This window comes from Ruegeria sp. P10, from assembly GCF_056534925.1.
Genome location: NZ_JBQERJ010000004.1, coordinates 224,650 through 337,263 on the forward strand (window position 1 = coordinate 224,650; position 112,614 = coordinate 337,263).

113 protein-coding genes and 1 tRNA gene (2 of these 114 cut by a window edge) are annotated in these 112,614 nt (G+C 58.1%); 54 read left to right on the plus strand and 60 right to left on the minus strand.

What is annotated here, in order from left to right; translation table 11 throughout:
- The 6 genes from ACR0FB_RS08985 to glmM all read left to right on the plus strand — a co-directional run.
- Window positions 1–1,137 carry the 3' end of a putative PEP-binding protein gene (locus ACR0FB_RS08985; RefSeq protein WP_171633281.1) on the plus strand. Its footprint begins 1,404 nt before the window's first position, so only the last 1,137 of its 2,541 coding nucleotides appear in the window; its start codon lies off the left edge, out of view; it ends in the stop codon at window positions 1,135–1,137.
- Between the two features lie 187 nt (window positions 1,138–1,324).
- Complete coding sequence (locus tag ACR0FB_RS08990; protein WP_171723483.1) at window positions 1,325–1,966, plus strand: cell wall hydrolase; 642 nt, start codon at window positions 1,325–1,327, stop codon at window positions 1,964–1,966.
- 73 nt (window positions 1,967–2,039) lie between these two features.
- On the plus strand, window positions 2,040–3,413 hold the full coding sequence (locus ACR0FB_RS08995; protein WP_480619124.1) for a multicopper oxidase family protein: 1,374 nt from the start codon (window positions 2,040–2,042) through the stop codon (window positions 3,411–3,413).
- Window positions 3,414–3,514: 101 nt separating this feature from the next.
- Entirely contained in the window at window positions 3,515–4,435 is a 921-nt protein-coding gene (locus ACR0FB_RS09000; protein ID WP_170346604.1) for a dihydroneopterin aldolase, read from the plus strand.
- Window positions 4,432–5,430, plus strand: coding sequence for a dihydropteroate synthase (gene folP, locus ACR0FB_RS09005; RefSeq protein ID WP_171633276.1), 999 nt, complete (start codon window positions 4,432–4,434; stop codon window positions 5,428–5,430). Before ACR0FB_RS09000 ends, folP begins: the two co-directional genes overlap by 4 nt.
- Before the next feature lie 33 nt (window positions 5,431–5,463).
- Window positions 5,464–6,807: a phosphoglucosamine mutase gene (glmM, locus tag ACR0FB_RS09010; RefSeq protein WP_171228515.1), complete on the plus strand. Its 1,344-nt coding sequence runs from the start codon at window positions 5,464–5,466 to the stop codon at window positions 6,805–6,807.
- Here the strand turns inward: glmM and ACR0FB_RS09015 are convergent.
- Together ACR0FB_RS09015 and ilvC are read right to left on the minus strand one after the other, a co-directional pair.
- Window positions 6,804–7,706 (minus strand): DMT family transporter, encoded by a 903-nt coding sequence (locus ACR0FB_RS09015; protein ID WP_209833415.1) that lies wholly within the window; start codon window positions 7,704–7,706, stop codon window positions 6,804–6,806. The two genes, glmM and ACR0FB_RS09015, sit on opposite strands and share 4 nt — an antisense overlap.
- Before the next feature lie 133 nt (window positions 7,707–7,839).
- Window positions 7,840–8,886: a ketol-acid reductoisomerase gene (gene ilvC / locus ACR0FB_RS09020; protein WP_480619983.1), complete on the minus strand. Its 1,047-nt coding sequence runs from the start codon at window positions 8,884–8,886 to the stop codon at window positions 7,840–7,842.
- Window positions 8,887–8,993: 107 nt separating this feature from the next.
- On the opposite strand from ilvC, the gene ACR0FB_RS09025 reads away from it, so the two are divergent.
- Both ACR0FB_RS09025 and ACR0FB_RS09030 read left to right on the plus strand, forming a co-directional pair.
- Window positions 8,994–9,449: an Lrp/AsnC family transcriptional regulator gene (locus ACR0FB_RS09025; protein WP_480619126.1), complete on the plus strand. Its 456-nt coding sequence runs from the start codon at window positions 8,994–8,996 to the stop codon at window positions 9,447–9,449.
- Window positions 9,446–9,904 carry an Lrp/AsnC family transcriptional regulator gene (locus ACR0FB_RS09030; protein ID WP_152457626.1) on the plus strand — a complete coding sequence of 153 codons (459 nt, stop codon included), beginning with the start codon at window positions 9,446–9,448 and terminating at the stop codon, window positions 9,902–9,904. Before ACR0FB_RS09025 ends, ACR0FB_RS09030 begins: the two co-directional genes overlap by 4 nt.
- A 6-nt stretch (window positions 9,905–9,910) precedes the next feature.
- Here the strand turns inward: ACR0FB_RS09030 and ACR0FB_RS09035 are convergent, their stop codons facing one another.
- Window positions 9,911–10,612 carry a GntR family transcriptional regulator gene (locus ACR0FB_RS09035; RefSeq protein ID WP_348539704.1) on the minus strand — a complete coding sequence of 234 codons (702 nt, stop codon included), beginning with the start codon at window positions 10,610–10,612 and terminating at the stop codon, window positions 9,911–9,913.
- Between the two features lie 229 nt (window positions 10,613–10,841).
- Here ACR0FB_RS09035 and ACR0FB_RS09040 point away from each other — a divergent pair, with 229 nt between their 5' ends.
- Window positions 10,842–11,969, plus strand: a complete 1,128-nt coding sequence (locus ACR0FB_RS09040) for an aminotransferase class V-fold PLP-dependent enzyme (RefSeq protein ID WP_480619129.1) — start codon at window positions 10,842–10,844, stop codon at window positions 11,967–11,969.
- 12 nt (window positions 11,970–11,981) lie between these two features.
- Here the strand turns inward: ACR0FB_RS09040 and ACR0FB_RS09045 are convergent, their stop codons facing one another.
- The 3 genes from ACR0FB_RS09045 to ACR0FB_RS09055 form a co-directional block, all read right to left on the minus strand.
- Window positions 11,982–13,178, minus strand: a complete 1,197-nt coding sequence (locus ACR0FB_RS09045; protein WP_480619131.1) for a UbiH/UbiF family hydroxylase — start codon at window positions 13,176–13,178, stop codon at window positions 11,982–11,984.
- A gap of 74 nt (window positions 13,179–13,252) precedes the next feature.
- Window positions 13,253–13,501 (minus strand): hypothetical protein, encoded by a 249-nt coding sequence (locus tag ACR0FB_RS09050; RefSeq protein ID WP_171228521.1) that lies wholly within the window; start codon window positions 13,499–13,501, stop codon window positions 13,253–13,255.
- 85 nt (window positions 13,502–13,586) lie between these two features.
- Window positions 13,587–14,231 (minus strand): pyrimidine 5'-nucleotidase, encoded by a 645-nt coding sequence (locus ACR0FB_RS09055; RefSeq protein ID WP_171723477.1) that lies wholly within the window; start codon window positions 14,229–14,231, stop codon window positions 13,587–13,589.
- 100 nt (window positions 14,232–14,331) lie between these two features.
- Between ACR0FB_RS09055 and ACR0FB_RS09060 the strand changes: the two genes are divergently transcribed.
- Entirely contained in the window at window positions 14,332–14,979 is a 648-nt protein-coding gene (locus tag ACR0FB_RS09060; protein WP_171633258.1) for a GntR family transcriptional regulator, read from the plus strand.
- Window positions 14,980–14,982: 3 nt separating this feature from the next.
- Here the strand turns inward: ACR0FB_RS09060 and ACR0FB_RS09065 are convergent, their stop codons facing one another.
- Together ACR0FB_RS09065 and carA are read right to left on the minus strand one after the other, a co-directional pair.
- Complete coding sequence (locus ACR0FB_RS09065; protein ID WP_480619133.1) at window positions 14,983–16,860, minus strand: glycosyltransferase; 1,878 nt, start codon at window positions 16,858–16,860, stop codon at window positions 14,983–14,985.
- An 81-nt stretch (window positions 16,861–16,941) separates the two neighbouring features.
- A complete protein-coding gene (gene carA / locus ACR0FB_RS09070) occupies window positions 16,942–18,108 on the minus strand; it encodes a glutamine-hydrolyzing carbamoyl-phosphate synthase small subunit (protein WP_171633252.1) in 1,167 nt (388 codons plus the stop codon).
- A gap of 183 nt (window positions 18,109–18,291) precedes the next feature.
- Between carA and ACR0FB_RS09075 the strand changes: the two genes are divergently transcribed.
- The gene (locus tag ACR0FB_RS09075; protein WP_171633249.1) at window positions 18,292–18,777 is read left to right on the plus strand and encodes a GatB/YqeY domain-containing protein; all 486 of its coding nucleotides are present in this window, start codon (window positions 18,292–18,294) and stop codon (window positions 18,775–18,777) included.
- Window positions 18,778–18,782: 5 nt separating this feature from the next.
- On the opposite strand, the gene ACR0FB_RS09080 is transcribed toward ACR0FB_RS09075, so the two are convergent.
- The 3 genes from ACR0FB_RS09080 to ctaD all read right to left on the minus strand — a co-directional run bounded on the left by ACR0FB_RS09080 (window position 18,783) and on the right by ctaD (window position 21,700).
- On the minus strand, window positions 18,783–19,274 hold the full coding sequence (locus tag ACR0FB_RS09080; protein ID WP_171633245.1) for a DUF2244 domain-containing protein: 492 nt from the start codon (window positions 19,272–19,274) through the stop codon (window positions 18,783–18,785).
- Between the two features lie 44 nt (window positions 19,275–19,318).
- Window positions 19,319–19,918: a 2-hydroxychromene-2-carboxylate isomerase gene (locus tag ACR0FB_RS09085; protein WP_171723474.1), complete on the minus strand. Its 600-nt coding sequence runs from the start codon at window positions 19,916–19,918 to the stop codon at window positions 19,319–19,321.
- 123 nt (window positions 19,919–20,041) lie between these two features.
- Entirely contained in the window at window positions 20,042–21,700 is a 1,659-nt protein-coding gene (ctaD, locus tag ACR0FB_RS09090) for a cytochrome c oxidase subunit I (protein ID WP_170346621.1), read from the minus strand.
- A 305-nt stretch (window positions 21,701–22,005) separates the two neighbouring features.
- Between ctaD and ACR0FB_RS09095 the strand changes: the two genes are divergently transcribed.
- A complete protein-coding gene (locus tag ACR0FB_RS09095; RefSeq protein WP_480619135.1) occupies window positions 22,006–22,425 on the plus strand; it encodes an HIT family protein in 420 nt (139 codons plus the stop codon).
- Here ACR0FB_RS09095 and ACR0FB_RS09100 read toward each other — a convergent pair whose 3' ends face one another.
- Window positions 22,426–22,848 (minus strand): MerR family transcriptional regulator, encoded by a 423-nt coding sequence (locus ACR0FB_RS09100; RefSeq protein ID WP_480619138.1) that lies wholly within the window; start codon window positions 22,846–22,848, stop codon window positions 22,426–22,428.
- A gap of 82 nt (window positions 22,849–22,930) precedes the next feature.
- Here ACR0FB_RS09100 and ACR0FB_RS09105 point away from each other — a divergent pair, with 82 nt between their 5' ends.
- Window positions 22,931–23,872, plus strand: a complete 942-nt coding sequence (locus ACR0FB_RS09105) for a cation diffusion facilitator family transporter (protein ID WP_480619140.1) — start codon at window positions 22,931–22,933, stop codon at window positions 23,870–23,872.
- A 315-nt stretch (window positions 23,873–24,187) separates the two neighbouring features.
- Here the strand turns inward: ACR0FB_RS09105 and lipB are convergent, their stop codons facing one another.
- Together lipB and ACR0FB_RS09115 are read right to left on the minus strand one after the other, a co-directional pair.
- Complete coding sequence (gene lipB, locus ACR0FB_RS09110; RefSeq protein ID WP_171633236.1) at window positions 24,188–24,844, minus strand: lipoyl(octanoyl) transferase LipB; 657 nt, start codon at window positions 24,842–24,844, stop codon at window positions 24,188–24,190.
- Window positions 24,845–24,883: 39 nt separating this feature from the next.
- Window positions 24,884–25,543 (minus strand): DsbA family oxidoreductase, encoded by a 660-nt coding sequence (locus tag ACR0FB_RS09115; protein WP_171723470.1) that lies wholly within the window; start codon window positions 25,541–25,543, stop codon window positions 24,884–24,886.
- 141 nt (window positions 25,544–25,684) lie between these two features.
- Here ACR0FB_RS09115 and ACR0FB_RS09120 point away from each other — a divergent pair.
- Window positions 25,685–25,771, plus strand: a tRNA-Leu gene (locus tag ACR0FB_RS09120).
- A gap of 4 nt (window positions 25,772–25,775) precedes the next feature.
- Here the strand turns inward: ACR0FB_RS09120 and ACR0FB_RS09125 are convergent.
- The 3 genes from ACR0FB_RS09125 to ACR0FB_RS09135 form a co-directional block, all read right to left on the minus strand.
- A complete protein-coding gene (locus ACR0FB_RS09125; protein WP_209833391.1) occupies window positions 25,776–25,985 on the minus strand; it encodes a hypothetical protein in 210 nt (69 codons plus the stop codon).
- A gap of 103 nt (window positions 25,986–26,088) precedes the next feature.
- Window positions 26,089–26,841, minus strand: a complete 753-nt coding sequence (locus tag ACR0FB_RS09130) for a TylF/MycF/NovP-related O-methyltransferase (RefSeq protein ID WP_480619142.1) — start codon at window positions 26,839–26,841, stop codon at window positions 26,089–26,091.
- Window positions 26,842–27,265: 424 nt separating this feature from the next.
- Window positions 27,266–27,580 carry a hypothetical protein gene (locus ACR0FB_RS09135; protein WP_480489935.1) on the minus strand — a complete coding sequence of 105 codons (315 nt, stop codon included), beginning with the start codon at window positions 27,578–27,580 and terminating at the stop codon, window positions 27,266–27,268.
- Window positions 27,581–27,592: 12 nt separating this feature from the next.
- On the opposite strand from ACR0FB_RS09135, the gene ACR0FB_RS09140 reads away from it, so the two are divergent.
- On the plus strand, window positions 27,593–28,051 hold the full coding sequence (locus ACR0FB_RS09140) for a class I SAM-dependent methyltransferase (RefSeq protein ID WP_480619985.1): 459 nt from the start codon (window positions 27,593–27,595) through the stop codon (window positions 28,049–28,051).
- Between the two features lie 32 nt (window positions 28,052–28,083).
- Here ACR0FB_RS09140 and ACR0FB_RS09145 read toward each other — a convergent pair whose 3' ends face one another.
- On the minus strand, window positions 28,084–29,181 hold the full coding sequence (locus ACR0FB_RS09145) for an acyltransferase family protein (protein WP_480894663.1): 1,098 nt from the start codon (window positions 29,179–29,181) through the stop codon (window positions 28,084–28,086).
- A 317-nt stretch (window positions 29,182–29,498) separates the two neighbouring features.
- Between ACR0FB_RS09145 and ACR0FB_RS09150 the strand changes: the two genes are divergently transcribed.
- The 4 genes from ACR0FB_RS09150 (at window position 29,499) to ACR0FB_RS09165 (ending at window position 35,146) form a co-directional block, all read left to right on the plus strand.
- A complete protein-coding gene (locus tag ACR0FB_RS09150; protein WP_480619146.1) occupies window positions 29,499–31,382 on the plus strand; it encodes a glycosyltransferase family 2 protein in 1,884 nt (627 codons plus the stop codon).
- Between the two features lie 94 nt (window positions 31,383–31,476).
- The gene (locus ACR0FB_RS09155; protein ID WP_171723465.1) at window positions 31,477–32,148 is read left to right on the plus strand and encodes a class I SAM-dependent methyltransferase; all 672 of its coding nucleotides are present in this window, start codon (window positions 31,477–31,479) and stop codon (window positions 32,146–32,148) included.
- Window positions 32,149–32,170: 22 nt separating this feature from the next.
- Window positions 32,171–33,223 carry a glycosyltransferase family 2 protein gene (locus tag ACR0FB_RS09160; protein ID WP_480619148.1) on the plus strand — a complete coding sequence of 351 codons (1,053 nt, stop codon included), beginning with the start codon at window positions 32,171–32,173 and terminating at the stop codon, window positions 33,221–33,223.
- A 27-nt stretch (window positions 33,224–33,250) separates the two neighbouring features.
- Window positions 33,251–35,146: an ATP-grasp fold amidoligase family protein gene (locus ACR0FB_RS09165; RefSeq protein ID WP_480619150.1), complete on the plus strand. Its 1,896-nt coding sequence runs from the start codon at window positions 33,251–33,253 to the stop codon at window positions 35,144–35,146.
- A gap of 49 nt (window positions 35,147–35,195) precedes the next feature.
- Here the strand turns inward: ACR0FB_RS09165 and ACR0FB_RS09170 are convergent, their stop codons facing one another.
- Window positions 35,196–35,498 (minus strand): DUF6476 family protein, encoded by a 303-nt coding sequence (locus ACR0FB_RS09170; protein ID WP_480487265.1) that lies wholly within the window; start codon window positions 35,496–35,498, stop codon window positions 35,196–35,198.
- Between ACR0FB_RS09170 and ACR0FB_RS09175 the strand changes: the two genes are divergently transcribed.
- From ACR0FB_RS09175 to ACR0FB_RS09190, 4 genes are all read left to right on the plus strand, one after another.
- The gene (locus tag ACR0FB_RS09175) at window positions 35,497–36,531 is read left to right on the plus strand and encodes an RluA family pseudouridine synthase (protein WP_171633146.1); all 1,035 of its coding nucleotides are present in this window, start codon (window positions 35,497–35,499) and stop codon (window positions 36,529–36,531) included. The genes ACR0FB_RS09170 and ACR0FB_RS09175 overlap by 2 nt on opposite strands.
- Window positions 36,532–36,676: 145 nt before the next feature.
- Window positions 36,677–37,573, plus strand: a complete 897-nt coding sequence (rpoH, locus tag ACR0FB_RS09180) for an RNA polymerase sigma factor RpoH (RefSeq protein WP_171116444.1) — start codon at window positions 36,677–36,679, stop codon at window positions 37,571–37,573.
- A 249-nt stretch (window positions 37,574–37,822) separates the two neighbouring features.
- Window positions 37,823–38,797, plus strand: a complete 975-nt coding sequence (locus ACR0FB_RS09185; RefSeq protein ID WP_480619152.1) for a Gfo/Idh/MocA family protein — start codon at window positions 37,823–37,825, stop codon at window positions 38,795–38,797.
- A 58-nt stretch (window positions 38,798–38,855) separates the two neighbouring features.
- A complete protein-coding gene (locus ACR0FB_RS09190; RefSeq protein WP_170346639.1) occupies window positions 38,856–39,125 on the plus strand; it encodes a DksA/TraR family C4-type zinc finger protein in 270 nt (89 codons plus the stop codon).
- Window positions 39,126–39,530: 405 nt separating this feature from the next.
- Here ACR0FB_RS09190 and ACR0FB_RS09195 read toward each other — a convergent pair whose 3' ends face one another.
- The 4 genes from ACR0FB_RS09195 to ACR0FB_RS09210 form a co-directional block, all read right to left on the minus strand.
- On the minus strand, window positions 39,531–39,767 hold the full coding sequence (locus ACR0FB_RS09195) for a hypothetical protein (protein WP_480619154.1): 237 nt from the start codon (window positions 39,765–39,767) through the stop codon (window positions 39,531–39,533).
- Window positions 39,764–41,584 (minus strand): M3 family oligoendopeptidase, encoded by a 1,821-nt coding sequence (locus ACR0FB_RS09200; RefSeq protein ID WP_480619156.1) that lies wholly within the window; start codon window positions 41,582–41,584, stop codon window positions 39,764–39,766. Before ACR0FB_RS09200 ends, ACR0FB_RS09195 begins: the two co-directional genes overlap by 4 nt.
- 84 nt (window positions 41,585–41,668) lie before the next feature.
- Window positions 41,669–42,643, minus strand: a complete 975-nt coding sequence (locus ACR0FB_RS09205) for an alpha/beta fold hydrolase (protein ID WP_171723459.1) — start codon at window positions 42,641–42,643, stop codon at window positions 41,669–41,671.
- Window positions 42,643–42,933, minus strand: a complete 291-nt coding sequence (locus tag ACR0FB_RS09210; RefSeq protein ID WP_152457676.1) for an SCP2 sterol-binding domain-containing protein — start codon at window positions 42,931–42,933, stop codon at window positions 42,643–42,645. The genes ACR0FB_RS09205 and ACR0FB_RS09210 overlap by 1 nt, the downstream gene beginning before the upstream one ends.
- Before the next feature lie 30 nt (window positions 42,934–42,963).
- Between ACR0FB_RS09210 and ACR0FB_RS09215 the strand changes: the two genes are divergently transcribed.
- The 6 genes from ACR0FB_RS09215 (at window position 42,964) to ACR0FB_RS09240 (ending at window position 48,867) form a co-directional block, all read left to right on the plus strand.
- Window positions 42,964–43,572: a tetratricopeptide repeat protein gene (locus ACR0FB_RS09215; RefSeq protein ID WP_171633129.1), complete on the plus strand. Its 609-nt coding sequence runs from the start codon at window positions 42,964–42,966 to the stop codon at window positions 43,570–43,572.
- 21 nt (window positions 43,573–43,593) lie between these two features.
- Window positions 43,594–46,419: a helicase-related protein gene (locus tag ACR0FB_RS09220; protein ID WP_480619158.1), complete on the plus strand. Its 2,826-nt coding sequence runs from the start codon at window positions 43,594–43,596 to the stop codon at window positions 46,417–46,419.
- Window positions 46,420–46,425: 6 nt separating this feature from the next.
- Complete coding sequence (locus tag ACR0FB_RS09225; RefSeq protein WP_480619160.1) at window positions 46,426–46,791, plus strand: RNA-binding S4 domain-containing protein; 366 nt, start codon at window positions 46,426–46,428, stop codon at window positions 46,789–46,791.
- Window positions 46,792–46,857: 66 nt separating this feature from the next.
- Entirely contained in the window at window positions 46,858–47,196 is a 339-nt protein-coding gene (fdxA, locus tag ACR0FB_RS09230) for a ferredoxin FdxA (protein WP_152457680.1), read from the plus strand.
- 282 nt (window positions 47,197–47,478) lie between these two features.
- Window positions 47,479–47,988, plus strand: a complete 510-nt coding sequence (locus tag ACR0FB_RS09235) for a CarD family transcriptional regulator (protein ID WP_171116428.1) — start codon at window positions 47,479–47,481, stop codon at window positions 47,986–47,988.
- A gap of 117 nt (window positions 47,989–48,105) precedes the next feature.
- Complete coding sequence (locus ACR0FB_RS09240; RefSeq protein WP_171633123.1) at window positions 48,106–48,867, plus strand: ion channel; 762 nt, start codon at window positions 48,106–48,108, stop codon at window positions 48,865–48,867.
- On the opposite strand, the gene cobS is transcribed toward ACR0FB_RS09240, so the two are convergent.
- Window positions 48,864–49,676, minus strand: a complete 813-nt coding sequence (gene cobS, locus ACR0FB_RS09245; protein ID WP_480619162.1) for an adenosylcobinamide-GDP ribazoletransferase — start codon at window positions 49,674–49,676, stop codon at window positions 48,864–48,866. The genes ACR0FB_RS09240 and cobS overlap by 4 nt on opposite strands.
- A gap of 30 nt (window positions 49,677–49,706) precedes the next feature.
- Between cobS and cobT the strand changes: the two genes are divergently transcribed.
- Entirely contained in the window at window positions 49,707–50,717 is a 1,011-nt protein-coding gene (cobT, locus tag ACR0FB_RS09250) for a nicotinate-nucleotide--dimethylbenzimidazole phosphoribosyltransferase (protein WP_480619165.1), read from the plus strand.
- Between the two features lie 30 nt (window positions 50,718–50,747).
- Here cobT and ACR0FB_RS09255 read toward each other — a convergent pair whose 3' ends face one another.
- Window positions 50,748–52,628: a monovalent cation:proton antiporter-2 (CPA2) family protein gene (locus ACR0FB_RS09255; RefSeq protein ID WP_480489955.1), complete on the minus strand. Its 1,881-nt coding sequence runs from the start codon at window positions 52,626–52,628 to the stop codon at window positions 50,748–50,750.
- A 20-nt stretch (window positions 52,629–52,648) separates the two neighbouring features.
- Window positions 52,649–53,104, minus strand: a complete 456-nt coding sequence (locus ACR0FB_RS09260; RefSeq protein ID WP_171633115.1) for an Lrp/AsnC family transcriptional regulator — start codon at window positions 53,102–53,104, stop codon at window positions 52,649–52,651.
- Between the two features lie 147 nt (window positions 53,105–53,251).
- Between ACR0FB_RS09260 and hppD the strand changes: the two genes are divergently transcribed.
- Window positions 53,252–54,349 carry a 4-hydroxyphenylpyruvate dioxygenase gene (gene hppD / locus ACR0FB_RS09265; protein ID WP_171633112.1) on the plus strand — a complete coding sequence of 366 codons (1,098 nt, stop codon included), beginning with the start codon at window positions 53,252–53,254 and terminating at the stop codon, window positions 54,347–54,349.
- Window positions 54,350–54,438: 89 nt separating this feature from the next.
- Here the strand turns inward: hppD and ACR0FB_RS09270 are convergent, their stop codons facing one another.
- Window positions 54,439–56,388 carry a hypothetical protein gene (locus tag ACR0FB_RS09270; protein ID WP_210092217.1) on the minus strand — a complete coding sequence of 650 codons (1,950 nt, stop codon included), beginning with the start codon at window positions 56,386–56,388 and terminating at the stop codon, window positions 54,439–54,441.
- 155 nt (window positions 56,389–56,543) lie between these two features.
- Between ACR0FB_RS09270 and ACR0FB_RS09275 the strand changes: the two genes are divergently transcribed.
- Window positions 56,544–57,248 carry an SIMPL domain-containing protein gene (locus ACR0FB_RS09275; RefSeq protein WP_480619167.1) on the plus strand — a complete coding sequence of 235 codons (705 nt, stop codon included), beginning with the start codon at window positions 56,544–56,546 and terminating at the stop codon, window positions 57,246–57,248.
- Between the two features lie 2 nt (window positions 57,249–57,250).
- Here ACR0FB_RS09275 and ACR0FB_RS09280 read toward each other — a convergent pair whose 3' ends face one another.
- The 3 genes from ACR0FB_RS09280 to ACR0FB_RS09290 all read right to left on the minus strand — a co-directional run bounded on the left by ACR0FB_RS09280 (window position 57,251) and on the right by ACR0FB_RS09290 (window position 60,324).
- Window positions 57,251–57,961, minus strand: a complete 711-nt coding sequence (locus ACR0FB_RS09280) for a GNAT family N-acetyltransferase (RefSeq protein WP_171633105.1) — start codon at window positions 57,959–57,961, stop codon at window positions 57,251–57,253.
- A gap of 2 nt (window positions 57,962–57,963) precedes the next feature.
- A complete protein-coding gene (locus ACR0FB_RS09285) occupies window positions 57,964–59,256 on the minus strand; it encodes an O-acetylhomoserine aminocarboxypropyltransferase/cysteine synthase family protein (protein WP_171633102.1) in 1,293 nt (430 codons plus the stop codon).
- Window positions 59,257–59,328: 72 nt separating this feature from the next.
- Entirely contained in the window at window positions 59,329–60,324 is a 996-nt protein-coding gene (locus ACR0FB_RS09290; protein WP_480619169.1) for a hypothetical protein, read from the minus strand.
- Between the two features lie 442 nt (window positions 60,325–60,766).
- Between ACR0FB_RS09290 and ACR0FB_RS09295 the strand changes: the two genes are divergently transcribed.
- From ACR0FB_RS09295 to preA, 3 genes are read left to right on the plus strand one after another with little or no spacing between them, the layout of a single operon-like run.
- Window positions 60,767–62,101 (plus strand): NAD(P)-dependent oxidoreductase, encoded by a 1,335-nt coding sequence (locus ACR0FB_RS09295; protein ID WP_171723451.1) that lies wholly within the window; start codon window positions 60,767–60,769, stop codon window positions 62,099–62,101.
- Window positions 62,102–62,147: 46 nt separating this feature from the next.
- Window positions 62,148–62,984: a methyltransferase domain-containing protein gene (locus ACR0FB_RS09300; protein WP_210092221.1), complete on the plus strand. Its 837-nt coding sequence runs from the start codon at window positions 62,148–62,150 to the stop codon at window positions 62,982–62,984.
- An 18-nt stretch (window positions 62,985–63,002) separates the two neighbouring features.
- A complete protein-coding gene (gene preA / locus ACR0FB_RS09305) occupies window positions 63,003–64,307 on the plus strand; it encodes an NAD-dependent dihydropyrimidine dehydrogenase subunit PreA (RefSeq protein ID WP_171633091.1) in 1,305 nt (434 codons plus the stop codon).
- Between the two features lie 47 nt (window positions 64,308–64,354).
- Here the strand turns inward: preA and ACR0FB_RS09310 are convergent, their stop codons facing one another.
- Window positions 64,355–64,963 carry a TetR family transcriptional regulator C-terminal domain-containing protein gene (locus ACR0FB_RS09310; RefSeq protein WP_171723449.1) on the minus strand — a complete coding sequence of 203 codons (609 nt, stop codon included), beginning with the start codon at window positions 64,961–64,963 and terminating at the stop codon, window positions 64,355–64,357.
- A gap of 172 nt (window positions 64,964–65,135) precedes the next feature.
- Here ACR0FB_RS09310 and ACR0FB_RS09315 point away from each other — a divergent pair, with 172 nt between their 5' ends.
- The 10 genes from ACR0FB_RS09315 (at window position 65,136) to ACR0FB_RS09360 (ending at window position 74,460) form a co-directional block, all read left to right on the plus strand.
- Window positions 65,136–66,386, plus strand: coding sequence for a Zn-dependent hydrolase (locus ACR0FB_RS09315; protein WP_480489964.1), 1,251 nt, complete (start codon window positions 65,136–65,138; stop codon window positions 66,384–66,386).
- Window positions 66,387–66,478: 92 nt separating this feature from the next.
- Window positions 66,479–67,933 (plus strand): dihydropyrimidinase, encoded by a 1,455-nt coding sequence (hydA, locus tag ACR0FB_RS09320; protein WP_152457698.1) that lies wholly within the window; start codon window positions 66,479–66,481, stop codon window positions 67,931–67,933.
- A gap of 55 nt (window positions 67,934–67,988) precedes the next feature.
- Window positions 67,989–68,786, plus strand: coding sequence for an ABC transporter ATP-binding protein (locus ACR0FB_RS09325; RefSeq protein ID WP_480487295.1), 798 nt, complete (start codon window positions 67,989–67,991; stop codon window positions 68,784–68,786).
- 91 nt (window positions 68,787–68,877) lie between these two features.
- Window positions 68,878–69,219, plus strand: a complete 342-nt coding sequence (locus ACR0FB_RS09330) for a GNAT family N-acetyltransferase (protein ID WP_480487297.1) — start codon at window positions 68,878–68,880, stop codon at window positions 69,217–69,219.
- Window positions 69,216–70,133, plus strand: a complete 918-nt coding sequence (locus tag ACR0FB_RS09335) for an ABC transporter permease (protein ID WP_171633081.1) — start codon at window positions 69,216–69,218, stop codon at window positions 70,131–70,133. Before ACR0FB_RS09330 ends, ACR0FB_RS09335 begins: the two co-directional genes overlap by 4 nt.
- Window positions 70,130–70,975, plus strand: a complete 846-nt coding sequence (locus ACR0FB_RS09340) for an ABC transporter permease (RefSeq protein ID WP_171231810.1) — start codon at window positions 70,130–70,132, stop codon at window positions 70,973–70,975. The genes ACR0FB_RS09335 and ACR0FB_RS09340 overlap by 4 nt, the downstream gene beginning before the upstream one ends.
- Before the next feature lie 59 nt (window positions 70,976–71,034).
- Window positions 71,035–72,024: an ABC transporter substrate-binding protein gene (locus tag ACR0FB_RS09345; protein ID WP_152457702.1), complete on the plus strand. Its 990-nt coding sequence runs from the start codon at window positions 71,035–71,037 to the stop codon at window positions 72,022–72,024.
- A gap of 157 nt (window positions 72,025–72,181) precedes the next feature.
- A complete protein-coding gene (locus tag ACR0FB_RS09350) occupies window positions 72,182–72,895 on the plus strand; it encodes an ABC transporter permease (RefSeq protein WP_480619172.1) in 714 nt (237 codons plus the stop codon).
- A complete protein-coding gene (locus ACR0FB_RS09355) occupies window positions 72,888–73,622 on the plus strand; it encodes an ATP-binding cassette domain-containing protein (RefSeq protein ID WP_480619174.1) in 735 nt (244 codons plus the stop codon). Before ACR0FB_RS09350 ends, ACR0FB_RS09355 begins: the two co-directional genes overlap by 8 nt.
- A 22-nt stretch (window positions 73,623–73,644) precedes the next feature.
- Entirely contained in the window at window positions 73,645–74,460 is an 816-nt protein-coding gene (locus tag ACR0FB_RS09360) for an ABC transporter substrate-binding protein (RefSeq protein ID WP_480619175.1), read from the plus strand.
- A gap of 49 nt (window positions 74,461–74,509) precedes the next feature.
- Here the strand turns inward: ACR0FB_RS09360 and ACR0FB_RS09365 are convergent, their stop codons facing one another.
- From ACR0FB_RS09365 to ACR0FB_RS09415, 11 genes are all read right to left on the minus strand, one after another.
- On the minus strand, window positions 74,510–75,382 hold the full coding sequence (locus ACR0FB_RS09365; protein ID WP_171633070.1) for a helix-turn-helix transcriptional regulator: 873 nt from the start codon (window positions 75,380–75,382) through the stop codon (window positions 74,510–74,512).
- Window positions 75,383–75,508: a hypothetical protein gene (locus ACR0FB_RS09370; RefSeq protein ID WP_256367747.1), complete on the minus strand. Its 126-nt coding sequence runs from the start codon at window positions 75,506–75,508 to the stop codon at window positions 75,383–75,385.
- 13 nt (window positions 75,509–75,521) lie between these two features.
- Window positions 75,522–76,784 carry a c-type cytochrome gene (locus tag ACR0FB_RS09375; RefSeq protein WP_171723440.1) on the minus strand — a complete coding sequence of 421 codons (1,263 nt, stop codon included), beginning with the start codon at window positions 76,782–76,784 and terminating at the stop codon, window positions 75,522–75,524.
- Window positions 76,785–77,981, minus strand: coding sequence for a formate dehydrogenase subunit gamma (locus tag ACR0FB_RS09380; protein WP_171633065.1), 1,197 nt, complete (start codon window positions 77,979–77,981; stop codon window positions 76,785–76,787).
- Between the two features lie 27 nt (window positions 77,982–78,008).
- Window positions 78,009–78,359: a putative quinol monooxygenase gene (locus tag ACR0FB_RS09385; RefSeq protein ID WP_171633062.1), complete on the minus strand. Its 351-nt coding sequence runs from the start codon at window positions 78,357–78,359 to the stop codon at window positions 78,009–78,011.
- 111 nt (window positions 78,360–78,470) lie between these two features.
- Window positions 78,471–79,064, minus strand: coding sequence for a formate dehydrogenase FDH3 subunit beta (gene fdh3B / locus ACR0FB_RS09390; RefSeq protein ID WP_010439472.1), 594 nt, complete (start codon window positions 79,062–79,064; stop codon window positions 78,471–78,473).
- A gap of 12 nt (window positions 79,065–79,076) precedes the next feature.
- Window positions 79,077–81,971 carry a formate dehydrogenase subunit alpha gene (locus ACR0FB_RS09395; RefSeq protein WP_171633060.1) on the minus strand — a complete coding sequence of 965 codons (2,895 nt, stop codon included), beginning with the start codon at window positions 81,969–81,971 and terminating at the stop codon, window positions 79,077–79,079.
- A 105-nt stretch (window positions 81,972–82,076) separates the two neighbouring features.
- Window positions 82,077–82,265 (minus strand): ubiquinol-cytochrome c reductase iron-sulfur subunit N-terminal domain-containing protein, encoded by a 189-nt coding sequence (locus ACR0FB_RS09400; protein ID WP_171633057.1) that lies wholly within the window; start codon window positions 82,263–82,265, stop codon window positions 82,077–82,079.
- Window positions 82,266–82,322: 57 nt separating this feature from the next.
- A complete protein-coding gene (locus ACR0FB_RS09405; RefSeq protein WP_480619177.1) occupies window positions 82,323–82,934 on the minus strand; it encodes a TorD/DmsD family molecular chaperone in 612 nt (203 codons plus the stop codon).
- Window positions 82,935–82,938: 4 nt separating this feature from the next.
- Window positions 82,939–83,520 carry a DUF3306 domain-containing protein gene (locus tag ACR0FB_RS09410; RefSeq protein WP_480619179.1) on the minus strand — a complete coding sequence of 194 codons (582 nt, stop codon included), beginning with the start codon at window positions 83,518–83,520 and terminating at the stop codon, window positions 82,939–82,941.
- Window positions 83,517–84,071, minus strand: a complete 555-nt coding sequence (locus ACR0FB_RS09415; protein ID WP_480619181.1) for a DUF3305 domain-containing protein — start codon at window positions 84,069–84,071, stop codon at window positions 83,517–83,519. The genes ACR0FB_RS09410 and ACR0FB_RS09415 overlap by 4 nt, the downstream gene beginning before the upstream one ends.
- A 263-nt stretch (window positions 84,072–84,334) precedes the next feature.
- Between ACR0FB_RS09415 and ACR0FB_RS09420 the strand changes: the two genes are divergently transcribed.
- A complete protein-coding gene (locus ACR0FB_RS09420) occupies window positions 84,335–86,287 on the plus strand; it encodes a 4Fe-4S binding protein (protein WP_480619183.1) in 1,953 nt (650 codons plus the stop codon).
- Here the strand turns inward: ACR0FB_RS09420 and ACR0FB_RS09425 are convergent.
- The gene (locus ACR0FB_RS09425) at window positions 86,281–87,009 is read right to left on the minus strand and encodes a hypothetical protein (RefSeq protein WP_171633047.1); all 729 of its coding nucleotides are present in this window, start codon (window positions 87,007–87,009) and stop codon (window positions 86,281–86,283) included. The two genes, ACR0FB_RS09420 and ACR0FB_RS09425, sit on opposite strands and share 7 nt — an antisense overlap.
- A gap of 122 nt (window positions 87,010–87,131) precedes the next feature.
- Between ACR0FB_RS09425 and ACR0FB_RS09430 the strand changes: the two genes are divergently transcribed.
- Genes ACR0FB_RS09430 through ACR0FB_RS09440 form a run of 3 tightly spaced genes read left to right on the plus strand, consistent with a single transcriptional unit; the run spans window position 87,132 to window position 89,364 of the window.
- A complete protein-coding gene (locus ACR0FB_RS09430; RefSeq protein WP_152457717.1) occupies window positions 87,132–88,193 on the plus strand; it encodes an Mrp/NBP35 family ATP-binding protein in 1,062 nt (353 codons plus the stop codon).
- Window positions 88,190–88,888: a biotin/lipoate--protein ligase family protein gene (locus ACR0FB_RS09435; RefSeq protein WP_480619185.1), complete on the plus strand. Its 699-nt coding sequence runs from the start codon at window positions 88,190–88,192 to the stop codon at window positions 88,886–88,888. The genes ACR0FB_RS09430 and ACR0FB_RS09435 overlap by 4 nt, the downstream gene beginning before the upstream one ends.
- A complete protein-coding gene (locus ACR0FB_RS09440; protein WP_171633041.1) occupies window positions 88,885–89,364 on the plus strand; it encodes a DUF6505 family protein in 480 nt (159 codons plus the stop codon). Before ACR0FB_RS09435 ends, ACR0FB_RS09440 begins: the two co-directional genes overlap by 4 nt.
- Here the strand turns inward: ACR0FB_RS09440 and ACR0FB_RS09445 are convergent.
- From ACR0FB_RS09445 to acs, 8 genes are all read right to left on the minus strand, one after another.
- The gene (locus tag ACR0FB_RS09445; protein ID WP_209833347.1) at window positions 89,361–89,861 is read right to left on the minus strand and encodes a flavin reductase family protein; all 501 of its coding nucleotides are present in this window, start codon (window positions 89,859–89,861) and stop codon (window positions 89,361–89,363) included. The two genes, ACR0FB_RS09440 and ACR0FB_RS09445, sit on opposite strands and share 4 nt — an antisense overlap.
- A gap of 111 nt (window positions 89,862–89,972) precedes the next feature.
- The gene (locus ACR0FB_RS09450) at window positions 89,973–91,385 is read right to left on the minus strand and encodes a 3'-5' exonuclease (protein ID WP_480619187.1); all 1,413 of its coding nucleotides are present in this window, start codon (window positions 91,383–91,385) and stop codon (window positions 89,973–89,975) included.
- A 2-nt stretch (window positions 91,386–91,387) separates the two neighbouring features.
- Complete coding sequence (locus tag ACR0FB_RS09455; protein WP_171633037.1) at window positions 91,388–91,906, minus strand: hypothetical protein; 519 nt, start codon at window positions 91,904–91,906, stop codon at window positions 91,388–91,390.
- A 27-nt stretch (window positions 91,907–91,933) separates the two neighbouring features.
- Complete coding sequence (locus ACR0FB_RS09460; protein WP_480619189.1) at window positions 91,934–93,757, minus strand: DUF294 nucleotidyltransferase-like domain-containing protein; 1,824 nt, start codon at window positions 93,755–93,757, stop codon at window positions 91,934–91,936.
- Between the two features lie 108 nt (window positions 93,758–93,865).
- The gene (locus tag ACR0FB_RS09465; protein WP_171633032.1) at window positions 93,866–95,650 is read right to left on the minus strand and encodes a sodium:solute symporter family protein; all 1,785 of its coding nucleotides are present in this window, start codon (window positions 95,648–95,650) and stop codon (window positions 93,866–93,868) included.
- A 5-nt stretch (window positions 95,651–95,655) separates the two neighbouring features.
- A complete protein-coding gene (locus tag ACR0FB_RS09470) occupies window positions 95,656–95,937 on the minus strand; it encodes a DUF4212 domain-containing protein (protein ID WP_170344753.1) in 282 nt (93 codons plus the stop codon).
- 181 nt (window positions 95,938–96,118) lie between these two features.
- Entirely contained in the window at window positions 96,119–96,802 is a 684-nt protein-coding gene (locus tag ACR0FB_RS09475) for an adenylate kinase (protein WP_480619191.1), read from the minus strand.
- Window positions 96,803–96,809: 7 nt separating this feature from the next.
- The gene (gene acs / locus ACR0FB_RS09480) at window positions 96,810–98,774 is read right to left on the minus strand and encodes an acetate--CoA ligase (RefSeq protein WP_171633027.1); all 1,965 of its coding nucleotides are present in this window, start codon (window positions 98,772–98,774) and stop codon (window positions 96,810–96,812) included.
- 428 nt (window positions 98,775–99,202) lie between these two features.
- Here acs and ACR0FB_RS09485 point away from each other — a divergent pair, with 428 nt between their 5' ends.
- The 3 genes from ACR0FB_RS09485 to ACR0FB_RS09495 are packed head-to-tail and all read left to right on the plus strand — an operon-like array spanning window position 99,203 to window position 102,313.
- Window positions 99,203–100,219, plus strand: coding sequence for a C4-dicarboxylate TRAP transporter substrate-binding protein (locus tag ACR0FB_RS09485; protein ID WP_171723430.1), 1,017 nt, complete (start codon window positions 99,203–99,205; stop codon window positions 100,217–100,219).
- A gap of 57 nt (window positions 100,220–100,276) precedes the next feature.
- Window positions 100,277–100,906, plus strand: a complete 630-nt coding sequence (locus tag ACR0FB_RS09490; RefSeq protein WP_171723429.1) for a TRAP transporter small permease — start codon at window positions 100,277–100,279, stop codon at window positions 100,904–100,906.
- 3 nt (window positions 100,907–100,909) lie between these two features.
- A complete protein-coding gene (locus tag ACR0FB_RS09495) occupies window positions 100,910–102,313 on the plus strand; it encodes a TRAP transporter large permease (protein ID WP_171723428.1) in 1,404 nt (467 codons plus the stop codon).
- A gap of 137 nt (window positions 102,314–102,450) precedes the next feature.
- On the opposite strand, the gene ACR0FB_RS09500 is transcribed toward ACR0FB_RS09495, so the two are convergent.
- The 3 genes from ACR0FB_RS09500 to rocF are packed head-to-tail and all read right to left on the minus strand — an operon-like array spanning window position 102,451 to window position 105,341.
- Window positions 102,451–103,491 (minus strand): ornithine cyclodeaminase, encoded by a 1,041-nt coding sequence (locus tag ACR0FB_RS09500; protein ID WP_209833341.1) that lies wholly within the window; start codon window positions 103,489–103,491, stop codon window positions 102,451–102,453.
- Between the two features lie 9 nt (window positions 103,492–103,500).
- On the minus strand, window positions 103,501–104,421 hold the full coding sequence (gene ctlX, locus ACR0FB_RS09505) for a citrulline utilization hydrolase CtlX (protein WP_209833339.1): 921 nt from the start codon (window positions 104,419–104,421) through the stop codon (window positions 103,501–103,503).
- Window positions 104,421–105,341 carry an arginase gene (gene rocF / locus ACR0FB_RS09510; protein WP_171633014.1) on the minus strand — a complete coding sequence of 307 codons (921 nt, stop codon included), beginning with the start codon at window positions 105,339–105,341 and terminating at the stop codon, window positions 104,421–104,423. Before rocF ends, ctlX begins: the two co-directional genes overlap by 1 nt.
- 86 nt (window positions 105,342–105,427) lie before the next feature.
- Between rocF and ACR0FB_RS09515 the strand changes: the two genes are divergently transcribed.
- Together ACR0FB_RS09515 and mprF are read left to right on the plus strand one after the other, a co-directional pair.
- Entirely contained in the window at window positions 105,428–105,856 is a 429-nt protein-coding gene (locus tag ACR0FB_RS09515) for an Lrp/AsnC family transcriptional regulator (protein WP_171633011.1), read from the plus strand.
- 117 nt (window positions 105,857–105,973) lie between these two features.
- Window positions 105,974–108,583, plus strand: a complete 2,610-nt coding sequence (gene mprF / locus ACR0FB_RS09520; RefSeq protein ID WP_480619193.1) for a bifunctional lysylphosphatidylglycerol flippase/synthetase MprF — start codon at window positions 105,974–105,976, stop codon at window positions 108,581–108,583.
- A 3-nt stretch (window positions 108,584–108,586) separates the two neighbouring features.
- Here mprF and ACR0FB_RS09525 read toward each other — a convergent pair whose 3' ends face one another.
- From ACR0FB_RS09525 to ACR0FB_RS09550, 6 genes are all read right to left on the minus strand, one after another.
- On the minus strand, window positions 108,587–110,137 hold the full coding sequence (locus ACR0FB_RS09525) for an efflux transporter outer membrane subunit (protein ID WP_253283240.1): 1,551 nt from the start codon (window positions 110,135–110,137) through the stop codon (window positions 108,587–108,589).
- Between the two features lie 11 nt (window positions 110,138–110,148).
- Complete coding sequence (locus ACR0FB_RS09530; protein WP_171633005.1) at window positions 110,149–111,294, minus strand: HlyD family secretion protein; 1,146 nt, start codon at window positions 111,292–111,294, stop codon at window positions 110,149–110,151.
- A gap of 21 nt (window positions 111,295–111,315) precedes the next feature.
- Entirely contained in the window at window positions 111,316–111,678 is a 363-nt protein-coding gene (locus ACR0FB_RS09535; RefSeq protein ID WP_152457735.1) for a DUF3302 domain-containing protein, read from the minus strand.
- Between the two features lie 35 nt (window positions 111,679–111,713).
- Window positions 111,714–112,283, minus strand: a complete 570-nt coding sequence (locus tag ACR0FB_RS09540; RefSeq protein ID WP_152457736.1) for a disulfide bond formation protein B — start codon at window positions 112,281–112,283, stop codon at window positions 111,714–111,716.
- A 10-nt stretch (window positions 112,284–112,293) separates the two neighbouring features.
- Window positions 112,294–112,449 (minus strand): DUF5993 family protein, encoded by a 156-nt coding sequence (locus tag ACR0FB_RS09545; protein WP_171116330.1) that lies wholly within the window; start codon window positions 112,447–112,449, stop codon window positions 112,294–112,296.
- A gap of 109 nt (window positions 112,450–112,558) precedes the next feature.
- Window positions 112,559–112,614: the end of a DeoR/GlpR family DNA-binding transcription regulator gene (locus tag ACR0FB_RS09550; protein WP_480619196.1), read on the minus strand. 706 nt of this gene lie beyond the right edge of the window; the window shows 56 of its 762 coding nt (coding positions 707–762); its start codon lies beyond the right edge, outside the window — the gene reads right to left on this strand; it ends in the stop codon at window positions 112,559–112,561.

A 112,614-nucleotide genomic window follows, 5' to 3' on the forward strand; every position in this document is an offset into this window, starting at 1 on the left:
GATGGCAGCTCGGGTCAGGTGCTGGCTGGTCAACCCGCCATGCTCGAGGCCGCATTGGATGACTGTTTCCAGACGCTGATGGGCTGGGCCGATGCCGAGCGTGACATCGACATCCGCGCCAACGCCGACACACCGGCTGACGCGCAGACAGCCCGGAACTTTCAGGCTCAGGGGATCGGTCTGTGCCGGACAGAACATATGTTCTTTGATCCCGGCCGTCTGATCGTGATGCGTGAAATGATCTTTGCGCAAACCTCGGCGGGCAGGGCGGCGGTGCTGGAACGCCTGCTTCCGATGCAGCGCGAGGATTTTGTTCAGCTGTTCCGGATCATGGAAGGCCAGCCTGTCTGCATCCGCCTGTTCGATCCACCCTTGCATGAATTTCTGCCGACAACGCGCACCGGGCAACGGGAACTGGCAGAGGCGCTGGACCTTCCTGTGTCCGACGTTGAACGCCGGGTTGAGGCGATGACCGAATACAACCCAATGCTGGGCCTGCGCGGCGTTCGTCTGGGTGTCACCGTGCCCGAGATCTACGACATGCAGGCGCGCGCGATTTTCGAAGCCACGCTGGAGGCCAGAAAAAACGGTGCCCCGGTGGTGCCCGAAGTGATGATCCCGCTGGTATCTGCCAAGCGCGAGGTTGAACTGGTCAAATCCCGCATCGATTCGGTCGCCGCCGCCGTTGAATCTGAACGGGGACAGAAGTTCGAATATCGGCTGGGCGTCATGGTCGAAACACCACGCGCCTGTCTGCGCGCGGAAGAAATCGCGCCGCAGACCGCCTTCATGAGTTTTGGTACAAACGACCTGACACAGATGACCTACGGCCTGTCCCGCGACGATGCCGGTCGTTTCATGTCCGCCTATGTTCGGCAGGGAGTCTTTGGCGAAGATCCGTTCCACGTTCTTGATCCGGATGGGGTCGGGGAATTGCTGAAACTCGGGGCGGAACGAGGGCGTGCCGCGAAACCGAATGTGACCCTTTCGGTCTGTGGCGAACACGGCGGGAACCCCGAATCAATCGCCATTTGCAGGGATTTGGGGTTTGACTATGTTTCGTGTTCGCCGTTCCGGGTTCCGGTCGCTCGGCTGGCTGCCGCTCAACTGGCGATTTCCTCCAGACTTGGGGGTTGACACCGCGCTGAACCCCAAGGATTAGTGGGTTATTCGGTCACTCGTAGGCGAAAATTATTTTCGCCACGGGCAGTTTTCCACTTGCTTTTTTCAGGATACTGGACCTTTGCGCAGGATTGCGTTAGATGCCTCGTCGCGCCCGCCGGGGGAGGGTATGGCGCGTGATGTGCCTGTGCGAGGTTATCTGATGCTACGTTACATAATGGCTGTTGCTACAATGGCGGCAACCGTGCTGCCGAGTGCGTCCTTCGCCGAGAGGGAAGCAATTGATACTGCAAAGAAAGAACTTGTCGCCCGCAGTGAGCTGCCGGCGCAAAGCTTCCGGGACTATTTCAAGCTGTTCCAGCCCCGCAAGGCGGCTGAACCTGTCGAAGTGTCCTTCTCCAAAGACTGGCTTGACCAGCAACCAAAGGCCTCCGGTGGTGAAAACTGGAAATGCCTGTCCGAAGCCCTGTATTTCGAGGCGCGCGGCGAAAGCGTGCGCGGCCAGTTCGCGGTTGCCGAGGTGATCCTGAACCGGGTCAAAAGCAGCCGTTTCCCGGATTCCCTGTGCGGGGTGATCCATCAGGGGACCGGCAAGAAATACCAGTGCCAATTTACATACACCTGTGATGGCCGCAAAGAGGTCATCCACGAGAAAACGGCGTATGAGCGTGTGGCAAAAGTCGCGCGGGCAGCCATTGATGGTGTGGCGGATGAGTTGACCGAAGGGGCGACGCACTATCACACGACATCGGTTCGCCCGTCCTGGTCGCGGGTCTATAAACAGACGGCGAAAATCGGCGTGCACATTTTCTACCGCCACAACTATCGGACAGCGAGCAACTGATTGACGCACCCGCGCTGGAAGCTTGCTGGCGTGGGGCAGGTTGCATCCTATATTGCGGGCCAGGAGGCCCGCAATGATTTTGAACCGCAGACATCTTTTGCAATCCGCCGCCGCAGCATTTCTGATGCCGCGTGTGGCCAGCGCGGGTTTTGCACCGCTTAATGCGCGTGTAGCCAAATACCCGATCGCGCCAGCAAGTTATCCTGAAACGGTAGTCTGGACATATGACGGGTCTGTTCCCGGCGTTGAACTGCGCGTCAGGCAGGGCGACCGCATCCAGCGCACACTGATGAACCAGCTCCCGCAAGCCACGTCGGTCCATTGGCACGGCATTCGCATCGAAAACGCCATGGACGGCGTGCCCGGCCTGACGCAGGACGCGGTGGAAGCGGGCGCAAGCTTTGATTACTCCTTCGTCGTTCCCGATGCAGGGACCTATTGGTACCATGCGCATAACCAGTCGATTGAACAGGTTGCGCGCGGGCTTTATGGGCCGCTGATCGTCGAAGAAACCGTGGCCCCCGATGTGGATCAGGATTTGGTGCTGATGCTGGACGACTGGCGGCTTGATCCGGAAACCGCCCAGATCACGGATGATTTCGACAATGGCCATGATCTGAGCCATGCAGGTCGGATTGGGAACATCCTGACCGTCAACGGATCATTCGATCCCGCGTTTGCGGTACGCAGAAACGAGCGTCTGCGACTGCGATTGGTCAACGCCTCAAATGCCCGGATATTTGACCTGGATCTTGATGGTCTTTCAGGGTGGATCGTCGCCTTGGATGGAATGCCCTTGGACACACCGCTGCGGCTGTCGGGCTCTTTCCCGCTGGCACCTGCGCAGCGCGCGGATCTGATTGTGGATGTCGTCACCGAGGGCGAAACGGCAAGCCTGGTCAGCGTCGAAAGAGATGGTTCCTTTGGGCTGGCGCGGTTCGAGGTTGGTGGAAACGCTGCCGGGGCGCACAGGCAGGGCGTGTCAGCATTGCCGCCTAACCCTCTGCCTGAGATCGGGAATTTTCAACGTGCCAGAGCGCACCAGATGGTTCTGCAAGGTGGCGCAATGCGGTGGCTGGAAAGCGGCCGGCTGGGTGGAACGGAACTGTCAGGCCGCGAACTGGCGCAGTTGGGCAAATTCTGGGCGCTGAACGGTTACGCCGAGCGCCCCGAAGATCCGTTTCTGGATACGGCCGTCGGCAGTTTGCACAGGATCGAGTTCGTAAATGAAACCGCATTTCCGCACGCAATGCATCTGCACGGGCATCACTTCCGGCTGATCATGGACGATGGCTCTCTGGGCCCTTGGCGTGATACCGTTCTGGTCGGGCGGGGACAGACTCGCCAAATCGCATTGATCGCGGACAATCCCGGGAACTGGTTGCTGCATTGTCATATGCTTGGGCATGCTGCTTCCGGGATGATGAGCTGGTTTCGGGTCTCGTGACGCCGCATTCGGCGGTTGGAATGGCGCTTGTTTGAATGCTATAGGCCCTCGCGACGCCTATAGTAGGTAAACTATGCAACGAGCCCGAAAAGGCCTGACCCATGAGTTCTGAAATCCGCTTGGCATTCGCACACCCGTCCGAACGGTCCGAAGCGACGTCTCCTCGGGGGCCGTTGGATCGTATCTCTTTGCGCGACCATATCGTCGAAGTCGAAATCGGTGCCTTCCAGGCCGAGCGGGGAACAACCCAGCGGATCTGTTTCAACATCGTGGTCGAAGTCCGGCCTCTGACAGACCCGATTGATGATGATGTGGACCGCATCCTGTCATATGACCGCGTAACGGAATCCATCGCCTATGAGCTGGCGGCCGAGCGCCTGAACCTGCTTGAGACATTGGCCGAACGCGTTGCGGAACGCATATTGCTTGAACCTCAGGCTGTAAGGGTCTTTGTTCGCATCGAAAAACTGGATCGAGGCCCGGGTGCGTTGGGGGTTGAGATCGTGCGTGGAAAAGACTCGGTCCATCATGAGGTGGCCGAAGAAGAACGCCCGCATCCCCGCCTTGTCTTCCTGTCGAATGACGCCATCGCCTCGGAAAACCTGAAGGGTTGGATCGATCAGTTGGAGAACCGCCAGCGCCCGCTGATCCTGTGTGTCGGGGCGTCCGAACTGGCCGCTCCGCAAACGGGTCATGCGATGACGCAACGCCGAATTGACCTGTTGGCAATTGAACAGAATGCCTGGGTTCTGGCGGCACGGGACCATCGCTGTGTGGTGGTCTCAACGCGGACCGAATTGGATTGGGCGATGAAGAACGGCCAGATCTGTGTCTGGGCCCCATCCAAGATCGTATTGGACGCCGTTGACGGCCCGTCTGCCGCCCCGTCGGATGCCGTGGCGCTGGCTGCATGGTTCGCGGCGACCTTTGAAGCGAGCGAAATGATGGTGATCGGCGGCGCATTGCCGACGGAACCCAAAACGCCCTTGCGCGCTGTTGCGGTGGATCAGGCCCAGCTGTGAGAACCTATTTCAGACCACTGGTTCAGCATGGAGCGACCCGTCCGGCAGGCGCTGTGCCGCTGGCGGGCCAACCCCTTTGGTTCACTCATGCCGAGGCCCTGCGGCGCGGGTCAGAACCCGAAATCGTCGCGGCCTCGGACGTTCCGTCAGATTACCTGAGCCGTTTGATTCAACCGCGGGCTGACGTGGCGGGCCTTGATATGCAGGTGCCTCATATCATGGGGATTCTGAATGCCACGCCGGACAGTTTCTCGGATGGCGGTGTTCACAGCTCGGTAGATGCTGCTCGCGTGGCTGCGGTGAATATGGTGGCGCATGGTGCCACGATTCTGGATATCGGCGGAGAGTCCACCCGTCCGGGGGCGGATTTTGTCCCGGCCGGGGAAGAGATCGCGCGAACCCGCCCGTTGATCGAAGCGATCCGGTCGGAAACAGGCGCTTTGATTTCCATCGATACACGAAAGGTCGATGTCGCCAAGGCTGCCTGCGCGGCCGGGGCAGGGTTGGTCAACGATGTCTCGGGCTTCACCTTCGATCCGGCATTGGCACCGTTCTGTGCCGCGCAGAGAGTGCCTGTCTGTGTCATGCACATGCAGGGTGATCCGGCGACGATGCAGATCAATCCGCAATACGACAATGTATTGCTGGATGTTTACGATTTTCTCGAAGGCCAGATTGCGTTGCTGGAACGTCTTGGCCTGAGCCGCGATCAGGTCGTTGTGGATCCCGGGATCGGGTTTGGGAAGACCGAGGATCACAACCTGATCCTTCTGCGAAATCTCAGCCTGTTCCACGGCTTGGGCTGCCCGATCCTGTTGGGCGTGTCGCGCAAGGGCTTTATTGGCGCCATCGGAAAAGAGCCTTGCAAGACTGCCCGCGCGCCGGGATCAATCGCGGTGGCTCTGGCCGGATTGTCTCAGGGCGTGCAGATCATCCGCGTTCATGACGTGGCCGAGACCTCTCAGGCCTTGCGCCTATGGGCTGCTGTCCGGTAATCCGGTCGCACGGCAAATCACGGAGTAACACCTATGCGCAAGCTGTTCGGAACCGACGGGGTGCGGGGCACCGCCAACACGCATCCGATGACGGCAGAGATGGCGTTGCGCATCGGGGCCGCTGTCGGGCGGTATTTCCGACGCGACGCGACAGGGGTGCACCGGGTTGTCATCGGCAAGGATACGCGTTTGTCCGGCTATATGCTGGAAAACGCGCTGACGGCCGGTTTGACATCCACTGGAATGAACGTGCTGCTGCTGGGGCCCGTTCCGACGCCCGCCGTTGGCCTTATGACGCGGTCCATGAGGGCTGATCTGGGCGTCATGATCTCGGCCAGCCACAACCCTGCCGAAGACAACGGAATCAAGTTCTTTGGGCCGGACGGCTATAAACTGTCCGATCAGGCCGAGGTCGAGATCGAAAGGCTGATCGACGAAGGCGTCAGACCCGCCCAGGCGCAGAATATCGGCCGGGCGCGCCGGGTTGATGACGCACGGTTTCGCTATGGCGAACGTGTGAAGTCGTCGTTGCCGCGGAACGTCAGTCTGGATGGTTTGAAGGTGGTGATCGATTGTGCGAACGGCGCAGCCCACCGCACCGCGCCAGAAGTTCTGTGGGAGCTGGGCGCAGAAGTGATCCCCGTGGGAATCGCGCCCAACGGCAAGAATATCAATCTCAACTGCGGATCGACCAAGCCGCAACTGGCCGCAGAAACCGTTGTCGCGCATGGCGCCGACGTGGGCATTTGTCTGGACGGCGACGCGGACAGGGTGGTTGTGGTCGACGAAACCGGCCAGGTGGCTGACGGCGATCAGCTTATGGCTTTGCTGGCGACGGCATGGAAGAAATCGGGCCAGTTGAAAGGCGACGCCCTGGTCGCGACCGTCATGTCCAACCTGGGCTTGGAACGCCATCTGACAGCGCAGGGTTTGCGTCTGGAGCGAACGGCCGTCGGTGATCGCTACGTGGTCGAACGGATGCGTGAAGGTGGGTTCAACCTTGGTGGGGAACAGTCCGGCCATATCGTTATGAGCGATTATGCCACAACCGGTGATGGGTTGATGGCTGGGCTGCATTTCCTGGCGGAAATGGTTTTGTCGGGGCGCAAGGCATCTGATCTGTCCAAGCAGTTCGAAACCGTTCCGCAGTTGCTGAAGAATGTGCGCTATTCCAGCGATCAAACACCGTTGGAGGTTCAAAGTGTTCAGGCGGCCATCGCCGATGCCGAGGCGCGGCTGAACGGGCAGGGCCGTTTGTTGATCCGCAAATCCGGGACCGAGCCTCTGATCCGCGTGATGGCTGAATGCGAAGACGATGGGTTGCTGACACAAGTTGTCGACAGCATCGTGGCAGAGGTCGAAGCCGCCACAAGCTAGTGCCCGAACAATACCTTTCGCAGGCTGAACCACTGGCTGATGGCCATGCCGGTCAGGATAAGCGCCAAAGCGATGTAAAAGCGCAGGGGCAGGGCCTCGGACAGGATCCATGCGCCGAACACCATCGACCAGATCGGCACCTGGTAATTCACCAATGTCAGGAAAACCGACCCGGCGCTGCGGGTGATCGAAACGCGCAAAAGGGTGGCAAACGCGGTTGGCAGCAATCCCAGAACGATCAGGGCGATTGTCGGGCGTGGGCCTTGCCAGGTCGGCAGCCCCTCGGTGACCAGCATTATGGGCAGAAGAAGCACGGCCCCGACAACCAGCGTCAGAGCAGCCAGTACCAAAGGGTCAACCGGCGGACAGCGTCGCGTCAGCACGGATGAACTTGCATAACACAACGCTGCCGTGATGCAGGCCAGTTGTGCGACGGGTTCTGCCCCCTGGCCCAATTGTGCAAGGCCGGGTCCGATCAAAACCAGGGCCCCGGAAAAGCCAAGGCACACCCCCATAAATCGGCGCAGGTTCAGTGGTTCATCCGAGAAGAAATGCGCAAGCGGCAGCACCATCAGCGGGATAGCAGCCATGGACAGCCCCGCAAAGGCAGATGGCACAAATTGCTGCCCCCAACTCAGCAACATGAATGGCACGGCAGTGGACAGCACGCCAATAAGGACAATCGAAACACTCAGCGCCGGCGTCAGAACCGGCAGCTTGCGACCGGTCGCCCTCATCATCAGCAACAGGGTAACAGCGCCCAGCGTGGTTCGTGAGGTGGCAACGGTGATTGGGCCATACCCTTCAAGCGCCATGGCAACGACCATGAAGGTCGCGCCCCAGATCAGGCCCAGCGTGAAGACGCCGCTCCAGTCCTGTCTTGTCGGCTGTAGAACCATTGATTGTCCTGTCGGAACGCGCGGGTGCGCCAAAAAATTTTTACCTGACCGGCTGTTTATGTGCCTTGCCGGACCTTTGTTCAAACGAAAAAGGCGGCCACTCAGGCCGCCCTGTGAAAGGCTTCCGCCGTACTTAGTTCTTTTCTTTGTCAACCATCTTCCCGGCCGAAATCCACGGCATCATGCCGCGCAGCTTGGCACCGGTTTCTTCGATCATATGCTCGTCATTGGCACGGCGCGCCGCTTTGATGGTCGGCTGGCCAACGGCGTTTTCCAGCATGAAGTCACGAACGAATTTACCCTGCTGGATGTCGTCCAGAACCGCTTTCATGCGCGCTTTGGTTTCGTCGTATTTCAGGATACGCGGCCCGGTGACGTACTGGCCGTATTCGGCGGTGTTCGAGATCGAATAATCCATGTTGGCGATGCCGCCTTCATAGATCAGGTCAACGATCAGCTTCACTTCGTGCAGGCACTCGAAATACGCCATTTCAGGGGCGTAACCGGCTTCGACCAGAGTTTCAAAGCCGCAGCGGATCAGTTCGACCAGACCACCGCACAGAACGGCCTGTTCGCCGAACAGGTCGGTTTCACATTCTTCACGGAAGTTGGTTTCGATGATGCCCGAGCGCCCGCCACCGATGGCCGAGCAGTAGGACAGGCCGATTTCCAGCGCCTTGCCGGTTGCATCGTTGTGGACAGCGACCAGGCAGGGCACGCCGCCGCCTTTGGTGTATTCGCCGCGCACGGTGTGGCCGGGGCCCTTGGGGGCCATCATGATGACGTCGACGCCTTCTTTCGGCTCGATCAGGCCGAAATGGACGTTCAGGCCGTGGGCAAAGGCGATGGCCGCGCCCGGCTTGATGTTGTCGTGGACATATTTTTTGTAGGTCTCGGCCTGAAGCTCGTCGGGCATGGTGAACATGATCACGTCACACCAGGCAGCCGCTTCGGCGATGCCCATCACTTGCAGACCTTCCGCTTCGGCTTTCTTGGCCGAGGGCGAGCCTTCGCGCAGGGCGATGACCAGGTTCTTTGCGCCTGAATCGCGCAGGTTCAGCGCGTGGGCGTGACCTTGCGAGCCATAGCCCAGGATAGCCACTTTCTTGTCTTTGATCAGGTTGATATCGCAATCGCGATCGTAATAGACGCGCATTTCGCCGGTCCTTTCTTGTTTGATTGCGGCGGTTGTATCTGCCTGTTCGCGCAATGGCGATAGGGTTGGGCTTGAGTTTTTGCGAAAAAGATGAAGAATAATTCGTAATAGTTAGAGAAAGTGAAAAAATCATGCTTGATGATATTGATCGGCGCATTCTGCGCCACTTTCAAGCAGACCCGAGCCTGACAACAGCGGAACTGGCCGATCTTTGCCGGATTAGCGCGGGCGTCTGCTGGCGGCGAATCGAAAAGATGCAGACCGCAGGGATCATCGAAGGGCAGGAGGCCGTGATAGACTGGGCCGCGATGGGATATGCTGTCGAAGTTTCGCTTCGGATCACGCTCGACAAGACGCAGGCCCGAGCTTTCGACGATTTCACGCAGGCGGCGCGTGACGTGGCAGAGGTAATCGAAATCCAGACCTTTCTGGGTCGTGTCGATGTTCGTCTTTCCGTCATTGCAAAAGATATGAAGCATTATCAGCAGCTTTATCGCGACCGGATTCTGACCCTGCCTCATATTGCCGATATCGAGGCCCTTATGCACATCGCGCGGGTCAAGCGGGACGAGGTGCTGCCGGTATGATCGAACTGGATGAGATTGATCGCCGTCTTCTTCGCGCGCTGCAACAGGATGCCACGCAAAGTGCCGGAGCATTGGGGCGCCGGTTCGGGTTGTCCCAACCCGCCACGTGGCGCCGCATTCGTCGGCTGGAAGAGGCAGGAATAATCAAGGGCCGTCGGCTGCGTCTGAATGCCGAGGCGCTGGGGTTCGGTGTCACAGTCTTTCTGGGCATCAAGCTGGGGCGCAAGGGCCAAGTCAGTCTTGAAGATTTTGAGCGCGCTGTCAGTGCCGTGCCCGAGGTGCAGACAGTCGAACACGTGCTGGGGCTGTATGATTATCGACTGCGTGTCGTAGCCCGGGACTTGGCCGATTTCGAACGTGTTTTGCGGCGTCGGATCATGACTCTGCCGGGTGCAGGCGACGTCGAGGCCAACGTTCTGCTGAGCGAAGAACGTCTGCCCGGTCCCATCGGCTGAACAGAGTCAGTATTTCGTGCGGATGCAATAGCCCGGATGATGCGTCATGCGCGCAAAGGTAAGCGGCCTGTCTTCTTTCCAGGTGGTGCGCTCCATTTGAATCATGGATGTTCCCGCCGTGGTGCCCATGAATTCTGCCAGTCGCGCATCTGCGGAAATGGCACAGAAAGCGACCTCGGCATCGGTGAAAGGTGCGGCCGTCAACAGCCATTCATGTGGCCCCTGTTCGAACAGGTCCGCGTCCTCCACGTCAGGTACGGCCTCGATGTTGATCCATCGTTCTTCCATCTGGAAGGGCCGATTATCTGCATAGTGCATACAAATTACATGTAGAACACGCGCGTCCGGTGCCACGTTGATCTGCGAGGAAAGCCATCCTGGGCTGGTGACCACATTCCTTTCAACAAGCGCATAGCGATAGTTTGCATTCTGGTTTTCGACCACTTGCCGCGCCAGTGACAATTCAAGTTTGGCGTGTTTGCTGGGCTCTTTCTTGACACGTGTCCCGCTCTTGCGTTTGCGCTCGACAAAGCCCTGGTCGGCCAGTTCTCTCAAGGCTCTGTTCACAGTGGCCCGGGCGCAATTGAACTCCTCTGCCAGCTGGGTCTCCGTCGGCAAAAGCGATCCTTGTGGCCAGACACGGCTTTCAATGCGTCGTTTTACTTCGTCTCGAACGAACTGGAAGCTGATACGCTTTTGTATCGTCACGGGTGAATCTATCCCTTCAAGTATAAAGTGTGCGCATCTGTTCAGAAGCAAGTAGAAGTGTAAAGGGGAAGTGACACTGGTTGGCGTCATTTTTCTGTTTTCAGGAAACTAAGTGAGAAAAATTAAGTGTTTGTTAAGCTTTACGTTGGGTCAAGTTTTGCAGCGAAAGGGCTTTACCCGCACTGACAAAGCGGACAAGACTTCGAAAACGCTTTGGAGAGGATGCGCCATGCCAGGCTTGCTGGAAACCGTTGACCCGGACGGGCTCGAAGAATTCTCGGTCGTATTTACCGACCGCTCGCTGAACCATATGTCGCAAAAGTTTCAGCAGGTGATGCGCGACATTTCGGATATGTTGAAGGGCGTGTACAACGCGGATGGCGTTGCCGTTATTCCCGGTGGTGGAACCTATGCCATGGAAGCGGTCGCCCGACAGTTTGCGCGCGGCGCAGATGTGCTTGTGGTTCGCAATGGATGGTTTTCGTACCGGTGGAGCCAGATCATTGAAAGCGGTTCTCTGACAAAGTCGACCACGGTCATGAAGGCGCGCGAGACTGGCAATTCCAGCCCATCGCCTTTTGCGCCTGCTCCAATCGAAGAGGTCGTCGCCGCGATTCGCGAACAAAAGCCCGGTGTTGTTTTTGCTCCGCATGTCGAAACGTCGGCGGGGGTCATTCTGCCGGATGATTATGTGACCGCGCTGGCAAGCGCGGCGCATGAAGTGGGTGCGCTGATGGTGTTGGATTGCATTGCGTCGGGTTGCGCCTGGGTGGACATGAAAGCCACCGGTGTCGATGTTCTGATCTCGGCGCCGCAGAAAGGGTGGAGCGCCTCGCCATGTGCCGGTCTGGTCATGTTGTCTGAACGCGGAGAGGCACGTCTGGAACAGACCAGTTCCGACAGTTTCGCCCTTGATCTGAAGAAATGGCGGCAGATCATGCAAGCCTATGAAAACGGCGGCCACGCCTACCACGCCACGATGCCGACCGATGCGTTGCTGGCCTTCCGCGACACCATGGCAGAGACTCGTGAATACGGGTTCGAAAAGTTGCGTGCGGCGCAATGGGCGCTGGGTGACGGTGTGCGGTCGATGCTGAAGGACAAGGGTGTTGTTTCGGTTGCGGCCGACGGTTTCGGCGCGCCCGGAGTTGTGGTCAGCTATACCTCGGATCCCGAAATCCAGAACGGCAAGAAATTTGCGGCACTTGGTATGCAGATTGCCGCGGGTGTTCCGTTGCAATGTGATGAGCCCGAAGGGTTCAGCACGTTTCGGTTGGGTCTGTTCGGGCTCGACAAGCTGTACGACGTGGACGGCACCATCGCGCGTTTGAAACGGGTGCTGGATCAGGTTCTTTAAGCGGACCGGGCCTTAGCGAACGCCGAGGCCCATCTGCATCAAAGTCTTGCGCACGGGGGGCAGGGAATAGAGCGCGCTCAGCCCCATCGCCCGTGCATCCCGCAGCGGCCGCGTCTCGATCATCGAGGCACGGTTTAGCAGATCAATGCCCTTGACGCGCATCTGGACCTCGGTGTGACGGGCCTTGTGATAGGCGCCCAGCATCTGTTCGTCTCCCAGACCTTCGGGCCGGGCCTGTGCCAAATCCAGCAGGCAACGCAGGTCGCCCAGAGACATGTTCAATCCCTGTGCCCCGATGGGAGGCACCACATGCGCCGCCTCGGCCATCAGCGCAATGCGTTCACCCGCCAACCGTTCCGCCGATTGGCTGATGATCGGCCAGATCGTTCTGCGGGATGCCAATTTCAGCGGGCCGAACAAACCGCAGGACCGAGAGGTCATGGCGGCCTCGAATGCCTCGGGTTCCAGGTTCAGAAGTTCAACGGCCTTCGGGCCGCGCTCCATCCAGACGATAGCGGACGAGGGCTGCCCGTTCCAGTCCGGCAGAGGCACCAGCGTGAACGGCCCCCCGGATCTGTGAATCTCAGTCGAGACATTCTCGTGTGGAATGGGGTGCGTCACCGCAAATGCCAACGCTTTTTGTCCATATCGAGTTGTGTGCACCTCGATGCCGGCCGCTTCGCGCATTGGCGAATTGCGACCATCGGCAGCAATCACAAGTCTGCACCGAACGCGGCGGCCATCGCTCAGGCCCACGCGGGCCTCGGCGGTTCGGGTGAACAGGCTGGTGGTCGCGGTGCCGGGGCGGAAATCGACATTCGGCAACTCGGCCAGTCGTGCCACCATTTCACGGCGCAACAGCCAGTTGGGCAGGTTCCAGCCGAAAGGTTGTTCGGAGATGTCGGCCGCGTTGAAGTCGCGAACGACGCGTGGCTCGGGCAAGTCGCCCCCGGCGTCAACGATCCGCATGACTTGCAACGGGGCTGCCTGTGCATCCAGTCTTGCCCACAGACCGCATTGTTCCAGCAGGCCGCGCGCAGGCTGCAAGAAAGCCGTTGTACGCAGGTCCGACCCGTCCACGTCCCGCTCGGTGATCGGAGGGCTCGGATCAACGCAGATCACTTCAAAACCTGCTGTTCCGAATACCGCCGCAGCGGTCAGACCGGCGATCCCGCCACCGGAAATCAGGATGTCACAGCTGTCGGACATGGCGCCTCTCATCATTCTGGGCAGAACCTAGTTCGGATCTGCCCCAAGTGCCAAGTGACATCCTGTCCCGTATTTCAGCCCCGTGAAATCAGGATGAGGATCAGAAACATCAGCGGCACCATCATAAGGGCAGGGATGTAGAGACCGGGAAGGCCGAACAACATGATGGAGCAGCCCCACATGCTGAAAATCGCAGCGGCGGTGTAATACAAGTCTTCTGCCTTGGCGTTGACCGCGTCGCGCGCCAGCCATCCAAAGACGGGAATTGCAAAGAAAAGGCGCTGCCAAATCGGTAGGCGCAGCGGCATGTCAATCGCGCTCATCGGGGTCTCCATCTGTTCGTCGCTGCCGCGCATATAGGGGTGTGGAAGCGCGTGCAGAACGTGCAGATCGTCGCAGTGTGACAGCCTATCGCAGGCGCGACAGAAACGCGGTCAGATCGTCCGTGTGATGGTGGATGTGATCGGCTTCATGCGGGTCGGGGGAAACATGAACCGTACGCATTCCCATCTCGTGCGGGGCCGCGAGATTGCGTGGTTCATCTTCGAACATGGCCGCCGTTTCTGTCTGAAGACCGTCTTTTTCAAAAATCGCTTCGAACGCAGCTTTTTCGGGCTTTGGTCGGTACCCTGCATGTTCAACACCGTATATCGCGTCGAACAGGCCTGTCAGGCCGCGTGCCTCAAGGACCCGTTCCGCGTAGGGCGCGCTGCCGTTGGTGTAGACGATCCGCCGGCCGGGAAGGGCGCGGATGTGATCGGCCAGTTCCGCATCCGGGTCCATGTGGCTCATGTCAACCTGATGTACCGCGTGCAGGTAAGGGTCGGGGTCCAGATCATGTTCGGCCATCAACCCAGCCAGCGTGGTCCCGTATTCCCGCCAGTAATGCGCGCGCAGCCGGTCGGCCTCGGCCCGGTCAACACCGATGGCTTGCACCACATAATCCGTCATCAGAACTTCTATCTGATCGAACAGCCGCATATGCGGTGGGTATAGGGTGTTGTCCAGATCGAACACCCATTGTGTGACATGACTAAACGAAGGTTTGACCATGGCTTGGGTTTAGGGCGCAGTCGGTCGGTTTTCAATGCTGTACTTGATCGCCGCCCCCTGTCACGGCTAGACATGTCCGAACGAGGAGACAAACGATCCCATGAGCCAGACCCGATCCCCGACCAAGGACGCCTACAGCCTTATCCTGGAAGCCATCGATGTGGGTGTCTACAAACCCGGTGATCGGTTGGTGGAAAGCGAACTGGCAGAGCGTTTCGGAGTGTCACGCACCCCGATCCGCGAAGCGTTGCAACGGTTGGAAACCCAGTCTTTGCTGGAACGGGACGGGCGGTCGTTGATCGTCGCATCCCTGGATCACAACCAGATGGCCGAGCTTTACATCGTGCGCCGGGAACTTGAAGGGCTGGCTGCGCGCCTTGCCGCAAAGCACGCCACTGAGGAAGAAATCAAGGTTCTTCAGGATATGGTCGTCGAAGACGACAAGTTGATCGATGACCCAACGGCTTTGTCGCGCGCCAACCGGCGGTTTCACGAACAGATTCATCTGGCGTCACACAATCGCTATCTGGTTCAGCAGCTTGATCTGGTTCACCGGACCATGGCTTTGATGGCGACCACTTCGCTGGCTGTTCAGGGTCGTGGCGAGATTGCGCAAAGTGAGCATAAGGGAATCGTCGAGGCCATCGCGGCCCGAGACGAAGAAGCCGCAGGGCAGGCGTTGAAGGAACATATTTCAATCGCCTTCATGACACGTCTGAAACAGGATGCCAGTCGTCGCGACAAGTGAACGTCAGGCCAGCGGAACGTCTTCGCTGGCCTGCCCGTGTTGGGTTTTGTCCCAAAAAAACGGATTTGTCGCCAGTTCCCACAGGGCTTTGTAACCGGCGACCACCCCCAGCGGGAAATACAGACACATCGTCGGGACCCACGGCAGCAAAAACCGACGTTCACGCGCGGATACAGCGATGATCCCGACGCATATGTTCAGGGCCTCGGTTGCCAGAAACAGCCAAATCAGCGCCGTCGTGATCTGCTGCGGCAGGATCTGCTCCATCGGATTGGGCATGCCCAGGGCGTACAACCAGAAAATCCATAGAACAGGGGCCAGCAGGAACTGACCCAGAGTGCCCAGAAAGAATGCCTGTAGGCCGATAAACTGGGCCGCACCCAAATCTGCATACAGTTTCCGCGGGTCCCGCATGTGCACAAGATAGGTGACCATGAACCCCTTGAGCCAGCGTGAGCGTTGCTTCACCCACGGCCAGGCACGGAAATTCGCCTCTTCGAAGGTGGCGGTGTCCACCATCTCGGTCCGGTAACCCGCCCGGCAAAGCCGCACGCCCAAATCGGCATCTTCGGTGACATTGTGGGCGTCCCAACCGCCCAGCTCCAACAGCTTTTCGCGGCGGAAAAAGAACGTCGTTCCCCCAAGCGGGACGACCAGCCCCATACGTGCGATGCCCGGTAGGATCACGCGAAACCAGCCGTTGTATTCGATGGTGAAACAGCGTGACCGCCAGTTCGTGCGAGGGTTGTAGTAGTCCAAAACACCTTGCAGGCAAACCACCTCGGGCGAAGCTTGGGTGAAATGCGCAACCACTCGTTCAATCTGATCTGGCTGTGGTGCGTCTTCGGCATCCCAAACGCCAACAATGTCACCACGGCAAAAATCCAGCGCGTAATTCATGGCGCGCGGTTTGGTGGTCAACCCGTTCAGTTCCGGGACTTCAACAACATGCATCCAACTGGGCAGAGCCACTCGCGCAAGGGCGTCGCGCGTCACGTCATCGGTCGCCTCGAGCACGAGAATGACGTCCAGCAGCGCTTTGGGATAGGTCAGCCTTTGAAGCCGTTGCACCAGAGCACTCGCGATTTCTCGCTCCTTGTACAACGGCACCATGATGGACACGCAGGGGTGACGCAGCGCGATCGCCGCCTCTGTTGGCTGGGTCGGCTTTTTCATGCGGTCGCTGAGACAGGCCAGGGCGCCCATTATCCGAAAGGCTGCAAAAAGAACCAAACTACCTACGGCCGCGCCCAACAAAACCATCAATCCAAACGAAGGGAACAGGGCGAAAAGACACAGCACACCCAGCGTTGTTGCTGATGATACGAGCCGGGACCCGGCGGTCCAGTTACGGCAGCTTTGTGCCGCGTTCACACGGGTTTCGGCCGCTTTTGCGAGCGTCCGCGCGAAGTGCTGTGCAATGACCCTGTCGATCTGATGAGAATCCGCAAGAACCGGCAGGATGGCACAGTCGCAATCCTGCATCTCGGCTGCCACGGTTGCAAAACGATCGGGCCGGGCAGTGGCGACCAAAACCAGAGGGCCGATGCGCATCCAAGGAATGACATTGTTCTCAAGCCAGAAATCTACCGGCTTCAGGTTGCACAATCCGGGCATCGGTGGAATTTGTTCGAGGTCCGCGATCTGCCACCCGAACTGCGTCGACAGGGCCTTCAGAACGTCCTGCCTGGTGGCATACCCCTCGCCAACCAGAATCTCGCCAAGCGGCGCTTTCTGCCTGGTCTGCAAGCTCAACGCATTGTCCAGTTGCGAGCGCGTGATAACCTCGGTTTCCAGCAGGCAAGCGCCCAGCGGTTTGCGAAAACCGGGCGCAGGAATCGGGGTGGCGGTTGTAAAATTCTGAAGGTTAAGTTCAACCATAAAGAAACCCTGGCACAGCTACCTGTGCTCAGGGTTGATCAAACAAGGTTAATGTGCCGTTAACTCTGGTAACTTAAGGGTTTATGCCTGCTCTTTTTTCTTTTCCATCGCATCGGCGAAACGTTCGAACAGGTAAAAACTGTCCTGGGGTCCGGGCGACGCTTCGGGGTGGTATTGTACCGAGTATACAGGTCTGTCAGTCATGCGGATCCCGCAGTTCGAGCCGTCAAAAAGTGATCTGTGGGTCTCGACCACGCCCTCCGGCAAAGACTGTGCGTCCACGGCGAAACCGTGATTCATCGACGTGATTTCGACCTTGCCGGTTTCCAGATCCTTGACCGGGTGGTTCGCGCCGTGGTGGCCGTGGTTCATCTTGACTGTCTGACCGCCCAACGCCAGCGCCAGCATCTGGTGGCCAAGGCAGATACCAAAGACGGGCAGATCGGTTGTATCCAGAATTTCCTTGATCATCGGCACAGCATAGGCACCCGTTGCGGCCGGGTCGCCGGGGCCGTTCGACAGGAAAACGCCATCCGGCTGATGGGCCAGCACTTCGGCAGCCGTCGCCGTCGCTGGCAAAACGGTTACATCACATCCAGCCGAGGCGAGACAGCGCAGAATGTTGCGCTTTGCTCCATAATCGACAGCCACGACTTTGTGGGCGGGGGCCTCTTGCCGCTTGTATCCTTCCGGCCAAGCCCAGCGCATTTCATCCCAGCGGTAGCTTTGGGCACAGGTGACTTCCTTGGCCAAGTCCATACCTTCCAGCCCGGCAAAGCCGCGGGCCGCAGCAACCAGTGCTTCGATGTCGAAATTGCCCTCGGGATCATGAGCCAGCGCCACATGCGGCGCGCCCTGCTGGCGGATGGCGCGGGTCAGACGGCGGGTATCAACGCCGCCGATGGCGATGCGTCCACGGCGGGCAAGCCAGCCCTTGAGTTCTTCGGCCGAGCGCCAGTTGGACGGCTCGGTCGGATCCCATTTGACGACCATTCCAGCGGCGACCGGATCACCGGTTTCGTCATCTTCCGGGTTCACGCCGACATTGCCGATATGGGGGAAGGTAAAGGTGACGATCTGCCCGGCATAGGATGGATCGGTCATGATTTCCTGATATCCGGACATCGCTGTGTTGAAGCAGAGCTCAGCCACGGTCTGTCCGGTTGCTCCGAAACCGATGCCGTAAAACAGCGTTCCGTCGGCCAAAGCCAGACATGCGGTGGGCTTGGACGGGGCGTTCTGGGCCATGGCGCGACTCTCCTGCAAGGTAAACCGGCGCATACCTAAGGGGGTTAAGCGCTTGGGTCAAGTCTGTTCAATTTTTGGGCTATTGTTATTTTTCAATGGGTTAAGCTTGGTCGCCCCCGGTTGTAACACGCTTTTTGTTTAGATATGTTCGGGGTTCCGTTGTCATGGGGATGGACAAGCCAAATGGACATGCGATCACGGGTGAATGCCGCCCTGAAGCAAGCAATGAAAGACAAAGCAGCCGAGCGTCTGTCGACACTGCGGTTGATCAACGCGGCCATCAAGGACCGCGACATCGCCGCGCGCGCCTCGGACAATGAAGAGGTCAAGGGCTGCGGTGATGCAGAGGTGCTTGAAATACTTGGTAAAATGACCAAGCAACGTAAGGAAAGTGCGCGCGCCTATGAAGAGGGCGGACGCCTGGACCTGGCCGAGCGCGAGATGCAGGAAGTCACCGTCATCGAAGAGTTTCTGCCCAAGCAGCTGGATGATGATGAAGTGTCAAAGGCGATTCATGCCGCGATTACTTCAACCGGTGCCGGTTCCATTCGGGACATGGGCAAGGTCATGGGCGAGCTGAAGACCCGCTATACCGGACAGATGGACTTCGGCAAGGTCGGACCCATGGTCAAGGACCAACTCTGCGCCGCATCAAACGGCGACTGCTGAGACACCTACTGCGCGACAGGATCGCGCAGTTTTCTGGCTAGGTCGTCGTAGAGCGTGATACGCTCGTCTTCCGACAAAAACGCCCCGATTTCGACCTCACGCCCGTCTCCGACGAGCGTGACGTAGTGTGGCACCGGACCACCTTTTTCGTACATCTCAGGTCGTGCCCAATAGCGATTGCACGACCATTCCTGTTGGTCCTTGCCCGGGGTGTGATGCACCAGGCGGGCTTGTGAACCGGACAAGGTGAAAACCTCAAACGCACTGCGCGCGCGATAGTTCGCCTGAATCCCCAGCCAAAGCCCAAGCACCGTCAACAGCAGAAACGGTAACAGGCCCCACAACACGACCGACCCAAGCACGGCCAACAATGGGATCAAACCGAACAGAAATACAGACAGGATGGCAATCATTGCCCCACGTCGCGGCAGAGAGTTATGCGGCCAGAGGCGCAGTTCCTGTTCGGTTTCGGATGTCTGATTCCATTTGTATGGCATACCGGAAACATATCGCAGTGCCGCCTCATGTCGACGGATTTTGATCAGACCACGTGGCCCACACGCGCCCAGGACAAGGCGTCATCCAAACGGTCGTCGCCCCAGAACACCTCTTGCCTCACCACGAAGCTGGGGGCGCCGAAAACACCCAGTTTCACGGCGATGTCTGTTTCAGCTTCCAGCGCGGTGACGATATCCGGGCTGCGCGCGCGGGCCAGTGTCAGACGAGGGTCCTGCTGGCACCGTAGCAAAGCTTCGGACAGGGCGCTTTCGCTGCCCGCCTCGACGCCATCCTCGAACCAGATGCGGTATAGGTTCTGGGTAAATGACTTGCCCCACCCATCCGTCATACCAAGCAAAGCGACCTGATTGGCCAGGGCAAGATCGGAAATCGGATAGGGTGCGGGCAGGCTGGCGTGGATGTGATACTTGGCACAGCGCCGTTCGATATCACGCCACATATATGCGGATTTTTCGGGTTTTCCGGCGAACGGGATATTCTGCTGGGCTGACATGACCGTGCGCACATTAAAGGGCCGCCAGTTAACGGTGGCGTCATGTTCAGCGCACCAGTCGTCCAGACGCATCACGGTAAGGAAGCTGTAAGTGCTGCCGATTGAATACCAAAAGTCGATTTCCGGCATTGCCGATCCTCCGACTGTTCTGTGCGGGTATCATAGCGGATTTTGGTACACTTGGCGAACCGGCAGAGGTGGAAACGAAAAAACCCCGCCACGTGGGCGGGGTTTCCTTGGATCAGATCGGGATCAGTGCGCGTGGCCTTTGTCCCAGTCTTCCTGCTTGGGCAGCTGCTCGAACGTGTGTTCGGGCGGCGGCGTCGGCAGGGTCCATTCCAGCGTATCCGCGTATTCGTTCCACGGGTTCGGACGTGTCTCTTTCGCGCCACGGAACAGGGCGTAGAACACGATACCGAAGAACAGCAGGAACGAGGCGAACGAGATAAATGCGCCGATCGACGAAACGAAGTTCCACTGGGCGAATGCCTCGGGGTAGTCGATGTAGCGGCGCGGCATGCCCTGACGGCCCAGGAAGTGCTGCGGGAAGAAGGTCAGGTTGGCGCCGATGAAGAACAGCCAGAAATGAACCTTGCCCCAGAACTCAGAGTACTGACGACCCGTCATCTTGCTGAAGTAGAAGTACACCCCAGCAAAGATCGCGAAGACAGCACCCAGCGACATCACGTAGTGGAAATGTGCCACAACATAGTAGGTGTCGTGGTAGGCACGGTCGACACCGGCCTGCGACAGAACCACACCGGTCACACCGCCGACGGTGAACAGGAACAGGAAGCCGAAGGCGAACAGCATCGGTGTCTTGAACTCGATCGAGCCGCCCCACATGGTGGCGATCCACGAGAACACCTTGACACCCGTCGGAACCGCGATGACCATCGTTGCCAGCATGAAATAGGCCTGCTGACGCAGCGACATGCCGACGGTGTACATGTGGTGCGCCCACACGACAAAGCCCAGCACGCCGATTGCGATGATCGCCCATACCATCGGCAGATAGCCGAAGATCGGCTTGCGCGAGAAGGTGGCGATCACGTGGCTGATGATGCCGAAACCGGGCAGGATCACGATGTACACTTCGGGGTGTCCGAAGAACCACAGGATGTGCTGATACAGGATCGGGTCACCGCCACCGGCCGGATCAAAGAAGGTGAAGCCAAAGTTGCGGTCCATCAGCAGCATGGTGATCGCGCCTGCCAGAACCGGCAGCGACAGCAGAATCAGCCATGAGGTGACGAAGATCGACCAGCTGAACAGCGGTACCTTGAACAGGGTCATGCCCGGGGCACGCATGTTCAGGAAGGTGGTGATCATGTTGATCGCGCCGAGGATCGAGGAGGCGCCCGATACGTGCACGGCGAAAATCGCCAGGTCCATGGACATGCCGCCTTCGGTCGTCGACAGCGGCGGATACAGAACCCAGCCCACACCCGAGCCGAGCTGATCGTTACCACCCGGGCTGAGCAGCGAGGCAACACCCAGCGAGGTGCCAGCGACATACAGCCAGAAGGACAGGTTGTTCATCCGCGGGAACGCCATGTCCGGCGCACCGATCTGCAACGGCATGAAATAGTTGCCAAATCCGCCGAACAGGGCAGGGATGACAACGAAGAACATCATCAGAACACCGTGATAGGTGATCATCACGTTCCACAAGTGTCCGTTGGGGGTACATGGGTCGGCCATGAAGCCTTCCAGGCACATGTACTGAACGCCCGGGTGCATCAGCTCGAGCCGCATGTAAACGGTCATCGCCACCGAGATCAGACCGGCAAGGGCCGAAACGACCAGGTACAGAATCCCGATGTCCTTGTGGTTGGTCGACATGAACCAGCGCTGGAAAAAGCTGCGCTGATCTTCATGGTCGTGACCGTGAATGGCTGCGTCTGCCATTATAGGTGCCTCCTGTTGCAACTGCACCGCGCAGTCGGACCTCTCCAACGCGCGGGATTCCTGCTGGTTTTAGAATGTGAAGAGGGCACCTTCAATGGCCGAGTTTGATCTGGATCAAGATTAATTGTCGCGGGCACGCGGGTGCTGCACGGTTTTCCGGCCTTGAACGTTGGGTATCTGGGCATGGCGGATAAGAATTCAAGCCCGGACTGTCGATGCGGCATGGGCGTAGGCAGAGTTCCGCCTTGACCGTTGCCCGCGTGCGTCTCAGAACTGTGCCAACACCCGCAATCCAGAGGTTTGAGATGGCTGATTACGACTCCGACAATATCTTTGCCAAAATCCTGCGCGAAGAAATCCCGTGCATGCGCGTGTACGAGGATGATGAAACGCTGGCTTTCATGGATATCATGCCGCGCGTGGACGGGCATCTTTTGGTGATCCCCAAAACACCATGCCGCAACGTACTGGATGCCACGCCCGAGCAACTGACGGCGGTTATAAAAACGGTGCAGAAGATGGCCCGGGCGGTCAAGTCTGCATTCGACGCGGACGGGGTGACTATTCAGCAATTCAACGAGGCGGCAGGCGGGCAGGAAGTCTTCCACCTGCATTTCCACGTCCTGCCGCGCCACGAAGGGGTTTCCATGCGCCCGCCGGGCAAGATGGGGGATTTCGAGCTTATCGGTGAACACGCGAAAAAGATCAGCGCCGCTCTCGTCTGATCATTCGGCGCCATGGGGCCCCATGCATTCGCCATGATCCTGAAACGCGTGCAGCACGGCACAGACATGATCGTGCTGCCCGTCGCAGGCCGCTGAAATTCGGGTCAGTTCAGCCTGGAGGTTTTGCAGACGGGCGATCCGGTCCCGGAGATCGGCCAGTTGTTTTTGGGCAATTTCGTGCGCCCGGTTAAGGTCGCTGCCAGAGGCGCCCTCAAGAGACAACAGGCCCACGACGTCGGCCAGTGGCAATCCCAGATCACGGCAATGGCGAATGAAGATCAGCCGTTTCAACGCGGTATCGTCATACCGGCGTTGATTGCCCGCCGTTCGCTCTGGCTTGGGCAACAGGCCTTTGTCTTCATAGAACCGGATTGTCGGAATTTTCACTCCGGTTCGGCGCGATAAGTCCCCGATCGAATACATTTTTCGGTTTTGATCTCTTGAACCTCTAGTGGCTAGAGGAATTACATGCTCTGGGAAGCCGTAACAAGGGACATGAAACGATATGGCACACCAGCATTCCCACACCGGGCATGGTCACCAACACAACCACATTGATCCAGACGCTGGCGATGCGCGCGTCGCTTGGGCGATTGCGGTGAACATGTTCCTGACATTGGCTCAGGTCATCGGGGGCATCATTTCGGGTTCTCTGGCGTTGATTGCCGATGCGCTGCACAATTTTTCGGATGCTGTTGCGTTGATCATCGCGTTTTTTGCCCGCAAGATTGCACGGCGTCCGGCCGATCCACGGATGAGCTTTGGCTATGGCCGGGCCGAAGTCGTTGCGGCCTTGGTCAATTACACCACGTTGATCGTGTTGTCGGTCTATCTGTTCTACGAAGGCGTCATGCGGTTTTTTGAACCCGAGCCGATCAACGGATGGCTTGTGGTCTGGGTCGCCGCGCTGGCATTGGTGGTCGATCTCATAACCGCTGCTCTGACGTATACTATGGCCAAGGACAGCATGAATATCCGGGCCGCATTCATCCATAATGTTGCGGACGCCTTGGGATCAATCGCCGTGATCGTAGCGGGCACCGCAGTGATCCTGTTCGGCTGGACATGGGTGGACCCGGCGGTGACGATCCTGATCTCGGTCTACATCATGTGGCATGTCAAAGAAGAGATAGGCGAGACGGTCCGCGTCCTGATGCTGGGCGCTCCGCCAAACCTGGAGCCAGAGCAAGTAGCCGCGGCGATCGAAGAAACGGATGGGGTGGCCGAAGTGCATCACGTGCATTTGTGGAGCATGCAGGAACGGCAACCCGCGCTGACGGCGCATCTGGTCATCGATGCGAACGCGTGGTCAGATGCCGAAATGGTACGGGACAGTGTCAGGCAGACGCTGCAAGTTCGTTTCGGGGTGGGGCATGCGACGCTCGAACTGGAACAGGCCGACCGCGCCTGCGTCGGTTCGTCCCGATTTGGCCATCAGGAAGAATAGCAGTGTCTGAAAGAGAATTGCCGTTCCGATTTGGGGTCGGAACGGCAGACTCGTAACCAAACACTTCTCGGATTTCGAGGGCGAGCCCTGGATCACCGGTTAACATACCACTCACTCTTGATTGGCAGTTCCATATTACTCGTTAACAGGGTCTTTGTATCTACCTGAGTTAAAAAATGCTTAAAGACTTCCATAAATCCATCGAATTCAGGGTTAATTGCATTACGCATGGGAAACAGAGCCAGCCGGCCACAGGGATTGTTGTTTGCAACAGAGGCGCGCAGCGATTCGCTGCGCAGTGATCGACAGATGGATTCAGGGCGCCACAGGGCCAAAAACGTCTGCGAATGTCTTTTTCAGCGCGGCATCAAGGTCTGCCATCGTTACCGGCAAGCCCAGATCGACCAATGAGGTCACGCCGTATTCGCTGATCCCGCAAGGGACGATGCCGGAAAAATGTTCCAGATCCGGTTCGACATTCACCGAGATTCCGTGAAAACTGACCCATTTGCGCAGGCGCAGTCCAATGGCGGCGATCTTGTCTTCTGCCGGTTTGCCGGTCACTGTCAACGGCTTGTCATCACGCCGAACCCAAACCCCTACGCGCCCATCACGGATCTCGCCTTGCACGTTGAATTCTGCCAGCGCCGAGATCACCCAGGTCTCCAGCTGTTTCACAAACTGACGCACGTCGCGACCACGTTTGTTCAAGTCCAGCATGACATAGGCCACACGTTGACCGGGCCCGTGATAGGTGTATTCGCCGCCGCGTTTGCTTGCGTAAACCGGAAAACGATCGGGGTCGGTCAGATCCTCGATCTTGGCCGAAGTGCCGGCCGTATACAGCGGCGGGTGTTCCAGCAGCCAGACACATTCTTCGGCTTCGCCATTTGCGATTGCGGCGACGCGCGCCTCCATAAAGGCAACGGCGTCGTCATAGCTGGTCAGACCATCGGTGATTTTCCATTCCATGCCGGTCTCATATCCGTCTGGATCGGTCAAGAAAAGGGGTCAGGCGGCCTCGGACAGGCAACGTTGCAGCACCTGGGTATAGGTTTCAGACCCCTGCGCGCCGGTCAGCAGGTATTTCCCGCCAAAAACCATGGATGGCACGCCTGAAATGCCCCGGCTGGTCCAGAACAGCTGCTTTTCACGCACCGGGGCCATGTGTTCTCCGCTTTCAAGCGCTTGTCGCGCCGTATCCGCGTCCAGCCCGATGGATCGAACAGCCTCCAGCAGAACATCCATATCGGAAACATCCCGCTGCGCTGTGAAATATGCGTCGAACAGAGCCAGTTTCAAAGGATGCTGTCGGCCGACTGATTCCGCCCAATCCAGCAACTGATGCGCCGCGAATGTGTTCACCATTCTGCTGTCATCGTCGAAGTTGAAGGCAAAGCCGAGCTTGGCCCCGATCGAGGTAAGCTTGTCCCGTGCCTGCTGACTTTGCTCGGCGGTCGAGCCGTATTTCGCCATGATATGTTCACGCAGGTTTTGGCCTTCGGGTGGCATGTCCGGGTTCAACTCGAACGGATGCCAGCGAAGCCGGGCAAGGACACCCTGTTGCTGCAACGCCATGTCAAGCTGTCGAAACCCGACAACGCACCAGGGACACACAACATCCGAGACGATATCGATCTGAACGATCGGGCGGTTATCGGGCGGTGGCATTGTGTGGCTCCTGTCAGGTCAATAGCGTGTTGTCCACTGGAGAGATATGCCCGTGGCGAAGGAATTTAAACCACTGCGTTTTTGCCTCTTCACATCGCGCGCACCAACGTCTATACGCCGCGTTACCAAGTCATTGGCAGTGCGGTCGTGGCGGAATTGGTAGACGCGCAGCGTTGAGGTCGCTGTGGGGTAACTCCCGTGGAAGTTCGAGTCTTCTCGACCGCACCAACTTTTAGTGAAAGAACAGGTAGTTGAGGGCGGGTGCGAAGATTGCATTCGGTGTGGTGCCCACTGTGCGACGTCCGAAAGGGTTGCCGAAGACAGAGGTGCCATGGGAAAGATCCGCTTTCAGAACTTGAATCAGTTCCGCATTTTGGACGTTCATCGGAATGCCGAGGTTTCTGCCCGGTAGCACCCCCAGGGTATTTTCTTGGTCGGCCATTCTGAAACACGAACAGGCCGCAGTCTCGCTGAGTGTGACATTTCAGGTGTTCAGGTGACGGGCGCAACCTGACCCGTGACCTGAACCCAAGGCCCGGTCCTCTCTAGACCTTTTGGAAATAGACGCCCACACCATCGATTTCGTTGATCGCGGGTGGCTGATAGCCCACTTCGTCAAGATAGTCATGAACGGCAGCTTTGGCTGCGGGAACCACGTGATAGTCGTCAACGATGATCCAACCACCTTTCGAGACCTTGCCAAAAAGGTGCCGCAAAGGATCTATGGTTGATTCATACATGTCGCCGTCAAGACGCAGCACTGCAATCTGCTCACTGGGCACCAGTGGCATGGTGTCCTTGAAAAAGCCCTCGATGAGCACGACATTATCGTCCAAAAGCCCGAACTTTTCAAAATTTGCCCTTACAGAATCGGCTGACACGGCCAGGGCATCGTACTTGTGGAAATCAGACCCCTTGTCGTGAGGATACAGTTCTTCATTCGGCTCGGGCAACCCCTTGAAAGAGTCACACAGAACGACACGTCTGTCATTCTGGCCATATGTAAAGAGTACCGCTTTCGCAAAGATGCTGGCACCGCCACGCCATACTCCGGTTTCGACAAAATCGCCGGGAACCTGGTTGCCGATGACGGATTCCACCATGGCGCGAACATTGGCCAATCTCTTGCTGCCCACCATAGTGAAAGCAACAGACGGCCAATCCCAGCCGTATTCACGGTTTTTGGAGTCATAATCCGGTTTGGTGTCTCCAAACAGAATTGGTGGGTCTTCATAGATCGTGCCATCCAGGGCACGGGCAACCGTGGTCAGATATTGTTCCCGAAGTTCCGCGAGCATAGATTATAACCTTGCATAGATGTCTGGCTGGTTCTGACCTCTCAGCTGTGAAGTTTCAACAAGATTCGCTGGAAATCGCCTATAGGGTTGGTCAAATGGAGGCACATTTCCTGTCAACTGCGTTTTTTTCAACTCAGACGTGCCTTAACTCTCAGCTTTGACGTCCAGAATGAAACATATCTTTTTTGACGCTACGAATTACGCGAATGTTTGCGCCAACTTCAGCATCAGTCTTGGCGAATATGGTCGGACCCAACTCATTTGTTAGGCCGTGAAACGGCTGCCTCGCGCTTTCTTTCTGCGTTTGATGTAAAGGAAGCTTGTAAACCTGTGCCTTTCAGGAGATGAAGCACACCAGCCATCAGGTAAGGGCATAGTGGTGAGCAAATTTACGGTAGTTGTCTCGACTGTGTTGCGCTCAGTTTCAGGCGGTTCGCAACAGAAGAAAATTCAACCGATAGCCTAGTCCGAGCGGAACAGATGTACCGTTGACGGCGTCAATTTTTTCGCCACGGTCGATATTGCGGAATACCACAAAATCACATCGAACGATAACGAGTTTCTGCTGGTGAAAACCCGCGAAATGATCGAGGCTGAACTGGATTGCACCTCGAAGATCGATGTTAACAATATCGTCGATATCGGAGTATGGCAGGGTGGGAGCGTGGCGCTTCTCGATCGTGTATTTCAGCCTGACAAACTGGTTGCAGTTGAATAATCGACGCGCGAACTGCCTCACCTTGACGCCTATATCGAAAGGTACTCGCGGCAGGATAACGTGCGGCTGTACAAGGGGATAAGTCAAGCGGACATCAATCGGTTCGGAGAATTGCTGGACGCAGAGTTCGGCGACGAGAAGATTGATCTCGTCATAGATGACGCATCGCACCAGTATTCGGAAACGTTGTTGTCGTTCAACCTCGTTTTTCCGCGCATGTCGGAAGGCGGCGTCTTCGTCCTTGAAGACTGGCAATGGTCCACGATGGAAGAACATTACAATTCCGACTATTTCGAAGGGAAAAAGGCGCTGGCGAATCTGGTGCTTCAATGCGTCATGTCCTGCGCCTGCCGGCCAGATATCGTTCGCGAAGTCATCGAGAAAAATCACTCTGCAATGGTTGTTCGGGGCGAGGCTGAACTGCAAAGCGGTGCTTTTGACATTACCGAGATCGCCCGCAATCGAGGCGAGATTGTTCCCCTGATGCTATAGATCCGCAATGTTTTGGTAGGCGTGCTCTGCCGTCACGACGCCAATTGTTGTGAAGCCGGGTTTCTAAAATCAGGCTTGGTTATCCGGCGGGCAAGGCGGATGAATGGAACTTCGACAGCATAATAGATAACAGTCGCAATGGGTATCGCTACGGCTAGGGTAATAACACAGACAATTGGCACCACAAGATCCGGATTGTCCGTAAGTGTTGCGGCCCATCGGGTCAGGTTTGTGTTATAGATAAGAAACGGATGCATCAGATATAGGCTGTAACTGATCTTTCCAAGAAAGCGGGTAAAAGGGTTATAGAGAAAAAAAACAGGTCGAAGTGCCTGCGATAGCGCCAGGCTTGCAAAGGCGAAGCCCCAGCCCAAAACCAGTGCGAGTGGAACCGGTTTGTTTAGCGTTTGCGCCTGATCAAGAACCGGGCCAAACAGATACATGTAAATCAACCCGGCGATCCCGGCACCGAGCGCTAGATAGCCGACGGGGCGCTCGTATGACTTAGGTGTCCAACGGTAGGCGCACCAAACGATCAGACCCAACGCAAAGTACGGGGCGTTCGTGAAAAAGCTGGTCCAATAGTAAAAATCGGGAACTTCACCCTGACTAGATAAGTTTACAAACCCCCATCCCAAGCAGGCGAGCAAAAAGAGAAGCACCGCTGACCAAATGTTCCGCCAAATCCAAAGGAAGGGGAACAGAAGATAGAAGATAGCTTCGACGCCGATTGACCAACCCGCCGGAACAAGACTGGTTTGTTCACTGGGGACAAACCCGAACAGAAATGTAATATTCCTGATGATCGTACCTGTTTCGGCCTGGACCCCAATATACAGCCAAGCAAAGAGCATCACGTAGAAGAGTGGGGCAATTCGAAAAAATCTGCGCAAGGCATAGGCCCAGCTTCGATCAAAGGACACTCCCTTTGGATAAGCTAGCGACATGGACATCGCGCTTATTATGAAAAACAGCGGCACTCCCATCGCATAGTAGTCGGCACCCCAGTTCTTGTAGTAGACGCCGAGTGGATGAATGTGCACTGCGTGTACAAACACGACCGCAGACGCAGCGATACCGCGCAGTGAATCAAGGCCATGCGCCCTTTGATCTTTAAGATTACCTGCCATGATCCACTCGAGATACCGCTTCCTTGCTGCCAAAAACCTTTGGCGACATTGAACGCCAGCTATAAATGGTTGGCGCCCGAAGGCAATCAAATTGTCGTTTTCAAGCATAAAGCCCTACGCATCGAACGCTGCCCACAGGGCTGCGATCGTCTGCAGTGTTTGGAGTTGGCAGACGTTGAACCGGCGGGCTCGTCCACTTGCAATGCATTTCCGGGGCCCGTAACAAAGCCGCAGGCAGGGATGCGCGCTATACATCTGCAAAGATGCGTTTTTTCCCGCTATCCTAAATTTGCGGGCCACGGGTACAGGTAGACGCGATGAGACTTGTCATATCCACGATGAAAGACGAGGGGCCGTTCATCCTGGAATGGATTGCATACTATCATTCGATCGGCTTCACCCATTTTATCGTCAATTCGAACGATTGTTCCGATGGCACCGACACGATCCTTCAGCGGTGCCAGGAACTGGGGTTTCTGGCGCATATCGGCAATTCCGGCCCGTGGGAATTTGGACCTCAGGCTTCAGCTTATGTAAACGCCATGGAACACCCCTGGTGCAAAGAAGCCGAATGGATATTGGTCTGCGACGTGGATGAATTTCTTGATATTCGCGTCGGCGACGGAACACTGGACGATTTGTTTCGTGCATTGCCGCATGCGGACGGATTTGCCGCAATCTGGCAGTTGTTCGGACACAACGGAATCGTCGAGTTCGAAGATAGGTTCGTTGTCGAGCAATTCACCCGTGCGGGCGAGCTTAGCGCCGTCAGCCCCCATAACTTGCGGGCGTTCAAATCGCTCTTTCGCAACAACGGATCGTATCGCACAATCAGCACGCATCGACCGCGCGGCCCGATACCCAACAAGGCGGATCGATTTGCCTGGGTCGACGGGGACGGTGATCCGTTGCCGCCGGCCATGCGAAGACGAGGGTGGGCGTATTCATCAACGGGCGCCGGGTTTGGGCGCAGGCTTTTTCGGATGAACCACTATGCGGTGAGGTCCGTGGAAAGCTATCTGATGAAGCGGTTGCGTGGGGATGTGAATACCTCGAGTTTTCATCCGAAGATGGAGGCAACAGGTCAGGCCTACTGGAAGCTGCATTGCTATAACGACATCGAAGAAACCTCGATCCTGTCCAAAGTTGCACGACTTCGGGAGGTTTATGAAAAGCTGCGATCCGATACTGTTCTGGGGCAATTGCATCATCAGGCAGTTGCATTTCACAAGGAACGCATCGCAAGCCTCAGAAAAACCGAGGTGGCGCAGGATTTTATCGCTAAGTTCAGCCGCTTTCGCAGCGGGCGCTATGTCAAGGCGCTGGAACTCGGCGTGATGGAAGATGGCGATCTGTCTTTCAACGCCGAAATGTACAAGGATCCGGACATCACATTTGCCCAGGTCGCGAAATGGACGCGGCTCGGCAAGATGTCCAAGCCCGAGAACTCCAAGCCATACAATTTTCCTTGGTTCGTTCGGCTCGACGCCCTCGAAACCTCGTTTGATTACGAAGAGGCCGCCGCGCAGCATGCGCAAATTACGGATGCCAAACAGGTTTCGGTGCCGTTCGACCCCAAGGATCCTGTCTACCTGCCTTCTGCCCCTCCGGAGGTTGAAAGAACAAAAGACCAGCGGCAGAGTTTTCTTCGATCAATCAGTGGCAAGAAGAATTGGGTGCTGATCGGACATGTTGAGATTGAAATCATCGAAGAAATACTTGATCTGGACGCTGTCGAGAAATTGACGATCATAGGACCGTGGGGGCTGTCGTGGGACGGTTTCACATGTCCGGATGCAACTCAGGATCCCGAGCTACAGGCTTTGGATCGCACGTTTTATGCATTGCTGGAATACTTCCGCGCCCCCATTCTTGCCGGACAATTGCGTGTCTACCGGGCGCTGCCCCCCTTGATGCTGAAGCTGTTTGAAGACGAAAGCGTCGGCGTCGTCATCATCCGCGGGGTGCGGGCAGAGCAGGTGATGAACCAGCTGTTGCGTCGGATCGACCGGGTTCTTGCGCCCGGGGGGAGTATCGCGTTCACATCTTATCGCCGTCACGGAGGCGGGTCGTATACGGGTATGAATGCGGCGATAAACAGTTTCCTCGGGCGTAATGCTGCACGATACCGGATAACCAGCTTGCAGCCACCGTGGCTTGGTATCGACAAGTTGCCACCGCTTGGCAAAAAGGACACATAGCTTCTGGTTCTTGAGGCTGTGGCGTGGTAGCCATGGCGCAATGAACAAAACGGGTTCTGAGTAAATGGGATACCCGTCTGCGAGTGAGGTCGAGATGTCAAACGAATCCAAGGTTATCGGTGTTGCGCCCGGCAGCCAGAAGAAACCGAAGGCTGACAAAGCGACCAAGCGCAAAAACAGCAAAGACGCAATCCGCCGCACATTCCTTTCCCGTTTGCCAAAGGGGGGCCTAGCCGTAGAAATCGGTGTCTGGCAGGGTGAGTTCTCTCCGACCATTCTGAAACTGATCGAGCCCAGTCAGCTTTTTCTGATCGATCCATGGAAGCATATCGGTGAGGAATCGCACACAACCGCGTTTGTGGGGCGGACCGAAGACGAAAAGATGGAGGCCATCTTCCAGAAGGTCGTAAAGACTTTCGAGGCCGAGATCGAAGAAGGCAAGGTTGGTATTATACGCGATTTTTCGGTACCTGCGTTGAAGCTTTTTGATGATGAAAGCATCTCGTTCGCCTATGTCGACGGAGACCATTCATACGAAGGCGTGACCGCTGATCTGGCCGCTTTGTTTCCCAAGATCAAACCCGGTGGGATCATGGCATTCGACGACTACCACCGCCGCGGCTGGTGGGGCGACGGGGTGATCCGTGCGGTCAACGAGTTTCTGGGCCAGCACCCCCGAGAGTTGCGCATCCGCGCGATTGCCGGCGCGCAGATCGCCATCGAAAAGATTGTCCCGCAAGATGACAGCAAAGGTCAGAACGACTAGGCGGCGGGGATAAGTGGCAGCGATGGAAAAGCCTGAAAAAGTCCTCATCACCGCGATGAAGAACGAGGGTCCCTATATTCTGGAATGGGTGGCCCATCACAAGGTGCTGGGGTTTGACCGGATCATTGTCTACACCAATGATTGTACAGACGGCACCAACCAGATTCTGAGACGGTTGCAGGACTTGGGCCATGTGGAATTTCACAGGAACCGGGTTGGAACCGGAGGGATACACCGGTCTGCGCTGAGGCAGGCACGGCGCTTGCCGGTGGTGAAAGACGCAAAGTGGATATATGTCGGCGACGCGGATGAATTCCTGAATATTCACGTTGGAAATCACAGGGTTGATGATCTGATCGAGGCAACGCCCGGCGTTGACGTTATTTCCATACCCTGGAAGATATTCTCGAACGGTGGTCGGCATGTTATGCGCGATACGCTGGTGACGCGGCAGTTCTTCGATTGTGAGCTGGATTTCGAACAAGGCGGGGCAGGGCGCCGGTTTGTCAAATCCCTGTTCAGGCAGGGTGATTTCTATCTTCGTTTCGGGTTGCACAACCCGCACCCCCGTCCCGAACTTCAGGCCGGCGTGTTCCGGTCCGTGCCCGGAGGGCACGCAACGGAACCTGCGCCCTTCGGCAACCATGTCTCGCCTCCGTTTGGATTTGAAGTCGCACAGATCAACCACTATGCCGTCAGATCCACGCAGGCCTATTTGGCCAAGCGCAGCCGAGGTCGGGCAAATCATTCCGCGCAGACACTTGGAACCGAATATTGGGACCGCTGGAACCGTGGCGGTGCCAAGGATGAAACAATCCTGCGGTACAAGGACGAAGTGGATGCGGTGCTGGAAGAGTTTCGCGCTGACGACAGGCTTCGACGGCTACATAGAAGAGCGTTCCGCTGGCACAAGGCTCTGATCAACGATCTGCTGAAACTGCCAGAGTATGATGAGCTGTACCAGAAGCTTCTTGAAAAACCGGCCGTGGATTTTGTCGCAAAGGACCGTGGCGTAAGGGAGCGCCTGTCGGCCAGCGCGCCGTCTTCGACTGACGAAAACCGGGCAGAGTCCTGACAAAACAGCCCCTGGAGAAATAGACGAATGGTTGCGGATCACTCTCTTCCGACGATTGGAATGCTGTGGATGGAAGGAAGCCTGAGCTTTCTGGAGCAGATGTGCATGCTGTCATTCGTCGAATGCGGTCACAGGGTCGTTTTGTTCCACTATGGGCAAGTCGACAACGTTCCGGATGGTATCGAACTGGTGTCGGCAAATGAAATCCACGAACCCAGGCAGTTCATCGTGAACAACCAGTTCAAGACGCCGGTGCCCCAATCCGATATCTTCAGATTGCACCTGATGAAGAAAACGGATTTTCTGTGGTGCGACACGGATGTTTTGGCGCTTGCCCCGATCCCAAGGGCCGATCATGTTTTTGGGTATTTCAACCGCGATACCATCTGCAATGCTGTTATGCGGCTGCCTTTCGACAGCCCCACGTTGAACGCGTATTCCGAATACTGCCAGGACCCCTATCCGATCCGCCCTTGGGTTGAAGGGGAGGAGCGAAAGGAACTGGAACGCCTGAAACAGGCTGGTGAGTTGCCTCATGCGTCAGATCAGGAACACAGTGTTTACGGCCCCGGTGTCATGACATGGTTTCTGCGCCATTTTAACGAGTTGAAGCATGCCAGCCCCATACCGGTCTTTTATCCTTTGCCGTTCAGACGTGCAGGGCAGGCCAATGACATTCACGTCCGAGAGTTCAGGGACGCGTATATCAAAGAGGAAACGCTTGCCGTGCATCTGTGGGGACGCCGGATGCGGTGGTGGATTGCAAACGGAATCAAACGGCATTCGTTTCTGGATCGACGTTTGCGGAACCTGGGGGTGAGACCGGGCGACGCGCCTTTGCCGCGCCACGGCCGAGGGGGCCTCAAACCGGTGGAGTTTCCCGCAAACCTGCCCACCTTGCGCGCTACGACCGAAGAAATCCACGACGCCACCGGCGGCGTTGTTTCTGTTGCTCTGCTCTCTGACCGGGAAGACTATCTCAAGGCGGCACAGGCTGATCTCGACGCAATTGCAGCTGACAATCTGTACGGTGCCAACACCCCGCCGCGCGTGGGTTTTTCGCGCGGTTGGGAACACTATGACAGTGACCCTGCTAGGCTGAATGCGCTTGGTATGGCTTTGTACAACTATGCGGATAGTCATCGATCTTTACCCGACCTGCGCGCGCCAAAGACATTTGCCGAAAAGCTGGTGGTCATGAAGCTGTTTGGCGAAGTCCCTGATGCATTGATCTCTGACCGGTCCAAATACGTGGGCAGCGCCTCGGAATTGCTTGCCTGCCCGCAGCGCATGTGGGAGGCGCACATTCCGGCATTGCCCGAAACACTCGACCTCGGGCCCGGCCAGTATTGGTTGAAAGGAACGATGAGCCATGGTCACAAGCTGGCCCTGTCGTTCCCGCTGGATGCCACGCAGCGCGATGATGCCAACCAGAAGCTGGCCGCGTGGCACAAGACAAAAACGTCCGAAGGGTTCTGGACAGGCGAATGGTGGCGCGCCACGCAAAAGCCCCTCTATTACATCGAAGAAGACTTGACCGCCGGGGATCGACAGGCCGGCACCTGGAAATTCTGGGTGATCGCCGGACGCGTGCAGCTGGTGCAGGTTGACCGTGACCGGGGGCGTGGGCGCATCCAGATGCTCCATGATCGCGACTACAATTACCTTGCAGATGAGCTGTATTCGCCAACCAGCAGCACCGTTGAACCCCGGTCCGACCGCTTTGAAGACATGATCCGGATCGCTGAAACCCTGGGGCAAGACGTTGAATGCGCAAGCGTAGAGCTTTTCCCGGTTGGTGACAGAGTTTGCTTGGGTGACATCATGTTGGCGCCGGTGTCAGGCAAGCACAAGATGCGCTCGGATGCGCTGGATCAGCGTCTGGGTGCTGCGTGGACCGGAACTCGGCTGTTCCCCGGCTGAGGCTGGACAATCCCCGGATCTTTCATGCCGCCGGAACAGGCGGCAGGGCCTATTCGACCGCGATTTCCTGGCGCAGTTTTCCTGTTGTTTTGTCAAAGATCAGAATGCGATTGTCATCGGTTGCGACGGCATACCAGTTTGATCCGATGGTCAGGGCCTGCGCCCGGGCGCCGTCGGGCAGCGCGATCTGATCCGGCAAGGTGGGTGTGCGGTCCGATAGGCGGATGACAATCAGGGCGAATGTCACTAGAACCCCGCCAATCATCACCGTGGTCAACAGCATGACCATCCGCCGCAGCAATCGCAGTTGCGGAGTTTCCTGCGGTTCTTGAGGTTCGGAAGGGACAGTCATGGGCACCCGCCAGATTGAGTTTCAGATCGCGGCCGATCCGCCGCCTCGCCTTGATAAGGCGCTTTCCCGCGATGTGCCAGACGGGGAAAGCCTGTCGCGCACCCGACTTGCGCGTCTGATCGAAGAGGGCGCGGTACAGATCGACGGTGCCGAGGTACGCGACCCCAAGGCCAAGGTGGCCGAAGGGGCGCGTGTCACGATTGTCGTGGCCGAGGCCGAAGACAGCCATATCGGCCCCGAGGACATCCCGCTCGAGATCGTCTTCGAGGATGCGGACGTAATCGTCGTCAACAAACCCGCAGGCATGGTCGTACACCCCGCGCCGGGATCACCCAGCGGGACTTTGGTGAATGCTTTGCTCCACCATTGCGGAGACGATCTGTCGGGCGTCGGCGGGGTGAAACGCCCCGGTATCGTGCATCGCATCGACAAGGAAACCAGTGGCCTTCTGGTGGTCGCAAAGTCAGACGCGGCGCATCACGGGCTGGCCGAGCAGTTCGCGGCGCATAGCGTCGAGCGGTATTACCGTGCGGTGTGTTACGGGGTGCCGGATGCCAACGATCCTCGGTTGCGCGGTGTTAAAGGGATCAGCTTTGAACCCGGCAACATCATGCGCGTTACGACGCAACTTGCGCGACACAAGACCGACCGTCAGAGACAGGCGGTTCTGTTCCATGGCGGGCGGCATGCCGTGACACGCGCGCGCGTTGTCGAGACATTTGGAGTGCCTGCGGGTCTTGCCCTGATCGAGTGCTGGCTTGAAACCGGCCGAACGCATCAGATCCGCGTTCATATGGCCCACGCGGGGCACGGGCTGGTGGGCGACCCGGTTTATGGCGGCAAGCGAAAGCTGTCCGCCAAAGCGTTCTCTGCCGCTGCCGCCGGTTTTGCAGGCGCTTTTCCCCGTCAGGCACTTCATGCCGCCGTTTTGGGATTCGAGCACCCTGTCACCGGTGAATCCCTGCGGTTCGAGGCCGGTTTACCGCAAGATATGCAATGCCTTGTCGAACGTCTGCGGACACCGCTGTCATAATAAGCAAACTCCTGTGAAAAAGGGCTTTTCACCTTTCCTTAACGGAAGATTAATTCCAGACTGTTAGCAGCACCTCTTGAATGGGAAGGGTTCCTTACCCATATCCTATGTTAAACATCTAAACATTTGTCGGAGGGACACAATAATGGCAAACTACGCAAATCTTCCCGCACCGACGCCCGAGGGCGGCCTGAATCGCTATATGCAGGAAATCCGCAAGTTTCCTCTGCTGGAGCCGGAAGAAGAATACATGCTGGCCAAACGCTGGGTCGAAGAGCAGGACACCGAAGCCGCGCACAAGATGGTGACGTCTCACCTGCGTCTGGCGGCCAAGATCGCCATGGGCTATCGCGGCTATGGTCTACCGCAGGCCGAAGTGATTTCCGAGGCCAATGTGGGCCTGATGCAGGCTGTCAAACGGTTTGACCCTGAAAAAGGCTTCCGTCTGGCGACCTATGCCATGTGGTGGATACGTGCCTCGATCCAGGAATACATCCTGCGGTCCTGGTCTCTGGTGAAACTGGGCACGACCTCGGCGCAGAAAAAGCTGTTCTTCAATCTGCGCAAGGCCAAGGCCCGCATCGGTGCACTGGAAGAGGGCGACCTGCGCCCTGAAAACGTCAAGAAGATCGCCACTGATCTGGGTGTGACCGAAGAAGAAGTGATCAGCATGAACCGCCGGATGTCCGGTGGCGATGCGTCCCTGAACGCCACGGTCGGGTCCGAAGGCGAAGGCACCATGCAATGGCAGGACTGGCTTGAGGATGAGGATGCTGATCAGGCCGGTGACTACGAAGCACGCGATGAACTGGAAGCGCGTCGGGAATTGCTGGCGGCGGCTCTGGATGTGCTGAATGATCGGGAAAAGGATATCCTGACCCAGCGTCGTTTGATGGATCAGCCGGTCACGCTCGAAGAGTTGAGCACTCAGTATAACGTAAGCCGAGAGCGCATTCGCCAGATCGAAGTGCGCGCGTTCGAGAAGCTGCAAAAGAAAATGCGGGATCTGGCGCGGGAAAAAGGCATGTTGGGCGTCAGCTAACAGTTGCGCCCTTCTTGCCTCGCAGGAAGATTCTTTGCGTTCAAGCAATGACGGAAAACGCCCTCTGATGATCAGGGGGCGTTTTTTGCGAATGTTGGCGGAAACTGAACTAAAGGCCTAAATCAATGGCTGAAGGTCGAAAGCTGTGTTAGGAAAAGACGTGTTTTGTCTTTGATTTCGCAGCAGAACGAGCGCTGGTGACCCCTCGGGAAGCGCGTAATTTGAAACAAGCCGAATACGGAGGGCGCAATGCAAAGACCGGTTCAATTTGGTGTATTGGGTGCCGCGAAATTTGCCCGCGAATACATGGCCCCGGCGATACATGCCGCCAATGGGGCGCGCTTGGCCGCGCTGGCAACCTCGGATGCAGCGAAAGCAGAACCGTTTCAGTCCTTTTGCCCGGATTTGCAAGTATTTGACAGCTATGATGCGTTGTTGGCAGACGCCGAAATCGACGCAATCTACATCCCGTTGCCCAACCATATGCATGCGGAATGGAGCCTTAAGGCTTTGAGCGCTGGCAAGCATGTTCTGTGCGAAAAGCCCATGACCATGAAGGCGGATGAATTCGACGCATTGATCCAAAAGCGGGACCAAAGCGGCCTGCTGGTCGCCGAGGCCTACATGATCGTCCATCACCCTCAATGGCAGCTTGCAAGGAAACTGATCGCTGATGGTGCCATCGGCAATTTGGTACATGTGACCGGAGCGTTCAGTTTCGACAATCGGGCAGATACCCAGAATATTCGAAACCGCGCGGAAACGGGCGGCGGCGGATTGCGTGACATCGGGGTCTACGTGATCGGCGGGGCGCGCTTTGCAACCGGGCAAGAGCCTGTGTCGGTGCAATCCGCGATCCGTTGGCAGGATGATATCGACATCTTCACTGAAATTCGCGCGCAGTTCCCCGGATTTACCTATTCCAGCTATGTTTCCATACGGATGCATCCCCATCAGGAGATGGTGTTTCACGGCGAAAGCGGTTTGATCCGTCTGACGACCCCGTTCAATGCACGTGTGTTCGGAGAGGCTCGGGTCGAGCTGCACCGGCCGGGGCTTGAAGTTCAGGTCACCCGCTTCCCCGGAGCAGACCATTACAAGTTGCAGGTCGAGGCCTTTTGCCGATCAATCAGGGACGGGGCGGAGTATCCCTGTCCTTTGGAATTCTCACGCGGGACGCAAGAGGTGATTGATCGTGTATTCGAAGGCGCGATTTCGCTGTAACTTGCGTTGCGGCCAACGGCTAAGCTATCCTGAGTGTCACAATTTCAGGAGATGACCGATGGCCGGAGGTTGGGCACGCGACGGCGCTGTGAGCGAACAGATCGAAGCGTCGATCTCAGATGAACTGGCGCGGATGCAGGCGCAAAAGCGGCCCCAGGGCGAAAGCTTGACCCATTGTGCCGAATGCGAGGAACCTATCCCGGAAAAGCGTCGCGTCGCGTTGCCCGGAGTAAAGCTCTGCCTGGATTGCCAGCAGGAACGGGACGGCGCGTTCAAGGCGCGCGGCGGCGTCAATCGGCGGGGGTCGAAGGACAGTCAGTTGAAGTGATCTTGGGTATGGCCGCGATGAGCCAAACGTACATGAGCTTCGTTCGCGTCAGTAATCAAGACTTTAAACAGAACTGTCACATCGATGCATGATCATTGCTAATCTGCATGATCCCACCCATCCGCTTTTTAGCAGCAAAAACCAACCGTCAACGATGTGGTCTTCCTGACCTTTCTGGGCGTATTGTCGACTGCGCAGGCCTATTTGCTTTGGTACGAGGCCGCCGCACGTGTCTCGATCCTGACGGCCACCTGATTGGTCGCCACCTCAGTGGTGTTCACCTTCGTCAATCCGGCTATTTTTCTACGGGCGCCGATCATCCCAAGTGGCCGCTCTGGGGGCGACTTTGATCGTTTCGCAGTGTTTCTGGCGACCGGGAAAAACTAGGTGAAAGCCAAACTGGAGTTACCGGCGGCGCCACCAACGTCGCAGCAGTTTGACGTCCATGGCGGCCACCATGATGCCCAAAGGGATCATCCAAAAGCCCAGGACAGGAAGAAAACCGAAGACGCCCGCGACGATCAACAATAGCCCCACGACAAACCGCAGCCCCCGCGGGACGTTGCGGCGGATCCGGGCCAATACAGGGTGCAGGCGGTGCTGGATGGCCCGCCAGCGCCCCTTGTCGCCCGGGTCAGTCACCCCTCCATCGCCTCCAACTCGTCGATAAAGCCCGAGATCATCGACAGGCCCTTGTCCCAGAAGTTCGGGTCGCTGGCATCCAGCCCGAACGGGGCCAGCAATTCCTTGTGGTGCTTTGATCCACCTGCGCGCAGCATTTCGAAATACTTGTCCTCGAAACCTTCGGCGCCGCTTTCATAGACCGAATAGAGCGCGTTCACCAACCCGTCGCCGAAGGCATAGGCGTAAACGTAGAAGGGCGAGTGAACAAAGTGCGGGATATAGGCCCAGAAGGTCTCGTACCCGTCCATGAATTCAAACGCGGGGCCAAGGCTTTCGGCCTGAACGCTCATCCACAGGGCGTTGATGTCGTCCGGGGTCAGTTCCCCCTCGCGACGGGCGGCATGCAGCTTGCATTCAAAGTCATAGAAGGCGATCTGGCGGACCACCGTGTTGATCATGTCCTCGACCTTGCCGGCCAGCAGAACCTTGCGCTGTTCGGGCGTTTCGGCCTGATCCAGCATCTTGCGGAAGGTCAGCATCTCGCCGAAGACGCTGGCGGTTTCGGCCAGTGTCAGGGGCGTCGAGGACAGCATCTCGCCCTGATCGGCGGCCAGCACCTGATGCACCCCGTGGCCCAGCTCGTGCGCCAGGGTCATCACGTCGCGCGGTTTGCCCAGGTAGTTGAGCATCACGTAAGGATGCACCTCGGTCACGGTGGGATGAGCGAAGGCGCCCGGGGCCTTGCCGGGCTTCACCGCCGCGTCGATCCAGCCTTTCGAGAAGAACGGCGCCGCGATGTCGGCCATACGGGGATCGAAGGCGGCGTAAGCCTCCATCACGGTTTTCTCGGCGTCCTCCCACGACACGGTGCGGGTGTCTTCCATCGGCAGCGGCGCGTTGCGGTCCCAGACCTGCATCACATCCAGCCCCAGCCACTTGCGCTTGAGCTCATAGTACCGATGGCTGAGTTTGGGGTAGGCGGCCACGACCGCCTCGCGCAGGGCTTCGACCACTTCGGGTTCGACATCGTTCGACAAGTGACGCCCTGTTTGCGCGGTCGGCATCTTGCGCCAGCGATCGACGATTTCTTTCTCTTTGGCCTGCGTGTTGTGGACACGGGCAAATGTTTTAATGTTCTCCTGAAACACGCGGGCCAGTTCCCGCGCCGCTGCCTCGCGCTTGGAGCGGTCCTGTTCGGTCAGCAGGTTCAGGGTGCCCTCGATGTTCAGTTCATTGCCATCCACATTGAACGTCAGACCGGCGATGGTTTCGTCGAACAGACGCTCCCACGCGTCGCCGACAACGCCCAGATCGTGCAGGAATTTTTCCAGCTCGTCAGACAGCTGATAGGGCTTCATCGCGCGGATACGCCGGAACACGGGCTCGTATCGGGCAAGATCCGGGTTGGCAGCAAAATGCGCCCCAAGCACATCATCTTCGATCCGGTTGATCTCGAGCGTGAAAAACACCAGAGGCGTCGTGAACACGGTGATCTTTTCCTGCATGTCCGACAGGAACTTGGCCCGCTCTGCGTCGGTGGTCAGCTGGTAATAGCGCAGACCGGCAAAGGACATAATACGGCCTGCGACCGCGTTGATCTTTTCATTGCGCTGAACGCAGGCCAAAAGGGCCGCGGCGTCCAGCTCTGCCAGCTTGCCTTCATAGTCGGCCGCAAAGGCGGCACATTCGCCTTCCAGCCAGTCCAGGTCGCGCGCCAGTTCGGGCGCTTCTTCGGATGTGTAGAGATCCGTCAGATCCCATTCGGGAAGATTGCCCAGATTGTCGGCGCCGCCCATTGCGTTTGCGTCACGGACGGGAAAGGGAAGGTCGCGCATGGATCACCTTTTGTAGACTGCTTTTGCAAACATCTAGGGGTGGCGCGCGCGGATCACAAGCGGCCAATCCCAAGGTGAAAAGGTTTACGTGGAAACCAGCTCGGACGCCCCATTTGATTGGTTGGCCCGGAAATGCCTGGCAAGCTGGTCCAGAACCGGGCCCCGAACGTCCGGTGCTTCCATCAGCACTTCATGTTCACCGTTCGGGATTTCGATCAATGTACCATTCGGCCAATTGGCCATGCGCGCCCGAATGGCCTTGCGATCGACGATCTGTTCGTGGCTGCCCAGAAAAGTCAGACAGGGTGTCTTCGGGGCGGGCTGTTCCATCAACCATTCGCATTCGTCCAGCGACTCGCGCAGCCAGCGGTTGGAAGGGGCACCAAGAGCCAGTTCGGGATGCGCATTCAGCTGATTTTGCATCATCCGGTACATGTCCGGGTCGCGGGTCAGCATATTCCCATCGAAAGGTTGCGACAGGACATAGCTTTCAAGCGTTGTGGTCGGGGGGGTGCGTTCGCCAAGGCCAAGCGCGGTGCCCCAATACGCTGTAACGCGGCTCAGAGGTTTCATGACCGGAGTGAAGAAAATTCCCCACATTGGGCCGGTGAACGCGCACGCGGCAAAACACCCTTTTTCGATGACGGCACGCAACCCGATGGCACCGCCCATCGAATGCCCGACGACATACCACGGCTTGGGCAGATCCAGAGCGTTCGCAAGGTCCAGGGTTGACTGAACATCGTATTGGTAATCGGTGAAATGATCGACATGGCCGATGCGTGGGTTGTCCAGCAGCCGATCCGAAAGACCCTGACCGCGCCAGTCCACGGCCAGCATAGCAAAGCCGCGTTTCGTGAATTCACCGGCTGTACTGCCATATTTTTCGATATATTCGGTGCGTCCGGGGAACATCATGACGGTGCCATGTGCACCATCATCCGGAAGCCAGTGACCCACGCGAATGCGTGTTTGGTCAGACGTCGTCAACCAGTGGGCCTTTCCACCGGCAGGTCCGCCGGCCACGTCTTCAAAAAAGGGGGCCGGCGACAACTCCATCAGGCCAGTACCGAGGCAAGCTTCATGGCAACACCCATGTCGCCGTCAATGCTCAGCTTTCCGGACATGAACGCGCCGGTCGGATTCAGCTCACCGCTGAGGATCTGTTCGAACGTCTCTGCATCAGCGCTCATGGTGACACTGGCCTCTTCATCGCTGACCCGCGCACCGTTTTCGTCCAGAACGATCGAACCCAGATCGGTGATGGCAAACTTGGCCGTGTCATCAAACGCGCCGCCATCCAGTTTTTCGTTCAGTGCGGCAGCCGCCTTTTCAAGAGTCTCGCTCATGCTTTTCCTCATATTGTTAGTGCGCCGTGAATGGACATCCCCGGTCGCAACGCTACACTGACTATTGTTATGAGCATTGCAATTCACAATCTCAAAGGTACCGTTGCGGCACTTTTTGTCCTAGTCACGTTTTCCTCCAATTGTTTCGCGCAGCAGGCGGATTCACGGGACGAGGATGAGTTGCTGCAAAAACTGGCGCAGTCGACCCCGGAACAGGCAATTGCACTGGATCGGCAGTTGCAGGCGCTGTGGTCGCAATCGGGGTCTGCGTCGGCTGATCTGCTGCTGGAGCGGGGACGCGAAGCCTTGGATGAGGGCGACGTCGGCGCTGCTCTGGATCACCTGACCGCGCTGACGGATCACGCGCCTGATTTTGCCGAAGGCTGGCATCTGCGCGCCTCTGCCTTTTTCGGGGTCGAGCGATTTGGTATGGCGGCCGCCGATCTGGAACATGTGCTGACGCTGAATCCAAATCACTATGAGGCGATTTACGGTCTGGGTCTGATCTTTGAGGTTATCGGGGAACCTCGGAAAGCCTACGAGGCTTATTCTCGGGCCTTGGCTATACATCCCCATCACGAAGAAGTAACCAATGCCGTGAATCGGCTGAAGCCTCAGGTTGAAGGCAAGGCGCTGTAAGGCTCGGGGCAGGGGGCGAATGTGAGCGGGTCATCCCGAATCGTGGCCGTACTTGGCCCGACCAACACTGGTAAAACCCATTACGCTATCGAACGCATGCTGGGCCATCGGACCGGCGTGATCGGTCTGCCGCTGCGCCTGCTGGCGCGCGAGGTCTATGACAAGATCGTTGCGATCCGTGGGCCGTCGGTGGTGGCGCTGGTCACGGGCGAAGAACGGATCGTACCGCCCCGCGCCCAGTATTGGGTGTGTACGGTTGAGGCGATGCCGGAAGGCATGGGTGCTGATTTCGTTGCCATCGATGAGATTCAGCTTTGTGCCGATCCGGAACGGGGTCACGTCTTCACCGACCGTCTGCTTAGGTCTCGCGGCACGAACGAGACACTGTTCCTGGGCTCGGACACAATGCGTGGCCCTATTTCGGCGCTGGTCCCCCAGGCGCAGTTCGTGCGGCGAGAGCGGATGTCGCAGCTGGTTTACTCGGGCTCCAGAAAGATCAGCCGGATGCCTGCGCGGAGCGCCATCGTGGGGTTCTCGGTTGAAAACGTCTATGCCATCGCCGAATTGCTGCGCCGCCAGAAAGGTGGAGCTGCGGTGGTCATGGGGGCGCTCAGCCCGCGGACCCGGAATGCACAGGTGGACCTGTACCAAAACGGCGAGGTTGATTACCTGGTTGCCACGGACGCTATCGGGATGGGGTTGAACCTGGATGTGAACCACGTTGCGTTTTCATCCCTGTCCAAATTCGACGGGCGCAGGATGCGTCCGCTTGCGCCGAACGAGCTGGCGCAGATCGCGGGCCGGGCAGGTCGCGGGATGTCGGATGGCACATTCGGCGTAACCGGAGAGGCCCCGCCGCTGGACGAGGGCGTGGCGCAGGCGATCATGGACAGCCGGTTTACGCCGATGAAAAAGCTGAACTGGCGAAATGCCGCCCTTCGGTTCGGCTCGATTGATGCGCTGATCGACTCGCTTGAGGTCGGCCCGGATGATGAACACCTGATCAAGGCCCGCCCTGCTGATGACCTGAACGCGTTGAAATCGCTGTCGCAAGTGACCGAAGTTGTCGCCCGTGCAAGCGACGGCCCGTCCATCCGGTTGCTGTGGGATGTGTGCAGAATCCCTGATTTTCGCGGTATCAGCCATGCGGAACATGCCAGCTTGCTGGAGGTGATCTATGGCCATCTGCATGAACGGGGATCCATTCCCGACGAGTTTATGGCACGGCAGATCAGACGGATCGATCAGACCCACGGCGATATCGACGCTTTATCTAAAAGATTGGCATATATTCGCACGTGGACATATGTTGCGCAGCGGAAAGGGTGGGTTCGTGACGAATCACATTGGCGTAACGAAACCCGCACTGTAGAAGACAGACTGTCCGACGCTCTGCATGAGCGTCTCACGCAAAGATTTGTGGATCGGCGCACATCCGTTTTGTTGCGCCGGCTCAAACAGAAGGAGGCCCTTTTGGCCGAAGTAAATGACAAGGGTGAAGTGACCGTCGAAGGCGAATTCGTCGGTCGTCTGGAAGGGTTCCGGTTCATCCCGGACAAAAGCGCGCAGGGAACCGAGGCAAAAGCTCTAAAATCGGCGTCTCTGCAAGCACTCGCGCCGCAATTCCATCTGCGCGCCGATCGCTTCTACAACGCGCCCGATACTGAAATTGATTTCACTGATCAGGGTGGCCTGATGTGGGGTGAATACGCCGTTGGCAAGCTGGTTGCCGGGGCGGAACCTCTCAAACCTATGGTCGAAGTGTTCGTTGACGAAGCGGCGGGGCCGGATGTCGAGCAGAAAGTGCAGCGCCGTTTGCAGCACTTCATTGACCGCAAGGTGGCCGCTCTGTTCGAGCCGCTGCTGAACCTGTCCCGCGATGAGGAACTCAGCGGCCTTGCCAAAGGCTTTGCTTTCCGCATGGTCGAAGCGCTGGGTATCCTGCCCCGCGCACAGGTCGCACAAGAGGTCAAGGATCTTGATCAGGACGCCCGCGGCGCCTTGCGCAAGCATGGTATCCGGTTCGGCCAGTTCACCATTTTCATGCCGCTGCTGCTGAAACCGGCCCCGACGCGTCTGCGTCTCGTGCTTTGGGCGCTGTCCAGCGGGTTGCAGGAATTCCCCGAAGCGCCGCCTCCGGGCCTGGTGACCGTGCCGGTCGCCAAGGATGCGCCGCAGGGCTATGACACCATGTGTGGCTACCGCGATGCAGGCGAGCGTTCGATCCGTATCGACATGCTGGAACGTTTGGCGGACATGCTGCGCGCAGAAGACAGCCGCGGCGGTTTCGAAGCCAAACCCGATATGCTGTCGATCACCGGTATGACGCTGGATCAGTTCGCAGACCTTATGCAGGGGCTGGGATACAAGGCGGAACGCGGCGAGCGGCCGAAAGTCAAACCTGCACTGGCCGAACAGCCGGCGGCAGCTGAAGCGGACAAACCGACCGCCGAAGAAGCCCCGGCAAGTGAAGTCGCGGCAGAAGACGTCGCCGCACCCGCCGAGGCGGCAGCCGAGGCCACCGACGGCACCGAGGCGGCAGCCGAAGCTGGTGCGGACAGCCTTCCCGCAGAACCAGTGTCAGACGAACCCGAGGTTGAAGTGTTCTACACCTTCACCTGGGCCCGTCAGCGACAGCCCAACCGAGGTCCGCGCCGCGAGCAGGGGCAGGGCAAGGGCAAACCGCGCGGCAAGCCGCAGGATGGCCGTGGCAAACCGCATGGAAAGAAGGGCGGCAAGCCTCAGGGCGCCAAGACCTTCTCGTCCCGGCCGCCGAAAAAGGAAAAGGCGATTGATCCCGACAACCCGTTTGCAGCCGCGCTGATGGGTTTGAAGGACGGCAACTGATCCGAAATGGCCGAGGCCAAGCTGCGGATTGACAAATGGTTGTGGCAGGCGCGGTTCTTCAAGACCCGCAGCCTGGCCGCCAAACAGGTCAGCGGGGGCCATGTCAGGTTGAACGGAAGCCGGGTGCAAAAACCGGCGCAGGCCGTGGCCCCGGGCGACGTTCTGACCTTTCCTCAGGGCCGTATCGTCCGCGTTGTGCGCATCGAAAGGATCGGGGATCGCCGTGGTCCGGCCCCCGAAGCGCAAACGCTGTATTTCGATATGACCGAAAAACAGGACGTTCCGCCCAAAAATCCGGGGTTTGAGGGAAAAGGTCGCCCGACAAAGAAAGATCGCCGTTCTCTTGATCTTTCTCGCACCGAAGATCGCTGATCATATCTTGAAGAGTAGGCCAGACTGAATTAGCTAAACGCTCAAACCGCAAACGGGAATCCGATCATGACCTATGTTGTCACCGAAAACTGTATCGCCTGCAAATATACCGACTGTGTCGAAGTATGTCCGGTGGACTGTTTCTATGAAGGTGAGAACACGTTGGTCATCCATCCCGACGAATGCATCGACTGCGGTGTTTGCGAACCAGAATGCCCGGCCGACGCGATCCGCCCCGATACTGAACCGGGCATGGATCAATGGGTCGAATTCAATCGCAAGTACTCGGAAATGTGGCCCGTGATCGTCACCAAGAAAGATCCGCTTCCCGATGCGGAAGAACGCGACGGTGAAGAAGGCAAGATGGAGAAGTATTTCTCGGAAGCACCGGGCGAGGGTGGTTGAACGATTCGCGCTCAAACCTCTGTTTGATGCGAAAAGAACGCGGCTCAACCTGTTGAAAACAGGTTTGATATGAAAATTTACCGCCGGGTAAACTTTCGGGTGTCGTATTTTTGTGATATACTTGGTTCTTGTATGATGACCGAGATTGGGATGCGCTCCACAAGTATGCTCGCTTTGGAGATTTGAATTTGTGACAATATCGCCGCCTGTCGGGGCTGAGAAAGTCCCCGCATGTGGTGCTTTTGTTGTCTGTGTCCCGTCCGCAAGCAAGGAAAAAACTGAATGACAAAGTCGAAAAAGCTCGAGTTCCGCCCGAACGACTATGTTGTCTACCCCGCTCATGGCGTAGGCCAGATCATCTCGATCGAAGAACAGGAAGTCGCGGGATTCTCTCTGGAGCTGTTCGTCATCTCATTTGAGAAAGACAAGATGACTCTGCGCGTGCCGACCAACAAGGTTACCGAATCCGGTCTGCGGTCGCTCAGCTCGCCCGACGTGATCAGTCAGGCAATGAAAACGCTGAAGGGAAAGGCAAAGGTCAAACGCGCCATGTGGTCGCGCCGTGCTCAGGAATACGAGCAGAAAATCAACTCGGGCGATTTGATTTCGATTGCGGAAGTGGTCCGCGATCTGCATCGCACGGACGACCAGCGCGAGCAGAGCTATTCCGAACGTCAGCTGTACGAAGCTGCGCTGGAACGCCTGACCCGCGAGGTCGCGGCGGTTTCCGGCACCGGCGAAGTATCCGCCGCCAAACAGGTGGACGAAGTTCTGACCTCTCGCGCTGCCTGACAGCGAGTTCGATATGACAACAGGCCGCTCCACCATCGGGGCGGCCTTTTTCGTGGCTTGGTGAATTCCGCAAGTACCGCTAATTCTACTGTATATGCAGCAAGCTACAGGGCGGACATGAAGCAGACAGTTAGATATCTGTATATCGGACATGACCCGATTTCGGTCTGGTTTCGGTACGCTCTGATCCTGTTCGATGTTGCGACAATCATTTTCTTTGTCGCAACGGCTCACGTCCCTCATGGTCCCGGCTTGATCCTTGCAAGCCAGTTGATCGGTTTTTTAATTTTCTTGGACTTTTCAGCGCGGCTTTGGATTTCAAAGGATCGTTGGAAGCTGCTGCGCCAGATTTATACGCTGGCGGATATTGTCGTTATCGTCTCGCTGGTTCTGGATCCGTTTCTGACGGGCAACCTGGCTTTCCTGAGGATTCTGCGGGCCTTGCGCCTGATCCATTCATACCACCTGCTCAGGGACTTGCGACGCGACAGTACCTTTTTTCGCACCCATGAAGACGCGGTGATTGCAGCAATCAATCTGATGGTTTTCGTTTTTGCCACCTCTACGGCGGTATTGGTGTTCTTCATTCCGGAAGACGCCCAGACGCCTTACATAGACGCGCTGTATTTCACCATGGCCACCCTGACCACAACCGGGTTCGGCGACATCACGCTGAGCACACCTTGGGGCAAGCTGTTTTCGGTCTTCATCATGGTCGTGGGCGTCGCGTTGTTTGTCCGTTTGGCGCAGGCGATATTCATGCCGCAGAAGGTACGTCACAAATGCCCAAGCTGCGGGTTGTATCGGCATGATCCGGATGCCGTGCATTGCAAGCACTGCGGTGGAACACTGCGGATCGAAACAGGCGGCGCGTCCTAAATCTGCGCGCTGATGGCAAGCAGAAACGCAATCTCGGCCAGTTGTTGCGATGCCCCAAGTATGTCCCCGGTCTGGCCGCCGATCTTCTTGCGCGCTGTCAGCGCCAAGATGGCGGCAACCAAGGCAGCAGAGAATATGGCGGTGATCGCCGCACCCCCGCACATGAAAACGGCGATTGTAACGGCCAGGCCCAAGGACATGCTGACCGAAATCGCGCCGGGGGTTCCCACCGAATGGCTCAGTCCCGATTTTCTGGCGTTTGGCAGGGATGCCATCAAAACCGGCATCAGGGCGCGTGAGAACACGCAGGCTGCCAGAATCGGCCAAATCGACCCGGTTGCCAAAATCGTGGCAACTGCCGAAACCCGAGCAAGCTGGGAAACAACCAAAGCGAGAACACCATAGGTTCCGATCTGGCTGTCTTTCATGATTTCAAGTCGACGTTCAGCGGTGAACCCGCCCCAGAGGCCGTCGAACGTATCGGCCAGACCGTCCTCGTGTATTGCGCCCGTCGTCATGATCAACATTGCAACCAACAGTGTCGCGGCAACAAAAGGGGGCAGATGAAAGACCATTGCCAACCATCCGACCAGACAGGCGATCGCTCCGACGGCCAGCCCGGCGATGGGGAAGGCCCATGCCGCCTGTGCCTGCCGCTTGAATACAGGTTCCGGCAATCGGGGCAGGGGCAGGCGGGTCAACAGCACCAGAGCCAGCGGAATATCCCACAGGGAAAAGGGATTGGTGTCGTTTTTCTGCACGCCCGTGCCTTTCGGGGTCTTGTTGGTTTCGATGCTTCGGTTAAACACACAGGACCACTCTGATGCAATGAGGCTTTCATGTTGCCTGAACTGAATGATTTGAACGCGTTCCGTGCTGCGCTTGCAGCGGCTCCGGGGCCGGATGCCACCGCGGCGCAGGGCGCGGCAGAGCGAAACGGACAACTGACGAAACCCCCGGGCGCGCTGGGGCGACTTGAAGATTTGGCAATCTGGTACGCAGGATGGCGCGGAGATGCCCGTCCAAAGATCGCGGCGCCACAGGTCATCGTCTTTGCCGGAAACCACGGAGTCACCGCACAGGGGGTCTCTGCCTTTCCGTCGGAAGTGACCGTGCAAATGGTGATGAACTTCGAACATGGCGGTGCGGCGATCAACCAGCTGGCCCGGGCGGCGGGTGCAACGATGGATGTTCACGCGCTGGATCTGGATAACCCGACCGCAGATTTCACCCGGGCACCGGCCATGACGGAAGCCGAATTGCTGGACGCGCTGCGCACTGGCTGGCAGGCCGTGGATCCGCAGGCTGATCTGTTGGTCGTGGGCGAGATGGGCATTGGCAACACCACCCCGGCAGCCGCGATTGCCTGCGCGCTGTTCGGTGGTGACGCGGCCGATTGGACAGGTCGCGGGACGGGCGTCGATGATGCGGGGCTGACCAACAAGACCCGTGTTGTTGCCGAAGGTGTAGCGTTGCACAGGTCAGAGGATGGCCTTGAAATTCTGCGCTGCCTCGGAGGTCGTGAGATTGCGGCGATGGCCGGGGCGATTGCCGCCGCGCGGATATTGCGCATTCCTGTGATCCTGGACGGTTTCATCTGTACCGCTGCCGCTGCCTGCCTGTGGAGGCTGTCGGACACCGCGCTGGATCACGCCGTGGCCGGCCACCAAAGCGCCGAGGCCGCACACGGTGCCGTATTGGCGAAGCTGGGCAAGGAACCGCTGCTGAGCCTTGGTCTTCGGCTGGGCGAAGGCTCGGGCGGGGCGCTGGCGATCAATATTCTCAGAAGCGCCGTGGCCTGCCATTCCGGTATGGCAACCTTTGCCGAGGCAGGAGTGTCTGACGGTTGATTCATTGCCTGACCCGGGCACAGGCTTGGGTCAGGCGGACTTCTTGGCGTGTTTTTCGGCCAGTTCCAGCAGCGCGGTTTCCAGATCCTTTTCCAGCTGCTGTGCACGCTCGATGTATTTCTTGTTTTCGGCAGTTGGCAGACCCGGGACCCACAGCTCGGCGAGATCGCGAACAGACATCCGGTCATGATGATAAAAAGTCTGTTCCGCCTGTGCGGCCTCGTACTCACTCAGCCCGATATTCTCCAGAACATAGCGGCCTGCGCGCAATGAGCTGTCGAAAAGTTCCCGCACGATGTCGTTGGCACCAGCCTGATAGAGCTCGTACACATGAGTCCGGTCGCGGGCGCGTGCGATGATGTGCAGGTCAGGGCGCTGCCGTCTGGCATACCCGACAAGCCGCGTGACTTGTTTGTGGTCATCCATGGCAGCGACAAGGACCGACGCTTTTTCCAATCCCGCAGCGCGCAGCAATTCAGGGCGTGTTGGATCGCCCAGAAACCCTTTGACCCCGAAACGGCGCATCAGCTGAATAGTTTCGATGTTGTGGTCCAGCACAACCGTCTTGAACCCGCTGGCCCGCACCAGCCGGTTTACAATCTGCCCGAACCGACCAATCCCGGCGATGATGACGGGGCCTTTTTCGTCAATTTCATCCGGCACGGGTTCTTTGGAAGTGTCGCCGATCTTTCGCGACAGAAGATCGTAGATGATAAACAGAAGCGGTGTGATCAGCATCGTCAAAGCGATGATCATCAGCAGTTTTTGGGACAGGTCGGGGGGGATGACATTCTGTTGCGTGGAAAATGCCAGCAGAACAAAGCCAAACTCACCCGCTTGCGCCAAGCCCAAGGTAAACAGCCAGTGATCGCGCCCACGCAACTTGAAGGCCTTGCCCACAAGATACAGGATGATCCCTTTTGCAAGGATCAAAAGAAGCGCCAGACCGATCAGGTCAAGGGGGTCATCAAAGAAATAGGCAACATCGATCCCGGCACCGACCGTGATGAAGAAAAGCCCAAGCAAAAGCCCTTTGAATGGCTCAAGGTCGCTTTCCATTTCATGTCTGAACTCGGAACTGGCCAGAACCACGCCCGCCAGGAAGGCGCCCAGGGCAGGGGAAAGTCCGACGAGGGTCATCAGGAAGGAAATCCCGACCACGATCATAAGCGCCAGGGCGGTATACATCTCGCGCAGGCGGGTCGCGTGAATGAAGCGAAACAGCGGACGGGTCAGGTAGACACCGGCCAGAATGACAAACACCACTGCCCCGATCGTAACCAGCGTGACAGCCCAACCCGGCAGACCTTCGACCAGAGAAAGGCTGTGATGGTCCGCACCGTGAAGTCCTCCGGCCCCGCGGTCAATCGAACCATCCGATTTGATCTGAGGTATGGCCGGCAAGGCCAGAAGTGGAAGCAAGGCCAAGATCGGAATGACCGCTATGTCCTGCGTTAACAGCACCGAAAACGTAGCTCGACCGCCATTTGTTCGCATCAGGCCCTTTTCGGAAAGGGTCTGAAGAACGATTGCCGTGGATGACAGCGACAAAGTCAGCCCTACGGCCAGGGCGACCGACCAGGGGTGGTTGGCGTACATTGCCACGGCAGCAATCGCAGCCGTCGACAACGCAACCTGCAACCCGCCCAACCCCAGCAACTTATCGCGCATATCCCAAAGAGCGCGCGGCTCCAGTTCCAGACCGATCAGGAACAGCATCATCACCACACCGAATTCGGCAACGTGCTGAAGGTTTTCCGTTTCCGCGCCGACAAGGCCAAGAACAGGACCAATGATAATCCCGGCGGCCAGATACCCCAGAACCGACCCCAACCCCAGCCGTGCAGACAGGGGAACGGCGATGACTGCGGCTGCCAGATAGATTGAAGCCTGATATAGGAATACGTCCATAGGTGTCCTCTCGGGCCCGTTCAGGTGGGCAGGGGGGCGTCGCGTTTCAGTTGGTCCATTACGATCTGGCTCTGAACTCTTGCAACGGCAGGATGCGGCAGGATGACCGAATGTAGCAAGCTGTTGAGCGCGGAAAGATCGTCACAATAGATGTGCAGCAGGTAATCTGCCTCACCGGTCATCGTCCATGCGCTGGTAATTTCGGGGCGGGTGTCGACCATGCGGGCGAAGCTTGCAGATTGTTCAGGGCCATGAGTTCCCAGATGGACCTGAACAAAGCCTTGCACTTGCAGACCCAGTTTCAACGGGTCCAGCCGCGCGGCATACCCGGTTATGTACCCTTCGGCTTCAAGCCGCTGGCGGCGGCGTCCTGCCTGACTGGGTGACAGGTTCAGCATTTCGCCCAGTTGGTGCGCGGTCAGGTGTGCGTCCTTTTGCAGGGCGGAAAGCAATCGCTTGTCGGTCGCGTCCAGCATGTGCGGAAAAATCCTGCCTTTATTAACTTTTATGCGCGTTTTGCGCGCCTATCGGCAGTTTACACGAAAACAATGCGCAGAAACAGCGTCATAAAAGTCATATTTTTGAATCAGCAAAGAAATTCCTGTTTTCGAAGGAGACGCGCCATGGGTCCTTTCCCACACAACGCCCCGAAATCTGTTATCAGCGAAGAAAACCCTGCCGGTACCGATGGGTTTGAATTCGTCGAGTTTGCCCATCCTGAGCCGCAGGAGCTGCGTGATCTGTTCGCGAAGATGGGGTTTGACCTGGTGGCCCACCACAAGGAAAAGCCCGCCGTCGAGCTGTGGCAGCAAGGGGATGTCACCTATATCTTGAACGCGGATCCCGACAGCTTTGCCGCAAGGTTCGTGGACGAGCACGGACCTTGCGCGCCATCCATGGGGTGGCGAGTTGTTGACGCGCAAAAGGCCTATGACCATGCCGTATCAAAAGGTGCGGAACCTTACGACGGCGCTGACAAAACCATGAATGTGCCTGCGATCAAGGGCATCGGCGGATCGTTGATCTATTTCGTCGATCAATATTACGACACATCGCCATACAATCAGGAATTCGAGTGGATCAAAGAATCCAAACCTCGGGGCGAGGGGTTCTTCTATCTCGATCACCTGACGCACAACGTCTACAAGGGCAACATGGACAAGTGGTTCAAGTTCTACGGCGACCTGTTCAACTTCCGTGAAATTCGTTTCTTTGACATTCAGGGCAAGTTCACCGGGTTGTACAGCCGGGCGCTGACGTCTCCTTGCGGTCGTATCCGCATCCCCATCAACGAAGACCGCGGTGAGACGGGGCAAATCGTATCCTACCTGAAGAAATACAAAGGTGAAGGCATTCAGCATATTGCTGTCGGCAGTGACGATATTTACGCCTCGACCGATGCAATTGCGGAAAACGGTCTGAAATTCATGCCGGGCCCGAACAAGGCATATTACGAGATGTCCAGGACCCGCGTGGCCGGCCACGAGGAGCCGCTGGACCGGATGATGAAACACGGCATCCTGATCGATGGTGAAGGCGTTGTCGACGGTGGTGAGACCCGGATTCTGCTACAGATTTTCTCGAAAACCGTCATCGGACCGATCTTCTTCGAGTTCATTCAGCGCAAGGGCGACGACGGTTTCGGCGAGGGAAATTTTCAGGCGCTATTCGAATCCATCGAACGCGAACAGATCGAAAGCGGCGAGATTTCCGCAGCCTGATTGCAACGCACTGACACGCCGGGGGCAGTTCATCTGCCTTCGGCGCTTTTATGTGACGGTTGGTGCGTCAGAAGATCGATTGCCGGTTTTCAGCTGCGCGGCATCGCCAGGGTCACGTTGCGGCCCTTTTTCTGATATCGAAGCTCACTGTCGCTGATCGCAATGACTTTCCCGCCATCAAGGCGGTCTCCGACTTTCAGCTTTTTGTAACGCCCGCTGGGAAGCCGCACCAATGCGCGTCTGTTGGCTGGCGTTCCGTAGACCCCGATCAGGTTCAGCCTGCGCAGGTTGATTGCGTTGTCGATCGTGGCTTGTCGTGCGACCGACGCGGTCGAAGGGATTTTGGGCGCGACGGTCTTTGGTTGGAACGATCCTGCGTCATCGGATTTCTGATCCAATGCTGCTGTGGACCCAAGATTCGAACTGTTTGAAGCAGGTGATTTGGCAGGGGCCAATCCGGCGGGGCGGGATTTGGGCCGCGGGACTCTTACGACAGCCAAGGCCGTTGGTGCCTCATCGACCTGTGGTTCGGTCTGAAGGTTTTCCGGGCGCGCTTTCGGTCGCTTGGATGCCAATTCCTCCAATGACCGGCCACCCAGTTGACCGCGCTCGAAATTCTCGACCAGATCAGCGGGGCGCGGCTTGGGTCGAATGCCTGCCAATCTGTCGTCGACCTCGTCAACCACAGGTTCTTCTTCGAAACGAACCGGAGTTTCAGGTGGAACCTTGGAAGGGCGCCCCAGATAAACAACGACCCCCGCCGGATTAACGGTGCCTTCCGGTGTAGGCACGACCAGGCCGTTCTCATCCAGATCAAACCGAGTGCCCGCAATGTTGGGGGATACGTCGGGTTCAAAAGGAGCGTCGGTGTCAAAACTGGGGTCGGGCGGTAAGGCAACCGCATCCTCGAACAGATCGGCGTGGTCCAGCGATGCCAGATACAATTCCTGCGGTTCCACAGTCTCAGGTATTTCCGGTGCCGCAGGCGCTGTCGTGCTTATGCCCGTAACGGCCTCGACACCTTTTAGTGTTTCGGGGTCCTGAGCGACGGAGTCCACCGCGGTAGGGGCAACTTTGAGGGCCTCCAGAATGGCTGCATCTGTGGCAGTCAGATCCGGCTGCGTGCCGGTCTCGGTTTCCGAGGCCTCGTTCGCAGGCACTTCGGCTTCATCGATCGCAAGGTCCGGAACGGTTTGTTGCGGGGCTTCCAGCGCAGCCGTGTCCAGCTCCGATTCAGGCAGGGGCTCTGCGGCGGGTTCAGTGGCGGGAACCGCAACCTGAGCCGGGCTCTGTTCCGCCTGATCCTGTTCAGGGTCGGACCCCGATGCCAGCCAAACGCCAACAAGTCCACCAACGAGAAGCAAGGCGGCAAAGACCGGAATGACAGACCGGTTTACCCCTGAAGATGCATCAAGATTGTTCGTTGTTTCCCGGGGTGCTCGGAAAGCCTCGGGCGCGGCGGTTCCGGCAATCGGATGGGTGGGCAGGTCGGAATCATCAGCCTGTTCAACTGCGTCCGTTTCCACCGGAGATGGCTGGTTTTCAGGGTGTGACAGATCGGAAGCGTCCGAGGTTTCGCGAAACAACGCCTCACGCGGGAACGCGCCCTCTTTGTCTTCGGCGGTGAACGCCACCACCACAAAACCATTTTCCGAGGCAAAGGTCCGCGCTTCGGCCAGAGTTTCAACCGCCACGGCGGCAACAAAGGTCGTGTCGCCTTCGGTCTGGCTGTCATAACTCAGTTCCGACAGGGCGTAAGGCGTGGCCTCGGTCAGAGCAGTTTCGATACGTTCAGCCCGGTATTCCGGCAGCAACCTATCGGTGGAAAGCTCTAGAAACCGAATCTGATCCTCTGGCAGCACAAGCTTGCAGCTCAGATCATTTTCCAGCGCAAATGCCTTTTCCCGCAACGCCTGCATCTGTGCGGACAAGTCCGGAACATCCAGCGGAATCGTACCGACAACAAACCAGTCGTCATCGGAACGGTGGTGCAGTGTTATTCCGGTCGCAGAAAAAGACAGCGCAAAGGCGGGTTTCATATTCCGGAGGAACCATAATTATCAATGTCAATGCAAACGACTTTGCGTTTGCAGACCGACATTAAAGCAGGAACCCGCCGAGGGAAAGAAAAAGGCGGTATCTCCTCTTGTATCGCAAGGGCCCGTCAACCCATCTAAAAGCAGAGTAATTTGGAGTGATAACCTTGAAGACATTCGCTTTTCTGGCCGCGATGATGGCGGCTACGGCTGCCGGGGCCGCTCATGCGGAAGAACGTCGCATCAACGTTGATGCAACCGGAACAGTGCAGATTGCGCCTGATATGGCGACGATAACCTTGGGCGTGACCAACGAAGACGCCGAAGCCTCGGCTGCGATGCAGGCGACGTCAGATGCCGTTTCCAAAGTCTTGGCGCGCCTGACCGAGATGGGTATCGAAGATCGTGACGTCCAGACACGGGACCTGTCATTGTCGCCCGTCTGGTCGGGTCGTCATGGACAGAATGGGGAGACGCCCGAAATCACCGGCTTTACGGCGTCCAACCGCGTGTTTGTGCGCGTACGCGACCTGACCCAACTGGGGAAGATCATGGACGCGGTCATTCAGGACGGCGCCAATGATTTCGGGGGCTTGAGCTTTGGCGTGCAGGATCCCAAACCGATCGAGGCGCAGGCGCGTGCCAAGGCCGTTGGCGAAGCCACGGCCAAAGCACAGCAGTTGGCAGAGGCAGCGGGCGTGACGCTTGGTTCGGTTCAGTCGATCTCGGAGCAAACAGCTGGCATTCGTCCGATGGCAGAAATGCGCGCGCTGAGCATGGCGGATGCGGGTGGTGTTCCCGTCGCGGGCGGCGAGGTGTCGGTTTCCGTCAGTGTCTCGATGGAATTCGAGATTTCAGACTAAGATCACGCTTTCACACGGGCCATCAGCGGTTTGCGCTGCTGGCCCGTGCCGTCAAAATTGTCGGGCGACAGCCAGGCTTCGAATGCATCGCGAATGCGCGGCCATTCAGTGTCGATGATCGCGTACCACGCCGTATCCCGATTGCGGCCCTTGTAGTGGGTCGCCTGTCGAAACACCCCTTCGAAAGTAAATCCCAGCCGTTCAGCGGCATTGCGTGACGGTGCATTCAGTGCGTCGCATTTCCACTCGTACCGGCGATAGCCGAGCTCGTCGAAAACCCGCTTCATCATGAGGTACATGACCTCGGTCGATTGCGGCTTGCGTTGCAGCAGCGGTGAAAAGTGGATGTGGCCGACTTCGATGGCACCCGCTGCGGGTTCGATCCGAAGATAAGAGGCCATGCCGACTGGCACTTCGTCCGCATCCAATACGGAATGAAACATCGGGTCCGCATCCATGCAGTTGGCGCGGGCCCAGTCTTCAAATTCCGGTTCGCTGACAAACGGGCCATAGGGCAGGTAAGTCCAGTTACGGCCATCCCTGTCATTGGCAAACGCCCGAAAAAGTCCGGGCGCATGGCGATTCACATCCAGTGGCACGACAGAACAGTACCGGCCTTCCATCGGTGTGTAAGGCGGCGTCGGGCGCGGAAAGTCACCCGACACCGGCAAACCGATGGGCTGGCCAAGGTCGTTTGTGTCGTGCCCGGCCATAGTCAGGCGCTTGCCTTGGCGAGGGCCTGATCAAGGTCCGCGATCAGGTCGTTCACGTCTTCGATGCCGATTGACACCCGCACGACACCGGGGCCTGCGCCCGCGGCTTCCTGTTGTTCCGGCGTCAGTTGTCGGTGGGTGGTCGAGGCCGAGTGGATGATCAACGAGCGGGCATCGCCCAAATTGGCCACGTGGCTGAAGATTTCCAGCGCGTTGACCAGTTTGATACAGGCGTCATAGCCGCCCTTCACCGCAAAAGTGAACAATGCGCCAGCGCCACGTGGATACTGCGATTTGACCCGGTCCTTGTAAGGTGATGACGGCAATCCCGCATAGGTGACGTATTCCACCCGGTCATCCGCTTCCAGCCACGTCGCGATTTTCTGGGCGTTCTCCACGTGGCGCTCCATACGCAGCGACAGTGTTTCGATCCCCATCAGCGTGTAATGAGCTGCCTGCGGGTTCATGGTCATGCCCAGATCACGCAGACCGATGGCAATGCCGTGGAAGGTGAAGGCCAGCGGGCCAAAAGTCTCATGGAATTTCAGGCCGTGATAGGCAGGCTCGGGTTCGCTCAGTGACGGGAATTTGTCATTAGCGGACCAGTCGAACTTGCCAGAATCCACGATGCACCCGCCGGTGACGGTGCCGTTGCCGGTCAGGTATTTGGTGGTAGAATGCACAACCAGTGTCGCGCCATGCTCGATCGGACGGCACAGGTAGGGCGTGGCCGAGGTGTTGTCGACAATCAGCGGGATGCCCGCAGCATCAGCAACATCCGCCAACGCGCGGATATCAGACACATAACCGCCCGGATTGGCGATGGATTCGCAGAACACGGCGCGGGTGTTTTCGTCGATGGCATCCTTCACGGCGTCCAGATCATCGGTGTCCACGAATTTGGCGGACCAGCCAAAGCGTTTGATCGTCTGGCTGAACTGCGTGACCGTGCCGCCATACAAACGGGTCGAGGCGACCACGTTGCAGCCGGGCCCCATCAGCGGAAACAGCGCCATGATCTGTGCCGCATGCCCGGACGAGCAGCACACCGCCCCGACGCCGCCTTCAAGCGTCGCCACGCGTTCCTGCAGAACGGCGACGGTTGGGTTGGTCAGGCGAGAATAGATAAAGCCCACCTCTTGCAGGTTGAACAGGGCCGCTGCGTGGTCCGCATCCCGGAACACATAGGCCGTGGTCTGATAAATCGGTGTCTGGCGTGCTCCGGTCGCCGGGTCGGGGCGGGCACCCGCATGAATTTGCAATGTGTCGAAACCGTAGGTCGGGCCGTCAGACATCGTGAAAATCTCCTGTTGGTATCTGTCTTGCGGAATCTGTAGGCCATTGCCCGCCTGCGCACAACGATCCTGTCAGCGCAGCCAGAGTCCTTTGCTTTTGATCGCGTTGCGCAGCACCTGTTCCCGCCGCGGCAGATTGTCCTGATCAAAGAGCGCACGGATTTTTTCGCCTTTGCCCTGAAGAACCAGTTTTTTCAACGGATCATACTGTTTGAGCACTTTTTTGACCTTGTTGGGGGCCACGACGGTTTCCAGCACATCGATCACGTGATCGCTTTCGCGGGCATAAAGCAAAGGGAACAGGCGATAGTGGCAGCTGACGGACCCGTCCAGAAGCCCGTCCGGCAAAGCGTCCCGCCCGCCGCCGAAAGAATGAATGACCAGCGGCAGGGCCGCCTGATCCAGCCATGGGTCAAGGTTCTGGCCTGTCAGTTCGGGAATGTTCTCATCCCGGATCGTTCTTGCGTAGTCCAGGTACCGTTCACCGAACATCCTGGGGCATTTGAAAAAAAAGTAACCTGCGTTGAAGTAAAGGTATCGCCGCCAGTAATCATGGGGTTGGCCCGGATCCACCGAGCTTTCGAAATCCAGCCCGAAGCGCGCATAAAGCGCCCGCCAGATACCGTCAAAGCCGGGGCCGTACAGCGTCGGCTTTGGCCATGTGCCCTCGACCTTCAGTGAGGCTCCGGGGTGGTTGAAATCGAACGGGACGCTTGTGATGTCGCCGGTGATCAGCGTGTCTGTGTCGAAGAACACAAAGGGTTCACCTTCCGGCAGGGCCAACAAGGCCTCGATCTTGTTGCCATAAGGGTAGCTTTCGCCAAAAACATGCGAGTCGAAGGGCAGGATTTCGGCATCCAACTGTTTCAGGGCCTTCAGAACGTCTTCGTCCTGGATGCTGGGGTTGTGGGTCCAGCGCGGGCACGGGTTGGGTGTGGCGACAAACAGCCGGCCTTTGAACCCGGGCGAACAATGGCGAAGCGAGGCCGCGAACAACAGGGCCTCATATTGCAGGCGGTTGTTTTGCCCGACAACCGCGATGTTGAATTTCCGAGAACTTGCCTGCATCTATGCCCATTCCTGAAAGCTGCCGGAACCGGCACCCTTTGATCCGGGTTACAGCAAGCGGGGTGGGGCGTCAAAAGCCGAAAGTTTGATTTCTTGTTATCTATGGCATTCCTCTCATCGCGCCGAGAAAGGGCTGAGCAAGGTCATTTTGCGGATTTTCCGAGGTTGGCCCGGTTCATGTCGTAAGGGAAAATCGGTGGCGTGCGATGCTGACCGAACCTTGTATGCCCATACCCGCACAGCCCTTTCCTGGGCAAATCCTGCCTTCGGACCCAATGATTCAACGCTTTTTGTGCTTAATCCCTAAGCGAAGTGCCCAAAAACACGGTTGTTTTTGCAAGGCTTTTCATTTTTTGACCATTTGGCAAATTTTACCAATTGATAAAAAAATTATTTGTGGCAAGCTGAGAGCATAACAAACATATCTACAGGGAGTAGAGTGATGGCACAGGGCCAGATGGCACCCGGCATCGTAGCCGGGCGGCTTTCAAGCGATGAGCTGACCTCGAATTTCACCGATCTGCATCCGCCACTTGCGCAGCATGAGGCCGCAGTAGCCGCAGATCGCTGTTATTTCTGCTATGACGCGCCATGCGTAACGGCCTGTCCAACGGATATCGATATCCCGTTGTTCATTCGCCAGATTCAAGCCGGTCAACCGCAATCAGCAGGGCGCACGATTCTGGAACAGAATATTCTGGGCGGAATGTGCGCTCGGGTCTGTCCAACCGAAACGCTGTGCGAAGAGGCCTGCGTTCGCGAGGCCGCCGAAGGCAAACCGGTTGAGATCGGGCGCCTGCAACGTTTCGCCACCGATGAAATCATGGCCTCGGGCGTGCATCCGTTTGAACGTGCGCCTTCGACCGGCAAGACAGTTGCCGTTGTAGGGGCCGGGCCTGCGGGTCTGGCCTGTGCCCATCGGCTGGCGATGCTGGGCCATGACGTGGTGATCCATGAAAGCAAGCCCAAACCCGGCGGCCTGAATGAATATGGTATCGCGGCCTACAAATCGACCAACGATTTTGCACAGGCCGAGGTGGACTGGCTTCTGAAAATCGGCGGGATTGCAATCGAGACCGGTTCGGTTTTGGGCGAAAGCATCTCATTGGATGGGCTGGTCGAAAACTACGACGCGGTGTTTCTGTCCATCGGTCTAGCCGGCGTCAACGCCTTGCGTGCAGGCGGTGTTGACAAGGACGGTGTGCGGGCCGCGGTTGATTTCATATCGGACGTGCGGCAGGCCAGCGACCTTGCCGATCTGCCCGTTGGACGGAATGTGGTCGTCATCGGCGGGGGCATGACGGCTGTGGATGCCGCCGTGAAATCCAAGCTTCTGGGCGCCGAAAACGTCACGATTGCCTATCGCCGCGGCCGGGATGCCATGGGGGCCAGCCGGTACGAGCAGGACCTGGCAGCGTCGCATGGCGTTCGGATCATGACCAATGTTCAGCCAGTGGCCATACACGGCAATGGCGCCGCGACCGAGATCGAGCTGGAATATACCTCCAGCCAGAACGGTCAGCTCATCGCAACCGGAGAAACGATCCGCTTGCCGGCCGATCAGGTTCTCAAGGCCATCGGACAGACCTTGGAGGGCGCACCCGAAGGCCTGACGCTGGATGGCAACAAGATCGCCGTCAGCGGCGCTGGCCGAACCTCTTTGGCTGGTGTTTGGGCTGGTGGTGACTGCGCTGCGGGCGGCGAAGATCTGACCGTAACGGCCGTTGCCGAAGGTCGGGACGCGGCGATGGACATCCACGCGACGCTCGTTTCGTGATAGGGTGGGGTATTCACCCCATTCCTTTCGCTGCTGAGGTATTCCCATGTCCCAGATCGAACAAGCTGTTGCTCAACACTATACCACCGGTGCACTGACCGAACGCGTCCGCGCGGCGCTGGAGGCCAGCGGCATCGACCCGGATGCGGCCACTGTCGCTGATCTGAAGGCGGGGGATGAATTCCATACCGGCGGCGTTCTTGCGACCGACAACCTGTTTGCGCAACTTTCTCCGACCCATGCGACACGCGTTCTGGACATCGGATGCGGCATCGGAGGCACATCCCGGTACATAGTGGACAAATATGACTCAACGGTTACAGGGGTCGACCTGACGCCCGAGTTCGTGGAAACCGCAACTGCGCTCAGCGATCTGGTCGGACATTCCGAAAAGACCAGCTTTCTTGTTGGCAGTGCTCTGGACATGCCTGTGCCGGATGCCGGGTTCGACCTTGCCGTCATGATGCATGTGGGCATGAATATCGAAGACAAAGCGGGGCTGTTCGCGGAAGTGTCACGGGTTCTGGCCACCGGTGGCACCTTTGCCCTGTTCGACGTCATGGGCGGAGAGGTGGATGAGCCGCTGGCTTTTCCGCTTCCCTGGTCCACTTTTCCGGAAACCTCCTTTGTTCACGCGCCAGAAGTATACAAAGACGCCGCGGCCGCGGCCGGTCTTGAGCTGGTTGCCGAAACAGACCGCACCGCGTTTGCGATCCAGTTCTTCGAAGACGTATTTGCCAAGATAGCCGAGACCGGACCAGCGCCGCTGGGAATCCACCTGATGATGGGCGAAACGGCGCCCGAAAAGTTCCAAAACTACGTCAAAAACCTCAAGGCCGGGCGTATTCGCCCGACCGAAATGATATTCAAAAAATCCGGCTGAGCCGGGAAGGGAGAAGCCATGGCCGATCTGACGACAAACTTTCTGGGCATTTCCAGCCCCAACCCGTTCTGGCTGGCCTCTGCGCCGCCGACGGACAAGGAATACAATGTGCGCCGCGCCTTCGAAGCCGGGTGGGGAGGAGTTGTCTGGAAAACGCTGGGGTCCGAGGGGCCTCCGGTCGTGAACGTGAATGGCCCGCGCTATGGCGCAATCTACGGGGCCGACCGCCGTTTGCTGGGCCTGAACAATATCGAACTGATCACGGATCGTCCTCTCGAGGTGAATCTCGAGGAAATGGCGCGGGTCAAATCCGATTACCCGGATCGCGCCTTGATCGCGTCGATCATGGTTCCGTGCGAGGAAGAAGCATGGAAGGCCATTCTGCCACGCGTGGCAGAAACCGGTGCGGACGGGATAGAGCTGAACTTCGGCTGCCCTCATGGGATGAGCGAACGCGGCATGGGCTCGGCCGTGGGGCAGGTGCCGGAATATATCGAGATGGTCACCCGCTGGTGCAAACAGTATTACGACCGCCCGGTCATCGTTAAGCTTACGCCGAATATCACAGATATCCGCAAACCGGCTGCGGCCGCCAGAAACGGTGGTGCGGATGCGGTGTCGCTGATCAACACCATCAATTCGATCACCAGCGTCAATCTGGACACGTTCAGCCCTGAACCGTCCATTGACGGCAAAGGCAGCCACGGTGGGTATTGCGGCCCGGCAGTAAAGCCCATTGCATTGTCGATGGTGTCCGAGATCGCGCGGGCCGAGGCGACGCGGGGCCTGCCGATTTCCGGCATCGGCGGCGTCACCACTTGGCGTGACGCGGCCGAGTTCATCTCGTTGGGTTGCGGCAACGTTCAGGTGTGCACCGCTGCGATGACCTATGGCTTCAAGATCATTGACGAACTGACGGCGGGGCTGTCGGAATGGATGGATGAGAAAGGCTATTCCAGCATTGATGAGGTGATCGGACGTGCGGTGCCCAATGTCACCGACTGGCAGTATCTGAACCTCAACTACGTCGCCAAGGCGAAGATCGATCAGGATCAGTGCATCAAGTGTGGCCGGTGTTATGCTGCCTGCGAAGACACCAGCCACCAGGCGATTTCCATGTCCGAGGACCGCGTGTTTGAGGTGATGGATGACGAATGCGTCGCTTGCAACCTCTGCGTCGATGTTTGTCCGATCGAAGGCTGCATCGATATGGTGCCGATGGCAGCGGGCGAGGTTGATCCCCGGACCGGAAAAGAAGTTCAGCCAACTTATGCGAACTGGACGACGCATCCGAACAACCCGATGGCCAAAGCGGCTGAATGAGGGGATTGCGACAGATCGTCAAGGGGCCGTTATTGCGGCCCCTTTTTTCAGGGGCTCAGAAGTTTGCGGTACAACGTGTCAACAAAGGCTTCTGCACCCTCGAACGGATCTTCGTTGCCCAGAATTGCACGAACCTGAACATCGAAATCTGCATAGTGCTGCGTCAAGGCCCAGATCGAGAACACCAGGTGGTAGGGGTGCACCCGCGCGATTTTTCCCTGATCCATCCAGCCGGTAAGGATCGTGACCTTTTCGTCGACCAGTGTCTTGAGATCATTGGACAATGCATCGTGAATACGCGGCGCGCCCTGTACAAGCTCGTTGGCAAAAAGGCGGCTTTCCCGTGGTAGCTCCTGACTCATCTGCAACTTGCGCCGAATGTATGCCAGGATTTCCTCCATCGGATCGCCATTGGCGTCCAGATCATGCAGCGGAGCCAGCCAGGTATCCAGCAGGCCGGACAGCAATTCAGTGTGGATCGCTTCTTTTGATGGGAAATAGTACAGCAGGTTCGGCTTGCTCAGACCTGCTTCTGCTGCGATCTGGTCTACGGTTGCGCCGCGAAACCCGTGGGATGAAAACACGTTCAGGGCGGCCTCTAGAATCGCGGCGCGGTTCTTTTTCTGAATACGGGTTGGTGCGCGGTCTTTTGGCATGTTTTCAGCGTGTCTCTTTTTTCGTCGAACAGATGCGGGACGTACTGAAAATTTCAGCTGAACCGCGCAAATTCTTGACTGATACCGAACCCGTGATAGCGTGAGTTTGACCATATGGTCAAATCAAGACATCAAAAGCGAGCCAACTCGCCAGCAAACAGGGAAGATGAACATGGCAGCTCCGGCGCAGAATCTCAGGATCAATGGCGACAGGTTGTGGGACAGTCTGATGGAGATGGCCAAGATCGGCCCGGGTGTCGCCGGTGGCAACAATCGCCAGACCTTGACGGATGAGGACGCGGAAGGCCGCGCCTTGTTCCAGAAATGGTGCGAGGAAGCAGGGTGCACCATGGGGCTTGACCAGATGGGCAACATGTTTGCCCGTCGCGAAGGCACTGACCCGGACGCGCTGCCGGTTTACGTGGGTTCGCATCTGGATACGCAGCCGACCGGCGGCAAATATGATGGCGTGCTAGGTGTCCTGGGAGGGCTGGAACTGATCCGGACGCTGAACGACCTGGGGATCAAGACGAAACATCCGATCGTCGCCACCAACTGGACAAACGAAGAAGGCACGCGTTACGCGCCGGCGATGCTGTCTTCGGGCGTTTTTGCCGGGATGCACACGCAAGACTGGGCATACAACCGCGAAGATGCTGAGGGCAAAAAGTTCGGGGATGAGCTGAACCGGATCGGCTGGCGTGGTGATGAAGAGGTGGGCGCCCGCAAGATGCATGCGTTCTTTGAACTGCATATCGAACAGGGCCCGATCCTTGAAGCCGAAGGCAAGGATATCGGCGTCGTCACCCATGGTCAGGGGCTGAGCTGGACGCAGATCACGGTAACGGGCAAGGATGCGCATACCGGATCGACACCGATGCCGATGCGCAAGAATGCCGGGCTGGCCATGGCGCGGATCCTGGAGAAAGTCGACGAGATCGCATGGTCTCATGCTCCGCATGCGGTGGGTGCGGCAGGGCATATCGATGTCTACCCGAACTCACGCAACGTGATTCCGGGCAAGGTGGTGTTTACGGTCGATTTCCGCTCGCCCGAGCTGGAGGTAATCACCGACATGGAGAACCGCCTGCGGGTGGCTGCCGAGGACATCGTTGACGAGATGGGTCTTCAGATCGAATTCGAGAAAGTCGGCGGGTTCGATCCGGTGAAATTTGACGATGCTTGCGTATCGGCCGTGCGAAACGCAGCCGAACGGCTGGGCTATTCGCACACTGATATCATCTCGGGCGCGGGGCATGATGCCTGCTGGATCAACCGGGTTGCGCCAACCGCGATGATCATGTGCCCCTGTGTTGACGGGCTGAGCCACAATGAAGCCGAAGAAATCAGCAAGGAATGGGCCGCAGCCGGGGCGGATGTTCTGCTGCATGCCGTGGTCGAGACTGCCGAAATCGTGGAATAGGGGGCGCTGCCCCCGTCGCCCCAAGGGCGACTCCCCCGGGATATTTTTGGCCAGATGAAGCAAGCGGCGCAGACCGCATCAGGGAGTTCAAAATGAGTACTGTCATCAAAAACGGAACCGTTGTCACCGCGGATTTGACTTACAAAGCGGATGTATTGGTCGAGGGTGGCGTGATCACCGAAATCGGCATGAACCTGACGGGGGACAAGGAACTGGACGCAACCGGCTGTTTTGTGATGCCGGGCGGTATTGATCCTCATACCCATCTCGAAATGCCGTTCATGGGCACCTATTCCAGCGATGACTTTGAAAGCGGGACGCGGGCGGCCCTGGCGGGCGGCACGACCATGGTTGTTGATTTTGCACTGCCCAACCCCGGTGAAAGCCTGCTGGATGCGCTGAAACGTTGGGACAACAAGTCGACACGGGCCAATTGTGACTATTCGTTCCATATGGCGGTGACCTGGTGGGGGGAACAGGTGTTCGACGACATCAAAACCGTGATCGAGACGCGCGGTATCAACACCTTCAAGCATTTCATGGCCTACAAGGGCGCGCTGATGGTGAATGATGATGAGCTGTTCGCCTCGTTCAAGCGCCTTGCCGAGCTTGGCGGTACCGCCCTGGTGCATGCCGAGAACGGAGATGTGGTGGCAGAGCTGAGTGCCAAGCTGCTTGCCGAAGGCAATACCGGCCCCGAGGCGCATGCGTATTCGCGCCCGCCGCAGGTGGAAGGTGAAGCCACCAACCGGGCGATCATGATCGCGGACATGGCGGGTGTGCCGCTGTATGTTGTTCACACCTCGTGCGAAGAGGCGCATGAAGCCATCCGCCGGGCAAAGATGCAGGGTAAACGGGTGTGGGGAGAACCCCTGATCCAGCACCTGACATTGGACGAAAGTGAATATTTCAATCAGGATTGGGACCACGCGGCGCGACGGGTCATGAGCCCTCCGTTCCGCAACAAACAGCATCAGGACAGCCTGTGGAATGGCCTGCAATCGGGAACGCTGAGCGTGGTTGCAACCGATCATTGCGCCTTCACAACCGAACAGAAACGCTTTGGCGTAGGGGATTTCACCAAGATCCCGAACGGCACCGGCGGGCTGGAAGACCGGATGCCGATGTTGTGGACACATGGGGTCAACACTGGACGTCTGACACCGAACGAATTCGTGGCTGTCACTTCAACAAACATTGCCAAGATATTGAATTGCTATCCTAAAAAGGGTGCGGTTCTGGTCGGGGCGGATGCTGATCTTGTTGTTTGGGATCCTGAGAAAAGCAAGACAATCAGCGCCGCGTCGCAGCAATCTTCGATCGACTACAATGTGTTCGAGGGCAAAGAGGTCAAAGGCCTGCCGCGCTTTACTCTGACGCGGGGTCAGGTGGCGGTGCATGACGGTGAAATCCGGACGCAGGAAGGTCATGGGGACTTTGTCGCGCGTGAGGCGAACACCACCGTCAACAAGGCGCTGAGCACCTGGAAAGAGCTGACCGCCCCAAGACCCGTCGAGCGGACAGGAATTCCGGCGACCGGTGTTTGATCGGTTGGGGCCGCGTTGCTGGCGGCCCTGACACCACTCTTTTCAAGGCAATAAAATGAACACTGAAAGCACGACCCAGCCCGTCATCGAGGCAAGGCAGCTAGACCTGACATTCCAGACCAATGATGGGCCTGTACACGCGCTTAAAGACGTGAACCTGACAATAGACAAGGGCGATTTCGTCAGTTTCATCGGGCCGTCCGGCTGTGGCAAAACCACCTTTCTGCGTTGTATCGCAGCCCTGGAGACACCTACGGGCGGGACGCTGACCGTCAATGGCATGACGCCTGATGAGGCGCGTCGAAACCGGGCGTACGGGTATGTCTTTCAGGCGGCGGGCCTATATCCCTGGCGTACTATTGCAAAGAACATAAAACTGCCTCTTGAGATCATGGGATACCCTGCTGCCGAACAGGATGAACGGGTGAGAAAAGTCCTGGAACTAGTTGATTTGGAAGGGTTTGGCGGCAAGTTTCCCTGGCAGTTGTCCGGTGGGATGCAGCAGAGGGCCAGTATTGCTCGGGCCCTTGCGTTCGACGCGGATATCCTGCTGATGGACGAGCCGTTCGGGGCGCTGGATGAGATCGTGCGGGACCATCTGAACGAGCAGCTTCTTGAGCTTTGGGCGCGTACGGAAAAGACGATCGGATTTGTGACGCATTCCATTCCCGAGGCGGTTTATCTGAGCACAAAGATTGTGGTGATGAGCCCACGGCCCGGGCGGATCGCCGATGTGATTGACAGCCCGCTGCCCAAGAAACGGCCGCTGGACATTCGCGATACCCCGGAATTCATCGAGGTCGCGCACCGTGTGCGCGAAGGTTTGCGGGGTGGGCATTCCAATGACGGCTGAGTTGAATGCGGATAAGATCCGGCGCGCGGCGCCAGGCGATGTGCCTGCCTGCGCCAGGGTTGTTCATGACTGGGCCACGCAAACGGACTGGATGCCCGACGAACTGCCGGTTGATGAACTGGCGAAGCTGATCAGCGACGCATTCGACAGCCGTGAAATGTGGGTCGCCGGTGATCCGGTCGATTGCTACATGTCAGTGGACCCGGCACAGAATAAAATTGGCGCGCTGTATTGCAGCCGGACGGGGCAGGGTATCGGCAAGCGCCTTGTCGACAAAGCAAAAGAGGGCCGAAATTTTCTCTGGCTGACGACGCACCGGCCCAATACGGCGGCGCAACGTTTTTATCGCCGTGAAGGGTTTGAAGTGACGGCCGAGGAACCCCCTGTGCCGCCGGATACCGTGCCCGTCTATCGGATGGAGTGGCGTGCATGAAGCAAGTCATCGCCGTATTCACAGTCATCGCCGCAATTGTTCTGTTCTGGTACGTGGCCTGTATTCCGATGAACATAAAGGGCGTGTTGACCGAACAGGAACGTGCCGGGGCCGTCGTGCAGCCGCCTTCCGCCAAGGACCGGCGTGACATGTCCGAGGTTGGTCTTGTTTTGAACAACACATTCGCCATCCCGGCCACATGGGAACAGGACCGGCCTCGACTGCCGGCCCCGCATCAGGTCGCCATCGAGATGTGGGAAACGACGGTCCAGAAAAAGATCACTTCGAAACGGTCGCTGATCTATCATGGCTGGGTCACGCTCAGCGCGACGATACTGGGATTTGCGATTGGCACCGGCCTGGGGATCCTTCTGGCCGTGGGTATCGTGCATAGCCGCGTTATGGACCTGTCGGTCATGCCATGGGCCATTGTCAGTCAAACCATTCCGATCATCGCGCTGGCGCCGATGATCATTGTGGTGCTGTATTCCGTTGGTATCCAGGGCATCATTCCCAAGGCGATCATATCGGCCTATCTGAGTTTCTTTCCGGTTGTCGTCGGCATGGTCAAGGGCCTGCGCAGCCCCGATGCGATGCAGCTGGACTTGTTGCGGACGTATAACGCCAGCCGGTCTCAGGGCTTTTGGAAATTGCGCCTGCCGGCATCCATGCCGTATCTGTTCACCTCGCTGAAAATCGGGATCGCCGCGTCGCTGGTCGGCGCCATTGTTGGTGAGCTTCCGACAGGGGCTGTTGCCGGTCTGGGCGCGCGGTTGCTTGCCGGCAGCTATTACGGTCAGACGGTACAGATCTGGTCGGCTCTGTTCGCGGCTGCCATTCTGGCGGCATGCCTGGTCGGGTTGCTGGGGCTGATTGAACGTGCCGTATTGAAACGGATGGGGATGGCGCAATGATACTGGTTTTGTGTGCTGTCCTGCTTTGGCTTTTGGGCTGGTGGTTGAACAGCCGGTTGGCCAGCGGGCCTTATGCCGACACCCGAATGGTGCGATTTCTGGCCCCGCTGATCTTTGGCCTGACGGTCATCGGGATCTGGGAGCTTCTGGTGCGCGGGCTTGAGGTTCCTCTGGTCATCCTGCCAGCGCCGTCGGTAATTGCGGTACGGTTTGCGGACAGCCTTCCGATCCTGTGGGCTGATTTTGTGCAGACCATCATCAAGGGCGCGCTCAGCGGCTATGTCATCGGGTGCATCGCGGCCTTTCTGATGGCGATTGCGGTGGATCGCTGGGATTTCCTGCGTCTGGGCCTGTTGCCGGTCGGCAATTTCGTGGCCGCCCTGCCGATTGTCGGAACCGCCCCCATTCTGGTGATGTGGTTTGGGTTCGACTGGCACTCCAAGGCGGCGGTGGTGGTTGTGATGGTGTTCTTTCCGATGCTCGTCAACACCGTGGCAGGCCTGCGGGAAGCCACCTCGATGCAGCGCGATCTTATGGAGACCTATGCCGCAACCTATTGGCAGAGCTTCATGAAACTGCGTTTGCCCGCAGCGATGCCTTTCATTTTCAACGGGTTGAAGATTTCCACCACTTTGGCTCTGATCGGCGCTATCGTGGCCGAGTTCTTCGGTTCACCGACACTTGGTATGGGGTTCCGGATCTCTACCAGCGTCGGGCAATTGTCGCTGGACATGGTCTGGGCCGAAATCGTTGTTGCGGCACTGGCCGGCACGGCCTTTTATGGGCTGGTGGCGGGGATCGAAAAAGTGGTGACCTTCTGGCACCCATCACAGCGCGGATAAAACAAAGAAATCAACAGACCCCGAAATTGGGGCACAACAAGCAACTAGGAGAAATGAAGATGAACAAGCTACTCAGCGGGGCGGTTGCCGCCTTTAGCCTGGCAGCCAGTGCGGCGCTGGCGGCGGATGAGGTGACATTGCAACTGAAATGGGTCACGCAAGCACAGTTCGCGGGCTATTATGTTGCCAAGGACAAGGGCTTTTACGAAGAAGAGGGGCTGGACGTCACCATTCTGCCCGGCGGGCCTGACATCGCTCCGACGCAAGTGATTGCAGGCGGTGGCGCCGATGTGACCGTCGAATGGATGCCTGCCGCGCTGGCTGCCCGTGAAAAAGGGCTGCCGCTGGTGAACATCGCGCAACCTTTCAAAAGCTCGGGCATGATGCTGACCTGCTGGAAAGACGCCGGGATCTCGTCGCCCGAAGACCTTAAGAACCGCACGCTGGGTGTCTGGTTCTTTGGCAACGAGTTTCCCTTCATGAGCTGGATGAGCCAGTTGGGCATCAGTACCGATGGCAAAAGCGAAAACGGAGTGGAAGTTTTGAAGCAGGGCTTCAACGTCGACCCGTTGCTTCAGCGTCAGGCGGATTGCATCAGCACCATGACCTACAATGAATACTGGCAGGTCATCGATGCCGGTGTCAGCCCGGATGAGCTGGTGACCTTCAAATACGAAGACCAGGGCGTGGCAACGCTGGAAGACGGTCTTTATGTGCTGGAAGAGAACCTGAGCGATGCGGCCTTCGCCGACAAGATGGAGCGGTTCGTTCGCGCGTCGATGAAGGGGTGGAAATATGCCGAGGAGAACCCGGACGAAGCGGCGGAAATCGTTCTGGAAAACGATGCAACCGGTGCTCAGACGGAAGAGCACCAAAAGCGTATGATGGGTGAGATCGCCAAGTTGACCGCAGGGTCGAACGGCGCGCTGGACCCGGCTGATTTCGACCGCACCGTCAACACATTGCTGGCAGGCGGGTCCGATCCGGTTATTACCAAAAAGCCCGAAGGGGCCTGGACACATCAGATCACCGATGCTGCACTGAATTGATCTCAGCCTTTCCTTGGGGAATTGAGGCGCGGTCCCAATCGGGGCCGCGTTTTTCATTCTAAATGCCGGATATGTGTCTGTACTCGACCTGAAATCAGAGTAGTATTTACCTGTAAACGAACGCATTTCATACGAATTGTGAACCTCACGGGATAAAATGCAGGCATTTGCATCAGAATTCAGCTCTGCCATCGCGCTGATCTTTGAGGGAGACTCAGAGCTGTGGACGATTGTGCTGTTGTCCCTGAAAGTATCCGTGTTTGCGGTTCTGATTTCCGCCCTGATCGGCATGCCCGTCGGTGCCGCTCTGGCTGTGGCCAGGTTTCCGGGGCGGCGGATGCTGATCGTTCTGATGAATGCCCTGATGGGGTTCCCGCCCGTGGTCGTGGGGCTGCTGGTCTATCTGATGCTGTCCCGTTCCGGCCCGTTGGGTGTGCTAGAGCTTTTGTATACCCCGACGGCCATGATCATTGCGCAGGTCGTGTTGGTCACTCCTATTATCGCGGCATTGACCCGGCAGGTGGTCGAAATGCTGGCCGAGGAATATTCCGAACAGCTGCGATCACTGGGCGTGTCGCGGCTGGCATCGGTTCCCGTGCTTCTCTGGGATGCGCGGCTGGCACTGGTTACCGCCTTGCTTGCGGGGTTTGGGCGCGCCATTGCCGAGGTCGGCGCGGTGATCATCGTGGGCGGCAACATCAACCATGTGACCCGCGTAATGACGACGACGATCGCGTTGGAGACGTCGAAGGGAAATCTGGCGTTGGCTCTGGCGCTGGGGGCAATCCTGATCGGGATCGCGGTGGCCGTGAACGCGATGGTCAGCGCGATCAGCCTGCGGGTCGAACGGGAAGGGGTGGGTCATGCGTGACCTGCTCTGCGACAAGGTGAACTGCCTGAAGGTCGAGAACCTGCAAATCCGCAGTAACGGCAAGGCGTTGTTGGACGTCTCGTCATTGGTTCTGGATGGGCCGGGGCCAACCTTGATTCTTGGCCCCAACGGTGCAGGCAAAAGCCTGTTGCTGCGCTGTCTGCACGGGCTGATCACGCCGGATCGGGGGCAGGTCGTCCAGGGTGGAAAACCGCTGGGCGCGGCACAGAAAGCCCGCCAGGCCATGGTGTTTCAGAAACCGGTTCTGCTGCGTCGATCTGTTGCGGCAAACCTTGACTTCGTTCTCAAGCGTCAAGGCATGGGGCGAAGGGCCCGTAAGGCCCGTATCGCCGAATTGCTGACCGAAGGCGGGCTGGACGGCAAGGCCAGACAACCCGCGCGGTCATTGTCCGGGGGAGAAGCGCAGCGATTGGCGATTCTCCGTGCGCTGGCGCTGGACCCCGAGACCTTGTTTCTGGACGAGCCCACCAGCGCTCTGGATCCCAGCGCGACCCAGATGATCGAACGAATGATATTGCGGGCATCGGCTCGGGCCGTGCGGATCGTGATGGTGACGCATGATATCGGTCAGGCCCGTCGTTTGGCCTCGGACGTGGTCATGATGCAGGGCGGGCATGTCGTGGAACACGGTGTGGCAAAACAGGTTTTGAATTCACCCGAAAGCGATGCGTCGCGCCGCTATTTGGCGGGCGGGTTGGTTACATGAAATACAGAAAGCGGAGAGTGTGATGTTCCGGAAATCAATTCGGGCAGCGGTGGTGGCTGTGGGCCTGTTGACCAGGGCGGTTTCGGCGGAAGAACCGTTTATTGTGGTGCAGTCGACCACGTCTACACAGAACTCGGGACTGTTGGATTACATCCTGCCGTGGTTCGAAGCCGATTCAGGTATCGATGTCCGTGTCGTGGCGGTTGGAACCGGTCAAGCCATTCGGAACGCCGTCAACGGGGACGGGGATGTTCTTTTGGTTCACTCCAAACCGGCCGAGGAGAAATTCGTTGCTGATGGTTGGGGCGTAGAGCGGAAGGATCTGATGTACAATGATTTCGTTCTGGTCGGCCCCAAGTCTGACCCTGCCCGAATTCGCGGCGGCGTCGATGTGTTGGCCGCGCTGTCGAAAATTGCCGAGGTGGAAGCGCCGTTTGCATCACGCGGTGACGACAGCGGAACACACAAGGCCGAGCTGGGCTATTGGTCCGCAGCCGGGCTGGACCCTGCCGAGGCTTCGGGTGCTTGGTATCGCGAGACCGGATCTGGTATGGGCGCGACGCTGAACGTGGCCAGTGGAATGGATGCCTATACGCTGACGGATCGAGCCACGTGGCTGTCTTTTGGAAACCGGGGAAATCTTGAGGTATTGGTCGAAGGGGATCCGCGCCTGTTCAATCAATACGGTGTGATTCTTGTGAACCCTGACAAGCACGCGCATGTGCGGGCGGCAGCCGGCCAACGTTTCATCGACTGGCTGACGGGGCCGGACGGGCAGGAAGCGATTGCGTCGTTCAGGCTGGACGGACAGCAGGTGTTCTTTCCGAACGCCGACTAAGCCGGCCTGCGGCGGGCGCATCCTGACAAGGTAAAAGGCGGGTGAGGGCTCACCCGCTGGCACCGTTGTGGTGTATCGTGCCCAGGCCCGACAGGTCGTAGCCACCGAATTCACGGGCCCTTTGCGCAAATTGATCCGAGCGCAGCAGCGTTATCAGTTTCTGCATTGGCGGATCAAAATATGACCTGCGCCAAATCGCCAGATCCAGCCTCTCGGAATGGGTGGGGACGAAACCCAGGTTGTAAAGCCCTGCCAAAGCCCCCAGCCCAAAGCCGGCCTCGGCCTTTTCGCCGTGAAGGGCGATGGCCAGTTCCTCTTCGGTGCGTGCGCAGCCGGGGGTTGCGTCCAGATCGTCTCGGCTCATGCCATGTGCTTCCAGCTGGCTATCGAACAGGTGTTGGCTGGCCGCACTGTCCTGACGCATGATCACGCGGCGCGATTTGAGATCCTTAAACGTTTTGATATCCGATATGCCCGGGGCAAGAAGCAGCCCGCGCTTGCGTCGGGCGATTTCGTACAATACCACCGGCCCTTCGCCCAAGGCGTCACGCAGGGATTTTTCGTTGAACCCTCCGTCTTCGTGGATATGCAACACGGCCGCCTGTGCGCTGCGCTCGCTCAGCCGTGTCAGCCCGTCAAAGGAGCCGTCGTAATAGGTGGCAAGCCCCGATCCGCTTTCACGCAGCGCCCAGTCCAACAGAGGATCATGGCTGCCTGCTACAATCGGAGGCAGAGGCGGTTCGGCCACCTGCGGGCCGGATCGCGACGCGTTGAGCCAGGCAATGATTTCGGCCCGCGGGAACAACAGCTTGCCCATGGCGCGAACACAGGGCACCTCGCCCGAGGAGGCAAGATCATAGGCTTTGCGCTCGCCGATGCGCAGCAGATCGGCCAGTTCGCGGGTGGTCAGGTATTGCGACATTCAGTCGAGGCGCACGGCAGAGCCGGACGTGGCGTCGGCGGCGGTGAACCCGATCCGATCCAGCACGACAGGGGCTGCCACTGCAATGACGACCATTGCGGCGACCGCGGCAAGAAAGGCTTTCATGGTCTCCTCCAGTTCAGTTCCGGGCACCCGTTGCGCGGCGCAGAAAAACAATAAGATCCTGACGATCCTGAGCTTGTGTAATTCTCTGCATCGGCATCTTGGACCCCGGAATGTAATGGTCTGGCCCTTCGTCGAAAAGAGCATTTATCGTTTCGTCATTCCAAATGATATCAGAGCCTTGCAGCGTATCCGAGTACAAATATCCCGGTAACGTGCCCGCGCGCCTGCCGAAAACCCCGTGCAAGGAGGGGCCTGCGCGGCGCTGGCTGTTGGGGGTGAGGCTGTGACAGATCGAGCATTTCCGCGCGAACTGACGCTCACCATTGTCCATCTCGTCGGGATTTTGCAGAAAACTTGGCTCGGCAAAAGCCATCTGTTGCCGATCGGACAGGGCGGTGACCGGCCAACTGTACATGGCCTCGTCGATCCCGCCAGCATGGATGTTTTCACCATCGACCGAGAAGGCCAGGGCCCAGACTGGCCCCCGCAACGTTGCGCGAAAGTCCTGCGCGATGCGCCAGTCCGAGGTATCGATGACCATTATATAGCCTTCGCCGTCACCCACGGCCAGAAACCGACGATCCGGGCTGAGCGCCATGGCCAGGATCGGGCGACGATCCAGTGTGAAATCGCGCTCTTCACCGGTGGAAAGGTCCAGTATTCGGGTCACTCCGTCGACGGCACCGTAAGCGATCCAGTTGTCCTGTTCATTCAGGACCAGCTCGTTGATACCGAACCCGTGTTCGATGAGCCGGTTGATCTCTTGCCCAGTCGAGATATCCCAAATGCGCAGCGACCCATCCATGCTTGCTGAATAAAGCCGTGTGCCGTCAGAAGAAAAAACTACGGCGTTCACACCGCTTCCCGTCGGTCCAAGAGTTGTGGGCGCGGCTCCGTTCACGGGCCAAAGCCCAATCATTCCGTCCCAACTGGCGGTTGCGACGTGGGTCTTGGACGCTGCCAGACCCACGATCTTGCCCTGATGTCGCCCAACCACGTCGCCACCGGGCCACTTGCGCAGGGTGAAGTCATCTCCCGCCGAGTAGATGGCCGTGCCATTGAAGGCAACGGCGTTCACGGCGGCTTCATGACCTTCCAGCCATTCGGGGGTCCGATCATCCCACAGCCCGACGGAATTGTCGAAACTGGCTGTTGCGATACGCCCGTCCGGGGCTGTGGCGATCCCCATGATTGGGCCGCCGTGTCCCTTGAGTGTGAAGAATTCGGCCAAGGCGGGCAGAGGGATCAGCGCCAGGGCCAGTACCAGCCCCCGCATCTATTCAGCAGGCGAGGCGGCGGTTTTGCCTGCCTCTTTTTCCTGAACTTCTTCCAGCCACAAAGAGTGGTGTTCACGGGCCCATTGTTCTTCGACCTCGCCGGTGCCCATGGCGTCAAAGGCGCCCTCCATTCCGACAGAGCCGAGATAGATATGCGCCACGATGATCGCAATGAACACATAAGCAACCATCACGTGCCAGACCTGGGCATATTGCATTTCTTCCTGCGGCGACATCTGCACCGGCAGGTTCAGGCCCATCATTTGCGGAATACCGGTCGCATTGGCGATCTGGAAGGTTTTGGCAAACAAGGGCATCTCGAACGGGAACAACAGCGACAGACCCGACAGGCTGATGGAGGCGCCCAGCAGGATGCAGGCCCAGAATATGATCTTTTGACCAGCGTTGAATTTCTTTGCCGGTGGATGGCTGTTCTTGGTAAACAACCCGCCACCCGCGGCCAGCCATTTCAGATCGACGCGGTTGGGGATGTTATGGGCAATCCAGTTTACCGTGACGATGATCAGGCCCAGCATGAAGGCCCAGGCCAGATTGTTGTGTAACCACTTGCAGCCCTGTGCGAGGGCTGCAAAACCCTCTTTACCGAAAACCGGGATCAGGAAGTCGCGCCCATAAAGCGTCAGCAGGCCCGTGACGCCAAGGATCAGGAATGACCCGGCAAACAACCAGTGGCCGAACCGCTCGAACCCGTTGAAACGCGTGACCGTACGGCCGGTTTTCTCACCATCGATGCGAATTTTGCCTCGGATCAAGAAAAATAACAGGATGATGCCCAGCATCCCGGCAATGATATAGGTGCCGTATTCGCGCAGCGGTCCGGTGCGGAAGGTCAGCCACCACATGCCGCCATCCTGAATCAGCACGCTGTCTGCCGGACCATGAGAAGACACCGTCACATCAGCCGAGCCATAGCGCAAAGCGCGATACACGTCACTGTCCGAGGCCACACCACGCGTGCCAAGCTGACCCAGCAACCCCTCGGCGTTGCCCTGACCAGTGTTCTCGGAACGATAGCTGTTGTCGACGGTTTCACCACGCTGCCGGGCGAGAATGTCTTCCAGCGTTGTCGCTCCGCCGGTCGAGGTGCGCTCATCCGTCGTGGGTTCAGAGGTCTCTTGCGCCCATGCGGCTCCGGTCAGAAAAATCGAAACGAGCAAAAACTGAATCAGACGCATAGGGATATCCTCCTGTGCATTTTCATATCAGCGGTCAAATCCACCGATTTGCTGGTGAAAAACGGCGCCGACCGGTGCGAGCGCTTCGCGAAGATCATCCTTGGCCGGACCATACACGTCCAACCCCACTGGCGTCAGAAGGGCCAGAAACCGTTCCGCAAAATTAGCACCAAAATTTTGCATATGTATCATGGCATCTTCGGAACTGGCATAGCGTTCATAGATATGAACGGCCGAACCGGTCATGTGCCATTCATAGCTTCTGGCGCCGGTTTCTTGCAGCGTGGCCGCGACCATTTCCGCCATAAGCGCTTCGAACTCATCCTTTTTATCCAGATCGAGGTCAAGCTTCAGCAGCCAGTAAACATCATTGGTCATGCGCGCCTCTCAAATTTGTTTGCTGTGACGTTACAGGAAACGGATCCCCGATCACATCACCTGAAAAGCCCCCCGCAAAGGGCGGGAGGCTGTTTTGTCAAAAGCCGGATTTCAACCGTCTTTCTGGTCGTAGGCCGTGCCCCAGCCCCAGGCGCCCGAGCCGAAACCGCGCGCCACGACGCGTTCACGGTAAACTGCGGAAACCACGTCGCCGTCACCGGCGAGCAGGGCCTTTGTGGAACACATTTCGGCGCAGATGGGCAGCTTGCCCTCGGCGATCCGGTTGCGACCGTATTTGGCGAACTCTGCGGTCGAGTGCGTTTCCTCGGGGCCGCCGGCGCAGAAGGTGCACTTGTCCATCTTGCCGCGCGATCCAAAGTTGCCCGCCTGCGGGTATTGCGGCGCACCGAAGGGGCACGCATAGAAGCAATAGCCGCAGCCAATGCACAGGTCCTTGGAGTGCAGCACGACCCCTTCTTCGTTCTGATAGAAGCAGTCGACCGGGCACACCGCCATGCAGGGCGCATCCGAACAATGCATACAGGCGACCGAGATCGAGCGTTCGCCCGGGTTGCCGTCATTGATCGTCACCACCCTGCGGCGGTTGATGCCCCACGGCACCTCGTGTTCGTTCTTACACGCGGTTACGCAGGCGTTGCACTCGATGCAGCGTTCAGCGTCGCAGAGAAACTTTGCTCTAGCCATTAATCGTCCTCCTTACGCTGCCCAGATCTTGCAGAGAGTCGCCTTGGTCTCCTGCATCTGGGTCACTGAATCATAGCCATAGGTCTGGGCGGTGTTGGTACTTTCACCCAGCACATAGGGGTCTGCACCTTTGGGGTATTTCTCCCTGAGGTCCTCGCCCTGGAAATGGCCGCCGAAGTGGAACGGCATGAAGGCCACGCCGGCACCGACCCTGTTGGTCAGCATCGCCATCACCTTGACCTTGCCGCCCTCGGGGCCTTCGACCCAGACCTGTGATCCGTCCCGAATGCCAAGGTTGTTGGCATCGCGCGGATTGATCTCGACGAACATGTCCTGCTGAAGCTCAGCCAACCACGGATTGGACCGTGTCTCATCACCGCCGCCTTCATATTCGACCAGACGACCAGACGTTAGGATTATCGGGTAATCCTTTGAAAAGTCGTTCTTCTGGATCGAGGCGTACAAGGTCGGAAGGCGATAGGCATGCCGGTCCTCATAGGTGGGATAGTCGGCCACCAGATCGCGCCGCGGCGTGTAGAGCGGCTCGCGATGCAGCGGGATCGGATCCGGGAAGGTCCAGACAACCGCGCGGGCCTTGGCGTTCCCGAAGGGCGCACAGCCATGTGCAATCGCGACCCGCTGGATGCCGCCGGACAGGTCGGTTTTCCAGTTGGTCTTTGGTCCGGCCACGGCGTCGATGGCCGCGCGTTCCTCGGCCGTCAGATCACCGTCCCAGCCAAGATCCATCAGCATCTGCATCGTAAACTCTGGATAGCCATCCTGAATTTCCGACCCAACGCTATAGACCCCTTCGGCCAGCAGGTTGTCGCCGTCGCGTTCCACGCCAAAACGGGCGCGGAAGGTCAGGCCGCCTTCGGCCACCGGTTTGGACATGTCATAGAGGTTTGGTGTCCCCGTATGGCCCATTTCCGGTGTGCCCCAGCAGGGCCACGGTAGACCGTAATATTCGCCGTCGTTTGGTCCACCAATGGCTTGCAGCGTGGTTCTGTCGAACGTGTGCTGGTTGGCCATATGGCTTTTCAGACGTTCCGGCGACTGACCGGTATAGCCGATGGTCCAGAGGCCCGAGTTGAACTCACGCGTGATGCTTTCAACATTCGGGGTTTCGGGGTCTTCCATCTCGATATTGCGGAAGAACCGATCCGCCCAGCCGAACTTGTTGGCGAACTTGGCCATGATGACCTCGTCCGGCAGACTTTCGAATAACGGATCGACCACCTTGTCGCGCCACTGCAACGACCGGTTCGAAGCCGTGACCGAGCCACGGGTTTCGAACTGCGTACAGGCCGGCAACAGGTAAACGCCATCGGTCCGGTCATGCAAAACGGCGGAAACGGTGGGATACGGGTCGATAACGACCAGCATGTCCAGCTTTTCCATCGCCGTCTTCATTTCCGTCATCCGGGTCTGCGAGTTGGGCGCGTGGCCCCACAGAACCATGGCGCGGACATTGTTGTCCTGATCCATGTTGGCCGGGTCTTCCAGAACACCGTCAATCCAGCGGGAAACGGGAATGCCGCGCTCGTTCTGCAGCGGTTTGTCCTTGCCGTCCTTGTCCTTGATCGTGGCGAACTGACCGGCCAGCCATTCAGGTTCTTCGCCCCAGACACGGGCCCAGTGACCCCATGCGCCTGCGGACAGGCCATAATAGCCGGGCAGGGTATGGGAAAGAACACCAAGGTCCGTTGCGCCCTGAACGTTGTCATGACCGCGGAAGATGTTGGTGCCACCACCCGAGGTGCCCATGTTGCCCAGTGCAAGCTGAAGTACGCAATACGCGCGGGTGTTGTTGTTGCCGTTGGTGTGCTGCGTTCCGCCCATGCACCAGACAACCGTTCCGGGACGGTTGTTGGCCATCGTGCGGGCAACCCGCTTCAACTGCGACCCCGGAGTGCCGGTGACACGTTCCACCTCATCCGGGTTCCACTTGGCAACTTCTTCGCGGATCTGATCCATGCCCCAGACACGGGTGCGGATGAACTCTTTGTCTTCCCAACCGTTGTCGAAGATGTGCCAGAGGATACCCCAGATCAGCGCAACGTCCGTGCCGGGGCGGAAACGGACATATTCATCCGCGTGCGCCGCAGTGCGCGTAAAGCGCGGGTCGCAGACGATCAGCGGGGCGTTGTTCTGCTCTTTTGCGCGCAGAATATGCAGCAGCGAGACGGGATGCGCCTCGGCAGGGTTGCCGCCGATGATGAAGATCGCCTTGCTGTTGTGCATGTCGTTGTAGCTGTTGGTCATGGCGCCGTAGCCCCATGTATTCGCAACGCCCGCAACAGTGGTCGAGTGGCAGATCCGGGCCTGATGGTCCACGTTGTTCGTGCCCCAGTAGGCGGCGAACTTGCGGAACAGATAAGCCTGTTCGTTGTTGTGCTTGGCGGAACCCAGCCAGTAGACGCTGTCAGGCCCGCTTTCTTCGCGGATGCTCATCATGCCGTCACCGATCTCGTTGATCGCCTCTTCCCAGCTGATGCGCTTCCACTCTCCGCCCTCCTTTTTCATCGGATATTTCAGGCGGCGCTCGCCATGGGCGTGCTCTCGAACCGAGGCCCCTTTGGCGCAATGAGCGCCCAGGTTGAACGGGCTGTCCCAGCCGGGTTCCTGCCCGATCCAGACGCCGTTCTGAACTTCGGCAACCACGGTGCAACCGACCGAACAATGCGTGCAGACGGATTTGATGTTCTCGACTGCCGTGTTGGCTGCGGTCTGGGCGTTGGCAGGCGTCACGGTTCCACCCGTGGCGCTGATCGCGGCAAGGCCGCCGATCGTCAGGCCCGAGCCACGCAGGAATGCGCGGCGATCGACGGTATTCTCGCCGATTTGGGACAGGATACTTGTCCGCTGGGGGCGTCTCGCAACCCCGTTGGTCTTTTTCCTAAGCATTTGTTTCCTCCCTTGCGCGCCGTGTATGCCACGGCTGGCTTGGTACTGCTGAAGCCGACGTCGGGGCCAATCGCAACCGTCAGTCGGGTGTGAAAACGTCCGATCCTAGAACCGGGTGCTTTCGATGTAGGCGCGTGTATGCGCGGTATCCTGGATGCGGGTGTCGTCTGTCGGCGTTTCGGCCGCTTCGGCTTTTCCGGTCAGGCTGGCGGCGGCAACGGCAGCAGGTGCTGCGGTTCCGGCCAGTTTGAGGAAGTCGCGGCGTGTGGCGCCTTCTTCCTTGGTCTTGCTCATGGGCTCCTCCTGTCCCAATTGCGGTTTGGTGCCCACGGGGCACCGGCGATTTGCGGGCTACCCCGCTGTCATCCGGAACGCTTCGCGCTCGATCTCCATGAATACCCGACCGGCGGTGCCGACGGATGCATAGAGAACCGAGTTTTCAGCAGCTTCCAAATCCGAATAGAAATGTGCGGCCCATGGGCCGATATGTTTTCTCCAGAACGCTTTCTGGTCTTCAAGCGATGCCGGGCTGCCAAAACGCCCAACGATCATGCCTGCCATCATCTCCATCAATGAGGCGATGTTGTCCTCGGGCTCAAACACGTTCTGGGCGCGTGTGATCCCACGCACGGCCATGTCATTGCGGAGCTGCGCAAGGGGTTTCTCGTTCAGAAAACCCGTGAGGTAGAAGCTGGCATAGGGCAGCAATTCGCCCCGACCCAAACCGATGAACAATGCATTGAATTCCCGTTCAGCGGCGGCGGGCTTGGTGACCTTTGCAACCCGCGCCATGGCTTGGATGGCCTGACCAAGATCAGTGTCATCACCGCTGAGGCCCGCCATTTGATCCAGCAGCATCTGGTCGGGTGGACCGGCCAGCAGCAAGCCCAGAAAGTTGTAGAAATCCGCGCGCAGGCGATCCTCGGCTGAAACGTCCAGAGTGTGCGCGTCACTTGCGGTCATTCGTTCATCCTTCAAATTCAAATGTCATTCGACGTGGCGCCGGGGGAAGGTCGATTTCTTCCGGCTCGTCCGCGCGGGCGACGGAAACCGGTTCGGGCCGGGGATCGGGTTCGACCGGCACAGCCTCGGGTTCAGCGCGCGCATCGGCTTCGCTTTCAGCAGCATCGTCTTTGGCCTCTTCCGCGTCGATCGCCAGTGCTTCGATATGTGCCAGCATACCTTTTCCAACCTGATAGGCGGTTTGCATGTTTTCGATCACGCAGGCCGCATCGGTGTAGTCCTCGCCGTAATCAACCAGCCCGTCGACATTGGCCAGAACCGGGTTCAGCCGCCACAGCCGACGCAAAGCACGACGACGCAGGCGATCAGGCACGGCCTTGGCCATGAAGCCCGAAACATCGTCGCCGGGTTGCAGGGTCTCTGGGTCAGGAAGGTTGAACTCGGCGAGGATCTCGGCGTCATCCTTTTCTTCCAGCTCCGCTTGCCGTTCTGCGATCACCTGTTCTTCAAGGGCCAGTGCCTCTGCCTTGGCTTCGGCCTGAACGGCGGCCTTTCGGCGAGACCAGAAATCATCGGGCCGGTTCATTGCAGCGCCTTTCTCGGGGCGCGGTACACGTCCGACGTCTGCCGGATACGAGCATCACCCTTGCCGTCTTCAACCAGATCTGTCCGCTTCTTGTCGCGGCGGCGCTTGACGAAAACTTCGTGCTGATGATGTTTCAGGGTAAAATCGCGAACCCAGGCAATCAGCCCTTCGGTCATCGCGATCTTCTCGACAATTTCTTCACCGGTATCCGCGTAATCCTGCCCCTCGAACGGAGAGGCGGTGATCAGAACTGCATTCAGGGGAGTTTCGCCTTTCAGTTCGTCCCGCAGCACAAGGTACAGCGAAGGCTGCCCATCCGACAAATTGACCATGTAGGCTTCGGTTTCATCTGCCCAGAGCGTCAGGGGCAGGGTGGCCGCGTGATACTCGACCGCATCGCCTTCGCGGCGCAGTTCCTGCCAGTCGGCCGGCCCTGCGCCGGGTAAAAGGGCCACAGCGCTCCAGTTCCACCGGGCCCACCGTGTGACCCCGGGTGTCTTGCGCACGATGACGCCAACCGGCATTTCAGTCTGGCTTGCGGCCTTGGCCACTGGCTCCTCCCCGAAAGGCTCTCCCCTGCCTTTCCAAGTCCACTATGGTACACAAACTAGCTGTGTGCCAAGCCTAAGCTCTACGACTTTGGTCGTAGTCCAGGGTAGCAACTGCGTGAGCAGGTCCTGTGAATGCTTGTGTTTCGTGGCATTTATTGCCGAAATTCAACCCTGTGCAGGAAACGCGGCAAGGGGTTGAAGTTGCTTTCCCAGGGGTACAGCCTAGTGTGCATGGAACCGGGGCGGTTGCCCGAGGAGAGGATATGGCCACGAAACTACTGCTATGTGATTGCGCCGGAACACAGGCAATCGATCCGGACAAGATCGAAAGCGCCTGCGGCGTTGCCTGTTCCAGGTTGCATACCGCGCTTTGTACAGATGAGTTGCAGTCCGCCGCTGCCTTGATGAAAGAAGGTGATACCGTCATCGCTTGTGCGCAAGAGGATGACGTTTTCAGGTCACTGGCCGAAGACCTGAATATCGACGTGCCCGGATTTGTCGATCTGCGCGATCGGGCCGGGTGGTCTGACCAAGGTGCGGATGCGACCCCCAAGATGGCGGCATTGGCGGCCGAGGCCGTTCTGGCGCAACCGGTCACACCCAGCGTGGATGTCTTCAGTGAAGGCACCTGTTTCATCATCGGGCCCGGTGCGGTGGCCTTTGATCTGGCAGAGCGTTTGGCGGATTCGTTGGCAGTGACCGTCATGACGACCGATTTGTCAGAGCCCCTCTCGCGCGCCTATGACGTGGTACGGGGGCAGCTTCGATCGGTTTCCGGTGCGCTTGGTGGGTTTTCGTTGCGTCTGGACGCGCTTCAGCAGGTCGTGCCCGGTGGGCGCGGCGCGTTTGCTTGGACCGATCCAAAGGACGGTGCGCTTTCATCGTGTGACATTGTCATCGATCTGGCAGGAGAAACGCCCTTTGTTCAGGCCCCGGCCAAGCGTGAAGGCTATCTGCGGGCTGATCCCAGGGATGCGGTTTCCGTTGAACGCCTGGCTTTTGAAGCCGCGCAATTGGTGGGGACATTCGAAAAGCCACTTTATGTGCGCGTGGAAGAAACCCTCTGTGCCCATTCCCGGGCCGAGCAGGTGGGCTGTACCAACTGTCTGGATATCTGCCCAACCGGTGCAATTTCCCCGGCGGGCGAGCATGTGGCGATTGACCCGATGGTATGTGCAGGCTGTGGTGCTTGCGCCGCGCTGTGCCCTTCAACGGCCATAACCTATGAAGACCCGCCTGTTTCGGCGCTGCTGTCGCGGATGCATATTCTGGCCCGTACCTATCGACGGGCCGGCGGCACCGCGCCTCGGCTGCTTGTACATGACGCCCACGGGGCCGAAATGATCCGGTTGGCGGCGCGTTTCGGGCGTGGATTACCTTCGGACGTGATCCCATTGGAATTGAACGTGATATCTGGCTTTGGCCATGCCGAGATGCTGGATGCTCTGGCGCATGGGTTCGCTCGGGTGGACGTGCTGTTGGCGCCGACGACTGAACGCGAGGCGCTGAACCGCGAGCTTGAATTGGCACATGCCATTGCAGGCCCCGAGTGTATAGGCCTGATTGACGAAGCGGACCCCGATGCGATGTCCGATCTGCTGTACGGGCAAGCGGTGCCCCGGCCTTTGTCCGATCCGGTCTTGCCTATGGGCAATCGCCGGCAAATCGCACGGCTGGCAGCACAGGCGCTGAACCCGCAGGCTGAATCGCCTTTGCCGCTGCCCGAAAATGCGCCTTACGGGGCGGTTGCAGTGAATACCGACAGCTGCACCCTGTGTCTCAGCTGTGTGTCGCTGTGCCCATCCGGTGCGTTGATCGACAATCCGGACAAGCCGCAATTGAACTTCCAGCAAGATGCCTGTCTGCAATGCGGGATGTGCAAGACCATATGCCCCGAGGATGCGATCACGCTTGTTCCACAACTTGATCTCAGCGATGCGGCCCTGTCACAGCAGGTTCTGAACGAGGAAGAACCTTTTGCCTGCGTGGAATGCGGGGCATTGTTCGGCGTGAAATCCACGGTTGAGCGGATCATGGAGAAGCTGTCGGGCACACATCCGATGTTCGCGACTTCGGATCAGGCGCGGATGATCCAGATGTGTGACAATTGCCGGGTGAACGTGCAGTTCCAACAGCAAGACAATCCTTTCCAATCAAAACCCAAGCCCCGGGTCGTCACGACCGAGGATTACTATTCAGACAGAAAGGATCACTGAAGTTTCAAGGGTGCACCCAGATCCGCAGCGTCGATGCGCGATACGAACGCCAGGATCGCGTCAAGATCGTCCAATGTCATCTCAACCGGGTGAATAGGAGATGGGCGTTCGGGATCGAAAGGCGGTGTCAAACCGTCGATCTGTGTGAATGCGGGGTGGGGGTTCAGGGCGAAAAACGCTTCGAATCGCTGCGACCAGTCGGGCATTGCGCGCAGAACGGCGAAAGAGGGCGTCGACCCCAGGCCATTCATGCGGTTCCTTGGCCCGATGACATGACAGCGCCCGCAATGAGTCATCGAAAGTTCTTCGCCAAGTTGGGTGTCGCCCTCGACGATGTCACCGGACTCAACCTCGACAATATCAAAATTGGCAGAGTAGGGCCCTCCGTCTGCCGGGGCAAAGCTTTCCACCGTGCGCTTGCCGATATCCGACTTCAGCCATTCAAGAAAACGGGCCTGGCGGTCACTGTCTTCGATACGCAGGTGATAGATCACACCGTCGCGGGCAAAGACCGGATCACCGGGCGGCGCGGTTTCCAGCGCCATGACCCCGGCGTCGTCTGCAATAACACGGATCCCGGTCTTGAGAGAGAAGCGAGGAAGGATATGTTGCAACAGGCCAGAGTCTTTAACCTCTGCCGGGGCCGCAAGGCCAATCGCCTCTTGTGACCAAGAGGGGGTGGCAGAGAGCGTCAGGCTCAGGCACAAGAGGACAAAGCGCATGGCTCAACGTAACTTCGCGGGGCGGGATGCGTCAAATGTACAGACAAAGACGGAGACACGTGCAATGAGCGGCGAGTCGATACGCACGCCCCTGTCAGCAGGGCGGATCAAGGGGAACAAGCATGAGTGTTCGTGACGCGGTTCTGGCGAACCTGAAAAAGATCACCGACCCGGTATCCGGGCAGGACATCGTAAGCGCAGGCATCGTGCGCGCCTTGAACGTGGAAGGCGACACGGTACGCTTCGTGCTTGAGGTCGACCCGAAATATGCGGAAAAGATGGAACCCGTCCGCGCCACGGCTGAAAAGGCCGCTCAGATGGTGGAAGGCGTGGCAAATGTTTCGGCCTTGATGACCGCGCATTCCGACAAGGCACCGCCGGATCTGAAACCGAAACCCAAGCCATCGCAAACCGGGCCGCAGGCAGTGCCGGGTGTGGATCGGATCATCGCCGTTGCCTCCGGCAAGGGTGGGGTTGGCAAATCCACCGTTTCGGCCAACCTTGCCTGCGCATTGGCTGCGGAAGGCCGGCGTGTAGGTCTGCTGGACGCGGATGTTTACGGGCCGTCGCAACCCCGGATGTTGGGTGTCTCGGGCCGTCCGGCCAGCCCTGACGGTAAGACAATCCTGCCGCTGCGCAACCACGGCGTCACCATGATGTCGATGGGTTTGATGACCAACGAAGGTCAGGCGGTTGTCTGGCGCGGGCCGATGCTGATGGGTGCGCTGCAACAGATGATGAGCCAGGTGCAATGGGGCGCGCTGGATGTTCTGATCGTCGATCTGCCGCCCGGCACCGGTGACGTGCAACTGACGCTGAGCCAGAAGTTCCAGGTGGATGGTGCCATTGTCGTTTCAACGCCGCAGGACGTGGCCCTGATTGATGCCCGCAAGGGGATCGACATGTTCAACCAGCTCAAGACACCCATTGTCGGGATGATCGAAAACATGTCCACGCATATCTGTTCGAACTGTGGGCACGAAGAACATGTTTTCGGTCATGGTGGTGTCAAGTCCGAGGCAGAGGCGCTGGGCGTGCCATTGTTGGGTGAAATCCCCTTGCATCTGGACATCCGTGTCGCCGCTGACGGAGGCGCGCCCATCGTGGTCAGCAAACCCGACAGCCCGCAGGCCGAGGCATTCCGCAAGATCGCCCGCGACATGATCGCCAAAGGCAACGCATGAGCCAGCCGGTTTTCCCACCCTTGCTGACGGGCCACCCGGTTCAGGGCGGCGAAGACCCGTTCGAGCGCGCGCAGGCCATGGCTGCGCTGGGCTGTGATGCGGGTACAGTTGTCTACAATATTCAGGCGGATTTTCTGCGCGTGGCAATTGTTTTTGCCCCCGAGGTACTGTTGCAAGATGCGGTGGCGATGCTGCCGCTTTGTGCTGTGGGATTCCAGAACGCGCTGGGCGCTTTGGCCCCGCCAGAGGTTGCGGTGCATCTGGGTTGGGATGGTCTGATTTGCGTGAACGGGGCGCGGTGCGGCCGGTTCCGCGCGGCTGCGTCAACATCAATGCCCGAGGAAGAGCCGGACTGGCTGGTCGTCGGTTGGGAGCTGGCGCTGTTGCAAACAAGTGATGCGCCGGGTGAAACCCCTGATATCACAGCGCTGTACGATGAAGGCTGTGCCGAGGTTTCTGCAACGCAGCTGGTGGAAAGCTGGTCACGACACATGTTGACCTGGCTCAACCGTTGGCAAGAGGATGGCAACGCGTCCTTGCACGCCGAATGGATGGGCCTGCTGCGCGGCGTGGGCGAACCGCTGATCGCTGGTGGCGTATTCCTTGGAACGGATGAACGTTTCGCGATGCTGATCCGCGATGGGGTCGATACACATCTGCGCCCCCTGACTGACATGTTGGAGAACCGAGAATGAAACTGGCCCGAGCGATCCATTTCGACGAAAGCGACATGAACGTGTTTCATTCGCCGGCGCGCACCGGAGAGTGGTGCGTTTCGGGTGGGTTTGAGTTTTCCAACTGGGGGCAGGGCGATCTTGAAGGCAAGGCACGACAGGCATTTGCGAATGGCTGGCTGGGGTTGGAAACCTTTGGCCGGGTGACTTTTGTCGCCGTGACGCAGATCGAAGCCGCAGAGAAAGATCAGATTACGCGTAATCTGGCCGAACATTTTGTGCAGTTCTATGGCGCACCCTCGGTCGAGGCCGCATTGGGCGTTGCGCAAGCTGAAATCGACCACATGTCAGAGTTGTGTGAAGACCATCCGGCCAACACGCTGTTGACCGTCGCAAGGGAATTGACAGAGACAGGCGTGCACGAAGCCTTTCGCGTGATCACTCCGCAGGACGCGGAGTTGGAGGCGTTGGCGGTTCACGGGTCGCTGGACGATTAGATCAGGTCGACAAACCCGCCGAACTGCCCGCGTTTGAAGATCAGCCCTTTGCCGGTGCGATACATGACCTGATCTACCTGACCCACGATGATCAGATGATCCCCGGCGTCATGACGGGCATGAAGGCGGCAATCGAACCGGGCCAGACACTGGGCCAGATGTGGGCGCCCGGCCTCATCCGCGGTCCAGTCTGCATGTGAGAAATCCGCCCCATCGCGTGCAAACCGCAACGCCTGATCCTGCTGATCCTGTGCCATGACGTGGATCGAATAGAGATCACAGGTACTGAACGTATCGAATCGGAAAGATTCCTTGGCCAGACACCACAGGACCAGTGGCGGGTCCAATGAGACTGAGGCAAATGAATTCACCGTAATGGCGCGCGGGCCATTGTCGGATTGCGCGGTAATCACCGTGACACCGGTGCCAAAGCATCCCAGCGCTTCCCGAAAGGCGGGGCTTTGATCCGGGGTCGGTCTAAAGGTCTTTTCGGTCATTGCGCGCTTAATCCTTGGCCGCGCATCAGGTGCCATGCGTGGCCCGGATTGTCCATGAAAAGCTGACTGCCGGGTGCAATTTATACCGTCAGTTCAGATCTTCTTATACCGTCAGTTCAGATCTTCTAGCAAACGACCGTGTTTGCGGGTTTCCATAATCACCTCGCCAAAAGTCGTCAGGCCGCGTGCTTGCAGGATCGGCAGCACCTTGATCAATGCCTCGGCCGTGGCAATCGCATCGCCAAGTGCGGTATGGCGCAACGCTTCGGGGATCGTGATTTCCAACCGTTCACACAAGGCGTCCAGTGTGTGCGTGTCGCTTGCCCCGAACAGCACCGCAGACAGCAAGACCGTGTCGAGTATCGGATGATCCCACTCGACACCCATCCGTTTGGCATGGCGGCGCAGAAACGCCATGTCGAACGGGGCATTATGCGCCACGATCACGGCGTCGCGCGAAAACTGATGGAATACGCGTCCGGCTTCGGCGATATCAGGCGCCCCCTTAACCATACGATCGCTGATCTTGTGTACTTTGGTCGAGGCCGGGGGAATCGGAATGCCGGGATCAACCAGCATGTCCAGATGCTCACCCTGAACGATTTTACCATTCAGAACGCGCACTGCGCCGATCTGTACGATCTCATCCTTGTGAGGCAGCAAACCGGTTGTTTCCGTGTCGAAAACCACGAAACACAGATCCGTCAGGGGGCGGTTCTCGAACGCATCATCCCCCGGTTTATTGAGAAGTTCGAAATCATAGACCAGCGGGCGGGCATCGTCCGGCGACATATGTGTCGCGCTGTCTTCGAAGACAAGCATATATCCGGGTGCATCGCCCAAGGGTTTCATCCGGGCGGAATATGTCTGCCGCCCGTCCACGCTGGACAGGGTGCAATAGACGTCCTTTCCGGTTTTGCACATCTTGGCATATGCGTCTGTCAGGCCGGTGGCTTCAAGGTATTCGAAAAGAGATGCGTTCAGACGAGGATGCGCGATCTGGGCAAGAACCTCGGCGGCCTGCCCGTCGTACAGAACGATCTGATGTTTCGGACTGGCCAGCAGCATGGCCACCGGAATTTCCGTCAGCAGCGCGGTCAGGCGCTGTTTTTCTGCGGCCAGATGCGCGGTTTCGGCGGCCACGGCCTCGGCTGTGCGCATGGCGTTCGAGGCCAGTTGTTCCGCCAATCCCGCCGCAGCCGGGGCAAGATCGCCCAGATACCGCGCGGCCTGCATGTCCAGGTCGGTGCTTACACCGGCATGTGCACGGGCACGCAACTGGGCGGAAAGCCGTTCGATCGGTTTGGCGACGTTGTCGTCGAACAGCAGCCAAACACCCGCGACCAGTGCCAGAAATCCAAATCCGATCAGGATTTCGGCGAAGACGAAATCATTCAGCAGACCGGGGTTTCCCGCACGGGAATAGGTGATCCAGAGAGCGGTGGCGCTGATGGCAACCCCGCCCAGGGCGAGGAGGCAGAAAAACAGAAAAATCCTGAGCCTCAAACTCAATCCGGTCAGCATGATCAAACCCCGCAAGTGGCTGCGATGACGGGGTCATTGGTTCCGGCTGCAATCCAGTCAGCGTTCACCAGACGCCCGTCCTCGGCAAATTCGGCACCATCCGCCAGGTTGGCGCGGCGGCCTTCTGCACAATTCACGGCCACCGGCAGTTTCGAAACCGGAGCCCAGCGGCCGAAGAAGTAAAGATCGACAAGCCGTTGTTCCGGAACGTTTTCGTTTGTGCGCACCGATACGGTGTCGATTGCGGCAAACCGGTCAACGAACGGCACCGCGTAGGTCCAGGGGCGATAAAACGCGCGGCTTTCGACCTCTTGCACGATGGTCATCTCTTCAGGCAGTTGGTCGCGCGTGCGATCGTACCAGGAATATTCGCTGGTGATGGTCATCGCGATCATTCCAAGACCGGCCGCAACCGGCGTTGTCCATTTCGGCAGGCGCCCTCCGGTCAGCTTGTTCAGCAGAAGAACGATTCCGGCAAATGCGATCCCCGCAAAAACCGTGCCGATCAGTTCCAGAAACATGTGGTCTCTCCGTTGGTCAGTCGCATGTCAGCCCAGCATTCCCTTGCCGTGGCCAACTGCCGATTGCATCGTTTTTACCACCACAAAAGCATCACGCAGATGACTTCGCTCAAAGTCCGACAATTCAGACGGTGGCAGATAGTTGTCGGGCATCGCTCCGGACTTAACCAGCCGAACCTGATGTTCGAGCCGGGTTTCCGCGATCAGATCATAGGCGTCCAGCAGGTCACGCGCACCAGAAGGGCTGAGCACGCCGCTGGCCTCGGCGGCTTTCAGGCGGGCGCGGGTGTTGGCCTCGGTCAGCTCGCCTTGCAGCGCGTAGATGCGCGCCAGATCGACGACGGGCACAACTCCGTTGTGTTTCAGGTCCAGCGTATTGCGATGCTCACCCGAGCGGATCGTCGCGAAACCGCGCAGCAGGCCCAGTGGGGGCGTATGCTTCAGCGAGTTCGAAATCATGTGTGCGACGAAGATCGAGTTTGCCCTGGCCGCTGCCAGAGTGTGGGCTTGCAGGTCGGCAAACAACTCAAATGCGCCGCCGATGGGGCGCAGGTCGAACATGACCGAGGCCAGCATTTGCGCCTCGGGGTTTGGCTTGGCAATCCAGCCCTTGAAATAGTCGCGCCAGACACGAACCGGCTGACACCAGCGCGGATTGGTCGCCATCATGTCGCCGGGGCAGTAAAAGTACCCGCAGACATCCAGCCCGTCAGAGACGAATTTGGCCAGTTTGGTGAAATAGGACATATCGGCGTCGGTGACGCTGTCATCCAGCATCAGGCAATTGTCCTGATCCGATACGCCGGTTTGTTCTTGCCGTCCCTGTGAGCCGCAGGCCAGCCACAAATAGGGTACAGGCGGCGGGCCCAGTTCAGTTTCGGCCAATTTCAGCAGGCGACGGGTAACCGTGTCGGCAATATCGGTGATCAGCCGCGTGACGATCTCGTGCCGGTTCCCGCCGGCAACCAACTGAACCAGCAACTGCGGAATTTCCGCCGTCACCCTCGCCATCTCTTCTGCGCTGTCGGCCTTTGCGATCCGACCAACCAACTCGGCCGAGTTGACGGCCTGATAGTGGGTCAGATCGGTCTGCGTCACGATCCCGACCAGACGACCGCCTTCGGAAACCGGGATGTGGCCAATGCCGCGCTCCATCATGATATGCAGAACGTCCGAGCCGATATCGCTGGGCGAGAGGGTTACGGGATTTGCAGTCATGATTTCGGATATCCGTGTTGTTACGGGCAACCCGTCGGCAACAAATTTGCCCGAAATGTCCCGCAGGGTGGCGATACCCTGCAACGTCTCTCCATCTGTCACGCATAGCGACGAGATGTGTTTGTCACGCATGATCCGTGCCGCTTCCTGAACTGTCGTGTCCGCAGGGCAGGTGGCGGGATCGCGCGCCATCAGAACGTCAATCGAACTGGTCGCAAGGCTTTGAGGGCCGCTGCGATTACCGCGGGTTCGATTGAAGAATTTGGCGACGACGTCGTGGTTGTCGATCAAAGTCCGGACCAAATCCGGAGGCAGAACCATCAGGACGGATGGTGTATGAGCGCGGGCCTTGGTCGCAGCCTTGCCGTCCTTCAACAGGCCGCGTTCACCGAAGGAATTGCGCAACCCCAGATGAGAAACGACTGCGCCGTTCTCGTCGGTGATCTCAACCTGTCCTTCATAAATCACAAAGACCCCGGGCAGGGAATGGCCGAGCTCATAGACCGAGGCGTCTTCCTCAACCTCCCAGACCTCGATCTGCTTTACGATCTGATCGAGGGTGTCCGACGGCAGCGCGTCATAAGGATGAACGGATTTCAGAAACCGGGTAATTTCATCGTGGGATAGGGGCATCTGATGTCTCCGGTATTCTGGTGAAAAAATCCCGCCCGGTGGTGTGCCGGGCGGGAACAGTGGATCGAAAGACGCGGCCGAAGGCAAGTGCCGACAACCGCATCATACTCAGTGATCCTGAGCTGCGCCCGCACCACGGGGAATGCGTACGCTTTCGACCAGATCCTTGATCTCCTGCGGAGTCTCCTTGGTCATACCAGCAACGATGTAGGCCGTTGCAAAGTTGACCATGGCACCGATCGCACCGAACGAGGTCGACTTGATCGGACCCAGCAGCGGATCTGCATCAGTGAACGAGTTGGTGCCCGGAATGAACAGCCAGCCCTTGTGCAGGAAAATGTAGACCAGAGTGACGACCAGACCAGCCAGCATGCCTGCGACCGCGCCGGTGTTGTTGATGCGGGTCGAGAAGATCCCCATCATCAGCGCCGGGAAGATCGAAGCTGCCGCCAGACCGAACGCAAGCGCCACGGTTTGTGCCGCAAAGCCCGGTGGGTTCAGACCTAGATAGGTCGCAACCACAATCGCCACGGCCATTGCGATACGCGCTGACAGAAGCTCGCCCTTTTCCGAGATTTGCGGGTTGATGGCACCCTTGATCAGGTCGTGGGACACAGCCGACGAGATTGCAAGCAGCAGGCCCGCAGCGGTGGACAGAGCAGCCGCAAGACCGCCGGCTGCGACCAGACCGATCACCCAACCCGGCAGGTTGGCAATCTCGGGGTTGGCCAGAACCAGGATGTCACGGTTGAACTTGGTCAGCTCGTTTCCAACCCAGCCTTTTTCTTCGGCAAGTGCCTGCATGTCGGCATTCTTGTCGTTGTAGTACTGGATCTTGCCGTCGCCGTTTTTGTCTTCCCAATCCAGCAGACCGGTTTTTTGCCACGTGGCCATCCAGTCATAGCGTGCGTCATTGTCGATTTGTTCAACAGTCACAGCACCGCCTTCGATGCCGCCATTGGGCCACATCATGTCACTGATGTTCAGACGCGCCATGGCACCAACCGCAGGCGCGGTCAGATACAGCAGAGCGATGAAGACCAGCGCCCAGCCAGCCGACCAACGTGCGTCAGCCACTTTGGGAACGGTGAAGAAGCGCATGATGACGTGCGGCAGACCCGCAGTACCGATCATCAGCGACAGGGTGAACAGTACCATGTTCAGCGTGTTCGAGTGGTGGGCCGTGTATTCATTGAAGCCCAGCTCGGTCACGATGGCATCCAGCTTGGTCAGCAGGGGTTCACCGCTGGCGGTGTCACCAAACAGACCCAGCGCCGGAACCGGCGTGCCGGTCAGCTGCAGCGAGATGAAAATAGCCGGGATGGTGTAGGCAGTGATCAGCACGCAGTACTGAGCGACCTGAGTATAGGTCACGCCTTTCATCCCACCAAACACCGCATAGGCAAATACAACCGCTGCACCGATCAACAGGCCCGAGGTGTTGGACACTTCGAGGAAGCGGCCAAAGGCCACGCCGACGCCGGTCATCTGACCGATCACGTAGGTCACCGAGGCCACGATCAGGCAGATCACGGCAACGATACGCGCAGTCTGGCTGTAAAAGCGGTCGCCGATGAATTCCGACACGGTGTATTTACCAAACTTGCGCAGGTAAGGCGCAAGCAGCAGTGCCAACAGCACATAGCCGCCAGTCCAACCCATCAGGAACGAGCTGTTGTCGTAGCCGGTGAAGGCAATCAGACCCGCCATCGAGATGAACGAAGCCGCAGACATCCAGTCCGCCGCCGTTGCCATGCCGTTGGTGACCGGATGGATGCCGCGACCAGCGGCGTAGAATTCAGATGTGGACCCAGCCCGGGCCCAGATCGCGATGCCAATGTATAGCGCAAAGGACGCGCCAACAAACAGCAGGTTGATGGTAAACTGATCCATGGGGTTTACTCCTCAACACCGTATTCGGCGTCTAGCTTGTTCATGCGCCAGGCGTAGTTGAAGATCAGCACCAAAAAGACCAGGATCGATCCCTGTTGTGCGAACCAAAAGCCCAGATCGGTTCCGCCGACGGCGATCCCCGACAACATCGGACGCAGCAGAATGCCGAATCCAAACGACACCAGCGCCCAAATCGCGAGGCTGATGTAGATGAGGCGCAGGTTGGCCTGCCAATAGCCCTTGTCGGACTCGGCAGTCTGCGCGGAGTTTGTTGAATGATCCGCCATCGCGGGTTCCTCCTTCGCTTCCTCGTTGGACGGCCCGATGCCCACATCCTCCAGTGCGTCGGGCCGCTTCTCACTTGTGCCGGACGCCATGTGACGTCAGGCAAAACTCCTCCAGTCCGCCAAAGCGGTCTTTTGAAGTATTCTGTTTGGGATCAGAGCCTTGCGGCCCTAAATCCACCCCCTAATTCATGACTTCGCCAACGATTCCTTCAAGGTCATTGGCAATGTCTTCGATCCTGCCCATGGCGTTTGTGCGCTGCAGCACGCCCTGACCGTCATAGTAGGCGATCAGTGGTGCCGTCTGCGCGTGGTACGCCGCAAGGCGCGAGGCCACCGTTTCGGCATTGTCATCCGCGCGGCGCTTGAATTCGGTATGGCCACACTTGTCGCATTTGCCTTCTTCGGCAGGTTTCTTGAACTGGTCGTGGTACCCTTCACCACAGCCGGCGCAGGTGTAGCGGCCTGAAATACGGGTCACCATTTCCGCGTCTTCCACTTCAAGGCTTATCGCGGCGTTGATCTTCTGGTTGTTCGATGCCAGCAGACTGTCAAGCGCTTCGGCCTGAACCGTCGTGCGCGGGAAACCGTCCAGAATGACGCCCTTGGCGCAATCCGGCTGTGCCATGCGGTCGCGCAGGATGGCGATGACGATCTCGTCGCTGACCAGATCGCCGGCTTCCATAACGGCTTTTGCCGCTTTGCCGGCTTCGGTTCCGGCCGCGACGGCTTCGCGCAGCAGGTCACCGGTGCTGAGTTGTACAAGTCCGAATTTCTCTTCCAACATCCGGGCTTGCGTGCCCTTCCCGGCACCCGGAGGGCCGAGAAGGATGAGAACGGCGGGCGTGGTGATCGTGGCAGCGTCCATCACACCCTCACTTATTCGCACGGTTTTCGATCAGGTCTTCGACCACCGACGGATCGGCCAGTGTCGAAGTATCGCCCAACGATCCGAAATCGTTCTCGGCGATCTTGCGCAGGATACGGCGCATGATCTTGCCCGAGCGCGTTTTCGGCAGGCCAGGTGCCCACTGTATCACATCCGGAGATGCAATCGGGCCGATTTCGGTGCGGACCCATGTGCGCAGCTCTTTCATCAACTCGTCCGACGGCTCGCGATCATTCATCAACGTGACGTAGCAATAGATGCCTTGCCCTTTGATTTCATGAGGGTATCCAACCACGGCAGCCTCGGCCACAGCAGCATGCGCAACCAGCGCGCTTTCCACCTCGGCCGTGCCCATGCGGTGACCGGACACGTTGATCACGTCGTCTACACGACCGGTGATCCAATAGTCGCCATCTTCGTCGCGACGGCAGCCGTCACCCGTGAAGTAATAGCCTTTGTAATCCGAGAAATAGGTTTTCTCGAACCGCTCATGATCGCCCCAGACGGTGCGCATCTGGCCGGGCCAGCTGTCTTTGATACACAGAACGCCCTCGACACCGTTGCCTTCGATTTCAACACCGGATTGCGGGTCCAGAACCACCGGTTCGATGCCAAAAAACGGCTTCATCGCCGATCCGGGCTTCATCGCATGTGCACCGGGCAGCGGCGTCATCAGGTGGCCGCCGGTTTCTGTCTGCCACCAGGTGTCGACGATGGGGCATTTGCCTTTGCCGACAACGTCGTTGTACCAGGTCCAGGCCTCGGGGTTGATCGGTTCACCCACGGTGCCCAGAATGCGCAGATCGCTGAGGTCGCATTTTTCGACAAACTCATTGCCCTGACCCATCAGCGCGCGGATCGCGGTCGGTGCGGTGTAGAACTGGTTGACCTTGTGCTTTTCGCAGACCTGCCAGAAGCGCGAGGCGTCGGGATAAGTGGGCACGCCTTCGAACATCAGCGTGGTTGCGCCATTGGCCAGCGGGCCATAGACGATATAGCTGTGCCCGGTGACCCAGCCCACGTCAGCGGTGCACCAATACACGTCACCTTCGTGATAATCGAATGTGATCTCGTGCGTCATCGAGGCGTAAACAAGATACCCCCCTGTGGTGTGCACAACGCCCTTGGGCTGACCGGTCGAACCCGACGTGTAAAGAATGAACAGAGGATCTTCGGCGTTCATTTCGGCAGGGGCGCAGTAGTCGTCCGCCTCAAGCGCCATTTCGTTGTAGTCAAAGTCGCGACCGTCGATCCAGGTGGTCTGACCGCCGGTGCGCTTGACCACAAGGCATTTTACCGTGTCTTTGCAGTGCAGCAGGGCGGCGTCTGCGTTGGATTTCAGCGGCGTTTTGCGGCCGCCACGCGGGGCCTCATCTGCCGTAATCACGACCTTGGCGTCGCACCCATTGATCCGCGCTGCCAGAGCGTCGGGCGAGAAGCCCGCGAAAACGATCGAATGAATTGCGCCGATCCGCGCACAGGCCAGCATGGCGTAAGCAGCTTCGGGGATCATCGGCAGATAGATGACCACGCGATCGCCCTTGCGCACACCCAGGGATTCCAGAATGTTGGCCATCCGGCAGGTGCGGCGGTGCAATTCTGCGTAAGAGATATGCTGGGCCGGGTCATTCGGATCATCCGGCTCCCAGATGATCGCGGTCTGGTCGCCGCGGGTTTTCAGATGACGATCCAGGCAGTTGGCCGACACATTCAACGTGCCATCGGCATACCAGTTGATCTTGACCGAGCCAAACTCGTAACTGACGTCCTTGACCTGGGTGAAGGGCTTGATCCAGTCGATGCGCTTGCCTTGCTCGCCCCAGAACGCGTCGGGGTCGCTGATTGAGGCTGCGTACATGTCAGCATACTTTGCCGCATCGACATGCGCACGAGCGACGGTTTCTGCGGATGGCGGATAAGTCTTGGCATCTGCCTGGGCAGCGGTGGTCATCTTTGAGGCTCCTCCCTCTGGACTGGATTGCTTGTGGATTTTTTGCCTGTCATTCAGGCAATGTCGATCCTGTTCCTCCCCAAGTTTGAATATTACCGCGTTCTGAAAATAAATAAATAAATTGGTGTAATCCTTGGATTTCTTTGTAAAGAAATTTTAACAATACGGCCATATTAGTAAAAATATTGGCAAAAGAATCGATAAAATAAAACAAAAACAGTCACTTAAAAGTAACGAGATTTGAGGGCGCTGTGTGTCAATTGTGGTTGCAACGACAGGTGACCTCAAGGCTTCTGTCGTTTTGAGTCATTTCTGGGACTTATTCTGCAAAATACGCAAATCCCGGTTAGGGTTGGCACAACCGATTGTTGGCGCTAGCTTGATCGGCAAGCGCCTCGGTAGGGGGCGCACCTATGGGAGACAAAACTATGAAAAAGATGTTGAGCGGTGCCGCAGTCGCCGCCCTTGGCGTTGCTTTTGTGACCGAAGCCGCGGCGACAGAATGGAACGCATCCGTCTGGGGCAAGCGCCGCGCCTTTACGGAACATGTTGAAAAGCTGGCCGAACTGGTCAGCGAGAAAACCGGTGGCGAATTCACCATCAATGTCAGCTATGGCGGGTTGTCCAAACCTAAGGAAAACCTGGACGGGATCGAAATCGGCGCCTTTGAGATGGCGCAGTTCTGTGCCGGCTATCACCGCGACAAGAACCGGGCGATTACCGTTTTGGAACTGCCATTTCTGGGTGTGAACAACCTGCAGGAAGAAGTTGCGGTAAGCCATGCAGTATACGACCATCCAGCGGTCAAGGAAGAGATGGCGCAATGGAACGCCCGCATCATCATGACCTCGCCAATGCCGCAGTATAACCTTGTCGGCACGGGCGAGCCGCGGGATGAACTTGCTGAATTTGACGGAATGCGGGTCCGGGCGACCGGTGGCCTTGGTCAGGCCTTCGAGGCGGTCGGAGGGGTGCCGACATCGGTTCCGGCGACCGAAGCCTTCAATGCGATGGAATCGGGCGTCGTCGACACCGTGGCCTTTGCCCAGCACGCGCACCTGTCATTCGGAACGATCAACGAAGCGGACTGGTGGACCGCGAACCTGAATCCAGGAACGGTGAACTGCCCGGTTGTCGTCAACATCGATGCCTACGAGGCCCTGCCAGCCGAACATCGTGAGGCTCTGGACAGCTCGATTGACGAGGCGATCGATCACTACCTTGCGAATTACGGCGGCTTGCTCGAACAATGGGACAGTGTCCTGGAAGAAAAGGGTGTCCAGAAGGTCATGATCGACGACGCGGTAATCGAAGAGTTCCGCACGAAGGCCGCTGATCCGATCCGTGAAAAATGGATTGCGGACATGACCGCACAGGGCCTGCCGGCGCAGGACCTTTACGATCTTGTCCAGACGACGCTGAAGCAACAGCGCGGCGGCAACTGATCCACAAGGCCGGGTGCTTTCAAGGCGCCCGGCAACAAACAACAAGGAAACACCGGAATGGCAGGACAAGCCACGGTTCTGGTAGACGGCAGCCGTCTGAGCCAGTTGGATCAGCGTTTGCTCGTGCTCGAACGGTTTCTGGCACTGATCAGCGGATTGGCGGTTTTTTCACTGATGGTATTGGCCGTTGTATCGGTCAGTGGTCGAAATGCACTGAATGCTCCTTTGCCGGGCTATGTGGACTGGATCGAACAGGCGATGCCTCTCATCGCTTTTCTGGGCATTTCATATGTTCAGCGTGATGGGGGGCATATCCGGATGGATATAGTCATATCCCGCTTGCACGGTCGGGCTTTGTGGCTGTTCGAATTGCTCTCGGTGGTTCTGATCCTGATCCTGATGCTGGCTCTGGTTTGGGGCAGTTGGTCTCATTTCGACCGGTCCTTTGATTTTGGCGCCCCAATGTGGAGCCGGGACAGTTCGATCGACATCGGCATACCCTTGTGGCCGGCCAAGCTGCTGGCACCCGTTGCATTTTCCGTTCTCTGCCTGCGCCTTGCGCTGCAAGTCTGGGGGTATGGTCGGGCGTTCTGGCTGGGGCTGGACACTCCGGCGGCCGTTCCGTTGATACAGGATGCAGCGGCGCAGGCGGCGGCCGAGGCCGAACAGTTCGAAGGGCAGGACTGATACATGGACACGATTGAGATTGGCCTTTGGGTCACTGGCGGCCTTCTGGTCCTTGTCGTGGCGGGCATGCGGGTTGCCTTCGCAGCGGGTTTGGCAGGGCTTGTCGGACTGGTTTGGATTTTCTGGGCCAAGTTCGGTTACGATCCGGAACGGTTTGGCAAGGCGCTGACAGTGGCAGTCAAGACCGCGGGGCAGGTGCCACATTCCAAGGTCGCGTCCCACACTCTCAGCCTGATTCCGACCTTTATCCTGATCGGGTATCTGGCTTATTACGCGGGGCTTACCCGTGCTTTGTTCGAGGCCGCAAAACGTTGGGTCGCATGGGTGCCCGGAGGGTTGGCGGTTTCGACCGTTTTCGCCACAGCCGGCTTCGCTGCGGTGTCCGGTGCTTCGGTTGCGACTTCGGCCGTCTTCGCCCGTATCGCGATTCCGGAAATGCTGAAGGTGGGCTATAACAAACGCTTTGCAGCAGGTGTGGTTGCCGCGGGCGGGACGCTGGCCTCCCTGATCCCGCCTTCGGCCATTTTGGTGATCTACGCGATCATCGTCGAGCAGGATGTCGGGAAGCTGCTGTTGGCGGGGTTCATTCCGGGTGCGTTTTCCGCAATTGTATACGGCCTTCTGATCGTCGGGATTGCAGTGATATTCAAATCCGTTGGTCCGCCTGTCACGGGGTTTTCCTGGAAACAGCGCTTTGCCGCTCTTCCCGGTGCTATTCCGATTGTCGCCGTCATCCTGATCATCATTTGCTTTGTCTACAATCCGTTTGGAGAAAAAGCATGGGGCACTCCGACGGAAGGCGGTGCCATTGGCGCCTTCATCGTATTCTGTTTCGCCTTGTTCCACGGAATGCGCTGGGCCGAGCTCAAATCCGCGCTTTTGGAAACCGCCAAACTGACGGCGATGATCTTTTCGATCATCTGGGGCGTTCTGATCTATGTGCGCTTTCTTGGGTTCGCCGACCTGCCGGGTGCCTTCTCGGATTGGATCACGGGGCTCGAGATGTCGCCCATGATGATCCTGATCTGCATTCTGCTGGCATATGCGGTGTTGGGCATGTTCATGGACGCGATCGGCATGCTGCTTTTGACTTTGCCCGTCGTCTATCCGGCGGTGATGGCCCTGAATGGTGGTGAAACCGTCAGTGCCGCCGACAGCGCGTTTGGAATGTCCGGCCCGATGTGCGCGATCTGGTTTGGCATTCTGGTCGTCAAAATGGCCGAGTTTTGCCTGATTACACCGCCCATCGGGCTGAACTGCTTTGTCGTTGCCGGTGTGCGCCCGGACCTGAGTGTTCAAGATGTGTTCAAAGGCGTCACGCCCTTTTTCATCGCGGACGCCCTGACCATCGCAATGCTTGTGGCATTCCCGGGTATTGTCCTCTACCTGCCATCGCTTGCGGGATAGCTCGGAAGCGAGGCTCTGCCTCGCGCTCCGGGGTATTTGTGGCCAGATGAAGTTCGGATCCCCTGCTTCATCTGGCTGAAAATATCCCGGGGGAGGCGCGCGTAGCGCGGCGGGGGCAGAGCCCCCAAGATCGCGTGTTATCCAGCTCGCATCAACATTCCGAACAGATCGCGCGGATCGTCCGGGTCGGCCAACATGTCCAGAGGTTCAAAGAAGGTTGTGCCTTCAATCGCCTGTTTCACATAGCGCAGGGCCGAGAAATCCTCGATGGCAAAGCCGACACTGTCGAACAAAGTGATCTGCCGCTCATCGATGCGCCCCTTGGCGGCGCCGGTGATGACCTGCCACATCTCGGTCACAGGGTGATCCGCGTCCAGCGCCTGAATTTCGCCTTCGATCCGGGTTTGTTCAGGGTACTCGACGAAGATGTCCGAACGTAACAGGATGTCGCGATGCAGCTCGGTCTTGCCGGGGCAATCGCCTCCGATGGCGTTGATGTGCACGCCGGGCCCGACCATGTTGTCGGTCAGAATCGTTGCGTATTTCTTGTCTGCCGTGCAGGTGGTGATGATCTGGGCACCTTCAATGGCGTCTTCCGGCGTCTTGCAAAGGATGACTGTCAGGCCCTTGCCCTGCAAGTTCGCAGCGCATTTCGACGTGGCATTCGGGTCGATGTCATAAAGCCGAACGGTGTCGATTCCGCACATTGCCTTGAAGGCAAGGCATTGGAATTCGGACTGTGCGCCATTGCCGATCATGGCCATTGTCCTGGCATTTTTCGGGGCCAGATAGCGCCCGACCAATGCCGAAGTTGCAGCCGTGCGCAGCGCGGTCAGCATTGTCATTTCGGTCAACAGCGTCGGATATCCTGTATAGACATCTGCCAACAGACCGAATGCAGTTACTGTTTGCAGCCCCTCGGAGGTGTTCTTGGGATGGCCGTTTACGTATTTGAACCCGTACGCCTCACCATCCGAAGTTGGCATCAACTCAATTACGCCATGAGGAGAATGTGCCGGAATACGAGGTGTCTTGTCGAAGCTTTCCCATCGTTTGAAATCGGCCTCGATCTGAGCGGCAATCTGCGTGATCATCTGTTCGACGCCAATGTGGTGTACCAGTCGCATCATGTTGTCGACGGAAACGAATGGTACCAGGGCCTTGTCTGAAGGTTGCATGGTGCTCTCCTATCGGCGGGCAAGGTGAACGCCTGCAATCAAGCAGCGCACGGACCCACCGGCGGTTTCAATTGTAGGAACGGACAGCGGCAACGGTGTTGCACTGTCCTGGATTGCTGCGATTTGGTCTGGTGTGAGGGCGGCAAGTGCCCTGCTGGACAGGGCAAGAACCAACCCATCCCGTCCGGTCAGTTCAATGGCGTTACCTGCGAACTCGGCAATTTGGTCGTGCGTCAGGTCAATGACCGTTCGACCGGATTCTTCCAGCCGATTGCGAACGGTCATGCGGCGGGCCGGGTCCGAAATCATGTCGAGGCAAATCAGGGCGTAATGCGTTCCGATACCCATCAAAACGTTGGTGTGATAAACGTCTCGGCCCTTGGCATCGCGGGCTTCGAAGGCGATTGGTTCATAGTTGAAATGTGTGCAGAACCGTTCCAACAGGACCGGATCGGCGCGATTGGACGTCACCGTGTAAGCGATACGGGCCACATGATCCAACACCATCGCGCCGGTCCCTTCCAGGGCCAGGTTGTCTTGTTCCAGCCCGGAATAGTCGATGACATCCTGCACACGGTATTCCTCTTTGAGCAGTTCGATTACATCGGTCCGGCGTTCGCGTCTGCGCGATGGCACGAACATCGGGTAGATCGCCACATGGCCGCCGGGATGCGTCGAGAACCAGTTGTTTGGAAAAACGCTGTCAGGTGTGTTGAGGTCCCCGAAATCGTCAAACACATGAACAGTGACACCGGCGTCGCGCAATTGCTGTACCGCCCGATCATGTTCATCCCTGGCCGCTTCCGACGTGGCCTGGGCGGATGCGGTGCTCAGCGTTTGAAAGGCATTGTCATCGCGTGTTTCTGGGTTGGACGCAAAAGCGTGCGGCCGGATCATGATAGCGGCAGATGGCGCTTGCAGAGACAGCATCAAAAACTCCGGGTGGGACGGTCGAAGATACGGCGACCCATCAACGAGGCGGCCAGATCGACCATCAGTTTTGCGGTTCGGCCCCTCTCATCCAGAAACGGGTTCAGTTCGACCAGGTCCAGCGAGCAGACAAGCCCGCTTTCATGCAGCAGTTCCATTACCAGGTGGGCTTCGCGCTCGGTTGCACCGCCGGGCACGGTCGTGCCGACTGCGGGCGCCACTGCCGGGTCGAGGAAATCGACATCCAAAGATACATGTAGCAGAGCGTTTTCTGCCTTCACGCGATCAAGAAAGGCCAAAAGGGGGGCTTTGATTCCATTTTCATCGATGCTGCGCATATCCGCCAGCATGGCACGGTCTTGCTCCAGCGCTGCCCGTTCAGCCGGGTCGACAGAGCGCAATCCGATCATGCCGACGCGATCCGTTGGGATGACGGCCGGCAAAGGGGGGAAATCCTCGAATCCGGGTCTGCCGGTGAAATACGCCACCGGCGTTCCGTGCAGGTTGCCGCTGCCGGTACTGTCCGGAGTGTGAAAGTCGCTGTGGGCGTCAAGCCATAGCACAAAAAGAGGGCGGTCGATCCGAGCAGCATGGGCGGCCATCCCGGCCACCGTACCCATGGACAGGGCGTGATCACCCCCCATGAAAATCGGAATGCCCTGACCCGCCGCGTCTTGCGCAGCTTTGCTAAGAGCGTGCGTCCACCCCACGCATTCGGGCAGGGCGAACAGGTGCGGGTGTCGGGGAATGTCGACGTTTTCGGCCTGCACGTCGCCCCAATCTTGGACGGTGTGACCAAGATCAGACAGCGCCTCATCCAACCCTGCCACGCGATACGCATCAGGTCCCATCCGGCATCCCTGACGACGTTTCCCGGCGTCCATTGGGGCGCCGACCAGTATGATATCCTTGATTTCCATGTGTTCATTTAGGCCGTCGGACTGTCTTGCGTGAAGTCGGCAAAATGCTCAAAATGGTCTCGGAAGTTCCTTTATGAGAAGATGTTATGGACGAATTGGACAATCGGCTGCTCAATGCGTTGCAACGGGATGCACGGGCAAGCCTGTCAGAGCTGTCGGAAACACTGGGCGTGACACGCACCACGGTCCGCAGCAGGTTGCAGCGGCTGAAACAGTCCGGTGAAATCGTCGGCTTCACCGTCCTGACGCGTCGCGACCTGGCGCAAAGCCCGGTGCGCGGGTTGATGATGCTCGAGATTGAGGGGCGCGGGACGGAACGCGTCATGGCCCGGATCGGTGCCATGCGTCAGGTGACGGCAGTTCATTCGACAAATGGCAGTTGGGATCTGATCGCCGAGATCAGCGCGGAAACCCTGGCCGAACTGGATGAGGTTCTGTTTCAGATCCGAAGGATCGACGGCGTGACGCGTTCGGAAACGAACCTTTTGCTGTCAACACGCAAGGGGCGGCTCTAGCGCTTTGAGATAAAACCAAAATGTGCCAGAGTCCGTTGGCAGATGATGTCTGAATCGTCGACGGGCGGGTGAGCTGCGCGTGGTATCTGCGATCAGAAACTGGCGGGGACGTGCAGCATGACTAATGCGGAAAGTGACGGTGAACCTCTGGCCGTACACTGGGCCGAAAAGCTTACGGCCATGTTGGAAAAACCGTGGCTGCGGATTGCAATACCGGTTCTCGTGACCGGGATCGCGCTGACGGTTCTGCATGATTTGTCGGCGCATGTGAAATGGTCAGATGTCCAGACCGATATCGCAACGACGTCGTGGAAACTGATGTTTTTCGCATTGTGCTGGACCGCGTTCAGTTTCCTGTCGCTGTCGCTCTATGATGTGTTTGCCGTGCAAAGCGTGGCGGGCGGCAAAGTGCCATTGCCTGTTGCCGGAATGGCAGGGGCCAGCGGCTATGCCGTGTCGAACTGTCTGGGTTTTTCCTACATTACCGGAACGGCGATCCGGTATCGGATATATGCGTCGCTGGGCTTGGATCTGGGGCGGGTGGCCGGGGTTATCGCGACATCCTGGGTCGCGTTCTGGATGGGGCTTGTTCTGGTTCTGGGTGTGTTGCTGACCGTGCATCCGGATGGGATCTCGAAAGTGATGCCTGTCAGCGAAACGGTGGAAACCGCCATCGGGCTGTGCCTTTTGGGGGCATTGGTCGCGATGTTCATATGGTTGTCCAGCGGCGGCAGGCGGTTGGCCGTCGCAGGTATCGGGTTTGACTTGCCGGGTGGCAAACTGGCCAGCCTTCTGACACTGGCCGCCATCGGAGATCTGGTTGGCGCGTCCATGGCGCTCTATGTCCTGATGCCGGACGATCTGGGCGTTGGCTATCCCTATTTCTTCACGATCTACATCGCCGCCATTGCCGTTGGAATCCTCAGCCACGCGCCGGGCGGGCTTGGGGTATTCGAAGCCACGCTGATCGCGGGGCTTGGAGCGTCGGGACGTTCGGATGTGATCGCAGCCTTGTTGCTGTATCGCGTCGTTTACACCTTCTTGCCGTTCGGTATCGCCAGCGTGTCCATTGCGATCGCGTCCGCACTGACGCAAAGGCACAGGATCGGCGGCGCCGCAACATGGGTCTATCGGGTTATCCGCCCCATTGTTCCGATGGTGGCAGCCGGGGTTGCGGCCGTGGCAGGGGTGGTCCTGCTGATATCCGGCGCATTGCCAGCGGGCACGCAGAACCTTGGCGTTCTGAGAGAGGTCTTGCCGCTGTCGTTTGTCGAGGCATCGCACCTTGCCGGCAGTGCTGTCGGCGTGCTGCTTTTGCTGGTGTCCCGCGGTTTGTTTCGAAAGCTCTACCGCGCATGGGTGGTGGCCATGCTGTTGATGGTGGCCGGGTTCTTTGCCTCGCTGGCAAAGGGGCTGGACACTCACGAAGCGCTGTCGATGCTGGGCACGATTGGCCTTCTGGCGATGTTCCGCGGGGCGTTTTACCGGGTCAGTGGCGCGTCGATCTTCAGGCTGAATATTCCTTGGTTGGTCAGTGTCGTGGCGCTGCTGGCGGTGATATTCTGGATCGGATTGTTCGCCTATTCCCATGTCGAGTACCAGAACGCCCTGTGGTGGGAATTTGCCTGGAACGGTGACGCTTCGCGCTTTTTGCGCTCCAGCCTCATCGTGGCGGTGATCGTGGGCGTCGTGGCCGTGAACTCTCTGTTCGGGCGAGATATTCCGACGCCTGTGCGCACGGAAATCCCCGAGGTCGTTGAACGGCTTGTGATGGAGTGCGAGGACACCGAATCCCAAATCTCGCTTACCGGTGACAAGCAGTTCCTCATCTCACCGGATGAGACCGCATTTATTGCCTATGCAGACACGGGCAACGCTCTGATCTCGAAGGGAGAGCCGGTTGGCGATGAAACGGCGGGGCGGCAATTGATCTGGCAACTCAGGGAATTGGCGGACCGAGAAGGAAAACTGTGTGCCTTCTACAGTGTTTCAACCAAGTACCTGCCGACATTTCTGGATCTGGGCCTGTCGATCCTGAAGATCGGCGAGGTCGCGCGGGTGCCACTCAGGGATTTCTCGCTGGACGGAAAGTCGCGCAAGCGGTTCAGACAGGCCAGAAACCGGGCCGAGAGGGAGGGCTATGTATTCGAGATCATCCCGAAAGAGAACCTGGCCCCGGTATTGCCGGAACTGCGCGCGATTTCAGACCATTGGCTGGCGCAAAAGGCGGGTGCCGAAAAGGGCTTTGCGTTGGGGGGCTTTGACGATCAGTACCTGTCATATTTCGATCATGCGGTTCTGCGTGACGGTAAGACCGGCAAGATCATGGCCTTCGCCAACCTGTTTCAGGGCGGCAACAAATCCGAGCTGTCACTGGATTTGATGCGCTATGAGCCTGACAGCCCGAGCTTTGTCATGGATGCGCTTTTTGCCGAGATGATGAACTGGGGATCGCAACAGGGGTTCCACTGGTTCTCATTGGGTGCGGCGCCGTTCTCAGGCATCGAAAACCGTCAGCTTGCATCACTTTGGAACCGCATCGGCGGCTTTGTCTATGAGCATGGCGAGCAATTCTATCATTTCGAAGGTTTGCGCGCCTTCAAACAGAAATTCGATCCGGAATGGAGCCCCAACTATCTGGCCAGCCCCGGCGGGCTGGCCGCCCCCCGCATCCTTTACGAGGTCAATATATTGATCTCGGGTGGTCTGCGCGGGTTGACCAATTAGCGCCTAGTTCAGGCTGGCCCGGGTTGGGGTTTTTTCAAGCAGATCGCCCCAATCGGTTCGATAGGCCATTTCCGCCAGCACGGTTTCAGGCAGGAATTCCTGGTTTTGCCGGATCTGCCATCCGCCGCCCAGACCCTTGTAAACGGCAACCAGATTGCTGGACACCTGCTGCCGCGCTTCGATCAGGTTTGCCTGCGACCGCAAAAGCGCGGTCTGCGTGTTCAGAATGCGAGAATAGCTGGCGATTCCATCCCTGTACTGGCTTACGGCGATATCTGCGGCCTTGCGCGAAGCGTCGACGCTTTTCTGATAGAACCCAACCTGTTTGCGTGCTTGCGCATAGGCGACCATCGCGCTTTCCACCTCGGAATACGCGGTCAGAACGGTGTTCTGATAATTGGCAATCAGCGCTTGATATGCCGCATCCTGCGCACGGACATTGTTTTTGATGCGGCCATAGTTGAGCACGTTCCAGACCACGCCGGCACTGGCCAGACCGGTGGTGCTGTTGCCGCTGAACAGATCGCGCCCGCCCGAAGCCTGTAAACCGATCGCGCCTGACAGCACGAACTGAGGATACAGGTCAGCCATTGCGATACCCACCTGCGCGGATTGAGTCGCAGCGGCCAGTTCCGCCGCGCGGACATCCGGGCGGCGGCGCAGCAATTCTGCTGGCACCCCAACGGCCACATTTGTTCGCGCTGACGGGATACGGCCGGAATTCCCCAGCAGGTTGGTCATCCGGGACGGCGTGGCCCCTAGCAGCACGGCCAGCGCATTCTTGGTCTGTTGCAGGTCGCTTTCCAACTCGGGCACCAAGGCTTTGGTATTGTTAAGCAGGGCAGTGGATTCCTGAACGTCCAGTTCGGTCGTGACCCCGTTGTTGAACCGCAGCTGGGTCAGGTCCGCCGATTCCTGCTGCAATTTGATGTTTTCCCGGGCGACCGCCAACGATTCCTGCAGCGCGCGGATATTGACGTAGAGCGCGGCCACGTCGCCGGTCAGTGTCACCAATGCGTCATCATAGTTTGCGACCTGCAAAGCCAGATTCGACCGCGCCGCCTGCACACCGCGCCGTTGTGCGCCCCAGACATCCAGCTCCCACTGGGCGTCGAACCCAACCTGAGACGTCGAGAATTCGGTATCCAGGGGGATGATCCGGTTGATATCGGCAACAGGCCCAAGGTTGTCGCTGATTTGCCGCCGCTGCAAAGACGCGCCTATGGCCTGGGATTGCGGGTACAATTCGCCGAAAGCGATCCCCAGCTGTGCCCGCGCTTGCAGCACCCGCGCGCCCGCGACCTGAAGCGTCAGGTTCTGAGCATAAGCTTCGGCAATCAGCCGGTTGAGGGTCGGGTCATTGAATGTCTCCCACCATTTGACCACAGGTGCGCTGCGCGATGTCAGGCCGCTTTGACCGACGCTGGGGCTGTTTACCTCGATCCACTGCTTGACGACCGGAGAGTTCGGGCGCACGAAATCGGGCCCCACGGGCGTGCAGGCCGCGAAAGTGGCGGCGCAAAGTGCAGTTCCCATCAACCGGCTAAGTGTCATGGCGCGCATCCTTAGATATCCAGCGGTCGAATGAAGTTGGCGAAGGAATAGAGACGGATGTTGATGCGTCTCAGGAACTCAAAGCTTTTGCCCATGCCGGTGTAGATCGCCACTGCGGCGTGGCCGCCAGCCGGGAAAGTGTGCCCTTCCGGGATATCGACGGTGATCTGCACGGCAATTCGACCGGGCAGTTTCGGCAGTTCAAAGCCGGGTAGGCGGCCTGAAGGGATCAGTTGCCCTTGGCGTGTGGCCCACCAGATCGCCTCGACCTTGCCCGTCAGGATTTCGCCCGGGTAAAGATCCAGCGCCACTTCGACCTCTTGCCCCGGTTCCACGAATTTCAGATTCTGCTGGCGAAAGGTCGCAAGAAGATAGGGGCTGTCCTCGGTCACGAAACTGGCTATCGCGCCCAGTCGAACATCGCCGACGACCAGCCCGGGGCGGGCTTGCTGCGATACGATCATGCCGTTTTCAGGCGCGTAGATCGTTGTGTTTTCAAGAAAATACTCAGCCTCGGCCAACTGCGCCCTTGCCTGGAGAATACCCGTGTTAACACCGTCAATCTGGGACTCCACAGCCAGTTGCGCCTTTTCCAGATTTGCTTCGGCCTGTTTGACGGCAGCAAGGTCTTCGGTCACCTGCTCGTTCCAGCGGTCCAGTTCGTCTTGCCGCGCTCCACCGGCGGGCACAAGAGTTTCATACCGGGCTTGCTGAGTCTGCGCATAGGCCAGCTGCGCGTTTGCGCGTTCAACAGCTTCGGTCGACGCGATCACATCCTGTTCCAGAATCTTGGAATTCTGTTCAGCGGCGACCAATTGCGCCTGCGCATTGTCCACCGCCAGTGAAAACACCGTGTCATCAAAGCGGTAGAGTGGATCGCCCTTGGTGACAGGTGTGTTCGGTTCCACAAGAACTTCGGTCAGGATCGTCGGTTGTGTCAGTTTGGGAATGATCTGTATGGTCGAACGCACCACGTGGCTGTCGGCCGAGAAGGGTTGAAAGAACCGCAATGCGACCAGAAAAATCAGCAACAGGTGCGCGCCAACCCAAAAGGATACGATGCCCCAGGCGATGTTGAATTTCAGCAGTTCCAGCTTGAAGAAAATAAGCCAGACGAAAATGATGTAAAATAACGTGATGCCAAGGGCGACGAACATGTTTTGTGACTTCCTCTGGCCTTAGCTTTGCTGCGGATCGTCTGTGTCCAGTCGACCTTGATATTCAGGTCGGACATCGCCACCCAGACGTTTGATTTCATCACGAATGGCGTCTTTTTCCTCGTCAGGGCCACGGCGAATGTCGACCGTAACGCCATCATGGAACGCCCACATAAAGGCATGGACCCAGGGCACCACGGCCAGAAATCCCATCCAGCCCATGATCTTTACGGCCTCGGCATGGGGATGGTTGCGCTTGATGGCGATCCGACCCGGAAGACCCATGAGAAAAAGAAACAACGCCATCACAGCCGCCAGAAGCAGGATCAATGCCACGAAAGTCAGATAGTCATAATAGCCAAGCGGCTGTCCCAGTAGTCCCATGCTCGCTCCTCCTTTTCGGGAAGGTTACGGTATCTTCAGTTGCCGGCGTCCAATTCGTCAATCAACTTGTAGCTTGTCGGCGGGTCAGCGCAGATACCCGGCCCGCATTCCAGCAAGGTCGAACCCGCGTTCAGCACCGCCAAAGCCAGCATGACGAAAAACGCGATCTTTGCCAGAGCATTTCCTCCGAACCTTGGTTCCTGACCAGAAGGGTCGGCGTATTGGCGATCAAATAACAGCATGATCGACGTGCCCAGCAACACAAGGAAAAAGGCGATCCCGGCCCAGGTATAGTAGTGCAGACCCAAAACCGGAGAGCCGTAGTGCCCGGTGCCGGGTACGATATGCAGAAGAATCTGGCGGATCGATACAGTGCCTCCATACAAGGCCGCAATCAGCACGATGGCATAGTGTTGCGGCCGTGGACCGTAGAGCAGGTTCAAACCAAGCCCCACACCGACGGCAACGAACCCAACACGTTGCAGCAGGCAAAGCGGGCAGGGCAGTTCATAGAGGACAAGCTGATAGAAAAACGCCAACGCCAGTACAAGGCAGACGGCAAGCATACCGATCGCGTTGAGGGTGCGGGACAGTTCAGGTGTCATGGCAAGCCCCTCAGAGTTGAATTGTAAGCGGTGTGGTGGCGTGGAATTTCAACCAGTAGATACACATGGCCAATGTGACGAAAAACAAGGCGTTGCCAGCTTTGGTCAACTTGAAATAGTTCAGCCCCATCGTGGCGATAAACAACGAAAATAAAAGCGCAATCATGGCCCGGTCCTCCCCTCCCGTGCACAAATTCTTGTATGAAGGATAGTGTCAGGCCAAGTTCGATCTGGCAAGCCGCGCAACTCGCCCGGACGTTGTTATTTGCCCGCCTCTAGTCGCAGATGACGACATCAGTCTGCCACTCGCGACAATGCTCTGGCAGCTTGC

Coding starts and splice junctions, on each gene's coding strand:
- ACR0FB_RS08990 (WP_171723483.1), top strand. CDS start 1,325: ATGCTACGTTACATAATGGCTGTTGCTACAATGGCGGCAACCGTGCTG.
- ACR0FB_RS08995 (WP_480619124.1), top strand. CDS start 2,040: ATGATTTTGAACCGCAGACATCTTTTGCAATCCGCCGCCGCAGCATTT.
- ACR0FB_RS09000 (WP_170346604.1), top strand. CDS start 3,515: ATGAGTTCTGAAATCCGCTTGGCATTCGCACACCCGTCCGAACGGTCC.
- glmM (WP_171228515.1), top strand. CDS start 5,464: ATGCGCAAGCTGTTCGGAACCGACGGGGTGCGGGGCACCGCCAACACG.
- ACR0FB_RS09015 (WP_209833415.1), bottom strand. CDS start 7,706: ATGGTTCTACAGCCGACAAGACAGGACTGGAGCGGCGTCTTCACGCTG.
- ACR0FB_RS09025 (WP_480619126.1), top strand. CDS start 8,994: ATGCTTGATGATATTGATCGGCGCATTCTGCGCCACTTTCAAGCAGAC.
- ACR0FB_RS09030 (WP_152457626.1), top strand. CDS start 9,446: ATGATCGAACTGGATGAGATTGATCGCCGTCTTCTTCGCGCGCTGCAA.
- ACR0FB_RS09040 (WP_480619129.1), top strand. CDS start 10,842: ATGCCAGGCTTGCTGGAAACCGTTGACCCGGACGGGCTCGAAGAATTC.
- ACR0FB_RS09045 (WP_480619131.1), bottom strand. CDS start 13,178: ATGTCCGACAGCTGTGACATCCTGATTTCCGGTGGCGGGATCGCCGGT.
- ACR0FB_RS09050 (WP_171228521.1), bottom strand. CDS start 13,501: ATGAGCGCGATTGACATGCCGCTGCGCCTACCGATTTGGCAGCGCCTT.
- ACR0FB_RS09055 (WP_171723477.1), bottom strand. CDS start 14,231: ATGGTCAAACCTTCGTTTAGTCATGTCACACAATGGGTGTTCGATCTG.
- ACR0FB_RS09060 (WP_171633258.1), top strand. CDS start 14,332: ATGAGCCAGACCCGATCCCCGACCAAGGACGCCTACAGCCTTATCCTG.
- ACR0FB_RS09065 (WP_480619133.1), bottom strand. CDS start 16,860: ATGGTTGAACTTAACCTTCAGAATTTTACAACCGCCACCCCGATTCCT.
- carA (WP_171633252.1), bottom strand. CDS start 18,108: ATGGCCCAGAACGCCCCGTCCAAGCCCACCGCATGTCTGGCTTTGGCC.
- ACR0FB_RS09075 (WP_171633249.1), top strand. CDS start 18,292: ATGGACATGCGATCACGGGTGAATGCCGCCCTGAAGCAAGCAATGAAA.
- ACR0FB_RS09080 (WP_171633245.1), bottom strand. CDS start 19,274: ATGCCATACAAATGGAATCAGACATCCGAAACCGAACAGGAACTGCGC.
- ACR0FB_RS09085 (WP_171723474.1), bottom strand. CDS start 19,918: ATGCCGGAAATCGACTTTTGGTATTCAATCGGCAGCACTTACAGCTTC.
- ctaD (WP_170346621.1), bottom strand. CDS start 21,700: ATGGCAGACGCAGCCATTCACGGTCACGACCATGAAGATCAGCGCAGC.
- ACR0FB_RS09095 (WP_480619135.1), top strand. CDS start 22,006: ATGGCTGATTACGACTCCGACAATATCTTTGCCAAAATCCTGCGCGAA.
- ACR0FB_RS09100 (WP_480619138.1), bottom strand. CDS start 22,848: ATGTATTCGATCGGGGACTTATCGCGCCGAACCGGAGTGAAAATTCCG.
- ACR0FB_RS09105 (WP_480619140.1), top strand. CDS start 22,931: ATGGCACACCAGCATTCCCACACCGGGCATGGTCACCAACACAACCAC.
- lipB (WP_171633236.1), bottom strand. CDS start 24,844: ATGGAATGGAAAATCACCGATGGTCTGACCAGCTATGACGACGCCGTT.
- ACR0FB_RS09115 (WP_171723470.1), bottom strand. CDS start 25,543: ATGCCACCGCCCGATAACCGCCCGATCGTTCAGATCGATATCGTCTCG.
- ACR0FB_RS09125 (WP_209833391.1), bottom strand. CDS start 25,985: ATGGCCGACCAAGAAAATACCCTGGGGGTGCTACCGGGCAGAAACCTC.
- ACR0FB_RS09130 (WP_480619142.1), bottom strand. CDS start 26,841: ATGCTCGCGGAACTTCGGGAACAATATCTGACCACGGTTGCCCGTGCC.
- ACR0FB_RS09145 (WP_480894663.1), bottom strand. CDS start 29,181: ATGGCAGGTAATCTTAAAGATCAAAGGGCGCATGGCCTTGATTCACTG.
- ACR0FB_RS09150 (WP_480619146.1), top strand. CDS start 29,499: ATGAGACTTGTCATATCCACGATGAAAGACGAGGGGCCGTTCATCCTG.
- ACR0FB_RS09155 (WP_171723465.1), top strand. CDS start 31,477: ATGTCAAACGAATCCAAGGTTATCGGTGTTGCGCCCGGCAGCCAGAAG.
- ACR0FB_RS09160 (WP_480619148.1), top strand. CDS start 32,171: ATGGAAAAGCCTGAAAAAGTCCTCATCACCGCGATGAAGAACGAGGGT.
- ACR0FB_RS09165 (WP_480619150.1), top strand. CDS start 33,251: ATGGTTGCGGATCACTCTCTTCCGACGATTGGAATGCTGTGGATGGAA.
- ACR0FB_RS09175 (WP_171633146.1), top strand. CDS start 35,497: ATGGGCACCCGCCAGATTGAGTTTCAGATCGCGGCCGATCCGCCGCCT.
- ACR0FB_RS09170 (WP_480487265.1), bottom strand. CDS start 35,498: ATGACTGTCCCTTCCGAACCTCAAGAACCGCAGGAAACTCCGCAACTG.
- rpoH (WP_171116444.1), top strand. CDS start 36,677: ATGGCAAACTACGCAAATCTTCCCGCACCGACGCCCGAGGGCGGCCTG.
- ACR0FB_RS09185 (WP_480619152.1), top strand. CDS start 37,823: ATGCAAAGACCGGTTCAATTTGGTGTATTGGGTGCCGCGAAATTTGCC.
- ACR0FB_RS09190 (WP_170346639.1), top strand. CDS start 38,856: ATGGCCGGAGGTTGGGCACGCGACGGCGCTGTGAGCGAACAGATCGAA.
- ACR0FB_RS09200 (WP_480619156.1), bottom strand. CDS start 41,584: ATGCGCGACCTTCCCTTTCCCGTCCGTGACGCAAACGCAATGGGCGGC.
- ACR0FB_RS09205 (WP_171723459.1), bottom strand. CDS start 42,643: ATGGAGTTGTCGCCGGCCCCCTTTTTTGAAGACGTGGCCGGCGGACCT.
- ACR0FB_RS09210 (WP_152457676.1), bottom strand. CDS start 42,933: ATGAGCGAGACTCTTGAAAAGGCGGCTGCCGCACTGAACGAAAAACTG.
- ACR0FB_RS09215 (WP_171633129.1), top strand. CDS start 42,964: ATGGACATCCCCGGTCGCAACGCTACACTGACTATTGTTATGAGCATT.
- ACR0FB_RS09225 (WP_480619160.1), top strand. CDS start 46,426: ATGGCCGAGGCCAAGCTGCGGATTGACAAATGGTTGTGGCAGGCGCGG.
- fdxA (WP_152457680.1), top strand. CDS start 46,858: ATGACCTATGTTGTCACCGAAAACTGTATCGCCTGCAAATATACCGAC.
- ACR0FB_RS09235 (WP_171116428.1), top strand. CDS start 47,479: ATGACAAAGTCGAAAAAGCTCGAGTTCCGCCCGAACGACTATGTTGTC.
- ACR0FB_RS09240 (WP_171633123.1), top strand. CDS start 48,106: ATGAAGCAGACAGTTAGATATCTGTATATCGGACATGACCCGATTTCG.
- cobT (WP_480619165.1), top strand. CDS start 49,707: ATGTTGCCTGAACTGAATGATTTGAACGCGTTCCGTGCTGCGCTTGCA.
- ACR0FB_RS09255 (WP_480489955.1), bottom strand. CDS start 52,628: ATGGACGTATTCCTATATCAGGCTTCAATCTATCTGGCAGCCGCAGTC.
- ACR0FB_RS09260 (WP_171633115.1), bottom strand. CDS start 53,104: ATGCTGGACGCGACCGACAAGCGATTGCTTTCCGCCCTGCAAAAGGAC.
- hppD (WP_171633112.1), top strand. CDS start 53,252: ATGGGTCCTTTCCCACACAACGCCCCGAAATCTGTTATCAGCGAAGAA.
- ACR0FB_RS09270 (WP_210092217.1), bottom strand. CDS start 56,388: ATGAAACCCGCCTTTGCGCTGTCTTTTTCTGCGACCGGAATAACACTG.
- ACR0FB_RS09280 (WP_171633105.1), bottom strand. CDS start 57,961: ATGGCCGGGCACGACACAAACGACCTTGGCCAGCCCATCGGTTTGCCG.
- ACR0FB_RS09285 (WP_171633102.1), bottom strand. CDS start 59,256: ATGTCTGACGGCCCGACCTACGGTTTCGACACATTGCAAATTCATGCG.
- ACR0FB_RS09290 (WP_480619169.1), bottom strand. CDS start 60,324: ATGCAGGCAAGTTCTCGGAAATTCAACATCGCGGTTGTCGGGCAAAAC.
- ACR0FB_RS09295 (WP_171723451.1), top strand. CDS start 60,767: ATGGCACAGGGCCAGATGGCACCCGGCATCGTAGCCGGGCGGCTTTCA.
- ACR0FB_RS09300 (WP_210092221.1), top strand. CDS start 62,148: ATGTCCCAGATCGAACAAGCTGTTGCTCAACACTATACCACCGGTGCA.
- preA (WP_171633091.1), top strand. CDS start 63,003: ATGGCCGATCTGACGACAAACTTTCTGGGCATTTCCAGCCCCAACCCG.
- ACR0FB_RS09310 (WP_171723449.1), bottom strand. CDS start 64,963: ATGCCAAAAGACCGCGCACCAACCCGTATTCAGAAAAAGAACCGCGCC.
- ACR0FB_RS09315 (WP_480489964.1), top strand. CDS start 65,136: ATGGCAGCTCCGGCGCAGAATCTCAGGATCAATGGCGACAGGTTGTGG.
- hydA (WP_152457698.1), top strand. CDS start 66,479: ATGAGTACTGTCATCAAAAACGGAACCGTTGTCACCGCGGATTTGACT.
- ACR0FB_RS09325 (WP_480487295.1), top strand. CDS start 67,989: ATGAACACTGAAAGCACGACCCAGCCCGTCATCGAGGCAAGGCAGCTA.
- ACR0FB_RS09330 (WP_480487297.1), top strand. CDS start 68,878: ATGCCCGACGAACTGCCGGTTGATGAACTGGCGAAGCTGATCAGCGAC.
- ACR0FB_RS09335 (WP_171633081.1), top strand. CDS start 69,216: ATGAAGCAAGTCATCGCCGTATTCACAGTCATCGCCGCAATTGTTCTG.
- ACR0FB_RS09340 (WP_171231810.1), top strand. CDS start 70,130: ATGATACTGGTTTTGTGTGCTGTCCTGCTTTGGCTTTTGGGCTGGTGG.
- ACR0FB_RS09345 (WP_152457702.1), top strand. CDS start 71,035: ATGAACAAGCTACTCAGCGGGGCGGTTGCCGCCTTTAGCCTGGCAGCC.
- ACR0FB_RS09350 (WP_480619172.1), top strand. CDS start 72,182: ATGCAGGCATTTGCATCAGAATTCAGCTCTGCCATCGCGCTGATCTTT.
- ACR0FB_RS09355 (WP_480619174.1), top strand. CDS start 72,888: ATGCGTGACCTGCTCTGCGACAAGGTGAACTGCCTGAAGGTCGAGAAC.
- ACR0FB_RS09360 (WP_480619175.1), top strand. CDS start 73,645: ATGTTCCGGAAATCAATTCGGGCAGCGGTGGTGGCTGTGGGCCTGTTG.
- ACR0FB_RS09365 (WP_171633070.1), bottom strand. CDS start 75,382: ATGTCGCAATACCTGACCACCCGCGAACTGGCCGATCTGCTGCGCATC.
- ACR0FB_RS09370 (WP_256367747.1), bottom strand. CDS start 75,508: ATGAAAGCCTTTCTTGCCGCGGTCGCCGCAATGGTCGTCATTGCAGTG.
- ACR0FB_RS09375 (WP_171723440.1), bottom strand. CDS start 76,784: ATGCGGGGGCTGGTACTGGCCCTGGCGCTGATCCCTCTGCCCGCCTTG.
- ACR0FB_RS09380 (WP_171633065.1), bottom strand. CDS start 77,981: ATGCGTCTGATTCAGTTTTTGCTCGTTTCGATTTTTCTGACCGGAGCC.
- ACR0FB_RS09385 (WP_171633062.1), bottom strand. CDS start 78,359: ATGACCAATGATGTTTACTGGCTGCTGAAGCTTGACCTCGATCTGGAT.
- fdh3B (WP_010439472.1), bottom strand. CDS start 79,064: ATGGCTAGAGCAAAGTTTCTCTGCGACGCTGAACGCTGCATCGAGTGC.
- ACR0FB_RS09395 (WP_171633060.1), bottom strand. CDS start 81,971: ATGCTTAGGAAAAAGACCAACGGGGTTGCGAGACGCCCCCAGCGGACA.
- ACR0FB_RS09400 (WP_171633057.1), bottom strand. CDS start 82,265: ATGAGCAAGACCAAGGAAGAAGGCGCCACACGCCGCGACTTCCTCAAA.
- ACR0FB_RS09405 (WP_480619177.1), bottom strand. CDS start 82,934: ATGACCGCAAGTGACGCGCACACTCTGGACGTTTCAGCCGAGGATCGC.
- ACR0FB_RS09410 (WP_480619179.1), bottom strand. CDS start 83,520: ATGAACCGGCCCGATGATTTCTGGTCTCGCCGAAAGGCCGCCGTTCAG.
- ACR0FB_RS09420 (WP_480619183.1), top strand. CDS start 84,335: ATGGCCACGAAACTACTGCTATGTGATTGCGCCGGAACACAGGCAATC.
- ACR0FB_RS09425 (WP_171633047.1), bottom strand. CDS start 87,009: ATGCGCTTTGTCCTCTTGTGCCTGAGCCTGACGCTCTCTGCCACCCCC.
- ACR0FB_RS09430 (WP_152457717.1), top strand. CDS start 87,132: ATGAGTGTTCGTGACGCGGTTCTGGCGAACCTGAAAAAGATCACCGAC.
- ACR0FB_RS09435 (WP_480619185.1), top strand. CDS start 88,190: ATGAGCCAGCCGGTTTTCCCACCCTTGCTGACGGGCCACCCGGTTCAG.
- ACR0FB_RS09440 (WP_171633041.1), top strand. CDS start 88,885: ATGAAACTGGCCCGAGCGATCCATTTCGACGAAAGCGACATGAACGTG.
- ACR0FB_RS09445 (WP_209833347.1), bottom strand. CDS start 89,861: ATGACCGAAAAGACCTTTAGACCGACCCCGGATCAAAGCCCCGCCTTT.
- ACR0FB_RS09450 (WP_480619187.1), bottom strand. CDS start 91,385: ATGCTGACCGGATTGAGTTTGAGGCTCAGGATTTTTCTGTTTTTCTGC.
- ACR0FB_RS09455 (WP_171633037.1), bottom strand. CDS start 91,906: ATGTTTCTGGAACTGATCGGCACGGTTTTTGCGGGGATCGCATTTGCC.
- ACR0FB_RS09460 (WP_480619189.1), bottom strand. CDS start 93,757: ATGCCCCTATCCCACGATGAAATTACCCGGTTTCTGAAATCCGTTCAT.
- ACR0FB_RS09465 (WP_171633032.1), bottom strand. CDS start 95,650: ATGGATCAGTTTACCATCAACCTGCTGTTTGTTGGCGCGTCCTTTGCG.
- ACR0FB_RS09470 (WP_170344753.1), bottom strand. CDS start 95,937: ATGGCGGATCATTCAACAAACTCCGCGCAGACTGCCGAGTCCGACAAG.
- ACR0FB_RS09475 (WP_480619191.1), bottom strand. CDS start 96,802: ATGGACGCTGCCACGATCACCACGCCCGCCGTTCTCATCCTTCTCGGC.
- acs (WP_171633027.1), bottom strand. CDS start 98,774: ATGACCACCGCTGCCCAGGCAGATGCCAAGACTTATCCGCCATCCGCA.
- ACR0FB_RS09485 (WP_171723430.1), top strand. CDS start 99,203: ATGAAAAAGATGTTGAGCGGTGCCGCAGTCGCCGCCCTTGGCGTTGCT.
- ACR0FB_RS09490 (WP_171723429.1), top strand. CDS start 100,277: ATGGCAGGACAAGCCACGGTTCTGGTAGACGGCAGCCGTCTGAGCCAG.
- ACR0FB_RS09495 (WP_171723428.1), top strand. CDS start 100,910: ATGGACACGATTGAGATTGGCCTTTGGGTCACTGGCGGCCTTCTGGTC.
- ACR0FB_RS09500 (WP_209833341.1), bottom strand. CDS start 103,491: ATGCAACCTTCAGACAAGGCCCTGGTACCATTCGTTTCCGTCGACAAC.
- ctlX (WP_209833339.1), bottom strand. CDS start 104,421: ATGCTGTCTCTGCAAGCGCCATCTGCCGCTATCATGATCCGGCCGCAC.
- rocF (WP_171633014.1), bottom strand. CDS start 105,341: ATGGAAATCAAGGATATCATACTGGTCGGCGCCCCAATGGACGCCGGG.
- ACR0FB_RS09515 (WP_171633011.1), top strand. CDS start 105,428: ATGGACGAATTGGACAATCGGCTGCTCAATGCGTTGCAACGGGATGCA.
- mprF (WP_480619193.1), top strand. CDS start 105,974: ATGACTAATGCGGAAAGTGACGGTGAACCTCTGGCCGTACACTGGGCC.
- ACR0FB_RS09525 (WP_253283240.1), bottom strand. CDS start 110,137: ATGACACTTAGCCGGTTGATGGGAACTGCACTTTGCGCCGCCACTTTC.
- ACR0FB_RS09530 (WP_171633005.1), bottom strand. CDS start 111,294: ATGTTCGTCGCCCTTGGCATCACGTTATTTTACATCATTTTCGTCTGG.
- ACR0FB_RS09535 (WP_152457735.1), bottom strand. CDS start 111,678: ATGGGACTACTGGGACAGCCGCTTGGCTATTATGACTATCTGACTTTC.
- ACR0FB_RS09540 (WP_152457736.1), bottom strand. CDS start 112,283: ATGACACCTGAACTGTCCCGCACCCTCAACGCGATCGGTATGCTTGCC.
- ACR0FB_RS09545 (WP_171116330.1), bottom strand. CDS start 112,449: ATGATTGCGCTTTTATTTTCGTTGTTTATCGCCACGATGGGGCTGAAC.